The following is a 115,343-nucleotide window of genomic DNA, read 5'->3' as shown; positions in this document are numbered from 1 at the left end:
GGTGTAACCGCATTGGGCTTAAAATATGCGTTAAACGAAAAGTTTAATGATAACTTCAGAACGGCCACCAATAATAGCGCCGAGTCGGTTTTTGCTGTTCAGGCAGCCGCAAACAGCGATCCCAACGGGCCTTCAAACGCCAACGACGGCGATATGCTGAATTTTCCGTATGGTAACAGCAGTCCGTTTAGCTGCTGTGGTTTTTATCAGCCATCAATTGAGCTGGCCAACCATTTCCGTACCAACCCGGCTACCGGCTTGCCATACCTGGATGATTACAACAGCCACGCTTTGACAACCGACATGGGAGTAGCGGCAGGTGATGATTTTACACCCGATGGCGGTACCATAGATCCCCGTCTTGATTGGACTGTCGGCCGCAGAGGCATACCATATCTTGATTGGGGTATCCACCCGGGCACCGATTGGGTACGCGATCAGCAGTACGGGGGCCCTTACTCGCCCATAAAAAATGTATATGGACAGGCCGAGCAGAGTGAAAACGGGGATAATACTTCGTGGGCGCCGGGTTCGGGTATTAATGTAAACCTCATTCGCTATGCCGATGTGCTATTGATGGCTGCCGAGGCTGAAGCCCAGCTGGGTAATTTTGATAAGGCTGAAAGTTATGTAAACATGGTACGCAGCAGGGCTACCAACACATCTGGATGGGTACACAACTATAAAGACAATGATAACCCTACCGCTGGCTTCACCAACACACCAGCCGCTAATTATAAAGTTAGCGTTTACCCTGCCGGTGCTTTTACAGGTAAAGATTTTGCGCTGAAAGCCATTTATTTTGAACGTAAAATTGAACTGGCAATGGAAGGGCATCGCTTTTTTGATTTGGTTAGATGGGGTATTGCCGATACCGAGTTGAATGCCTATATAACCTATGAAAGCAAGTTTACCAACGATGTTAAGGGAGGTAAGTTTTTAAAAGGCAAAAGCGAATATTACCCTATTCCGCTTATTGAAATTGACCTGAGTGCCAAAGGCGGTTCGCCGGTGCTTAAACAAAACCCGGGTTACCATTAATAAATTATAATTATATCTGCCGGGGTTTTTATATTCCGGCAGATTTTCTCAAATTGCTGCGTATTACCTCCTGTAGTAAACCAGCCAACAACTATAAACCAAAATATGAACACATCATCGACACGATTTTTATCGCTGGATGTATTTAGAGGGATGACTTTATGTTTTATGATCATCGTGAATACACCAGGGAGCGGGGCTGACGCCTTTGCACCCCTACAGCATGCGGCCTGGCATGGGTTCACCCCAACCGACCTGGTATTTCCATCGTTTTTATTTGCGGTAGGCAACGCCATGAGTTTTTCGATGAAGCGCTATATCGAGATGGGCAACGCGGCCGTACTTACCAAAATATTTAAACGCACGCTATTGATATTTTTAATAGGGTACCTCATGTATTGGTTCCCGTTCTTCAATTTTGATAAAGGGCACTTTGAGTTTTCGCCGATAAGCCACACCCGTATTTTTGGGGTTTTGCAACGCATAGCGTTGTGTTACTGTTTTGCGTCGCTCATGATCCATTTTTTATCAAAGCGGTCGGTTATTATTTTATCCATCCTGTTCCTGGTAGGTTATTGGATTATCCTGCTTGTTTTTGGCGATCCGCTAAACCCATTAAGTATGACCGGAAACGCGGGCTATTACCTGGATAAGCTAGTACTTGGAGCCGATCATATGTACCATGGCGAAGGAAAAGCATTTGATCCCGAAGGTATCCTTAGCACCTTACCGGCTATTGTAAACGTGGTGGTTGGCTACTACGCCGGTAAATTTATTCAGCAAAGAGGCAAAGGGTACGATGTGATATCAAAAATGCTGCTCATGGGCTGCCTTTTCATCTTTATTGCTCTATGCTGGAATATGGTGTTCCCTATTAACAAAAAGCTATGGAGCAGCCCGTTTGTACTGATAACAACAGGCCTTGATCTGGTGATCCTGTCATTCCTGGTGTATGCCCTGGAGATTAACGATTGGAACAAAGGCAACTGGACAAGGTTTTTTACCATCTTGGGCAAAAATCCACTACCGCTTTATGTATTGTCAGAAACTTTGGTGATTTTCTTTTACATGTTTACTGTAAAGGGTAACAGTTTATACAATTGGATAAATACCAATATATACCAGGCTGTAATACCCGGTGCAATTGGCTCATTGCTGTTTGCCATAAGCTATATGCTTGTTTGCTGGTTTGTAGGTTACCTGCTTGATAAAAAGAAGATTTATATCCGCGTGTAAGCGTTAAACCTGCAAATAAACCGAAAGGCGCTGTCATGTGATGGCCGCGCCTTTCAGTTTTGAAAGAACTACAGATTAAAAAAGTTATATTCCAGTCTAACCAGGTACATGTTTTTGGAGTTACGCTCCATGGCATTGTACAGTGGTGTGCGGTATGAAAAATCCAGCCGGCACAAACTGTTAAAAATAAACTGCACGGCTGGTGCAACATCCAGGTAACTTTGTGCATGGCCCGGATTGGTTTTGCCTAACAGTTCTACATACAGGTTCATATTTGTTTGGCTATAGTCGCGGTAGTGCCGGGGTAATAGCAGGTAACCCGCCGATAGGGTATAGGCGGCGGCATTCCTGGCCTGCAATGCAGGTAGCGTATGTCCACCGGCATTATCAAACGCCCTGATATAGCTTGCCGAACCGGATATAGCCAGTTTATGTAGCAGTTGCGTAAATACAACGCCGCTTTGCAGGCCGCTGTTATCGCCCTCTAAAGTTATTTCCTGGTTGGGCGCCGGGTTATTGATGCTGGCCAGTTTAACAAAAGCGGCGCCCCTGAAATGCTGCTGAACGGTGTCAATCGAAAGGAATCGATATTTGGCGTATATGCTACCCCCATCAAAATGTTGATTGTTGCTGTAATAATCAGACATGTAAACAGATCCATGTACCATCAGGTGGCGGCTTACGCCATACATAGCCTCAATAGTGCTGCGGTTTTTGTAGGTAGGACTAAAAAAGCCCTGGTTTTCTATCCGGATACCTAATGAACTGGTGGCCATGTTACTGGCTGGTTCGGTATTTACATACAATTCCTGCGAAAAAACAGGACATGCCATAGCCGTTAGGCAAATAGCCAGAATTAAGATTCTCATAAAAAAGGATTAAATGAAAAACTATATGGCTAAATGATAAACACGGCCCGATGCGGGTGCTGTATCAGTTACCTGGCCCAGGTATTTTTTTGATACCGATTTTGGTGCAAATCCCTGGTCAACAACGGTAACATTAACTGTGCCGCTGGTTGGTTTATTGGCAGGATTAAGCAGCTTGTAAATATCGCCCCCGTAGCTGAAATTGTTATCGGCTACTTTGGTGTTATCAAAGTTGTAAGTGGCTTTCAAGCTGTTTACCGAAAATCCCGAGCCTTGTACTTTTTTGCTCATTAACTCAAAATTTACCGGCACATCGTTTTTAAAGGTAATGAGATAAGTATTACGGATCAGGTCTGTTTTAATGTCGCCTATAAAAGGCAGGGTGCGGAGTGCTTTTTCTGTTGATTTGGCGCAAAGGGCGCAGGTAAGCCCGCTAACCTGTAATTCAGCTTTGGTAAATTGAGCTTTTGCAACGGTAGCAGATAGAGAAAATATAATGATGAATATTTTAAGCGTTTTCATTTGAATCTTTTTAAATTAATATTGAATTAAACTGTGGTAAAATACCTGGTTATTAAGGGTTCAATTAATTTATCAGATCCGGAAAATACAATTTTTGATAAACGATGCTATACTTTGCACGGGCTCATCGGGAGGTGCACGGTCAAAATATTTTTCGAGCGATGGCTGCTGCGGAAAAAAGGAATAATTACCAAATGGAAGGTGAGGCAATTCAAAACCCAATATTTGGCTTAAAAAAGATGTTTCTTCGGCCTGGTGTACATCTTTAACCTTTACCTGCAACTGGCTGTCTTTGCAGCAATTCATTTTGCCCGCAACCTTATCCATGCCGCAGGCAACAGCAGGTGCGTTAATTTTAACAGATGAGATGTTGTTGCCGCAATAATGCAGGTTAAGCGCAAAGCCTAATACTGTAACAACGTACAGCATAGTCAATAATACCGCTCCTGGTTTTTTTAGCATATAGCAAAAATAGGTGATTAACTTGTTGATTACAAATTGTTTTTGGAGAAGAAAGTTGATGTAATGAATATTACTATACTTGTTGCCGTTTTTGTTGTGCCTAATAGTAATGTTGTAATTGGAAGGGGGCTTCCGTGCATTGCCAAATAAGCCACTTGTAACAACCGGGCAAAGATAGTTTCCGGGGCTAAAACAAGAAAACCCGGCCCTCGCGGCCAGGTTTTTCTAATTAACGTGATCTTAAAACTAATAAATTATATTATTGAGCCGACTGTTTAGCCTGGTCTTTCATGGTTGAGTTGGCAACAATTACAATTTCTACCCGGCGGTTTTTTGAACGGCCATCTACTGTTGTATTGTCGGCAATTGGTTCGGTTTCGCCCTTGCCCGAAGTTTGTAATCGTGATGCAGGAACATTTTGAGCTGCGATGTATGATTTTACAGATTGTGCCCTTTGTATTGATAAATCCATATTGTGCGCGTCACTTCCTGTATTATCGGTATGGCCAACAATTAAAATATTGGTTTCGGGGTTGTTTTGAAGCGATGCTGCAAGTTTTTGCAAATTGCTTTGTGCTTCTGCTTTTAAGGCAGATTTATCGGTATCAAACAAAATGCCCGAGTCGAATTTCACCAGGATACCTTCGCCCTCACGGGTTACAGTAGCGCCGGGTACGGTTTGCTTAATTTCGGCAGCTTGCCTATCCATATTCCGGCCAATAAATGCACCTGCTGTACCACCTACAGCACCACCAATAATAGCACCCAAAGCAGTGTTACCTGCAGCCTTGCCAATAAAAGCGCCTACAGTACCACCAGCACCTGCGCCAATAGCAGCTCCTTTTTGTGTTTTAGTTAATGAGTTACAGCCCGAGCCTAATATTCCAACGGTAGCCAATGCTAAACTTAAAGTTGCTACCTTGATTTTTAAAGATTTCATAATAGTATAATTGTATATATAGATTACCATTTGCAAAGCAGATGCCAAAAGCCCAATTGGGATAAACCAACCAGATTTGCCGATAAACCCACACTATCGCTATATTTTTTTAACAATTAAGAAACCAGGGATTTGAAAAGAGAATAACGTTTAGTCCTAATCAAAGAATTCGACTAGTTTTTAGTACATGAATGTAAAATTCCAGATACAAAAAGCAAGCTAAAGAAAGGTGCTTAGCTAACTATGATTAACGTAGCCGGGAAGATGAGTTTGAAGGTGCTGCCTACATTTTTTTCGGATACCACATCAATTTCGATATCATGAAATCCGGCTATTGATTTTACAATGGGCAAGCCAAGGCCAAAGCTGTCCTGTTGTAATGACTGGCGAAATTTTTTAAAGCGGTTAAATATAAGAGGAATGGCGTCGGTATCGATACCTATGCCGGTATCAGTTATACTGATTAAAAATTTATCGTGAACAGCCACCGCGGCAACCCGGATACTACCACCTTCGCGGTTATATTTTATGGCGTTGTTAATCAGGTTAAAAAACAAGTTAAATAATAGGAATTTGTTGATATTAACCATGTGCCAGTTATCCGGGACTGAAATTTCATAACTTATGTTTTTATCCTGCAGACGTATAGAAATTTCGTCATAAACATCTTGTAACAGCTCGGCAACTGAAACCCTGTCCTCTTTTAAAAACTGCTCATTTTCAATCTGCGATATCAGCAGCAGCGTTTTGGTGATACTTTTAAGCCGGTTAAGAATCTTCTGCATCTCCAGCAAACGCACCTTTAGCTCGTCATTGATATCCTCTTCCTCAAACATGTTTTCAATTTTTGATTGAAGGATAGATATAGGCGTCATCAACTCATGCGATGCATTGGAAATAAACTCACGTTCCCGGTGAAATTTATCGGCAATAGTCTCAATCATTTTATGGATGCTCAGATCAAGATGCTCAAAATCAGATGTGGTAGTGCGCACTTTGCGGTACGACTGGAAATTAGGGAACTTTTGACCTACCAGCTTGGTTTTTATAATGATGCGTAATGGCTTAAGCACATAATTGGAGTAAACCTGGTCGGCAAGTACAGTAAGTAATATCATACCTAACAATACCTCGAAGGCCAGGTTTTGCAACGGCACACTGGTTTCGTCAAGTGTATCCACGCTTTTGCCAATCTCCAGCAGGTAGTTTTTATTTTTAACTTTAAAGGTATGGCTCAAAATGCGGTATTCAAGGGTATCACCCTCGCTAAAAAGGCGTTTACCGCGTTGGATGGTATCTAAAAAATATTTAGAGTCAACTTCATCAAGGCTAATGTATTCGTCTTTAAGGGGCAGGTAGCTGCCGTATCCTTCGCCGTTTACAATATAAGTTTCAATGCCCTGGCTTTTTACAATTTGCAGCAGCTTGTTTTTTTGCTTTATCAGCTTGCTATCAACATAACTGCTACTTATGTTTTTTATCAATACGGGTACCAGCAATACAAACAGTATCACAATCACCAATTTTGATATGGCGTTAAAAAGCGTAAGTTTTGTCCTTAATTTCAAATATTCAGGCGTTTATCTTTACTTTATATCCCAGCCCGCGCACGGTCTCCAGCCAATCGGGTGATGCAAATGCATTTAATTTTTTCCGTATATTTTTGATGTGCGCGTCTATATAATTGGAGTCGTAATCATTATTAACTACACTACCCCAAATATGTTCGCTTAACTGCATCCTGGTAAGCGTACGGTTTTTATGCAGAATGAGGTAAGCAATCAGGTCAAATTCCTTTTTTGTAATGGTATTAACCATGCTGGTGCCATATGAAATGGTACGGTTGGTTAAATCAATCAGGAAGCCATCAAGATCAATAATGTTATTTTTTACCCCAAACTTGCGGCGGATGATGGCCTGCATCCTGCTTTGCAGTTCAAGCAGCGAAAAAGGTTTGGGCAGGTAATCATCGGCCCCTAAATCAAGCCCTTTAATACGGTCATTAATCTCGGTACGGGCGGTTAGTATAATACAAGCCGCATCTAAGCCCAGTTTTTTTACTTCTTTTAACAGGTCAAGGCCATCGTAATCAGGTAAGCCGAGGTCTATCAGGATAAAATCATATAAATTGACGGCAATTTTTTCTGATGCCGAAGCCCCGTCATAACAAACCTCGCAGATGTAATTATAATTGGTCAGGAATATTTCCAGCTCATGTGCAAGCGCTTTTTCGTCTTCGATGATCAAAATATTCATGCGCTGTTGCTAATAAAACAAGTAAAAAAATGTAAGGTTAAAAAACGATTCTTTGTGATTTTCAAGCACCCCCTCTACATTAACCGGGATTGAATAACGCCATGAGGCCTCGAGGGTATAATGAGGCCGGTTATAAGCAATAGGTACTTTAAAGCTGTAGTTAAGCATTTTAAACTTACGGTTATAACGCGCTGAGTTTGGATCATCGAACACATAAATATTGTCAATCTCCTGCTTAAAACGATGATCTACCGAGTAGCGCTGCACAAAATTTTGTGTACCTGTTATAAAGTTAAATGATGGATTAAATGAAAGGTAATCCTGGTCGTCAAAAATGCTCCAGCTGGTTTCAATGTATTTGGAGTTTGTAACGGTAACAAAAAAGTCGTTTGATTTGCCAAAAAGAAAGTCGGCTATAACGCTGGTTTTCAAAAACTTCCAGTCGTATGAGTTTTTCAGGTTGATATCATTTGACGAGGCCGACTTAATAACATTGGCCTGTTTATTAAATATAAACCGGGTATAGCTTACTGCTCCTGAAAACTGTTTGGAAAATTWATAAAAGTAGCCGCCGCCAACATCAACTTCGTCAACCGGCGCATACCCTAAAACCTTTAAAATGGAGCCGTAAGCAAAAAAACCCTGCTTAGTGTTATAAATAACATCGCCCGTAACAAAGGGATATTTAACCGGGCTGGTGCGCCCGAAAAAGAGCGCGTCGCTGCCATAGTTTACCCCTACCGAAACAGACTGTTTCCTGATGATTGTATCTGTATCGGCCACAATGTGGATGTTGCCACCGGTAAAAAGCGTATTGTTAATACCCGTAGCATATAAGGCATTACTGCCGGCAATAAAAAAAAGTAAGCAAAGGTACTTCATCAAAAATTGGTAAATTGTTTGTTAACCACCTGTTTAATCGCCATTTCGTCGAGGTATTTCCGGCGGACGCTCCAACCCTTCAGGGCGGCGCTGTCTTTTAGGCTTGGGTTTAGGCGGCACGGGCGGAGTGTTTTCATCTACCTTTGCCGGCTTGGCCTGCCGTTTTGCTTTAGCTACCTCTTTAATTTTATTTTTTTCTTCCTGCTCCTTTTTACTTTTTAACGTAGTATCGACCGGTAAATTATGATACTGCATCTTAATTGCACGATGGTATTCAACCGGATGTGATGGGCTGTTTGTAGTACCGGCAGCTGATAATCGTGGCGTAAATATCAATAACAGGACAATATACGCAAACCACTTTACCATTGAGAGGAAGAAAAACTTAAAATTATATTCAAATATCGGTCAATATAAACAGTAATACCCAAACCGGGGGTACTGTTGATAACAATTATCACCAGTTTATTTAAGCAGGGGGCAATGCTTGCATAAACAAGTGATTACACACTTGCCGGAATAATTATGATTGGTTTAAAATTAATGCAGTTAAAGCGGGTTATAGGCTAACGCCTTTTGAAGTGTAAACACGATTCTGGTCGTCAACAATAACACAAGCAATTTGGTTTAGCTGGTTTATTAAGTACATACCTGCGTTAATACCAATGCTTATCATAGGAGATGCCATGGCATCGGCCAGTTCGGCAGTGGGGCTAAGTATGCTTACACTTTTAATTTCGCTTACCGGGAAACCTTTACTGGTACTGGCAATACTTTGAAATTTTTTCTTGCTGATGCTGGCATATTTTTCGGCATTTACCGATGTAGCAAAAGCCATATTGCTGATGTTAAGATGGGCAAAAGGTTGTTTCCTTTGTTCAGGGTCGGCAGTGCCTACAGTCCACGGCTTGTTGTTGGGTTGTGTACCCCAGGTTAATAGGTCGCCGCCCGAATTGATAACGCCGCTGCTAACACCATTCATTTGTAAAACAAACTTTGCCCTATCGGCAGCATAGCCTTTACTATTGGCACCAAAGCCAATACGCATACCTTTTTCTTTTAAAAAGATAGTTTGCCTGGTGGTATCAAGTACAACATTTTGATAGTTGGTTTGCATTACCGAGTAAGGGGCCGTTTTAACAGTCACGTTTTCAACAGAAGTTGTATCGTTGCCGGTATTACCGGTAAAATAGGTGATATCAAAAGCGCCGTGTGTAAGTTCAGATATCTGTAAAGCACGGCTAATTAACCTGAAAATTTCGCCATTAGCCTTTACGGGCGCAACGCCGGCTTCGCGGTTAATTTGTTTAATATTGCTGTGATCGCCAAAAGCCGAAAGCAGTTTTTCAACACGGTTGATCTCGTCGATAGCAATTTCTATTTGTTCATTGGCCAATAATGGATCATTCCCAACCACACTAATCTCAAATTTATCACCCATAGCGTGTACATTACGTTTGTAGGTGGTTAAATTGTTACTTAAAGTTTTTACTGCCAGCATAAAATAAATTTTTTATCGTCAAAAAATCAAACTACTCTAATCCCGCTGTAGGATGATTTTGTTTATAACAAAAATGTTACCTCTCACCTCTACAACAACTAAAGTAGATTGCTTGTATGAAAATAAGATGAAAACAAGATTGCGAATAACGTAAATCGACGATTTAGCTGTAAATTGGAGCAAAGAGTAAGAAATAAAGACAAAAAATTGACAATTTTTTCAAATAGACCGGAGGGCAATTTATTTGCGCAAAGACGCAAATATGTTACGACGAAAAGTAACTTGTTTGTTTTTTTTGCTCGTTAGCGCCTTGGTGTGAAAAAAAACGGTGCTCAATCAATCAAAATATTCTCGCCAAATTTTTGCGATACGGTAGTGTTTTCTTTACCGTTGATGCTGATCACGAGGGAATTATCAAAAGGTATTTTTTCGATGAGCTGGATGCGGGTACCAATGCCAATATTGAGTTTGATGAGGTACTGCAGAAACGAATTACTGGTATCGCGCACGGCAGCCACGCGACATGCCCCACCGGGCTTAAGATCGGTTAACGTTACCGAAAATGATTTAGGCACCTTTCCGTTGGCTTTTGGAATGGGATCGCCATGAGGGTCGTATTCGGGAAAGCCCAGGAACTTGTCAAGCCTATCGGCCAGCGTTGCATCGCTGATGTGTTCCAGTTCCTCGGCAATATCGTGAATCTCGTCCCAATGATAGCCCAGTTTTTCTAACAGGAAAACTTCCCAAAGGCGGTGCCTGCGCACAATTAATACCGCATCTTTTAAGCCTTGTGGGGTAAGTTTTACGCCCACTTTTTTATCATAGGCTATCAACTCCTTTTCGGTAAGCTTCCTGATCATATCAACTACCGAGGCTGGGTTGTTACCCAGCGCTTCGGCTATAGCAGTTGGCGTTATTTTAACGTCCTTTTGCTGCGCGATACGGTAAATGGCCTTTAGATAATTTTCTTCTGATAATGTATACATCCGTTGTTGCACTGGAAACATACAAACATAAATAAAAACCAGCCGGTTTGTAATAGTTAGGGATGCCTAATTATTGCGAACCCGCTTTAAACAAAACAGGCCTCCGTGTTACCGGAAGCCTGTTTTGCTATTTTATTTGGTTATTAATGATGGCCATGACCACCGCCATGTTCGCCACCTCCACCGTGGTTACCACGACCGCCGCCGCCACCGCCATGGTTGCCATGATCGCCGCCACCACCGCCACGGTTACCACGATCGCCACCAAAATGACCGCCGCCGTTGCCATGAAATTGAGGCCCGCGGCCACCGTGGTTGCCATTATCAAAGTGGCCATTACCACGGGTGTATGCTACCCTGCGGTCGTGATTGCCTCTCCAGTAGTTGGCATACCTAACATCGCGGCTGTTGCGGATAACAACCTGGTCATGACGGCCTCTGTAACCGGCATACCTTGTTCTGTAAACATCGTTTCTTACCCATGGGTTGCGATCATTGATAACCACTTTATAGCTGTGGTATAAATCATAGTTGCGGTACCGTACCGGTAAGTAGGCGCGGTGCACCCACACATTGTTATCAAAATATACATACTGGTGTGTTGGAACATCATAGTAAGTATCAATATCGGGCATGTAATAATAGTTGGCATAATCGTATCCAACCGGGCCCCAGGCAGGTTGGCTGCCAATATTTACCCCAAAGCTTACGCTTACCTGGGCACTGGCTGTTTTAACAGCGAAGCAGCTTAATAATATTGCTGCCGACAGGATCATCTTTTTCATTTGTTTTCTGTTTAAGTAGTGCCCCTTTTTTTGGCGACCAATAGATTGCCAAACGGTAGCATTGTTTGGATGTATGACAATATTTAATCAAAAAAGTTTAAATATTAAAAGAAACACTTTCGCACGACCATCTGGCGCATAAAAAAACAGGCCCTGGTGTTACCCAAAACCTGTTTTGTATAAAAATTAACAATCAAAAATTAATCTTTGTGGCCATGGCCTTTATCTTGATGACGGTCATCGTGGCGATCATCATGACGGTCGTTGCGTACCTCTTTGTGTACAATTACCTTGCGGGAGTTACCGCGGCCATTGCCATTCCAGTGGTCTTTGTACTTAACCTCGCGGCTATCGCGAATGATGGTCTGGTTACGTTTGCCCTTGTAGTTTGCATATTTAGTGCGGTAAACGGTGTTATGTACCCATGGGGTACGCTCGTTAACAACTACTTTATAGCCATTGTAAACATCGTAGTTGCTATACCTTGCAGGTAACGCAGCTGAGTGGATCCATACGTTGTTGTTAAAGTATACATACTGGTGCGCGTTTACATCGTAGTATGAATCAATGTCGGGCATATAGTAATAGTCGGCACGGTCATAACCGGTTGGGCCCCATTCGGGCTGGCTGCCAATATTAATGCTTAAACTAATCTGGGCGCTTGCGGGTTTTATTGCTAAACAGCCTAAAAATATCGCGGCTGTTAAAATGATCTTTTTCATAGTGCTATTGTTTTGTTTGGATGTATGACAATAACCAGCAGAAAAAGTTTAGTTTAAAGCATAGGTGGCAGGGTAACTAATCAGTTACAATAATTACAATGGGGCTAAGCGTCAGTTAATGAGTTGTTTAGTTGTTGTCGTCGTCGGTATCTTTCTCGGCAGCAACCTTTTTGCCGGCCATGGCCAGCATCGGTTTGCCAATCACTTTGTAATTGCCTTCGCCTTTAAGAATGGAAGCCAGCTGGGTTTTATCCTGCATGGTTTTTACGGCCTGGGCCAGTTCCTTATCGTACTTAAAGTTTACTTCGTAACGGCCCTTTTCATAGTAATAGCGGGAGGCTATCTCGTTTTCAAGCACTTGTTTTATTTCGTCCTTATGTAGCTGCAGGTCGTTCTTTTTGGTAGTCATCAACTTGGCTTTCAACACATCGTATTCGGCCTGTATGTCGGTAAACTGTTTTTCTTTGGTGGCTTCGGTTTTCAAACTGTTCAGCACCTTTTCTGATGACGTGGTGTAGTTATAATTTTTATCGGCCAGGTATTTTACAAAATCATTGTAGTCGCCCTCAGATAAAACGAACGATTTAGTATCGGCTATTTTAGGGTGTTTATCACGATAAACAGTAGCATAATCAAATATCAGCAGCTTGCCTACCAGGGCCTGGGTTACGTTGGCAAATTTTTCCTGTTTAATAAAAATATCGGGGTAAATAGCGCTGCCATCGTAAACCGAGCGGCCATTTTTAGTTTTAAACTCGTGGATTAATGAATCGGCCACTTTAACTACGCTGCCATCATCCTTGCGGTGCGTATAATCCAGCTCCTGGATACAGCGACCCGACGGGATGTAGTATTTGGCAATGGTAATTTTAACCAGGCTGTTATAAGGCAGGTTAAAGGTTTGCTGTACCAGGCCTTTGCCATAACTGCGCTGGCCAATAATAATAGCACGGTCAAGATCCTGTAACGAGCCGGCAACGATTTCTGATGCAGATGCCGAGTGGCTGTTAACTAATACCACTAATGGCAGGCTTGGCTCAAGCGGCGTGCTTACGGTGCTATAAGTAAAATTCTTTTCTTTTATTTTTCCTTTTTGCGATACTACCTCCACATCTTTTTGAACAAAAAGATTTACGATTTTTACAGCCTCCTGCAAAATACCGCCGCCGTTTGAGCGCAGATCAAGGATGATGCCGTTAGGGTTATTCTTTTTTAGGGTTACCAGGGCGTTGGTTACCTCGGCGGCCGAGTTTTCTAAAAACTTATCCAGTTTAATATAACCCATGTTGCCCTGCACCATACCAGCGTATGATACGTTTGGTTGCTTAATTTCATCACGTACCAGGTTTTTTTCAAAGGGCTGGGCCACGTTATCGCGCTTAATGAATAGCTTAATGGCTGCACCTTTTGATCCTTTGAGTAATAGGCTTACCTGGTCGTTATTTTTTCCGTTAAGGTCAATGTCATTTATTTTAAGCACCTGGTCGCCGGGATGTACATCACCCTTTTGGGCCGGGAAGCCCTCAAATACATCAGATACGAATACTTTGCCGTTGCGGGTAAAAATGCTTGCGCCAATACCGCCGTACTGGGTACTTACATAGTGCAGCTTATAGTCTTCAATTTCCGATTCGGGTACAAATTCGGTATAGGGATCCAGGCCATCTAGCATAGCATCCACGCCGGTTTTTACCAGCTTGGCCGAGTTAACATTATCAACATAGTTAATGTTTACCTCTTTATAAACCGATGCAAAAACATCAAGGTTTTTTGATATCTGGAACAGGTCATCGTCAAAAGCGGCAACGCCAACGGCCAGCATTACAACGCCGGCACACAAACCTATCTTTCTGTATTTTTTTGAGATCACCATACCCGGTACAACTTTAAAGCATATAAAAATACGAAAAGCTATCGATTTTTTACAACTAAACGCTTATTTACAGCCTGTTATTGTCAATATTCACCAAAGCTTTTTTTAGGGTGAATACCACATATTCCCTGTTACGGTTTACAAGCTCCATAAGTTTGGTTATCAGTGCCTCTTCCTGTCCTTCGGTATATTTTAGCTGCTCATCGCTAAGGTTGTTATATTTACGTTGAACTTTAATTTTTACACGTTCCCAATCTTTATTGGAGATACTGATTTCGGCCATTGTTAAATTATTTTAAGCAAAAATATAAAAAATACACGTTGGCTGAATTAAAAATGAGGCTATACACCCTTTTTAGCACTAAATAGCAGCAAGATGAGGCGGCAATGGCAATCCCTGGCTCAGTTTATCGGGGATGGGCGCCAGTCGTTTGGTTTGCAGGGGGATAAGGCCCGACCATATAGGCAGTTCCAGGTCGTCGTCATCGTCAACCGGCATACCGGTGCGTAACTTGGACGATGCCTCGTCAATTTTAAACGCAAGCGCTGTGGTTTTAAGTACTTCCCTGTCGGTTATTGGGCGAAGGTAATCCCAGCTGCCGGGCACAATTTTTTCGGTAAGCCATTTAAAAGCTTCGGTTTTATCGTCCACACTTTCAATTTTTTCTGCCTGCGCAAATATCACTACCGACCGGTAATTTACCGAGTGATGAAATGCCGATTTGGCTACCACCAGTTCGTCCATCAGGGTAATGGTGATACAAACGGGGATGCCTTTTTCCAGTTCGCGCATCAAATGGCTACCTACCGAACCATGCACATAAATACGGTTACCATACCGCACAAACGCAGTAGGGATGGCGTATGGTTTGTTATCTGCCGAATAGCTGATGGTGCAATATAATGCCTCATCCAGGATACTGTTGATGGTTTCGGGCTCGTAATTTGCCCTTTTTGCTGCCCTGCTGGGGATAAGATGTGCCGGTGGATTTGCCATGATTTTGTTTTTTGGTAAAATTATGCGTTTATTGGATGGTGATAATGCTCCAGATAATACAAAATAGGTAGTCCAATTTTATGCAGGTATATTCATCAAGCTTAATAATTGATAAACAGGTGCAGCTGCCGGTTTATATTCAACTGGTCAATCAGCTTATGGCGATGGTAAAAGCGGGCACATTACAACCGGGCCACCGGCTGCCCAGCACCCGGCAGCTGGCCACCTTGTTAAACCTGCACCGTAAAACAGTGATAAGGGCCTATGACGAATTGCTGGCCCAGGGCTGGCTGCAAAGCCATACCGGCAGCGGAACTTTTGTGGCTGGCCATTTACCGGTAACAAAGCCCCGGCAGTTGTTAAATAATAGCGCCGACGTAGCTAAGATAGCAGGCTTTAGTATAAAGGAGGCGCCACACCTGCAACGCAGAATTGTTGATTTAAACATTGATCTGCATCTTGATGATGGTTTCCCAGACACCCGCATGGCACCCGTAACCGAACTTTCGAGGGCTTACCGCACACAGCTTTTAACAGGCAACCCCTATACCCGCTTGGGTTACGCCGACCCGAAAGGATCGGAGTGGTTGCGCACTGAGTTGGCGGCCTATTTAAATATCACCCGCGGCTTGCGGGTTACGCCGGCCAATATCCTGATAGTGCGGGGTACGGTTATGGGCCTTTATTTAACCTGTACCGGCTTGCTGCAACCCGGCGACACAGTAGTTACCGCCCAACCTGGCTGGGCGGGTGCCGAAGCCAATTTTTTACAGGCCGGGGCAAACCTGTTAAAAGTGCCGGTTGATGAATACGGATTGGATGTGGATAAGCTTGATGAACTTTGCAGCAGGCAAACCGTGCGCATGGTGTACGTGACTTCGCACCACCATTACCCCACAACAGTGGCACTGCGGCCTGATAGAAGAGTGCGCCTGCTTGAGCTGGCCCAAAAGCATGGTTTCATTATTTTTGAGGACGACTATGATTATGATTTCCATTACCAAAACAAACCGCTGATGCCATTGGCCAGCGCCGACGAGGCTGGAATGGTGTTGTATTGCGGCGCTTTTTCCAAAAGTATTTCGCCGGCCATAAGGGTGGGGTATCTGGTTGGCCCCGAAAACGTGATTGAACATTTGGCCCAATTACGGCGCACCATTGACCGCCAGGGCGATAGCATGTTGGAGAATGCCATGGCCGAGCTTTTACAAAACGGAGTGATACAACGCCACCTGCGCAAATCATTACGGGTATACCAGCAGCGGCGCGATTTTTTTTGTGGATTACTGAATGATAGCCTAAAAAATTACGTGCAATTTAAAATGCCGGAGGGTGGCATGGCTGTGTGGACTTATTTTGATTCGCGAATAGATTTGAACAGGCTTGCCCAAAATGCCTTAAAAAAAGGACTATATTTCCAGGGCGAGAATAGCCTGTTGGCGCCAAATTTTACCAGGCTGGGCTTTGCCTCCTCCACACCGGCCGAGCTGGAGCAATGTGTAGCTGTACTGGCTAAATTGCTTGAAAAATAACCGCAAATGTTAAGCTTTGTTAAATTATTTTAGTCGGATTATAAAAAACGGGGCAAAGCAACGTTTAAAACTTTGGCGCGTCAATTGACAGGCTGTAAAACAGGCTATCAATACAGCCGTATTGTAAACTAACTATGTAAACAAGGGGTTAAGCTATAATTTTTTGAATATTTATAGCTTCGCCCCGCTAAAAATTAAAATTTATGAAAAAGTATCTATTAAGTGCCGTATTGCTGATAGCAGTGAGTATCAGCGCGCAGGCACAGTTTTCTTTAGGTGTTAAAGGTGGTGTCAATTTTTCTAAGATTAATACTTCTGCCGTTGGCGAGTCTTCTGTAACCGGTTACCAGGCTGGTTTATTTGCCCGGATTGGTAGCGGTTTGTATTTACAGCCCGAACTTTATTTAGCCAGTAAAGGAGGGAAGTTTGATTTTCAGACAACTAACGGCACAACTGTAACCACAGAAGGTAAGGTTAGGTTTACCACATTAAATGTGCCGTTGCTTTTGGGTAAATCATTTGGCGCAAAGGATTTAAATTTTAGGATTATGGCTGGCCCGGTTTACAGCTACGCCCTTGATAAAAATCAAAACTTTAGCGATAACGTAAGCGGCGCCTACCAGGATTTTGGTAACTACAACAAAAGTACATTAGGTTTCCAGGCTGGTGCCGGTGTTGATATCGGTGCAATAACTGCCGATTTGCGCTACGAGGGTGGTTTATCCAAGGTAAACTCTAACTACGGCCAGCGCCAAAACCTTTGGGCTTTAAGCGTTGGATTTAAGATTTTTTAAGCCGCGTGCAGTAAAGTATCACGGCTATTAAAATAAAGCCCGATGTGTTGAATGGATCAACATATCGGGCTTTGTTGCGTTAACGTTGTTCCTTTTTTTCCGTAGAGACGCATAATTGCGTCTCCCGCATGCAAATCACCTCGCAAATCTGTCTGGCAAATCGCCCATGCAATTTCTGAATGTTCTGGGGGGAGACGCAATTATGCGTCTCTACAAAACATCGTCCTTTTTTACACCCCCATGCCCCAACATTTATTCCTTTATTTGCATTTGAGAAAAAACGGTATTGTTAAAAATATAAATGAACAATCTGAAAAAGGAATTATATGATTTGTGCATAGCCCACGTTCGCAGGAGCATGGATGCCGCCGAACTGGCTATCAGCGAAGCGCAAAAATCATCAAACGATGATACTAAAAGCAGTGCCGGTGATAAATACGAAACCGGCCGCGAAATGGCGCAACAGGAAACCAACCGCAACCTGGCCCAGCTTAACGAAGCCAATAAATTGCTGGTTGCGTTAAACCGCATAGGCACCAGCGGTACATCGGCCGTTGCCGAAGCTGGCAGCGTGATTATTACCAATAATGGCAATTTTTATATGGCTATAAGCGCCGGGGCATTATCGCTTCATGGCAAAAGCTATTTCGCCATATCGCCGGGTTCGCCGGTGGGTATGAAACTGAGCGGGGCAAAAGCGGGCGACAGCTTTACGCTGAACGGGAAAACGTATGTAATTGAATCGGTAAGTTAGTGCAATAGTGGTTATTTGATGCTGCTTGCACCTGTGTTTTAATTGCTAAACATCTGCCTTTAACAGGTATACAATGAATTCGGTGCCTTTGCCAACTTCGCTTTTAATTTCAATGCGGCCTTTATTTACATCAACAAACTGTTTAACAAGGGCCAGGCCTATACCGGCGCCGGTTTCTTTATTGGTGCCATAGCCCGAAATTTCTTTACCGACCACCTTAAAAAGCTTGTCTATTTTTGTTTCACTAATGCCCATGCCCGAATCTTTTACGTGGATGGCTCGGTGGTTATCGTCGCAGGTATAATGGATAACAATAATGCCACCTTGGGGCGTAAATTTAATAGCATTGCCAACCAGGTTCTGGATAATTATTTTTACGTGATTAGGGTCGGCGCTCACCATTTGGTCGCCATTGTGTATGTGTTCTATGTTAATCTCCTTGTTTTTGGCCAGGAAAGCCGATACCGAAAGAATTTCATCAACTACGCCTGTGAGGTTTATGCTTGCTTTTTCAACGTTAACGCCTTTTTGCTGGCTACCAGCCCAAACCAGCATATTGTTTACCATATTATTTACAATGGTTACGTGCTGATAAAAATCCTCAATTAGCAACTTTTGTTCCGCCTCATCAATATCGCCCGAGCGTACAAGATCGATAGTTTGCATAATGGAGGCGAATGGGCTGCGCAGGTCATGGCTTATTACCGAAAACAGCATATCCTTGGTATGGTTTAAATCGTCAAGGGCTTCTTTTTGCCGCGAAATTTCCTGGCTTTGCTGCTTTAAGGCTTTGTTTAAAGCCGTTTTGTGCATGTTGCTTCGGCTAATGATTAATAGTATAATAATAACAAAAACGGCTGCCAGGCTTATTATAATAATTATTAACCGGGTGGAGTTGAGCTTTTGTTTGTTTAGTTCGTTCTCTTTTTCTAACCGGATGTTATCAACCTGTTGCTGTTTTAAATGCAGGTAATTAATCTCTTTTTCCTTGGTATCATTCAATAAGCTATCGTTATTAATTTTATAAAGCGCTTCGTTGCGGTAAGCGTTACCATAATCTTCCAGCGCGGCATAACTTTCAGACAGGATTTTCAGGGCTCTCACAATATCATAACGGCTGTTAGTTTCGCTTGCCAGGCTTAGCCCTTTATTAGCATTGGTAATGGCTAATTGATATTGGTCCATGCCATAATAAGTTTGGGCGAGGCCCGAAAACGCAAAATCCCGCTCCCAGTTATCCTGGTAATGGGCATTCAATACTTTTTGATAGTACACTATAGCCTGCGGGTAATTTTTTAAATGAAAAAAAGTTTCGCCCATGCGGTTATAGGTCATGGATATAATGTGCTCATCCTTAATCAGCTTGCCGGTATTTAATGCCTTATCAAGATAGGTAAAAGCTTTTTTAGATAGCCCCAGTTCGTCATAACACAGGCCAATATCAAAATACATGCGGCTTATTTTGGCCTGGTCATTAACCTTTTTAAAACCGTCCAGCGCTTTTACAAACTGGTTAATGGCATCCTCAAACTTGTTTTGCCCTAAAAAAATCAGCCCCATTACCTGGTAGGCATTGGCTACCCCCGGCTGGTAATCAATGGCATTGCTAAGCTGCATTAACTTAGATGCCGCATCTAACGATTGAAAATATTCGCCAAGCACATAATAAGCCATGCCAATATTATTTAGGGAAGTAATCTCACCGGGCTGGTTTTTTTGTAATTGGGCAAGCTGTAGCGCCTGTTTGGCAAAATACAACGAACTATCGGCCTGGTTATACCTGTACCCGAGCGATAAACTATTAAGCAAATTAACGCTGGCGGTGTCTGCTTTATAGCCAGGCTGGTGTACCGCCTTTTGCCACTGGGCCAATAACGGCGCCTGGGTTTGCGCAAAACCCGTAACTCCCTCAAATAGAAGGGTACACACAGCAATTAAAAGGCGGAAAATCTGGATAGGTGAAATTTTCAAGCTATTGACAAGGTATTTAAAGTGAATTTATAAAATTTTACTGGTGCGGGCATTTTTTTATAATAAACGATATTGCTTTTATAATTTATGCGCTATAAATAAGGCTGTGTTTATTCACCAGCCGCATTAAATTATATTTTAATAGTTAAAAACGGGTGTTTTTAACCCAAAATCAATAAAAATTAACTTTTTTTAAAAATAAAACCATTCATTCATAAAATCATGCAGTAATCATCAAATATCTATTACTATATTTGATGTTAACAAAACTGGGCAAACAAACAACCTTGCCTTTTATAAATTAAAGATTGATGAACATATTTGTAGGAAGCCTTCCTTTTCAATTAGAGGAAGCCGATTTAAAAGAGCTTTTTGAAGCGTACGGTGAAGTAAGCACTGTAAAAATTATTATTGACCGTGAATCTGGCAGAAGCAAGGGTTTCGGATTTGTTGAAATGCCAGATGATGAAGCTGCACAATTAGCTATCACGGGTTTAAACGGATCAGATGTTAGAGGCAGATCAATTGCTGTTAGCCAGGCTGAAGACAAAAAACCACGCGACAATCGTGGCGGCGGTGGTTATGGTGGCAACCGTGGCGGCGGTGGCGGCTATGGCGGCGGCGGTAACCGTGGCGGTGGCGGCGGTGGTTATTCAAAAGATAGCCGTGGCGGCGGCGGTGGCGGCAGCCGTTGGTAAATTATAAATAAACAAAGTGCCGGGTATTGGTACCCGGCACTTTGCTGTTAATAATACATCTACTTACTGTACTTTGTGGGATTGGTTTAGCAGGTTTTTTTACCTGCTGTGATAGTACTATATCAAAAAACCATGCTTATGTTATTTTTCCGGCGATGTTGCCTGCGGTAGCTTTACCTCAAATGTGGCACCCTGTCCCGGAATCGAAAATATATTAAACGTTCCCTTAAGGCTTTCAACCAGGTGCTTTACAAGCGCCAGGCCAAACCCATACCCATTTTCGCCACCGGTACCATTTGTTGATATAGCATTCCCCTGCAATATGGTGGCTATGCCGCCTGCATCCAGCCCAACGCCCGAGTCGGTTACTTTTACCTGCAATACATTTTCGTTTTTATCTTCAATCAAATCCAGGTCGACAGTAACAAAGCCATTATTCGGGGTGAATTTGATGGCGTTAGATATCAGGTTGCCCGTTATCTGCAGTAATTTATTTTTTGAAAAAGGAATGGTTTCTGATGCCGATGACGTATTTACTGTAAACGTAATATGCTTGTTCATGGCCTGCGGCACATAAAGCTTTTGCAGCTTATCTTTAAATACCACCTGGTTAAATTCGCCTCCCTTCAATTCGGGCACTTTCTTATCTTTTTTATCAGTGCTCAAAATCTCGTCGGCAAGTTCCAGTATCGACCGGCCACTTTTGTGTATCAGGTTCATAAACTCCAGTATCTCGTCCATCTGGTTTTCATCGCCTTGTTCACGAATGAGTTGTGCAAGCCCTATAATACCGCTTAAAGGTCCGCGAATATCGTGCGCTACTTTCTTCTGGGTTTGCTTAGCTTCAGATAAATTGCTCCGCAGATCCTCAATTACTTTGATGTATTTGAGCCTATTCACAATTTCGCCGGCAATGATCTTTAACAGCTCTACCTTTTCGGGGTTAAGGTTTTTTGACGAATGCGCGTCAACCACGCATAAAGCGCCTATGTTGTGGTTATCTACATTTAGTGGGATACCATAATAATAGCGCAGATGCGGCCCGCCGGTAACATAGGGCCGGTCTTTAAACCGCTCGTCGGCACTCAAGTCGGCAACTTCCATATTGTCATCACTCATTAACAAGTACTGACATACAGATTCCTCGCGCGGCATTTGCTCCAGGTCCAGGTTGTGGGTGGATATGGTCCATTGGGTATAGGAGTCAATGAGGTTAACCAACGACATTTCAGTGCCGGCAACTTTGGCGGCAAGTTTAGTAAGATCTTTAAAACTATCGGCATGCGCGCCATAGTCCAAATCAAATTCCGACAGGGTCATTACCCTGTCCATTTCATTTTCGGGGATTGGGGGAGTAAACATACAATCAATTAGTTACGCCCTTGTACGGGAGTTTACCGCCAATTGTTTTAACACAATGTCAATAACTGCTAACATGAAAGATGCCTGGGTTGTAAAACATTAATTGCAGTTGCTGCATTTTATTAAAAAAGCGTAATTTAACACTCCTAAAAGCCGATTATTTATGGAAAGCAAAAAACCTTGTTCGGGGCCTGATGAAGGCCTGGATGTGAAGGATAGTTCGCGCAGGAATTTCCTGAAACAATCAACCCTGCTAACCGCCGTAGCCCTTACACCGGGCACCGCCATTAAAGCTGCTGCCAGCCATGTAGATGAGCAGATTGCCGCCGTTTTTGAAAAAATGCCTTTAAAAATGCAGGTAAACGGCAGGCAGCAAAACCTATCGGTTGAGCCACGATCAACCCTGTTGGATATTTTACGGGAGCAACTGGACTTAACCGGCACTAAAAAGGGTTGCGACCACGGCCAGTGCGGCGCATGTACCGTTCATGTTGACGGGCACCGTATAAATTCATGCCTTACATTGGGCATTATGATGAATGGTAAACAAATTACCACCATTGAGGGCCTTGCCAATGGCGATAAGCTGCACCCTATGCAGGAGGCTTTTATAAAGCACGATGGTTTCCAGTGCGGGTATTGCACACCGGGGCAAATCATGTCGGCGGTGGCCTGCATCCGCGAGGGGCATGCCAACTCCGAACACGAGATTCGCGAATATATGAGTGGTAATATTTGCCGCTGCGGCGCTTATCCTAATATAGTTAATGCCATACAGGAAGTAAAAGATGGAGGGATGGCCGTATGAAACAGTTTCAATACGTAAAGCCAACTACATTACAGGCAACATTGGATGTAATTGGCAAACCCGGCTCAAAAATTATTGCGGGGGGCACCAACCTGATTGATTTGATGAAGCGAGGCGTTACTGCGCCCGATAAGCTGGTTGATATAAATCACCTGGAGATAGTTAATCATGTATCATTAAAGGCCATAACCGCAACCAAATCAGGCCTGTCTATAGGTACACTGGCGCTCAACAGCGTGGTATCAGAAAACGATATGGTAGTACAGCGGCAACCGCTTTTGGCGATGGCCCTTAAAGCGGGGGCGTCGCCGCAATTGCGCAATATGGCAACCGTTGGTGGTAACATGATGCAGCGCACCCGTTGCGGGTATTTTTACGATACCACGATGCCTTGCAATAAGCGGGTGCCGGGCACAGGCTGTGGGGCCATGGAAGGCGTTAACCGTATGCATGCTATTTTTGGCGCAAGCCCACAATGTATTGCCGTGCACCCCAGCGACATGTGCGTTGCCCTTGCTGCGTTGGATGCTACTGTGATCATAGCAGGCAAAAAAGGTGAGCGACACATTCCTTTTACAGCATTTCATCGCCTGCCGGGAGAACATCCCGAGCTGGATAACACCCTGGCCAAAGATGAGTTGATTCTTGGTATCGAGATTCCGGATAATAACTTCGCCAAAAACAGCTACTATTTAAAAATCCGCGACAGGCAATCATATGCTTTCGCGCTGGTTTCTGTAGCGGCGGCGCTTGAAATAGATAACGGGCTGATAAAAAATGCCCGGCTGGCCATGGGCGGTGTTGCCCATAAACCCTGGCGACTTTTTGACGCCGAAAAATCACTTGTTGGCAAACCTGCAACCGAAGAAAGTTTTGCCCACGCGGCACAGCTGGCTATGCAGGGGGCAAAAGGCTATGGCAATAATTCATTCAAATTAAAACTGGCACCGGCCACCATTACCGAGGCTTTAAAACATGCAGCAGGCTTAGTTTAACATCACCATGAAAACAGCGATAGACAAAACGATGCCCTCATCGGCAGAAGGCATGGGCCGGGTAGACGGAAGGTTAAAAGTAACCGGGGCAGCAAAATACTCGGCCGAATATACGCCGGCCGGTTTAACCTATGGGGTACTGGTAGGCAGTACCATTACCAAAGGCAGCATTACTGCCATTGATACCAAGGCCGCTTTAAAAGCGCCAGGAGTATTGGCTATAATTACCCATTTAAATGCCCCAAAAGTGCCCGGCGACCAGCCCGAAAAGGACAAGAAAGCGGGCGACAAGGGCGCTTTAAAGGTTTTTTATGATGATAAAATATATTACAACGGCCAGCCTGTTGCCATTGTAATAGCCGATACTTTTGAGCGTGCGCAGTTTGCAGCATCATTGGTAAAAGCGCAGTATAGGGCCGAAAAGCATACAACCAGCCTGCCCGATAACCAGGATAAAGGCTTTGCACCACGCGGCGAAGGCGGCTACAAGCGGGGGACCGAAGATGCCTGGAAAACTGCCCCGTTTAAACTGGAGCAGGAATATATTGTGCCTACGGTAACCCATAACCCTATGGAGCTTCATGCCATTATTGCCCGTTGGGATGCCGAGGATAAATTAAGCGTTTGGGATAAAACTCAGGGCGTTAAGGACACCCAGCAGGATTTGGCGCGCTTGTTTAAACTGCCTGTACAAAACGTGCAGGTGCACTCGCAATTTGTAGGCGGCGCATTTGGCAGCGCTTTGCGCACCTGGCCGCATGAAGTGGCCGCCATACTTGGTGCTAAGGTGGCGAAAAGGCCTGTGAAGGTAGTTTTAAGCCGCGCCGATATGTTTACATCGGTTGGGTACCGCCCTTTTACCTGGCAAAAAATTGGCATAGGCGCTACTGCCGATGGGAAGCTTACCGGTATTACCCATGAGGCGGCCGGCCAAACATCAACCTACGAAGATTTTACCGAAGGGCCTACCGGCGTAAGCCAGAATTTATACGCCTGCCCCAATGTAAATACCAAATACAACATTGTTCCGCTTGATATTGCGACACCTACCTGGATGCGCGGCCCAGGCGAAGCTACCGGCTCTTTCGCGCTGGAATCGGCACTGGACGAGCTATCTTACCAGCTCAAGATAGATCCCGTTGAATTGCGGATCCGTAATTACGCCGAAAAAGACCCGGATAGCGGAAAACCGTTTTCGAGCAAGTTTTTGAAAGAAGCGTACGCGTTAGGCGCAGATCATATAGGCTGGAAAAACCGGAAGGCAGAGCCCGGCTCGGTAAAAGAAAATGGCTGGTATGTTGGCTACGGAATGGGCGGTGGCATGTTTGGCGCCTACCGCGACAAGGCAACCATCAAAGCCGTGATGAAAGCCGATGGTACGCTGTTGCTACAAAGCGCGGTGAGCGATATTGGCCCCGGTACGGGCACAGCTATGGTATTAATAGCCGCCGAACAAATGAACATCCCTGCCGAAAAGATAGAATTTGAGCTGGGCGATTCGTCATTACCCAACGCGCCCACGCAGGGAGGCTCGGCAACTACAGCTAGTGTTGGCTCGGCAGTATATAAAGCCTGTGCCGATTTAAAAGAGAAATTTCAAAAGCTGGTTGGCAATGGTGGCACCGACAACCCTGATTATGCGAAAATATTAAAGGACCACAACCTGGCATCGCTGGATGTAACTACCGAAACTGATGGAGGTAACGGGATGCAAACCTATGCCATGAACTCCTGGTCGGTGCATTTTGTAAAGGTTTTGGTAAATGCCGCAACCGGTGTTGTTAAAATTGACAAGGTTGCCTGCGTAGCAGATTGCGGCCGAATTATCAGCCCTAAAACAGCACGCAGCCAGGTTATAGGCGGCGCGATAGGAGGGCTTGGCATGGCTTTGATGGAGGAGTCGGTGATTGATCACCGGTATGGCCGTTACATCAACAATAATTTTGCCGACTACCACGTGCCGGTAAATGCCGATATCCCGCAAATAGATGCCCTGTTTGTAAACAAACCCGACCCCATCATCAATCCGATGGGTGCTAAAGGCATGGCCGAGATAGCCCTGATAGGCATGGCCGCCGCTGTAGCCAATGCAGTATACAACGCCAGCGGAAAGCGGGTACGGGAGTTGCCCATAACGCCGGATAAGGTGATGGGATAGGGAGGAGGAAATGCATTGCAAAGCGCCCGGAAAATTGAGAATTTACTTTCAAAATACTTCTTTTTGCCGACAACGCCAATCATTTCATCTACGTTATTGTTATAATCGCAATAAAAAAAGCCGACATGAAAAAACTGATCATACTTACGCTGCTAATCGCTTTTAGCTCATTTACCTTTGCTCAAAACAAAAAGGTGGTTTGCTGCGCCAATCCATCATCAACCCAGCGTTTTGCCATGCTGGCATCCAACCCTGAGTTCCGGATGGCGCATTTAAAGCCCTTGCCAATCCATTTTCAGAGCAGTATAGGCGCAAATATTACCTACCAAACACCCGACGGAAAAACATCTACAGCCTATTTGCTGAAAGCAAAAAAGCCTACCAATAACTATATCCTGGTGATCCACGAATGGTGGGGCCTGAACGATTATGTTAAACGGGAATCGGAAAAAATTTACAATGATTTGGGCAATGTAAATATCATTGACCTTGACCTTTACGATGGCAAAATAGCTACCGACCCTAAAGATGCCGGAAAATTAATGCAGGCAGTTGTTGAAGACAGGGCCAAAGCCATCATCAATGGCGCTATTACTTATGCAGGAGCCGGGGCGCATATTGCTACCATTGGCTGGTGCTTTGGTGGCGGCTGGAGTTTACAAACCGGCCTGCTTGCCGGCAAAAAACTGGCAGGCACCGTAATGTATTACGGCATGCCCGAACAGGATGTGGCCAAATTAAAAACGCTGAACGCCGATGTGCTGGCCAATTTTGCCAATAAAGACCAATGGATAAACCCTAAAGTAGTGGGTAAGTTTAATGATGATATGAAAGCTGCCGGCAAAAAACTATACCTGCACCAATACGATGCCGACCATGGTTTTGCCAATCCCAGCAGCCCGGCCTATAACAGCGACGCCACCAAAGATGCTTATGCCAATACCATAGCGTTTTTTAAAGCAAGGTTAAAATAAACAAAAATGCTAAAGTTGCGTTATTGGGAAGCAAGTTAATCCTTGCTCCATTTTTCGTAACATTGTATAAACTTTTAGCTTCTTGACCACTTCTACTAAAAAAACAATTTCTTATCTACTCAAAGCCAGTATAGTAATAGTAGCCGGATTGTTTATTTACAGGCAATTTTCAAAAAAAAGCACCGAGCTACAGGAGTTTGAACTATTAGCATCCAATTTAAGTGTTTCAAGAGTGGTTTTTACACTTGGCATTGTGGTGTTACTTATGTTCTTAAACTGGTTTTTGGAGGCGCTCAAATGGCGTTACGTTACCAAAGCCCTGATAGCTATATCTTTATGGGAGGCTGTAGAAGCTGTTTTTTGCGGCCTTACCTGGGCTGTAACCACTCCTAACCGGATTGGTGAATATGGTGGCCGTGTTATGTTTTTACCAAACCGAAAAAGGATTCCTGGTGTTTTTGCTATGGGAGTAGGGGCATTTAGCCAGGCTTTAATCACCAATATACTGGGTATCATTTCGTCAGTTTGGTTTGTGCTAAGTTTTATTAATGATAAAAAATGGGCGTATATAACTGTTGTTGCCATTTTGGGCGTATTGGTTTTACTGCAGCTTATCGTTTATTTCCATATTAAATGGATGGTGTATTTATTTGATAAGATTGCCTTTATCCGTAAATATCATCGGTTTTTTGATGTGTTGAGCAGGTATAAAACCAATGAACTTCTTAAAACCATGGCCTTTAGCCTGGCAAGGTACGCCACTTTTACATTTCAATATTACCTGGTATTCCAGTTGCTGGTGCCACAAGTCTCCATTATTCCTATGCTGCTGGTACTTATGGTGTTTTTCTTTGTCACGTCAACATTGCCCTCGCTCGATTTATTTGATATCGGGGTGCGCGGTTTTACAGCGGCACACCTGTTTATATACGTTACAGATCAAAAATTGGCCGTTATATCCTGTGTTTCGCTCATATGGCTAATAAATTTGTTTATTCCTGCTATTTTAGGTTCTTTATTTGTTTTTAAACTCAAATTCTTTGATCGCAACGCTTAGTATCATTTCGTTACTGCTTACCTTCCTGTACGTGGCGTTAATCCTGTATCTGGTAAAAGGATGGTTTAACGTTAAAACCACGCAACTTTCGCCTACAAGCTTTAATACCAGGGTTACCGTACTTATTGCCGCCCGTAACGAGGCCCAAAGTATCCATTTAACTATCGGCGACATCCTGGCACAGGATTACCCCAAACACCTGCTGGAAGTTATCATTGTAGATGATCATTCGACAGATAATACCGCTGAAATTATAGCAAGCTTTGGCCGCCAGGGTATTACGTTACTTAAGCTTAACGAAAACCAACCTTTAAACTCCTATAAAAAGAAGGCTATTGCCGAAGCGATAAAGCTGTCATCGGGCGAGTTAATGGTAGCTACCGATGCCGACTGCCGCATGGGCAGCCAGTGGCTATCAACCATTGTTGGGCATTACGAAGCTTTTAACCCGGTAATGATATCATCGCCTGTTACATTTTTTGAAGAAAAATCGCTTTTTGAATTGTTGCAAACCCTGGAGTTTGCTTATTTAATAGGGATAGGCGCGGCATTTATAGGTAATGGCCGGGCATCAAACTGCAATGGGGCCAACCTGGCCTACCGCAAGGATGTATTTAATGAAGTTGGCGGCTTTGCAGGTATTGACGAACTGGCATCGGGCGATGATGAGTTGCTGCTGCAAAAAATTGCTGAACATTTTCCCGGCAAAATAGCTTTTCTCAAGCAGTCCGAAGCGGTGGTTTATACCCACGCCAAGCCCAATTTTAAAGAGTTTATGCAGCAAAGGCGGCGCTGGGCATCCAAGTCAACAAAATATAAGAATAAAAAGGTAGTGGCATTGGGTTTCGCCTTTTGGGGGTTCAATGTGTTATTGTTGCTCAACTTATTGCTTGGGTTATTCGACGTATATTTTTTTAAGCTTTTTTTAGCGCAGATACTCTTAAAAATTTTTGTCGAGCTTTTTTATATCATCCCCATTACTTCGTTTTTTAAGCGGAGCTACCTGGTTAGTTTAATTTTATTATTAACACCATTGCATATTGTTTATATTGCCGTAATAGGCGTAATAGGCGGTAATAAACAATACCAGTGGAAAGGCCGCATGGTAAAATAGCCCTGTTTTTAATATCAATGTAATTTGTAGCAACGCAATTGCTTATTGTGCCTATTTAAGCGATATTTAGCCAAACGGAACTATTAACTATTGGCCCAGCTTACCCCCTCAAAACGCACCTGGAACGCATTTAAGCGTAATAAAATTGCCATGGCCGGCCTCGTTTTCATTGCGATAACCTTATTGGTGGCTATTTTGGGGTATTTGATAATGCCCGACAACACCCCGCAAGCCAATAACATGACAATACAGCTAAGTATTAAAAAGCCCGGCACAAAATTCATGATGTTGCTTATACGCAAAGGCGAGCAGGTGGACACTGTGGGTTTTTTTAGGCGGATGTTTTTTGGACAGCCCTCATTTTACAGGGAACTACCTATTACAGGGTATTATTTTAAACAGGATTCTATCCACGTAAACGAATATATTGGCAATGAAGATAAACCCGACCCCAAGGCCTATAATATTTTTGAAGTGGTAACCGGGATTAAACCGCGCTACCATTTTAACAAAGTATTGTTAAGCCCAACCTTCTCCTGCGAAAAAACCGCGGAGATATATAAAAATTTCAGTGATAAAATTAAAGGCGAGCAAATAACCACCAAAACTTTTTGGCTGGGTACCGATGTTTACGGGCGCGATTTGCTGAGCCGCCTGTTGCTGGGTACGCGTATTTCATTGGCAGTTGGGCTGATGTCGGTAATAATCAGCATGTTTTTAGGGGTAACCATTGGTTCCATAGCCGGGTATTTTGGCGGGTGGATTGATGGGGCTTTAAGCTGGGTGATGAATATATTATGGTCGTTACCGGCGTTGTTGCTGGTTATTGCTATATCATTTGCTTTAGGGAAGGGGCTTTGGCAAATATTTATTGCAGTAGGCTTATCCATGTGGGTTGAGGTAGCCCGCCTGGTACGCGGCCAGGTAATGAGCCTGAAACAGGTAGAATATGTAGAAGCCGCCCGCGCCCTCGGTTTCAATAACAGGCGTATCATTACCAGGCACATTTTGCCAAATATAACCGGCCCGATTCTGGTGCTGGCATCCTCAAATTTCGCATCGGCAATTTTGCTCGAGGCCGGGCTTAGTTTCCTGGGTTTTGGTGCACAGCCACCAATGCCAACATGGGGTGGTATGATTAAAGAGCATTACGGGTACATCGTAATGGATTCGGCTTTCCTGGCCATTATTCCTGGCCTTGCCATTATGCTGCTGGTGTACGCGTTTAACCTGGTTACAGTTGGTTTGCGCGATGCTTTCGATATAAAATCACAAAGTACACGCATTTGAAAATATTTTTTTTACTTTAGTCATGCGACTAAAAACAAATGCAATACAAAGACGATAGTTCTGGCGAAGACGAATTAATAAGGCTGTTGCTGAAACGGCAATCCGAGTTGAATTCCTTATTGGAGATCACCAGGGCCATTAATAAGAATACTTCTACCCCAATACTTATACAAATGCTTGAGGTTATCCTGCAAAACTATCTGCAGGTTGGCAAGCTCCGTTTCCTGATAGAAAAGGAAAATAAGTTTGTATGTATCTCTAAATACGGCGGCGAAACAGAGTCGGCGATGGCATTGAGCAGGGCGTGTGATAAATTAAAGAAGGTTAAGTCGCCTGTGGCGATAGCCGACCACCAGGATATTACCCTGCGTAAATACAATTATTTTATTCCGATATACCACAAAAGTAAGGCCCTGGCTTACGCGCTTATCGGCGATTTTGACACATCGGGCGAGATGTTAAGCAACGATCTTAACTTCATCCAAACCCTGATGAATGTGATCATCGTGGCGCTGGAGAATAAAAAATTATTTAAAGAGCGCTTACAATCAGAACGTTTTCAGCGCGAAATGGAGCTTGCCGTTGAGGTGCAGAATATGCTGATACCGCTGAGGATTCATAAAGATGATGCAGTAGAAGTTGGCGCTAAGTATCTGCCCCATCAAAATATAGGAGGAGATTATTTTGATTTTATCCGCCTTAATGAAAACGAATTTTTATGGTGTATTGCCGACGTATCGGGTAAAGGAATATCGGCAGCGCTGCTGATGGCAAATTTTCAGGCCAGCCTGCACGCCTGGGCCGCGGTGGAAGACGACCTGACCAATATTATTGATCGCCTTAATAAAATAGTGCTTAACAATACCAAGGGCGAACGGTTTATTACTTTGTTCCTGGCCCGGTATAACCAAAAGAAACGCAAACTAAATTATATTAACGCCGGCCATAACCCAACCATTCTTTTTGCTGATGGTGAGGCCATTCCGCTAAAACTGGGTACCACAATGATTGGTGTTTTTGAAGAACTACCTTTTTTAAACGAAGGAGAAGTGGATGTTGAACCCGGCAGCCTTATTGTAAATTATACCGATGGTTTGATGGATTTTGAATCAACCAGTAACAAGGTTTGGAACGAAGATAAACTACTTGCTTTTGTAAAAACACACGGACACTTGTCGCCCGATAATTTTAACGACCTGCTTTTAGATCACCTGAGCCTTGGGCATAAAAGCAAGCCAATAGACGATATTACCCTGCTTACACTGAAGATATTTTAATACACGCCAATTTCACGAATTGAAGCGAATTTAATACACACGAATAGGCGTGAATTGGAGCGAATTTCATCAATGCCGGTCTAAAATTATATTGCTGAACTATTCTTCGGTCCTGATACTTGATACTTACTACTTGATACCTCTATCTTTGTAACATGTTAGCAGCAAGGTACCAATTTGAATTGATTGAAGCGGGATGTGATGAGGCTGGTCGCGGCTGCCTTGCAGGGCCGGTGTTTGCTGCGGCTGTTATCCTCCCTCATGATTTTGATCACAATTTACTGAACGACTCCAAGCAGGTATCGGAAGAGATACGTTATCAGCTACGTACAGTAATTGAAGAACGGGCCATTGCTTATGCTGTTGCATCGGTTGATAATTTTGAGATAGACGAAATCAACATTCTTAATGCCTCTTTCCTGGCTATGCATCGCGCTATAGAAAAACTGCACATTGCGCCGCAGTTTTTAATTATCGACGGCAACCGGTTTAAAAAATACCCAAACGTTCCGCACGAATGCATTATTAAGGGCGATGGTAAATATTTCAGTATTGCAGCGGCATCCATATTAGCCAAAACTTACCGGGACGACTATATGTTAAAAATTGCTGCCGAACACCCGGAATATGATTGGCATACAAACAAAGGCTATCCAACTATAAAACACCGCGAAACGGTTATGAAAATTGGTTTTACGCCATATCATCGTAAAACTTTCAGGGTGAGCGACCCGCAGCTGAGTATTTTTTAAAGATACTTTGGGTATATGTTTTGATAACCACTTTCTGGTTGGTATTTTTGTGACAAACCCATCAATCATTTGAAGATCCTTATTTTAACACATCGTGTCCCATTTCCGCAAAATGGCGGATATGCCATAGTGGTGTGCAATACCATAAAAGGATTAATTGCCCTTGGGCATGAAGTGTCGCTGGTGGCGTTAAATGCGCAAAAGTATAGCAGCAGCTATTATGAAAAAGATGAGCTGGAAGATAAAATAAACTATAGCTCGTTTAAAATCAACATCAACGTATCTATGTTTGATGCTGCCGTGAACCTGTTTCGCAAAAAATCAAACAACGTAGATAGGTATTACGATGCCGAGTTTGAGAAATTGCTTATCAGGGAGTTAAAGCAAACCGCTTATGACATTATTCAGTTTGAGGGTTTGTTTGTAACACCTTACCTGGCATCTATTCGCAAAGTATCAAAAGCCAAGCTTATTTACCGGTCACATAACATCGAACACCAGGTTTATGAGCGGCTTGCGCATCAAAAAACCGACCTGCTTAAAAGGTGGTACCTGCGCATGGTTGCCCGCCGTATAAAAGATTATGAATTGCAACAGCTTAATAAGTTTGACGCAATTGCGGTATTTACAGCCGAAGATCAAAAAACGGTGCTTTCATACGGCGCCACCATTCCGGTCGAGATTTTTCCTGTTGGGATAGATCTTACCAGGTACCGCCCCGATTTTAAGAAAACAGAATTCCCCAGCTTGTTTTTCCTTGGTTCGCTGGATTGGCTGCCCAACCGTGAGGGGATAGAATGGTTTATTGATAATTTCTATAAAGACCTGACAGAAGGCGATTTGCGGGTTAAATTTTACGTGGCAGGCCATAACATTCCCGAGCGTTTTGACGACTATGAGGTAATGGGTAAAATATTTATCCAGGGCGAAGTTGACGATGCTTTTGATTTTGTAAATAGCAAAGCCATTATGATTGTTCCGCTTTTATCAAGCGGAGGTATGCGGGTGAAAATTGTAGAGGGAATGGCCATGCAAAAATGTATTATATCCACCGCCTTAGGAGCCGAAGGTATAAACTTTACCAACGGCACCAATATCATGATAGCCAATGATCGCGCCGAGTTTTACCATGCCATAGAACGGTGCATATCCGATGAAGAATTTTGCAAAAGCGTTGGCCTCAATGCGCGCAAATTGGTTGAGCAGCAGCATGATGTAAACAAGGTTGCAAAGGATTTGGTTAAGTTTTATGAGGAGCTAAGTAAAACGGATAGCTGAGTCAACTATCAGCTATAAAACCACTTTCTTAATTTGCAACCCGGCTTAATTTTCCTCACCAAAATAATTACCTTTGCGGCTGATTGAACTGACCGCATGAAGAATACTGCTTTAACCGATGTACATATAAAAGCCGGTGCCAAAATGGTGCCTTTTGCCGGCTACAACATGCCCGTGCAATACGTGGGTATTAACGCCGAACACGAAACCGTACGCAAGGCGGTAGGGGTGTTTGATGTAAGCCACATGGGCGAGTTTATTTTGAAAGGCGATAACGCGCTTGACCTTATCCAACGGGTTACAAGTAACGATGCCGCTAAATTATACGATGGCAAAGTGCAATACTCCTGCCTGCCAAACGAAGACGGTGGCATTGTAGATGATTTGCTGGTTTACCGTATTGACGAAAAGACGTACATGCTGGTAGTTAATGCATCAAATATTGATAAAGACTGGGACTGGGTATCCAAATACAATACTAAGAGTGTTGATATGAAAAACATATCTGACCGTACATCATTGCTGGCCATCCAGGGTCCCAAAGCTGCCGAAGCACTACAAAGCCTTACAGATGTTGACCTGGTATCCATGGAATACTATACTTTTAAAAAGGGAAGGTTTGCCGGTGTTGATAATGTGGTAATATCGGCTACAGGTTACACCGGTGCAGGCGGGTTCGAAATTTATTTTGACAACCAATACGCAGAACAGATTTGGGCTGCAATTTTTAAAGCCGGTGAACCATTCGGCATAAAACCAATTGGTTTAGGCGCCCGTGATACCTTGCGTTTAGAAATGGGCTTTTGCCTTTACGGTAATGATATTGACGATACCACATCGCCATTAGAGGCCGGCCTTGGCTGGGTAACCAAATTCAACAAGGAGTTTACCAATGCTGAAGCTTTGCAGCAACAAAAACAAGCAGGCGTAAGCAAAAAACTGGTTGGTTTTGAAATGATAGACCGCGGTATTCCACGTCACGATTACCCCATTGTTGATGCCGATGGCAATACCATTGGTAAGGTAACATCGGGCACGCAATCGCCGTCGCTACAAAAAGCAATTGGCATGGGTTATGTTGATAATGCCTTCGCTAAAGAAGGTACAGAAATTTTCATCAGCATCCGCGATAATAAAATAAAGGCTAAAATTGTAAAGCCGCCTTTTTACAAATAGGCCCACCCCTAACCCCCTGAAGGGGGAACAAGAGTCTGCACTCTAATTTATTGTTTAAACAAATGTCTGAAAGTATCGATAACCAAACTCCTCCTTCAGGGGGCCGGGGGGCACACGTTTGCCTTACCCCTGCATTGCTGCCACTTTTTAATGTGGAGGAATACATTGTAGTGGTTATTGATATTTTCAGGGCAACATCATCTATATGTTATGGTATTGAAAACGGTGCTGAGGCTATTATCCCGGTATCACAGGTTGAGGAGTGTTCCGCGTATAGAGAGAAAGGGCTGGATTACCTTTTGGCAGCAGAACGCGACGGAAAAGTAGTTGACGGCTTTGATTTTGGTAATTCGCCATTTTCATACACTATCGAAAAAGTTGCCGGTAAAACAGTGGTGCTTACCACCACAAACGGTACCCACGCACTGCATTTATCCCGCACAGCTAAAAAGATTGTGATAGGATCGTTCCTGAACCTTACTGCATTAAGCGACTGGCTCAAAACGCAGAACGATAACGTATTGCTGGTTTGTGCGGGCTGGAAAAATAATTTCAACCTCGAGGATACGCTGTTTGCCGGTGCCGTAATCGATCAATTAAAAACTGACGGTTATATTTTGGATGATGCCGCGCTGGCCGCCAATGATTTGTACCAATTGGGTAAGCATGATATTAACGATTACCTCAAAAAGACATCCCACGGCGAGCGGCTTAAAAAATTAGGTATCCAAAAGGATATCGATTTTTGTTTGCAGGTAGATATCGCAACGGCTATCCCGGTGTTGGATGGGGAGCGATTGGTGAAATTACAGCAATAAAATTAGCAGGGTATTAGCGTCTTTTTATTCGGCATCCTTTTGCAGTTTTCTTTTTCTTGCCCATCTTCTGAACCACAAAAAAACTATAAGTGCTATAACTAAAACCGGCCAAAGTGTGATGATTGTAAAAAACAAGCCTTGTACAATATCCCAGCTTTGGGTTATTGCCTGTTTAAACCGGTAGCTAAAGCCATTTTCGTTAGTTGTTCGTTCACCTTGTTTATTGTAAAAAGTGATATCAAGCGAGCTGAAAGCAACCTGGCGAGTCATATAATTTAGCTGCCCCTGGGTTGACTCGATATCCGTGCGGATATCGGCTATCTTGTCCTCTATCTCCAATAAGTCGCTTGTTTTTGTGGCTCTTCTTAACAAGTCCAGGTATCGGCTTTCCAGTAACTGTTTGTTTTTTAACCGGGTTGCTATGTCGATAAAATCTGAGGTAACATCTTTCCTGCGGATGTTTTTAGTGTCGATACTATCGCCGCTGGCTTGCAGCGCATCCAGGAACCTGTCGAAATTTTTTGAGGGTACGCGGACCTTTAAATCAAATTCTTTTTGACTGTTATCGCTGCCATTGGTTTCTGTTTCTTCGGCTACATAACCTCCAAGGCTTTGTAATGAATTTACTATTTTTTGTTTTGCAGCGTTGAGGTTGCCGGTATGGAAACGGATTTCGCCTTCCTTAATGATCTTTTTTGAAGTATCAATCGTCTCTTTTTGGAGTGATATGCTTTTATCTGCAGCTGATTTAGCTAAAGAATTTGCGTTGCCTATACTTTTTTCTTCTGCCACCGGTGGCGGTGCCAGCATGATATCCGCAGCATTCATTTTTGATGGCTCACTTTTCTTTTCGCATGAACAGAGCGCAATCAACAAGGTAAATGAGATAATATAATTTTTCATAATAAGGAAGTCTAGTTTTGAGTTTTAACGGCACTTTCCTTATTAAAGTATCTAAAATGCGATTTTTAACAAATTTAATTTTGTTAAATAATAAAAATAAATATATAATTTTGACTTGCGCTATTTCAGCTTCTCGTTATTCTTATGCCGGTCGGCGTCACGGATGCTTTTCTTTTCCATATTCTTTTCCAGTGCATCCGTGAGGTCGATACCGGTTTGGTTAGCCAGGCATATCAGCACAAAAAGCACATCCGCCATTTCATCTGCCAGGTTTACCTCTGTATCCGATTTTTTGAATGATTGTTCGCCATACTGCCTCGCCATAATGCGGGCTACTTCGCCCACCTCCTCCATCAAAATGGCAGTATTGGTTAACTCATTAAAATACCGGATGCCCGTGGTATTTATCCACTTATCTACCAGATGCTGTGCTTCTTTAATTTCCATAAAAGTTGTTAAAATATTTTCAATGATTGTCTCTGTCCCTGGTATCCATCACAATGGTTACAGGGCCATCATTCAATAAACTAATCTTCATATCGGCTCCAAAAATGCCGGCAGCTATTTTTTTACCGATGATGTTTTCAAGCGTTTTTATCATTTGCTCATACATCGGAATCGCTTTATCGGGTTTTGCCGCCCGGATAAATGATGGCCGGTTTCCTTTCTTTGTTTGGGCAAATAAGGTGAATTGCGATATCAGCAATATGTCGCCATTGATATCGGCAAGGGCTTTGTTCATCAGGCCGTTCTCATCGCCAAAAACACGCATGCCTGCAATTTTATTGGCCAGCCAGTTTAGATCCTCGTCAGTATCGGCATCCTCGATACCCAGCAATACCAGGAAGCCGGCGCCAATTTGCCCGGTTATTTCACCATCAACTTTGCAACTTGCTTCGGTAACCCGTTGTAATACTGCCCTCATTATTCTGATTGTTTGGAAGTAGAAAGATAGTGCAAAAAAGGTTCATGATACAATAAGCGTTGTTTTCTTTCTTGTCTGTCTATTCTCATATCTTGTTACTTACTCATAGTATATTAAAAAAGTCGTCATTTTTTGCTCAAAAACCGCTAAGTTCGCAACCGCTATTATTTTTTTACTGATAGGTTCACAATGACTACTAAAAGAGGCTTTACAACTACCCTATTACATGCCGACCGCCTGGGCAAGCCAGAGCATGGATCTTTACATAAACCAATCCACACTTCGGTTACTTACGGGCACGAGGATGTGCAGGATTTGGTTGATATTTTTCAGAACAAAAAGAAAGGTTACGCATACTCGCGCCAGGGAAATCCTACGGTTACCGCATTGGAGTATAAAGTAACCCAAATGGAAAAGGGCTTGTCTTCTATCGCTTTCTCTACCGGTATGGCGGCTATTTCGGCCACCATTATGGCATTAATAAAGCATACAGATCATATTGTAGCCAGTTCGTTTTTATTTGGCAACAGCCGCAGCATTTTTCAAACGTATATTGATTTAGGTTTGGATATTACCTTTGTTGATGCTACAGATGTTGAAAACGTTCGCGCCGAAATAAAAGAAAATACCAAACTTATTTTTGTTGAAACCATTGCCAACCCTGCCACGCAAATTGCAGATTTGGAGGGTATTGGCACACTTTGCAGCGAAAAAGGAATTTTATACGTGGTAGATAACACCATGACGTCGCCTTACCTGTTTAACCCGGTTGATGTACAGGCAGGCCTGGTAATCAACTCGTTAACTAAATACATTGGCGGTCACGGCAATGCATTAGGCGGCAGTGTTACCGATACCGGCTTGTTTGATTGGAGCGTATACCCCAATATTTTCCCGAGCTTTAAAACCCAGGTAAAACCCGAAGCTTTGGGTATGACGCAGATTCGTAAAAAAGGACTTCGCGATGCAGGCGGCACTTTATCGCCCGAGGCTGCACACTCTTTGTCTGTAGGGTCAGAAACGCTGGCTTTGCGTTTGGAGCGGGCCTGTAATAACGCGCTGGCGTTGGCTACATATTTTGAAAGCCATCCAAAAATTAAAAAGGTATTTTATCCGGGCCTGGAAAGCCACCCACAACATGAGCGTGCCGGTAAGTTATTTGCCAAATTTGGCGGGCTGATGAGCATCGAACTGGACGACAGTATTGATTGCCTTGCATTTTTAAACAAACTACAGCTGGTAGTAAAATCGAGCAACCTGGGCGATACCCGTACCCTGGCTATCCCCGTAGCCCAAACCATATTTTTTGAGCTTGGTGCCGAGCGCCGCGCCGAAATGGGTATTCCCGAAAGCATGATCCGCCTATCAGTAGGTATCGAAGATTTGGATGATTTAGTGGAAGATTTTAAGACAGCTTTGGAATAGAATCGAGAGGTTAGAGTCAGGAATTAAGACGATATTTTTAGAGGACAAAGAATGAAAACATGCAATAAAAGTTCATTCCTTGTCCTTTTTATCTTTGCGCTTTGTTCTGCATCGTGTAAGCACGATCGCGTGGTTAATACTTCCTTTTATTACTGGAAAACCGTTTATAAGGCCAATCCTACCGAGCAGGCTTATCTACGGCATTTTCACGCCAGTAAATTGTACGTGCGGATAATGGATGTTGATATGGACGAAACGGGCACCTCGCCTGTTCCGATATCGCCCATTACCTTTAATGCTCAACTGCCGGATACTGTTGCTGTTGTTCCTGTTGTATTTATTGTTAATAACATTCTCAAAAACATCACCCATCCTCAGCTAGATGACCTGGCCGGTAAAATCAGCAATTTTGTTGATGGCAAAATACACCAGGCCGGCAAGTATACGTTTGATGAATTTCAGGTGGATTGTGACTGGACGGCAAGTACCCGCGAGAATTTCTTTTATCTGCTGAAAAAGCTGCAACAGGTACCTTACTTAAAAAGCAGGTGTTTTTCGGTCACGCTAAGGCTTCATCAAATAAAAAATCAAAAAAGCAGCGGCATCCCACCGGTTAGCCGGGTAATGTTAATGTGTTATAATATGGGTAACCTGCGCAAGTATGGGCAGCAAAACTCTATCCTGGAAATTGCCGAACTGAAGAAATATATCGGCGATAACATGAGCAATTATCCCCTGCCTGTTGATGTGGGTTTGCCGCTATTTAGCTGGGCGGTGGCCTTTCGTGATCATGAGTACATTGGTATTGCAAAAAGAATTTCGATTGATGATTTGCATAACAAAAATCAGTTTATATTTATAGGGAATAATATTTACCGTGCTAAAACAGACCTGCCCGATGATGGCTTAAAAGCCAATGACGAAGTAAGATGGGAGGCAGTTTCGGCCGGTGATTTGCAAGCCACAGCCGCTTACTTATCGCCGCTGATAAAAGCAGATACACTAAATGTCATTTATTTTCACCTTGACGAGCCAGTAATAAAAACCTATACCTATGCCGACCTTGAAAAAACTGATCATATTTTCCGTTAGCGTTATTGCATGCTTTTTTATAGGGGTTGCTATTGACCTGGCTTGTGGCCCGGAAGCAGATCCGTATGATTATTATGCTTCTTTTTTTCATAACACGATACAGGAGAATGATAATTATAAATCATTTTATTTTAACGGGATGTCGTTTTTAAATGAGGACCATGACCCGCTTGACGAGGCAAATGTTAATAGCGCCGAATGGGCTGCGCATTTAGGTAAAGGCGTATTAGAAGGCGACGTGAGCAAAGCGATGTATGAATTTAACAGGCCTGTTGATTCGTTATTGCTTTTAAATTATTTAAAGCCGAACGGTAGGCTACCTGATAGTCTGAAAAAAAATACGTTCTTAAGAGTGCTCGTTTCAGGAAGTAATAATGAAGCGTTGCAATATTATCGTTTTGCGAAAACATTGGAGCCGTTAACCGTCTCATCTGTTGATATTAGATGGAGTACAACGTTGCCAGATAAAAAGTTGATGCATGCTAAAGCACGCGAGGCGGTAAAATATGCCAAAACTACTGCTGGTAGTTTTATAAAGCTGCGCTATTATTACCAGGCACAGCGCTTGATGTATTATGCCGGCGAAGAACTTGGTGCAACTAAATTATATGCCAAACATATAGCAGGTTCTAAGTCAAAAAGTCACGTTAAAGGTTGGGCACTTTCATTAAGAGCAGGAAGCGAATGGAGAACAGGCGATCCGGCAAAGGCAGCTTACTTGTTCTCGGTAGTGTTTGCCCGTTATCCCGAGCGACGGATACAGGCTTTTTACGAGTTTAATGGTATTGACATTCCGATTGCAAGTATTACGAAATTTGCCAAAACCCCCAACCAAAAAGCTTACGTGTACGCGATCAAGGGGTTTCGCAACCCCAAGGTGAGTCTTTCAGCACTTGCCTCGGTTTATCAGTGTGCACCAAAATCAGAATTGATAAAAATGTTGTTGGTGCGCGAAATCAATAAAATAGAAGAGGGGTACCTTTGGTCAAAAATTAATAAAAAAATACTTTCTAATCCTTACGATTACTATCATTTTGTTTTTACGCCTAAAGCCAATTCCGTAAAAAAACAAGAAACATATTTACCCCGCCTTAAGGCGTTTTGTAACCGCCTGGCAAATGAAGGAAAATATAGGCAGCCAGCATTAGCCAAACTTGCGGTAGCCTATCTTTCCTGGATGCAGCATAACAATGCCGACGGTTTTAAAGCTTTAGCTTCAATAAAAGGTGTACTAACTCCTGCGCTTGAGGATCAGAGACAAATGATAAGGCTTTTACTATTAGCCCAAAAGATAAATAAGCTCAATCGTATAAACGAAGCAGAATTGGCAACATCTTTATCATGGTTAGATAAAAAGGTAAAGTGGGAGGCCGCTTATACTAAATACCAATTGGGAACTAATTATGGAAACGATAGCTATTATCTTAAAAGCTATTCAACATCAGCACGTGACTTTTATAAACTGGTATTGTCGCCAATTTATCTAAAACAAAAAGATACCGCGATGGCCGCCCTCGCAATACTCAGAGGGGATCAAACAATACCCATTTATAGAGTGGCTCCTGGCTTTAATATGCCGGATTTTTTACAACGCAAAGTACGTTCGCACAATCTTGAAAAAATGATATCATTGATTAAAGACCGTAACAAAACACCGTACCTTAAGGTGCTCACTTCGGAGATAAACCAAAAGCTAAGCTACGATATATATGACCTTTTGGGCACAGCTTATTTGCGAGAGCACAAGTATGTAAATGCATTTGGGGCCTTTAAAAATATCCCGAAAGAGCTGGCGAAACATACACCATATACCGATTGGGCGGGAAAAGAATATAGTGCAGACCCTTTTTTCGAGAACGAGCGCATGGGTAAACCTACATATAAAAAAACGGCTTACACAAAATCAAGCTTTGCGCTGCGTATGGCTAAATTAGAAAATCTTGTAAAAACCGATCCCCGGAATGCAGCACAATATTATTACCAAATAGCAACAGGCATGTATAACACATCGTATTACGGTAATGCATGGTACTTGATTGCTTATACCTGGGCCGAGTATGATTTTGACCGTAAACGCGATGAGTATTACGACACCGATTTTTTAAGAGCCTCTAATGCAAAGAAATATTACCTTAAAGCCCGGGCTTTAAGTAAAAACAAGGATTTTGAGGCCCGCTGTACCTTTATGGCAGCCAAATGTTGTCAAAACCAGGTTAGGTACCCGCAACATTATTACCTTACCGATAAGGAATACCAAATAGCAATTAATAAATACAACGTTATGATGGAGCATAATCCCTATTTTGTTGAATTGCATCAAAACTACTCAAAAACTGCTTTTTATAAACTTGCCATAAATGAATGCAGTGATTTCAGAGATTTTATAGCGGGGAGGAAAAAGTAGGGGTTTATTATCGAACGATGGGCCAGCACATGAAGCTGTCTTAACTCTTGATTCTAATCTCTTAACTCTTTTCCCTAAGCCCTGGTATCATTCCCATGATAAATGCTCAAATAGCTTTCATAACGTGATAGTTCAATATCACCCTCTTCCAAAGCTTCCAGCACAGCACAGCCTGGCTCGTTAATGTGGCGGCAGTTGTTAAAACGGCACTGGTTCATGCGCGAGCGCATTTCAGGAAAAAAGTGGCTTAATTCGTTTTTTTCTATGTCGATAACACCCAATTCGCGGATGCCGGGGGTGTCGATAATAAAGCCGCCCTGGGGTAGTTCAAACATTTCGGCAAAGGTGGTGGTATGCATGCCTTTGTCGCTCCACTCAGATACCATGTGGGTACGCAGGTCAAGGTTGGGCAACAAGGCGTTAATAAGGCTTGATTTGCCTACGCCGGAGTGGCCCGAAAACAGCGTTACCTTATCTTTTAAAAGTTTCTGTACTTTATCAATGTTGGTGCCCTCCAATGCTGATACTTCAAAGCAGGGGTATCCAATTTTTTCGTAAACGGCTTTCAGGTCGGCCAATATTTCCAGGCCTTCGTCGCTAAACAAATCTACTTTGTTAAATATCAATCGGGCAGGTATATCATAAGCCTCGGCGGTAACCAAAAATCGGTCGATAAACCCTAATGAGGTGCGTGGCGAAGCTAAAGTTACTACCAACAGCGCCTGGTCAAGGTTGGCAGCTATAATCTGGGCCTGCTTGCTCAGGTTAATAGCCTTGCGGATTATATAGTTTTTACGCTGGTGCAGTTTGGTAATTACCCCGCTTTCCTGCTCGGGTTCCATTTCAAATTCCACCACATCGCCCACGGCCACGGGGTTGGTGGTGGTGATGCCTTGCATCCTGAATTTGCCTTTTATCCGGCAATCAATCCGTTGGCCATCGGGTGTTTGCACCTGGTACCAGCTTCCGGTTGATTTGATGAGTAATCCCTGCATAATAATAAAGGCTCAAAAGTAACAAATACTATGCAGACCATTGTTAAAACAGGGAAATAGCTATAGCCAGGGGTAAATAGTTAACGGCGAAAAGTTGTTATTTAAAAATAGCTAACGGAATAAGCTTATGGCTTGGGGAGATATGAGCATTAAGCGAAACCTTGTTTTTATTGCATGATGCTGGTTAAATGATGGAGCTGCCCAAGCGACTTGTATGGGCCAACACCAGGCACAAATATTTGGATGCGCCTAAATTGCGCAATCAGTTTAGTGTTAACCATGATAAAATATAAAATATTGATTATTAAATACTTATGAGTGTTTTATCTGAAATGTGTTAAGTTATGTTAACCCAATTAGATGCGTTTGCCTTGCACAATGCTGTTAATGAGGCCTCCGTTTTTAAAAAAGTAAAATAAAGCTTGCTTATTATAAAAATATCTATTTACTTTGTCGACATTATAAGTATGACAGCTAACAACACCATTATTACAACAATTATTACCACCGGCATAAAACTCGGAGGAAGATAATCGTATGGTGTAAAACATAAACAAAAGAAACCAAATGAAGCCTTCCTCCAAAAACGAGGAAGGCTTTTTTATTATTTATATTGCTAAAACCACACAATGAAAGTTTTAAAATTCGGCGGCACATCCGTAGGTTCCGCCGCAAGTATCCAAACGCTTTTAAACATATTAAAAGGCGAAGTAAAAAATGAAGTTAAGCCGGTTGTTGTATTATCGGCGATGGGCGGGGTAACCAACCTATTGGCCTCAATGGCCGAAGATGCCGCCAATGGTAAAGAGTTTACCGCTCAACTGGCCGAACTGGAACGCCGTCATTTTGAAGTAGTAAAAACACTGCTCGACGTGCAAAACCAAAACCCGGCCTTCACCCGTTTAAAAATTCACTTTAACCAGTTAGAGGAATTACTGCAGGGCGTATTAACGCTACGCGAGCTTACCCCCAAAACCCGCGACCAGGTACTTAGCTTCGGCGAACGCTGCTCGACCATTATGGTGAGCAAAATTGCCGCCCAGCATTTTAAAGACGTATTATATGTTGATGCTGCCGATGTAATTAAAACAGACAGCGCCTTTGGTAATGCCAAGGTAAACACCGACCTGACCGAACTGCTGATAAAGACTTTACACCAGGAAAATAAAGATAAAATATTGTTTGTTACCGGTTTTATTGCGGGTAACGATGCCGGCCAAACCACAACATTAGGCCGCGGCGGCTCAGATTATACCGCTGCTATCTTCGGCGCGGCGCTTAATGCCAATGAAATTCAGATATGGACTGATGTAAACGGTATGATGACCGCCGACCCACGCATGGTTAAAAAAGCATTCTCATTAACCGAGCTTACTTATACCGAAGCCATGGAACTTTCCTACTTCGGTGCCAAAGTGATCTATCCGCCAACCATGATCCCGGCTTTCCTAAAAAAGATACCTATTGTTATCAAAAATACTTTCGAACCGGAATTTGAAGGTACTGTGATCCGTCATGATTGCAAGGCGTCAAGCCTGCCTATCAAGGGCATTTCGTCTATCAACAATATCAGCATCCTTAATTTAGAGGGCAGCGGCATGGTAGGTAAATCGGGTTTTAGCGGCCGTTTATTCTCGCTGTTAGCCCGCGAGCAAATCAATATCATCTTAATCACCCAATCATCATCAGAGCACAGCATCACCTTTGCGGTACAGCCACAGGATACCGAAAAGGCCAAACAGCTGATAGAACAGGAATTTGAACTGGAGTTGTTAGCTAAAAAGCTGGAGCACCTGGTTATCGAAAAAAACCTGGCCATATTGGCCGTGGTTGGCGAAAACATGAAGCAAACGCCGGGCATGTCGGGTAAGTTGTTTCATGCACTGGGGCGTAACGGGGTTAACGTGAGGGCTATAGCCCAGGGTTCGTCGGAGTATAATATCTCGGTTATCATTTCGGCTCAGGATCTTTCAAAGGCCCTCAATGCAGTACATGATGCTTTCTTTGTACAGCTAACTAAAACACTTCACGCTTTCTGTTTAGGTACCGGCAACATTGGTAAAACGTTGTTTGCCCAGCTAAATGCCCATACCGATTACCTGAAAGATAATAACGGCATCCAGGTAAAAGTTGCCGGCATCAGCAATACGCGTAAAATGACTTTTAACAGTGATGGTATTTCTTTAGATACCTGGCAAAATGATATAGAAGCATCACCATATAGCGCCGATTTGAAAGAGTTTATTGCCAGGATGAAGGCCATGAACCTGCCCAACTGTGTGTTTATTGATAATACCGCCAGCCCTAAGCCAATTGAGTTTTATGAGGATGTGTTTAAAGCTAATATATCGGTAATCACCTGCAATAAAATTGGCAACTCGGGCAGTTATGCGCAATACCGCACTTTTAAAGATACCGCGCGCCGCCATGGAGTCGATTTCTTTTACGAAACCAACGTTGGTGCCGGCCTGCCTATCATCAACACCCTAAAAAACCTGATGAATAGCGGCGATAGGGTGCAACGCATTGAAGCTATTTTATCAGGAACCATATCGTTCATCTTTAATAACTTTAAGGGCGATGCCAACTTTCACGATGTGGTGAAAGAGGCACAGGAAAAAGGATATACCGAACCCGACCCACGCGACGATTTGAGCGGTAAGGATTTTATGCGCAAAATGCTCATCCTGGCCCGTGATGCAGGCTACCCGATGGAAGAAACCGACGTTGATATTGAAAGCGTATTGCCAAAAGCCAGCCTTGAAGCAAAATCGGTAGATGATTTTTACGCTACGCTTAAAGCAGAAGACGCCCACTTTGCAAAGCTAAAAGATCAGGCCGAAAAAGACGGCAAGGTGTTACGCTACATAGGTAAGCTGGAAAATGGTAAAGTAACGATCACCCTGCAAATGGTTGATGAAAATCACCCGTTTTACATGCTATCGGGCAGCGATAACATTATATCGTTTACTACCGATAGGTACAAGGAACGCCCGCTGGTAGTAAAAGGCCCGGGCGCCGGCGCAGAAGTAACGGCTGCAGGTGTATTTGCTGATTTGATAAACTTGGGCGCGAATTAGAAGTCCCCTAACCCCCTGAAGGGGGAACTATAGTTTGATAAATTTATATGGAAGATAATAAGACATTCGAAACAACTAAACCCTCTTTGGCACCCCCTTCAGGGGGCGGAGGGGGCGTACACGTTTTTGCCCCGGCCACCGTTGCCAACGTAGTTTGCGGCTTTGATGTGCTGGGCTTTGCCGTTAACGAGCCGGGCGACGAGGTGATTATGCGGATGACCAATAAACCAGGCATCACTATAAGCAAAATTACAGGCGATGACGGGCGTTTGCCAATGGATCCTGCTAAAAATACGGTGAGTGTGAGCGTTCAGCATTACTTACAAAGTGTTGGCCGTACCGATGTTGGATTGGATATCGAGCTGCATAAAAAAATGCCGATAGGTAGCGGGCTGGGTTCAAGCTCGGCCAGTACGGTGGCCGGTTTGTTTGCTATTAAAACCTTGCTAGGCGATGATAACGATCCTGCAAAATTGCTGCCGTTTGCGATGAAGGGCGAAGAAATGGCTTGCGGTCATGGCCATGCAGATAATGTAGCCCCGGCATTGTTGGGCGGTTTTGTACTCATCCGCAGTTACGAACCTTTGGATGTGGTGCGTTTGCCGCATCCGGCAGGCTTGTGGTGCGCCATCGTATTCCCTGATGTGGATGTACCAACAAGGGAAGCGCGTCAAATCATCCGCAAGAACATCCAGATGAAAGATGCGGTAACCCAATGGGGCAATATTGCAGGACTGGTAAGCGGTTTGTTTATGAATGATATTGACCTGATTGGCCGCAGCATGAAGGATGTATTGGTTGAACCGGTACGTTCCATGCTGATACCTGATTTTTACAAAATGCGCGAAATGGCGATGGAATTAGGCGCGGTAAGCTTTGGTATCTCCGGCTCTGGTCCTTCTGTTTTTGCCTTCACAAAAGACGAGGATACAGCGCACCGCATAACCCAAAAACTACAAAAACATTTGACCGGTTTAAAAATAGGCTCTAATGGCTACGTATCAACGATAAATGATGCCGGGCCGAAGGTGCTGGGATAAGTCAAAAGTAAAATTCCAACAACGAATCTAAAACCACGTCATTGCGAGGCACGAAGCAATCCCCGATATGCGGGGGAAATAAGCTTGGTGTGCAGCCAGTCCTAAAGAGATTGCTTCGTGCCTCGCAATGACGGGAGCAAAAAACAAATCCGAAATCGAACATCCGAATTCCAAAATTAAAATGAAACTCTACAGTACCAATAACATCCAATCAGAAGTATCTTTTAAAGACGCGGTTTTTAACAGTATGCCGCAGGATAAAGGTTTATACATGCCTATCAGCATCCCGCGTTTGAGGGATGATTTTATAAATAACCTGGACAAGTATACCCTGCCCGAAATTGCTTTTGAAGTTGCTAAAAATCTTTTAGGCGATGCGATGCCGGCTGATGATTTGAAAGCTTTGATAGATGACGCCATTAACTTTGACGCGCCGGTTGTAAAGCTGGATGATCATGTGCATGTGCTGGAACTTTTCCACGGCCCATCTTTGGCGTTTAAAGATTTTGGCGCCCGGTTCATGAGCCGTGTGATGAGCTACTTTTTAGAAGAAGGCGAAAAACAACTGGATGTATTAGTCGCTACCAGCGGCGATACCGGCGGTGCCGTTGCCCTGGGCTTTTTAGGCGTTCCAAATACAAGGGTTACTATCCTTTATCCCAAGGGCAAAGTAAGCGGTGTGCAGGAACAACAATTAACCACAAACGGACAAAATATTCGCGCCCTTGAAGTTGATGGTACGTTTGATGATTGCCAGGCTTTGGTTAAACAAGCGTTTACTGATGCCGAACTGAACGAAAAATTCCGCCTGACATCGGCCAACTCTATTAACATCGCGCGTTTGGTGCCGCAAACCTTTTACTACTTTAACGCCTACGCACAGTTGTTAAGGCAGGGTGTTAAAAAGGTAATCTTCTCGGTACCAAGCGGAAACTTTGGTAATATAGGCGCTGGTTTATTGGCCTGGAAAATGGGTTTGCCTGTCGAAAAGTTTATTGCAGCTACAAATGCTAATGATACTGTTCCCGAATTTTTAAAAACAGGCATTTATCAGCCTAAACCATCTGTGGCAACCTTGTCAAACGCCATGGATGTGGGTAACCCAAGCAATTGGGTACGCATTGCCGATCTGTTTAAAACAGATATGGATGAGCTGAAGAAATTGGTGATTGGCTTCACTTACAACGATGATGAAACCGTAAAAGCCATCAATTGGGTATTTGATACCCATAATTATGTGGTTTGCCCGCATACGGCTATTGCCTGGCAGGCCTTAACTGATTTTCAGCACGATAATGCCAGTGCAGATACCGCAGGCGTATTTTTATCAACCGCTCATCCGTGTAAATTCCCCGATGTGTTTAGCGCCGAAATAACCGCTAAAATTGATGTGCCCGCGCAGGTAAAAGAACTGGAATCAAAAACCAAACTGGCCATCGCGATAAGTAAAGACTTCGGAGATTTTAAAGGCTATCTGCTGAACGCTAAATAATAAGCGCTTAGACTTCCGAAGTTTTAAAACGGCGAAGCCCTCAACGGGGCCAAACCAATATTATCGAGTTAAACTTCGGAAGTCTGGTTATTCATTCGTCAATTTTGCTATTCGTAGTTATATTTGATCTGTGAAAATTACTTCAATGCGCAACAAAAAAAACATCATTCTTTTTTGTTTAATTACGCTGTCGTTTGCGGCCTGTAAAAGCCATTCTAAATTTAACCCGGACGACTGGAACGAGGGCGACGGCCTTACATTTAGCTATCGCGATGGCATGGTTGACGATTTACTGCAAACCCAAAAACTCAAAGGGCTAAAATATCAACAGGTAATTCACCTGCTACACCGCCCACAGCAAAGCAGCAAGACTGAGATGCTTTACGAAATTTTGGAGATAAGAAAGCCTGGAAAACCATTATACGTTAAACAACTTATCCTATCCCTTAAAGATTCTGTGGTAACTGACGCAAAAATTTACGAGCATACTAATAAGAAATGATCAATACCATCATATTCGACCTTGGCGCAGTTTTGATAGACTGGAACCCGCATTACGTTTACAAAACAATATTTGACGACAAGCAGGAAATGCACAATTTCCTCGCCAATGTTTGCACTTCCGACTGGAACGAAGAACAAGATGCCGGTAGGTCGTTACAAGAGGGTACCGATTTGCTGGTAGCCCGGTTTCCGGAGCACGAGGCCAATATCAGGGCGTTTTATGGCCGGTGGATAGAAATGCTGGGCGAGCCTTTTCATGGCACCGTCGAGATTTTTAAACAGTTAAAGGAGCGTAATAAATATAAGATCTATGCGCTCACCAATTGGTCGGCAGAGACATTTCCTTTTGCACAGGCACGTTTTGATTTTTTAAACTGGTTTGATGGCGTAGTAGTATCTGGTACCGAAAAAATGCGTAAGCCGGCGCCAGAGTTTTTCCAGATCCTGCTCGACAGATATAACGTTAACCCTGCCGAAGCCTTGTTTATTGACGACAATTACCGCAATGTTTTGGCATCAGAAAAGATGGGTATCAAAACCATTCATTTTAAATCGGCCGACGAATTAGCGGAAGAACTGAAGGCGTTGGGTGTTTTGTAAGCGATTTTAAAAATCAATCATATCCATATCAAATTGCGGCTTAAAAGTATAGCGCAACTGCACCAGGCCGCTCGAAAAGGTTTCGGAACCCAGGAACATCAGATCGGTACGACCTTTAACATCAAACAGTTGCTTGCCAGCGCCCAGTATCACCGGGTGTACAGATAGTAAAAACTCGTTAATTTGCTTTTTGGCCACAAATGCGGCCACCAGCTCGGCGCCGCCAAACAGCCAGATGTTTCCTCCTGGCTGATGCCTTATCTCATCAACACGACGGTCAAAATCTGCCGACTGAATGATTTCTGCATTGCCTGTTACCGAGGTTAGCGTATCGGTAAACACGTATATTTTAAGCGCCGCAAACAGCCCCGGATCAGTATCAATAAACATTTCATAACTTTTGCGGCCCAGGAATATGGCGTCGGCTTGGTTCAAAAATTCCGTCATTCCGTAATCCTGATCGGCAAAACACCAGTCGTACTCGCCGTTTGGGCCCTCAATGTAGCCATCAAGGCTCATGGCCAGGTTTAAAATTACTTTTCGCATGGTAGATGGATTTATGATTATTCTTCGCCCTGGTGTTTTTCCTGCCATTGCCTGGTGAACGATTTTTCGGCAATTTCGGGCATTTCTCTTAAATGCCCCCAGGTGTTTTTAAAGAAAAAACGAAGGAAGAAGTTTTTCATTTTGCCGCCAAAAAAATCTGTAAGACTGCGTTTCAGCATTCCTTTTTTCCAGATGGCCCAGCCCCAGCGCTCTTTGGTGGTTATCAGGCCCTCGTTAACCGCGTCGCGGCGGTTAAGTAACAGCATTTTGTGAATGTCTATCTTAACCGGGCAAACCTCGGTGCAACGGCCGCAGAGGCTTGATGCGTAGCTTAGGTGTTTAAATTCCTCCATGCCATCGGTATGCGGCGTTATAATAGCGCCAATAGGGCCGCTGTAAGTAGTATTGTAAGTGTGGCCACCAACATTCTGGTAAACCGGGCATACATTAAGGCAGGCCCCGCACCGGATGCAATACAAGCCCTGGCGTTGCTCTTTTTGAGCCAGCAGGTTGGTGCGGCCGTTATCAAGCAGTACCACATACATTTCTTCGGGCCCATCAGTTTCATTAGCCTGGCGCGGGCCGTTTAATATGGTATTGTAAACAGTAAGGTTTTGTCCGGTGCCGTGCGTTGAGAGCATTGGCCAAAATAGGTCAAGATCGGTTATGGAGGGGATAACTTTTTCTATACCCACCACCGCGATGTGAATCTTGGGGAAGGTGGTGCACAAGCGGGCATTTCCCTCATTTTCGCTGATGGCTACACTGCCCGTATCGGCCAGCAGGAAGTTGGCGCCGGTTATGCCAACATCGGCCTGCAGGTATTTGTCCCGTAATAATTCCCGTGCTTTTAGGGTTAGCTCCTCGGCTGTGGCATCTAAAGGAGTGCCGAAATGCTGATTGAATAGTTTGGCAATATCCTCCTTGCTCAGGTGCATTGCCGGGGTAACAATATGGTAAGGTGCTTGCCCTAATAGCTGCACAATGTATTCGCCAAGGTCGGTTTCTAATGACTCGATATGGTTATCTTTCAAAAATTCATTCAGATGAATTTCTTCAGTTACCATCGATTTGGATTTTACAACCGTTTTGGCTTTCGCTTTTTGAATGATGTTCAGGATTTCGCGGTTGGCTTCTTCGGCATCATTGGCCCAGATAACTTTGCCGCCCCTGCGCTGGAAATTGGCTTCAAACTCGGGCAAAAACTTGTCCAGGTTTTCCATCACCTTCCACTTGATCACATGGCCTTTTTTCTTGGCATTATCCAGATTTGCTATGCGCGATATGCCGCTTGCTGCAGCCGCGTTGTACTTATCAATACTGTTATTGATAATACGGCGGTGGTCCGCATCAAATACCTTCTCCTCTGATGCAACCAAAAATTCCTCGGCAGTGCTTCCCATATATGCGAATTTAGGGATTTTAGTGGGAAGTTGATTAGGTTAGTGGTTGATTAGGTGGGTGGTTGATTGGATTAATTTAGAAATAGTCAGTTTATAAACAAAACGAGGCGTAATTTGCGCCTCGTTTTGTTCCGGATATTGGTTTTCAACCTAATCAACAACTCACCTAATCAACCATTTCCCCAATACCAACTATTTCGCTCCATCAACCACCGGTTTTTTATCACGATTGGCTAACTCCCAACCTGTGTAAAATACCAATTGCGCGCGTTTTGCCAGTAACGGGAAGTTGATTTTGCTTACTTCATCGCCTGGCTGATGATAATCGGCATGTACGCCGTTGAAGTAGAAAATAATGGGCACGCCATGTTTTGCAAAGTTGTAATGATCGCTGCGGTAGTAAAAACGGTTAGGATCATTAGGATCATCATATTTATAGTCCAGCTTCAAATGGGTATAAGTATTGTTTGCGTTTTCGCCAATATCATGCAAGTCCTTGCTTAGCATAGCCGAGCCGATAGGGTATACATAGTTGGCAGAATCTGGTTTGCCAATGTACTCTTCTCCTACGCGGCCAATCATGTCAATATTTAAATCGGTAATGGTATTAGCCAACGGATAAATAGGATGGTCGGTATAGTATTCAGAGCCCAAAAGACCTTTTTCTTCGCCTACGTTACCTAAAAACAAAATGCTGCGGCGCGGGCCGTGACCTTGCTTTTTTGCTTTAGAAAATGCCCTGGCAATTTCAAGGATACCTGTAGTGCCCGATCCGTCATCATCGGCACCGTTATTTACTTTGTCTTTAGCTTTAGGGTCAGCCTCTAACCCGATATGGTCATAGTGGGCCGAAAACACCAACACTTCGTCTTTTAAATCGGTACCTGGCATAAAGCCAACAACATCAACAGCTTTAACATCAGTACGGTCATTTGAAAAATTGGCTGTAAAATCGGCTTTTGCCGTTACAACAGGTGTAGTAGTGGCGGCGGCTTTTAAATCGCTGTAGGTTTTACCGGTTGATTTTACCAGCTCATCAGCAATTGCTGTAGTTACATGAAAAACAGGTACACCGGTATTGGCTTTGGCAGCATCTTCTTTAATAGTTAAACGCGGGCTTGCAATACTTCTGCCGAAACGTTTAAGTAAAGCAGTTAAATCGCCGTTGGCGGCCAAAATAATTGCAGGTTTTTTGCTTTGCAGGTTGGCAAATACTTTTAAACGCGCGGTGGTCATGCGAACGGCCACATTTGGTGTTTTACCTTCTTCGGGTTTGTCCTCGTTTATCCACAATACAACCTTGCCCGCAATATCAGTTGATCCTATTTCGCTTTCGGTGCCGAAGCCTACAAATACAACTTCGCTGCCGCTTACATTTTTATCGGGCACTGTGCCGTTAGGTATAAAATCCTGCCCTAAAACAAATGGTTTTCCATTAACAGTAAAGGCCGATACTTTTAACGCGCTTTGTACAAGTGGTACGTTAAAGAAGTACGATCCGTTTACCGGGGCCTGCAGCCCTAATTTTTTAAATTCGCCGGCTATGTAGTTTGCGGCCTTTTCAGCTCCGGGCTTACCGGTTTCCCGGCCCTCAAATTCGTCAGACGCCAGGATGCTTAAGTGTTTTTTGGCATCCTTGGCCGTAATCAGCTTCCCGTACTTCATGGCAGTAGGGTTTTGCTGCGCACAGGCATTAACCGCTATTGCAGCAGAAAATGCCAGTAATGTTACTTTTTTCATGTATGGTAATTAATTAAGTCAGTTTTTTTTTAGTATCAAGTATCAAGACCGCTGCAAGTGATTTATCCATCAGCGTAAGAAATTTTCTACCTTTCGCCTTTTACCTTTACCCTTTCGCCTGATTTACCCATTCACCTAAAATCAGCAGGAAATTTTACCTGTCCTGGTGGCGTGGCGGCCGCCTTCAAATTCGGTGGCAAAAAAGGCCTGCACTATTTTTTTAGCTTCGTCGATGCTGATGAATCGTGCCGGGATACATACAATATTGGCGTTGTTATGGCTGCGGGCCAATACGGCCAGCTCTTCGTTCCAGCAAATGGCAGCGCGGATGCCCTGGTGTTTATTGGCGGTAATGGCTACGCCGTTGGCGCTGCCGCAAACCAGGATGCCCAAATCGCACTCACCACTTTCAACTGCTGATGCTACAGGGTGTGCAAAATCGGGGTAGTCAACGGAGGTATTGGAATAGGTACCGAAATCTTTTAACTGGTAGGCCGGGATATCGGCCGATAATGCTTGTTTATAATCAAAGCCGGCATGATCGGCGCCAATGGCAATTTTAAGCCCTTCTTTCATTGATATTGAATAATTAGTAGTTTTTGCAAAGGTGCAATAAATGTGCAAATTTCAAATATGCCGATGTGCAGATTATTTGAGGGATGTGAGATTGTTACAAAGCTGCGGCAAATGTGCAGATATGCAGATTTAAGGTGTGCAGATTAACTTTATTGGGGCTGAGCCGTTTTGGATGTAGACCGGTATACCCAGGTGCTATAATTGCGCAATAGCGGTGCAGTTTTAAAGCCCTCTCCTTTGGAGAGGGTTGGGTGAGGCTCTTTACACCACCTTATCTTTGCAGCGTTCTACCACTTCTATGTAGTAGTTTTCATAAAGCGGGAGTATGGTGGCCAGGTCGAATTGTTTGGCACGGGCAAGGGCGTTGTTTTTAAAGGTTTCCAGGCGGGCTTCATCTTCCAGGATGTATATCGCTCTTTCGGCCATGCCATCCACGTCACCTACATTGTTCAGGTAGCCGGTTTCGCCGTCAACATTCAGCTCCGGTAAACCGCCGGCGTTACTGCTGATAACCGGCACCTTGCATGCCATGGCCTCCAGCGCTGCCAAACCAAAACTCTCAGATTGTGATGGCATCAGGAATAAATCTGCTACCGACAGGATCTCCTCGATGGCATCCTGTTTGCCCAAAAAGCGCACATTATCGGTAACGCCAAGATCGCGGCATAACTGCTCGCAGCCCGAGCGCTCGGGGCCATCGCCTACCATCAATAATTTTGAAGGGATGGATTTAATCACCTGGGCAAATATCTTCACCACATCTTCGGTACGTTTTACCTTGCGGAAGTTGGAGGTATGCACCAACACCTTTTCGCCAAATGGAGCTATCGCTTTTTTGAAGTGGTCCTTTGCTTTTAGGCTGAAACGGGTAAGGTCAATAAAGTTGGGGATTACCTTAATATCGTTTTCGATATCGAAAAATTTATAAGTGTCTGATCGCAGATTTTCGGATACCGCGGTTACGCCATCTGATTTATTGATAGAGAAGGTAACTACCGGTTTAAATGTGCGGTCTTTACCAACCAACGTGATATCGGTACCATGCAGGGTGGTAACTACGGGGATATAGATGCCATAAGTGGCCAGTATTTGTTTGGCCATAAACGCTGCCGAAGCATGTGGTATAGCGTAATGCACATGCAATACATCTAATTGCTCGTGGCGTACCACATCAACCAAACGGCTGGCCAGGGCCAGTTCATAAGGCGGGAAATCAAACAGCGGGTAATTGCTTACCGATACCTCGTGGTAAAAAAGGTTTTCAGAAAAAAGGTCTAACCGTGCAGGCTGGTTATAAGTAACAAAATGTACCTGGTGACCGCGGTTTGCAAGGGCTTTACCAAGTTCGGTAGCAACAACCCCGCTTCCGCCAAAGGTTGGGTAACATACGATTCCAATTTTCATCTATGATTGATTTCGATGCAAGTTTAACAGCAATTTATGGCAAATGTGTTAACACTGTGTAAAATGATTTAACTTCGTTAAGTAACTTTTACTATTATAAAACATAAAACAGCTACCTGTTATGAGCAATGCTATTAATTTAAAAATCAACGCCATACAGCACATTGGCGTGCCAGTAACCAACCTGGAGGCGTCGCAGTTTTTTTACAGCCGGCTTGGCTTTGGCAATGTAATGGAAGCGCCGTTTACCGATAACGACGGCACAGGCACCTGTGTGATGATGCAAAGCGGTAATATCATCATGGAGCTATACCAGCTACCCGATGCGGGCCTGCCGGAAATCCGGTCAAGAAACAACGGACACATAGATCACGTAGCGTTTGATGTAAGCGATATCGACGAAGCCTTTAGGGAGATAACCGAAGCCGGTTTTAACGTAATTGAGCCCGAACCGGTGTTCCTACAGTTCTGGGAAAAGGGCTGTAAATATTTTAACATCACCGGACCCGATGGGGAAAGGCTGGAGTTTAACCAGGTGCTGTAAGATTTGATGGGGAGAAGCGTGAGAGCGAAGACTCACCCGGGCATTGCTTCGCTCGCCATTCCTCTCTTCTGCTGCGCAGGAAAGAGGGGCTTGAATGTGGGTTAGTTGTATAGTAATGCCCAAAGCAGCACCTGGTTTTCAAAGCCCAGTTCCAACGAAGCTGAAGAGCGGGTAAGTCATAGCCTGTGTTTAAATTCAGTCCATATATTTTTCAAATACATTTTCGCCTTTATGGTATACGTTATAATGGCTTTTATCATCAAGGATAGAAATTCCTACTGCTCCATTAAGTTCCCAGACATTTAAAACTATGCTTTCAGCGCAGGCGTTGGTTTCAATAGTGATATTTTCATTTACCGGAAGCTGAAATTCGAAGCATTCAGGCTCATGAACTATGGTTATTTCGGATGATGTATTATTTGATAGCTCAAATGTTGTTGTCATTGCGATATTGTTTTTACTAATATAACAACAATCCCTCACCTGATATAAATCTCGCCCGGTTTACCTGGATTGCTGTGGGGCGCTTCGCCTTTTCGGGAACCGGGCGGTATGGTCCAAACGTTAATAACGTTATTGAGCAGCTTATTTTGCTGGTCCTTTTTTATCACGTTAATCTCGTTGATATCTGCAGTAGCTACCCGTAAGTTTTTATTATCGACAAAAAAACCATCGACCGCAAAATCAACCTCGCCCTTCATATTTAGCCAAAGTTTAATGTCGTTTAACGACTTAGCTTCTACCTTCACACTATCATTAAGTACAAATATAATAACCCCATATTTATCCAGGTTTTTATATTGGGCCAAATCGGGCACATTGCCTTTTAAAACGTTTATCGCTTTAATGTCGCTAACATTAATGGAACTGCCGCCACCAATAATATCCGAGTTGATGATGTACAACGGCACTTTTTGCCGCGCATCTGGCAACTACTTGTATGCGCTATCGGATTGCGCCATAGCAACGCAAGTAATTGAGCATAGCAATATAGCTGCAATTGCTTTTTTAAAACGGAAATGAAGAAACGGGATCATGATATAAATTTAAATTTAATAAATGATGGTATAGCTTATTACTTTCCATAAATAATACTTACCTTTTAGGTTAAATAGGCTTATCGCTCCCTGCATCCGACCGGTAAGGCTTATTTGTTATACCAAAACCCCAAACACAATGATGAAAAAAGTATCTGGATGCTTTTTATTGCTCATATTTTGCTGCTCGGTAGCGCTGGCACAGGTAGTTACGTTAAATGGTAAGGTTGCCGATGCCAAAACCGGGCGGGGCATACCAGGGGCTACCATTAAAATGGGCAATTATGGCACATCTACCAATGCCGATGGCGAGTTTGTGCTGGTTGTAAAAAAAGAGGTAGCCGTGCAGTTTGGTATTAATGTTACCTGCATTGGTTACCAGCAACAGCAGCGGCCCTTTAAGCCGGATGCCCCCTATAACATTCAACTAATACCTGCTACCCGCCAGATGACCGAGGTGGTAATTGCAAATAGCGAAAGCATTGTACACCGGGCTATCCGCAAAATTTCGCAAAACTACCCGGATAAAAGTATCATTATCAACAGCGATATACAGATGATACACGAAGCCCGCGACAGTGTAGCCTACCAGTACTTTTACCATAATAATGCCCAGGTTAAAATGTACTATCCGCCTTATACCGATAACAGCCGCCCCAATGTAATGCTGGTGCACAAGAAAGATACATTAGCAGCAAATCCAAACTCTGACCTGAATGTGCATTGGCTGGCCGGCTATACCGATGCCGTAACCCGCGATTATGTACACAGCCGTATGGATGTACTCGATATCAAATCCAAAGATTATCAATACACCCTGAATGGTAAAGATTGGATAAATGGCCACCGCGTGTTTGTGGTTAATTTTTATGGCACCAAAAATAAGGGTAATGGTGGTACTTTATACATTGATACCGCTACCTATGCCTTTGTGCGTATAGCCGTTACCAAATACCACGTTACCCACACTATATTTATCCCTATTGATAAAAATACCGGAATCACCGATTACCGGCAGCTGGGTCATAAATGGTATCTTGATGGGGTAAAGGAAATCAGTATTACCCGTCACGGCAAGTTCGACCTGAATACGGTGATCGACTACCAGTCAACAAGTATCGATACCGGCGGGGTAAAGCGCCTGCCTTACCCCAGCATCATCCCCGAATTTTCGGAAGATATAAAAGTGAGCAATCCTGCAAAGCCGTCGGCTGATGGTCCCGGGCAAATGATTATTACCAAAGCAGATACGGGTTTTACCAGTATAGCCACGCCACTGGTTGATACCACAGGTACAAAACAAAAGCGTAAAAATGTACTGACGGTAATTGTTAACTATATGATTGATGATAACGTCCGTTATATCCTCGGCATCAACAAGCTGCCGCTTAGCCTGTCGGGTTATCAGCCGGTATTATCAAAAAGTGTTAGCGGCATCAGCGTTTATGGGTTTAACATTAATACACAGTTCCGGCTATGCCATGAGTTGTTTTTCTTGTTCGACGGGCAGTTTAATTCCGGTATCGGCGGCATAAAAAACTACGAGTCGGACTATGATCTCACCTACAACTTTATTCTCAATAAGGCTGGCCATCCCATCATGTTATCACCCATGTTCGGCTTTTCAAAAATCAAACTCAGCAGCCACAAAACCGACTACTATACCCAGCAAAGCTGGCTGTACGGTCTTAACCTCACTTTTGAACTAAGCCCCCGCATAGGTTATTTTATCAATGCCAAACACTACGATGCGTTTTACACGCACAACACGGGCCTGCTGCTAAACAACCAACAGTTGGGTTTAGCAACAGGATTTATATTTAAGCTGAAGTTGTAAGGACACTTATCTGTATCACATTAACTCTGTAGCCTATATCACACTATTCACCCACCAGGTATTCCCAAACGGATCTTTAACCCCTGCGCTGCGCCCGTAAGGCTGGTTGGCCGGTGGTATAATGTTTTCGGCTCCGTTATCAAGGGCTTTATGGTAGGTTTCGTCGCAGTTATCTACATAAATGAACATGCCGGCATTTTGTTGGGTATAGGTATCGGTGCAGCCGGCAAACATGATGGTGCTACCTTTAATGTTAAGCTCGGCATGCATTATTGTGTTTTCATCGCGCATAGCTTTGTATTGTTCGGTAGCGCCAAATACGTTTTTCATAAACTCAATAAATTTATCGCCATTGGGTATTACCAGGTAAGGCATAATGCGCTGGTAGTTTTCGGGGATGTTTTTTTCAGGTTCCATTTTGATTTGTTTTTAAACAAAAGTAAAATGTGGCAAGCAATCAAAATTGTAAAAACCAGACATTATTCCATTTGGGAACGATAATGTTTTATGATTTCAACCAATGCTGATAAAACCCTCGGCCTTACCAGAAAAGTAAAAGCCGGGATGGTAGCCGGTAAACGCTTTTACATCATGTATAAAATGCGATTGGTCGTAATAGCCGCAATCCATCGCAATTTGTGTAAGGGTTTTGCTGCTGTCATATTGTTGAATGGCATTATGCAGGCGCACCACGCGCAGGTAGGTTTTGGGACTAAAGCCCGCGTATTCTTTAAACCGCCTGTCAAATTGCCTTACCGATAGGTTATAAGTATCGGCCAGTTGGGCAACCGTTTGGTTTTGATTGGCATGGATAACCTGCCTTATGGAAGTGATAACCCTATCGTCCCGGCTCGCACTGCCCCGGAGCAGCTTTATTAAATAGGCTGATAAGATATTGGCCCGTTGCTGGTTATTTGGGGCAAGCATGATCTGCTCTTCCAGCAACCGGCCTGAATTTCCTAAAAAGGTATCATAATCTAAAGCCAGGTTACTGGTTTGGCTGCTTGGAATATTAAATAACAAGGGCACCGCGAAAGGATAAAGATACGCGCCAAAAATGCCAAAGCTTTGTGTGGTTATAAACCGCCGGTACCTGGTACTTTGAAACTGAATGCCCGACGGCCCGCCGTTTTCGATCCCTTTATTGGTTAATTCATCAAATGTTGACCGGTAATGAAAAACCATTTCGGTGCAACTGTCCGCAATAGAACGGTAAACATACTCCGGTTCGCCCACTGTTAGCTCATGCTCCAGCACCCAGTAAAACCTCACGTAAGGTTTCAATATTTCGGGTGGAGCAATGGTGTAATACTTCATTTGAGAACCGGCTATTTGGAATGGTGGTTTATTAACTTAAAATTAGGGTTTATTTTTGAATTTGCAGCGCTTAACATTAAGGGGTTCAACCGGGGCAAACGCATATAAACATGGTTAACATAACTTAACACATTTCAAGAATTTAATTTGTAAATAGCTGATAAACAATAAGTTGATTTTTTTCATGGTTAACACTAAAATTGAGGTTTTGCACAATTTAAGCGCATCGAATGTTTTGCTTATAGCCAAAACAGGTGCTGAACAATATGCCTAAACGCGCATTAACAGTAAGGGGCCCGTGTGCTCGCAGGCCTCTGGAAAAGAAATGTCATTTGCAAACATTTGAAGGCTATAACCCGCTCATCAATAGTCCGGCTCAATGACTAATATGCAGCCCGTTATAAGTATGCACTCCCGATTGATTGCCGTAGCTAAAGTTGCTTACAGTAAATCGTTTGTATTTTTCTTTGTACTTATTAAAAATCGCTTCGGGTTGTTTTTTGCCGTTAACCGTCATCTCATCGGCGTTCAGCGTTAAATCATGAACGCTATTTTCGTTAGCCACAATATTATCGCTCACCAAATTGGCTATTAATTGCTTCACCAGTTGCTGGTCTGCTTTGGCCTGTGCCTGGTCTTTTTTAGCCTGTATCTGGTCAAGCCGGGCTTGTTGCTGGTCTTTCATGGCCTGCTCCTGATCTTTTTTTGCCTGCTCCTGGTCGCGGGCGGCGTTTTCCTGGTCGTGCCGGGCCTGCACTTGCTCATTTGCGGCATTTTCCTGGTCGCGCTTAGCTTGCTCCTGATCACGTTTAGCCTGTTCCTGGTCACGCGCGGCCTGCTGTTGGTCGCGTTTGGCTTGCTCCTGGTCTTTCAGGGCTTGTTGCTGGTCTTTTTTAGCCTGCACCTGGTCGCGGGCGGCCTGTGCCTGATCCTTTTTGGCCTGAATTTTATCCAGCCTGATCTGCTCCCTTATTTTGCTGATTATTGTGCTGTATTCGCCCCATTTGGCGGCAGGTATTTTTTCGCCATCTACATAAAGTTCTGTCAGTTTCCCGGCTATCAGTTCTGCCTTATAAACGGTGCCATTCCAGTTGGTTTTAAATTCTTCTACCTGTTTGCCGTTGCGGTTTACTACCTGGTCGTAATTACTGTATTTGTAATCTTCGTCGCTTAGCTTTTCTTTTTTTTGTGCGTAAGCTGCAGTTGTAAAGGCAATGGCGGCTATAAGCATGCCATGTTTTAAATAGTTTGTTTTCATTTTGTTTTTGACGATTTGTGGGTTAAAAAAAGGCAATACAATTCCGGCCCGCCTTGCGGCGCGTTTTAAAAAATGCATAACCTGTTGGGTTTTAAAAATGCTAAGCCTGCAGCAAGGGGCGCGCTTTCCCTTTGCTAACTGCCATTAGCGGGTATATTTATAACTGTACACTTACATTTGGTTTCTTTACGGCTTGTTGGTCTTTAAACGCTTGCTCCTGGTCTTTACGGGCCTGCTCCTGGTCTCTTTGGGCTTGTTGCTGATCTATCAAAGCCTGCTGCTGATCGCGTTTGGCCTGCTCCTGGTCGCGTGCGGCCTGTTGCTGGTCTTTGCGGGCCTGTTCCTGATCGCGTTTTGCCTGTTCAGTCGTTTCTGCTTGCCGCGGTTTAAGCGGGGTATCATGGCTGTTTAGTAATTCGCGGTCGGCAATCACTTTTTCTGCATCAGCAGCCATCCGTGCAGCATCTTTTTTTAATTTTTCCTGCATTTCTGCGGCCGGTGGAGGTTGCGGCCGGTCAACCGGTTTCATTTCGGCAGGTGCTTTTGGCATAGGCAAACTTGGCGGTTGGGCAAAAGACTGCTGATGTTTTGGCCGCGTGGCAGCTGTTTTTGTTTGATGGCTTAGCGCTGTGCCATCGTTTAACTTAACAGACGCTGTAACTTTATGACTAAACGAATTGCGGTGTACAACATCCGTTTTGGCCATGTGCCGGGTTATTTCCCTTACCTGGCTAATAGCAGCCGTTGCCACCATTGACGATAATATGATAATACCAGCCAGGAAGAAAATTTTTTCGGATGTGCCGATACCCTTATTTTGATTTTGAAGTATCCGGCTGATGCGTTGCAGCAATTGATTTTTTTTGCCGGGGAAGGCCACCTGGTATGCCGTGCCATACAAAGAATACTCTTTAAAGCTGATGAGCGCCTGCACAAACTCGCGTTTGTTTTGTGTTTGAGCCAGGGCTATATCATCGCAGCAATTTTCGCGCTCGTCGCGCAGCAGCGAAGAAATCCACAGGAGGCCGGGATTGAAAAAGAAAACGGTTTCTACCAGCACCTGTATAAAATTAACAACGTAGTCATTACGCCTGATGTGGGCCAGTTCATGCAGCAGCACAGCTTCAACCTGGCCGGCTGGTAAACCGGCAAGCAAACCTACAGGTATTAATATGATGGGTTTTAAATGCCCTACTACCAAAGGCACTTTTACATAGCCCGACTCAAAAAGCTGTACAGCTTTTGTTAATTGCAACTTTTGGCAAAGCGCAGTTACCTTTTGTTGCCAGTATTGGGCAGGCGCCGATATATACCTGCGCCTGGCCTGGTGGATGTAAAGTACCGACCGCATCATTTTTATAGCCCTAAACACAAACAAAGTAAACCACAGCAATACCACCACCGGGGCATTGGCCGTAAAGTAGTTGGCACAGGTTTGTGTAAATGCTTTTATACCTGCGGCATTTAAATTAAAAAATTGTGCGGCATTATAGCCTACAGCGCCTGCAAGCGGCTTTGCAGCGGGTTGCAACGCATTGCTGTTCCATATCCATATAAACGTAAGCGTGCATGAACCGGCAAACAATAAAAACTGTAAAAACACCAGGTTATACCTTACCGCCGCGCTTGCTTTGCGGGCCAGCATTAAGCTTATAACGGCCAGCACAGCAATTAACAAGCCCTGCCATAATGAGTGGATAAGCATCCAGCTAAAGGCCTGTATCAGGCGGCCGACAGTATCGGTGGTTGTGGTAAGCAGCGGCATAATTTGGGTAATTAATTATTTAGCTTTATCAAAATTGTTCAGTAGCTCCTTTATTTTTTGCAATTCTTTATCAGATGTTTTATCGCTGCCCAATAAAGCAACCATCAGGTTACTTGCCGATCCATCGTACATCGAATCAACAAAGCGGCCCAGCATGTTTACCTTAACTTTGCCTTCTTCAAGCGTGGCGCGGTATATATGCTTCATATTGGTTTCGTCGCGGTCAAGCATGCCTTTTTCTTTCATTACCTGCATCAGCTTCAGGGTTGAGGTATAAATTACAGCGTCTTTTTGCTCGTTAAGCTTATCATGCACAAAACGCACGGTTGATGGTCCGTGGTTCCAAAGTACCTGTAGTACATCCATTTCGGTTTTGGTGGGTATCGTTTGGTTGGTTGTATCTTTCATGTTAAATCAAAGGTATGTATTTAAAACGTACGTTGCAATGATTAGGATGGATTTATTTTTTTTCTTAAATTGGGTTTTTAAAGGCACCTACAAACCAATGATTTAAACAAACAAAGCGCCGGTTTTGAATGTTTAAATCATCAATCACTTACATCTATGAAAAAATTCGACATAAAATATGCCGTAAAAGGCAAGCAGTTTGATCTGAATATCCGCGCCAAATCCGACTCGGTGATCAAAGGGGTTTATTATTCGCTTTATATGCATGGGGTTTGGATAGCCAATATTTATAAAACAGGTATGGAGCAATACAAAGCACTGTCATATACCAGTGCCTTTCATCAGCATGAACTGGAAGCGATAGGGCAGCAGATTGACCTGGTTAATTAAAGCAGGAGCGTAGTTTAAATCCTATAAAAAACAAAAGCGGGTAATGCATAAACACTACCCGCCCTCATTGTAATATTACACTTTATTATTATTCAATAACGCTTACTTTAAGCATATTGGTTTTGCCTTGTTTAATAATTGGCACGGCTGCTGTGTTAATAACTACATCGCCGGCTTTAATAAGCTCTGCACTTTTAAGTATGTTGTTTACATCGCTGATGGTATCATCTGTACTTTCCAGTTTATCGTAATAAAAAGAACGTACACCCCAAACCAGGCTAAGCGCGTTAAGCAATTGCTTGTTTGATGTAAATATGTAGGTACTTGCCTTAGGCCTGTGGCTTGATATTTCAAAAGCGGTATAGCCAGAAGTAGTCATAGATACTATGCCTACCGCATCGGTACGTTGTGCCAGGTGCACTGCCGACTCGCAAAGGGCGTTGCTCAGGTAATTTACAGCAGAGGCGTCAACTTTTTCTTGTTTTGATGAATTAAAGGGATAGCCCAGTTCTTCTACATTGCGTACAATTTTGGCCATGGTTTCAATAACAATAACCGGGAACTCGCCAACAGATGTTTCGCCGCTTAGCATAACTGCATCGGCGCCATCCAATACGGAGTTGGCCACGTCATTAACTTCGGCGCGGGTTGGGCGCGGGGTGGTTATCATTGATTCCAGCATCTGGGTAGCAACAATTACCGGTTTTGAAGCCGCGCGACATTTGCGGGCAATCATTTTTTGCAGCAATGGTACTTCTTCCAAAGGCATTTCAACACCCAAATCGCCACGGGCAACCATTACGCCATCAGTAGCTGCAATAATTTCGTCTATATTATCAATAGCTTCAGGTTTTTCTACTTTAGCAATAACCTTGGCAGCCTTACCGCTTTTGGCAATAATTTCTTTAAGTTCGATGATGTCCTGGCCGGTACGTACAAATGATAAACCAATCCACTCTACATCATATTTTAATGCAAATTGCAGGTTAATCAAATCCTCTTCGGTTAAGCTGGGGATAGATACTTTGGTGTTTGGCAGGTTAACACCTTTACGCGATGTTAATATACCACCGTGTACAACCTCGCACATTACTGTATCAACCCTGTTTGTTTCAATTACCCTTAACTGTAGTTTACCATCGTCCAATAAAATAATTTCATCGGCCTGTACATCTTGTGGGAAGGTATCGTAAGTGATATAAATCTGCTCGTCGTTACCAATACATTCCTGGGTAGTAATTTTTATTTGGGTACCGTTTACTAAGTGGATACCGCCATCTTTTACTAAACCAATACGAATTTTAGGGCCTTGCAAATCGGCAAGGATGCCAACATTGGTTTTGTATTCTGCATTAATTTCCCTGATAGTATCAATAACTCCTTTATGATCTTCGGGGCGTCCATGCGAAAAGTTAAGGCGGCAAACGTTTACACCAGCCTTTATCATCGCTAATAAAACTTCTTTTTTAGCTGATGCCGGGCCCATGGTGGCAACAATCTTAGTACGGTTATAGTATAATTTCATATTAATCGGGTTAAACTGGCTTTGTATTCACATTAGGTGTGATACCAACACTTTTAAAATTTTGCGCTAAAATAACAGATTTTCCCGTGATTTTATTTTTTTCGGATCAATCTTTACTGCGGCAACAATTTCGGGTATTTTATTTAGGGTCGATATCAGGTTATCAAGGTCGGTATCATCAATATAATTACGCACCATTAAAAAATAATCGGCGCTCTTCATTTCGGGCACTAAATAGCCCTCAGAGCCTTTATTGCCTATAAAATAAAAATCAGTTTCGGTGGTTTCCCAGTTATAATGGTATTTTGAGAACAAAACGGGTTCGCTTCCGGGGTGAATATCAACAGACAGATCTTCAGTTTTAATAAAATTAAAATTTAAAAATTTGTTGATAAGATAACATACACGGTAATCTTTTAACGAAGAAGTTACCGCAATAAGCACAAAATCAAAATCGATCTCAAACTTTAAAAATTTCCTGTTCAAAATCATTACTTTTACCGCATCAAAAATACAAATCCAAACCGCTTCAATAAAATTTTGTTATCGAATTATATTGTAAAAGTTTTAGATTTGATTATTGACAGAATTTATTTTTCTTTGCACTGAATTTTTATTAATCATTAAACTATAAAGACTATGTCTGATATCGCTTCAAGAGTAAAAGCTATTATCGTAGAAAAACTGGGTGTTGACGAAAGTGAAGTTACACCAGAAGCGAGTTTCACCAACGACCTTGGTGCCGACTCGTTAGACACCGTGGAATTAATCATGGAGTTTGAAAAAGAATTTAACGTGGCTATTCCTGACGATCAGGCTGAAACTATCGGTACTGTAGGTCAGGCTGTTGCTTACCTTGAAAAAAACGTTAAATAAGACTCCCTAACTGGATTAAATGGAGTTCAAAAGAGTTGTAGTAACCGGGCTTGGAGCACTTACTCCAATTGGTAATACCGTTTCTGAATATTGGAACGGCTTAATCAATGGGGTAAGTGGCGCTGCCTTTATTAAAAGTTTTGATACCACACATTTCAAAACTAAGTTCGCATGTGAAGTAAAGGGCTTTGATGCGGATGGTTTTTTGGGTCGTAAAGATGCCCGTAAATTAGATCCGTTTGTTCAATACGCACTTTTCTCCACAGAAGAGGCAGTGAAAGACGCGGGTTTAGATTTCTCGAAACTGGATACCAGCCGCATAGGTGTTATCTGGGGATCGGGCATTGGCGGTTTAAAAACGTTTTTGGATGAAGTTGTAAACTTTGCCAAAGGCGATGGCACCCCACGTTTTAACCCATTTTTTATTCCTAAAATGATAGCGGATATAGCCCCTGGCCATATCTCGATCAAATATGGTTTGCGCGGTCCAAACTTTTCAACAGTTTCTGCCTGTGCTTCATCAAACAATTCGCTTATTGATTCTTTTAACTATATCCGTTTGGGTAAAGCTAATATGTTCATCAGCGGCGGTTCTGAAGCAATCATTAACGAAGCTGGTATCGGTGGTTTTAACGCCATGCATGCATTATCAACCCGTAACGATGATCCGTCAACGGCGTCGCGTCCGTTTGATTTGGACAGGGATGGTTTTGTTGCCGGCGAAGGCGCGGGTACCATAATTTTAGAAGAGCTGGAGCATGCAAAGGCCCGTGGCGCTAAAATTTATGCCGAAATGATGGGTGGCGGAATGAGCGCTGATGCTTATCACATGACAGCACCACACCCGGATGGGCTTGGCGCGGCACTGGTAATGCGGTCGGCACTGGAAGACGCAAACTTAACCCCCGCAGATATCGACTATGTGAATGTTCACGGAACATCCACCCCAATAGGCGATCCGCAGGAAATTAAAGCGATACAGGATGTTTTTGGCGATGATATTTACCGTATAAATATCAGCTCAACCAAATCAATGACTGGCCACCTTTTGGGTGCTGCCGGCGCGGTTGAAGCTATTGCCTCTATATTGGCTTTACAGAATGGTATAATACCCCCTACTATTAACCATTTTACCGATGATCCATCGTTTGATCCTAAAATTAATTTCACCTTTAATACTGCTCAAAAAAGGGATATTAATATAGTACAAAGCAATGGATTTGGTTTCGGCGGCCATAATGCTTCTGTGATATTCAAGAAATACGTAGATTAATTGTGGTTTAATGCCTATCAGCCGGTTATACAAGCTTTATATATCGCCCAATAGAAAATACGTTAAGGTTTTAAATAATTTGCTCGGTTTCGTGCCGGGCAATTTGTCTTTATACCGTTTGGCATTCAGGCATAAGTCTGTTGCCCAAAACGTAAAAAAAGGGGTAAAAAACAGTAACGAGCGATTGGAGTTCCTGGGCGATGCCGTTTTAGGCAGCGTAGTGGCCGAAGTGCTTTTTAAACTGTACCCTTATGAGGATGAAGGGTTTTTAACCGAGCTGCGATCAAAAATTGTGAGCCGCAACAACCTGAATGCCCTTGGCCGCAAGCTTGGCTTTGATAAATTAATTGAGTACGATAGCCGCATGCTAAACTCCAGCAGGCAGGGCTCATTACTTGGCGATGCTTTTGAAGCACTCATTGGTGCCGTTTATTTGGATAAGGGATATGATTTTACCAAAAGCTTTTTGATAAACCACATCATCAAATCGCATATAGATATTCATAAACTGGAGCAAACCGAAACCAACTTTAAGAGTAAATTAATTGAGTGGTGCCAGCGCCATGGCCGCGATATTACTTTTGAGCTGGTAACCAACCAGGAAGGCGAAAATACCAAGCTATTTACTGTACAGGCCCTGGTTGATGGCGAAATAACAGGCTCGGGCAAAGAATTCAGTAAAAAGAATGCCGAGAAGCTTGCCGCCGAAAAAGCCTGCGAAACGTTAGGCATTTAACAATACTGTCGTGTCAACGATAAATTGACGGATTGTCTTTAGCCCAAAGTCTTAAGTTCTAAGTCGAAAAAGAAAAAATTCAACTTTAGACTTACGACTTATACTGGCGACTTAACACTACATCTTCTTAGTGTTGCCCCGGCTTTGATAGCTTGGTTGAATCTGATTTAATGAACGTTGGAGAATTCAACAGTTCCAGCTTCTCTTTTTCCCCGCTGTTTTTATAATAATCGTATGATTTTTGAATATGGCTTATCAGGTCGTAATCATTCCAGCCTTTCAATTCGTCGAAGGTTGGCGTATAATAATTCATGAAACGTTGCGCTTCGGTATCTGATTGCACCTTGGTAACCTGTTTTACAAAATTGATATTATACCGCCGGTTTACTTCGGCCTGCTCAATCTCGCCTTTTGAGAATTGTGCAAAGCGTTTGGCCCTGTTTGGCGTTTGGCCAAAAAGCTCATAAATTCCTGTTAGCGGGTTGGTTATAAATGATGTTACAGGTGGCTTGCCAGCGTAAAAAGTGCCCTGTTTGCGGTAATCGCCCATAATTTCATTAACCTCCTGGCGCTTGGTTTGACCCGTGATTTTTACTTCGGCCAATACAATCTGGGGCTGCAGGTAAACAGGCATATCGCTGTTATTCAGTACCTCTATCTTTTGCGGTGTAAATTTTTCTTTCGAAAACAGCAATGTGTCGCCAACCGAAACTTTCACTGTAAACCAACCAAGGTCATCGCTCATGAGCGTGACATTGGTTTTTAAGTTTTTGATCATTACCTGACCAACACGTTCGGGCGTGCTTTTTTTTGATATCACCCCTTTTAGGGTAAATTCCTGTGCTGATGCATTTAAAACAAAGCAAAAGCAAACGAGTAACTGCAGGGTAAAACGAATGCGCATTAGTACAAATAAGAACGTAAATATATACAGAGTATTTTACACCAAGTGTGAAAAAGTGTTAAAGGAGGAAGTTGGGAAGTCCGAAAGTCGGGAAGTAAAAGAGTCTGATGGTCAATCAAACAATTCCTTAGCATCAGATTTCCCACTCCTCATCTCAACTTTTCTATCTTTCGGACTTCCCGACTTTCGGACTTCCTGACTTTCCCGACTTTCGGACTTTGACAACAAAACCCTATCTTTGCACATGATAAAATCCATGACAGGGTATGGAATTGCCAGTTTTGATTCGGGTAATACTAAATACACCGTTGAAATTAAATCCCTGAACAGTAAATTTCTTGAACTTTCGCTTCGTTTGCCTAAAATTTTCTCTGAAAAGGAATTTCAGCTGCGTAACGATTGCAGTAAACTGATTGAGCGTGGTAAGGTAAACTTATCTATCAATGTAGAGCAGGTTAACGCCTCTGTAAGAGCGGCCGGTATTGATAAAGTGTTGCTTAAGCACTATTATCAGCAACTTAAGGATGTTAGCGCTGAGCTTAACGAGCCCGCCGCCAACCTGATGCAACTTGCCTTAGGCTTGCCCGAAGTTGTTAAATACGATGAGGAGACGGTATCTGAAGATGAGTGGAAACAGGTTGAAAAAACCTTTCAGCAGGCCATGGCCGCTTTTCAGCAATTCAGGGCCGATGAAGGCAATGTGTTGGAGAATGATGTAAAGTATCGTATTGGTATCATCCTTAAAAACCTGGAATTGGTTGAACTGGAAGACCCTAAACGAGTGCCGCTGATTCGCGAAAGGCTGAATACTTTCCTGGCCGAGGTTGCCAATCGTGAAGCCATCGACCAAAACCGTTTTGAGCAGGAGCTTATTTATTACATAGATAAGCTGGATATAACCGAAGAAAAGATTCGCCTTAAAACCCACTGCGAGTATTTTATTGAAACCCTTAAAAATGCTGATGCCAATGGCAAAAAGCTGGGCTTTATTTCGCAGGAGATAGGCAGGGAAATAAATACCCTTGGCTCAAAAGCCAACGATGCCAATATTCAGAAACTTGTGGTAGGCATGAAGGAAGAATTGGAAAAAATTAAAGAACAACTGTTAAACGTATTATAGTTCATTGGTTCACTGGTTCATTAGTTCATTGGTAGCAAGCTGGTGACTATGCGCCACCAACCACTAATGAACTAATGAACTAATGAACCAATGAGCCAAAACGGTAAACTCATCATATTTTCGGCACCATCGGGTGCTGGTAAAACTACAATAGTACACCACCTGTTGAGTATAATACCCGAGCTGGAGTTTTCCATTTCGGCAACTACCCGCCAGGCCCGCGGCGATGAGGAAGATGGCAAAGATTATTACTTTATTAGCCTGGCCGAGTTTACACACCGTATTGCCAAAAAGCAATTTGTTGAATTTGAAGAAGTTTACACCGGGACATTTTACGGCACCTTGCGCGCCGAAATTGAGCGCATCTGGGCAAAAGGCAAAACAGTAATTTTTGATATCGACGTGGAAGGCGGCCTTCACCTGAAACGTAAATACGATGGGCAGGCATTGGCTATCTTCGTTCAGCCCCCTTCGTTGGAGGTTTTAATAGAACGTTTAACCGGCCGGGGTACAGATAGCGAAGAAAAATTGAAAGAACGCTTTGCCAAAGCCGAAAAAGAGCTAAAATACGCGCCCCAGTTTGATATTATCCTCAAAAATTACGATCTTGAAACGGCTTGCAAAGAAGCGCAGGAACTGGTGAGGAACTTTATTAGCCCCCCGGCCCCCTAAAGGGGGAGTGCTAAATTCAATTTGGCCAGGGCTTACAGATTAATAACAAAACTTTAATTTATTCCCCCTTTAGGGGGTTAGGGGGCACCACTGAAATGAAAATAGGCTTACTGTTTGGTTCATTTAATCCAATACATATAGGGCACCTTATTATTGCCAACTACATGGCCAACCATACCACATTGGATAAGGTTTGGCTGGTGGTATCGCCCCAAAATCCGCTCAAAAAATATGGCGACCTGATTAATACCTACGACAGGCTGGAAATGGCCCGCCTGGCTACTGATAATGCCACCAACATTGCTGTAAGCGATGTGGAGTTGAGGCTGCCACAACCATCTTATACGATAGATACGCTAGCCCACCTTAAAGAAAAATACCCCGACCATGAATTTGCCCTTATCATGGGCTCAGATAACCTGGGAACCCTGCATAAGTGGAAAAACTATAAACTCATCCTGCGCGATTACCGCATTTACGTGTACCCCCGCCCCGGCTACGAAAACGCCGAACTGGCCGACCATCCTTCCGTAACCATTACCATGACACCACAGATGGAGTTATCGGCAACCTTCATCCGCAAATCCATCGCCGAAAAAAAGAACGTACAATATTTTGTACCTGATCCTGTTTTGAAATTTATTGAGAGCAAGAGTTTGTATAAATAAAAGTGAGCGAGAAAATCATGAAGTTAACAAAACAATGGGCGTACGATATTTTACAAACTATGCCGGAAACATTTTCGGCAAATGAGTTTATCGACAAAATCGCCATCAGCTATAAAATTGCAATGGCCCGGGAAGAAGTTAGAAATGGCGATTTTTTAACTGAAGAAGAAATGGACGCAACGATACAAAAGTGGTTATTGGATAATTAAATTCATATTAATTTGCTCTCGATTCTTGATGCTAATTTCTTGACTCTATCTTCCTATATTTGTCCTCGTGAGCGAGAAAACTATACTTAAATTACAGTTACCAACTGATCCGCTTTGGGTTAAAAATGTGGTGGAAAGCAATATTGAAGAACTATTAACCGATCATGCTTATTGCGAGCAGAAGGCAGCTACTAACGGTATCACGCTTATTGTTCAAAACCCCAACCTATCCGACCTGGTGCAGGAGATGATTGCCCTTGTACAGGAAGAAATGGACCACTTTAAACGCGTGCATGAAATTATTGTAGCGCGCGGTTTTGTTTTAGGCAAAGAGCGCAAGGATAATTATGTAAATGAGCTGCGCAAGTTTATTATCATAGGCGGCGGCCGCGAGGCGCAGCTGATAGACAGGTTATTGTTTTCGGCGATGATAGAGGCACGCAGCTGCGAGCGCTTTAAGGTGCTATCTGAAAACATTAACGACACCGAACTATCCGGATTTTACCATGAACTGATGATAAGCGAGGCTACACATTATTCGATGTTTATACGGCTGGCCAAAAAATATGCTGTGGAGATAGATGTGGAACAGCGCTGGAAAGAGTTTTTGGCTTACGAAGCTAAAGTGATCCAGAACTACGGAAAAAGCGAGACAATACACGGTTAATCCATTTTTATAAATTAAAACTATGCTGCTTAAATGTATCGCAATTGACGACGAGCCCCTGGCATTAAAACTCATTGCCGGTTATGTTGCACGTTTCCCGTTTTTGCAGTTGCTGAATACTTTTGAGGATGCGATTTCGGGCGCCGAATTTTTGAAAAATACGCCAATTGACCTGCTTTTTATCGACATCAATATGCCAGATATTACGGGGATTGACCTGGTGCGCGCCCTAAAAGTTAAGCCCATGGTGATATTTACCACCGCCTATAAAAACTTTGCGTTTGAGGGTTTCGAACTGGAGGCTATTGATTATATCCTGAAACCTATCGATTTTAAACGTTTTGAAAAGGCCGTTGAAAAAGCGGTTGATTATCACCAATACAAAACCAGGCCCGCCACCGAACAGGCCGACGAAAGCCTTTATGTATACTCGGAATACCGGATGGTAAAGGTTGATTTAAACACCATTGAGTATATTGAAAGCATGGAAGATTATATAAAAATTCATGTTACCAATGCCAAAACGGTGCTTACGCTGATGCCATTAAAAAAAGTACTGGAAAAGCTGCCTTCAGATAAATTTCAGCGCATCCACCGGAGTTATATTGTACCGGTTAATAAGATCCGGTCTATCCAGAACCGTAAGGTTAAACTATCCGACATTGAACTACCCGTGAGCGAGAGTTATCTCGATTTTGTCAGAAACTGGATGAAATCGCGTTAATAACCCGGTTTTTATTTATTCATCTATACAAAATGCCTGTTCGCCGATACACGGTTGGTTAATGACGCATTCCACCGCATCTTTACATCGTTATCCCAACGGCGTTGCAGGGCAAAGTTGGGGTTAACATACCCTTTTTTCATAATAGTTTCGATAAGGCGTCTGTGTTTAGGATACACAGGCGCTTTCTTTTTCATAGGTTTTGCGACTGGTTTGATTTATAGGATTTTACAAATGCACGACTTGGCAGATTGCATTACCAGCTTTACCACATTGCTGCCCTAAAATGTCCCGAAAATCAATTGCCTCAATATGACCAGCATACCTGCCTGCTAAATTCAAAACATTTTTGCTATAATTGTTTAACCTAAAGTTGAAATGATTAGGTATAAGCCAATTATAGCCCTGTTGCTATTCTTTTTATTATACACCAACAAGCCAGTGTTTGCGCAGCAAGCCCCAATCATTACGCCCAAGCCACCGGTTATATTACTTCAGCTTGATGCAACTGGCTATTATAAAAATAAAATTGAAGACCTTGCTTTAATCAACAAGAGCACAAATGACTCAGCAAACAGGGCCCTGTTACAGCCCGTCAGTTTCAATTGCAGCGATATCGGCAATCAGGACATTAAAGTTAAGGCTGTTAATAATGGTTTTATAAGAAGCTTAAAACCCAATGCCGTACAATTGCAATATCCAAATGGAGTAGCTTTTGATAGGGCCGGCAACTTGTTCATTTCCCAAAATAGCGGTTTTACTATTCAAAAAATAACGCCTCAAGGCGATGTATCTGCTTTTGCAGGTACTGGGGTACAAGGGTATGCTAATGGGCCCAAAACAACTGCAATGTTTGATGCTATGCAGGATATTGTTATTGATTCGGCCGATAATATTTATGTGAGCGATAGTCATAACCGGATCAGGAAAGTTACTCCCGGCGGCATGGTTTCGACATTTGCAGGCAAGGGAATACCCGGCGACGCCGATGACCAGGGCGAAAAGGCAATATTTAGAGATCCAGGTAAAATGGCTATGGACAAGGATCAGAATATTTATGTTGCCGATAGAGGTAATTTTAAAGTTCGCAAAATAAATCCGGGAGGCGTTGTAAGCACGCTTGCGGGCGACGGCAAGCAAGGCAATATTAACGGTAATGGTAAAATTGCGCGGTTTGGAGCAATCTGGGGATTAGCAGTTGATGCCGCCAATAATGTTTATGTTGCTGATAATACTTATTTTCAAATTAAAAAAATAACCCCCGACGGCACAGTTTCTGTGTATGCGGGGAGGGGTATACAGGGAAACGATGATGGCGATAGATTAAGGGCATCGTTTGCAGCGCCTTTTGCAATAGTATTTGATGCTGATAGCAACCTGTGTGTGGGAGATTTATTTAGCATCAGAAAAATAACACCGGATGGTAAAGTAGTAACTATTGCAGGCGATAACGGCAACTCGAATCCTGTAGACGGTAAGGGTACCGACGCCCGGTTTTCGATTTGTGAAGGCATGGCAATTGATCCCTGCGGAAATATTTATATTGCTGATTATGATAATCAGCTTATCAGAAAAATGACGCACGATAACATCGTATCCACAATAGCGGGCAACGGACCGTATTTTGTTTATACCGGTAATGTTGGCCCAAGTACTTGTACCTTTTCTACAGCCAATGTGCCGGTTTTTGTACAAAGCCGGCCAACCATCACCTCGGCCTTTGGCGATATAGATGTTACCGACTGTTCAAACCTGGCCAATTATACAATTAGGGCTACCGCTACTGATAACTGCCCTGGCAGTACTATAAGGTTCACGCAATCGCCCGATGCAAATACCGTACTGCAAAACGGGGTGCCCGTTAAGGTTACGCTTACAGCTATTGATAACTCTGGGGGCAGTAGCAGCATTATTTTTAACGTTACAGCCAAAAATGATATAGAGCCCCCTGGTCGTTCAGTATCTATAAGCCCCGCCCCGGCACTGGGCTGCCAGGGCGATCTTATTACTTTTACGGCAACAGTAAAAAACCCCGATGCAGGCACCCGTTACCAATGGCTGGTAAACGGGATAAACGCGGGAATAAACACACCGCAATTTGTAGCTGATAATTTAAAAACCGGCGATCTTGTCAATTGCGCGGTAACCACTGGTGGTGGCTGCGGAATTCCAAATCTGGGGTTTGATGCCGCTGTTACTATTAACCCGTATCCAACAATCATTCTTAATCCGGCCGAGCAAATCATAGCAGGTAAAAATATTACGTTTAAGCCTGTTGTTTCTGGCAATATTGCCGCTTACAACTGGACACCCGCATATGGTTTGAGCAATCCAAATTCCCAATATGCGGTTGCAAGCCCGCAAAAAACCACAACCTATAAACTAAAAGTTACCTCAACAGATGGGTGCGTTGCCTCCAGCCTTGTCACCGTGACTGTTATCAATACTATTATACCTCCAAATACTTTTAGCCCTAATGGTGATGGGCAAAATGATACATGGAATATTAAAGGATTAGATAGTTACCCAAAGTCAGTTACGCAGGTTTTTAACCGCTACGGTAGTATAGTATATAAAAGCACTGGTTATCCCAATCCCTGGGATGGGCATTTTAATGGGAAGCCAATGCCCGCAGGTACCTATTATTACACCATCGATCTTAAAAACGGAACGATATTAACAGGATGGGTAATGGTGGTAAGGTAAGTATTAAGGTACTAATCCCCAGGGGATGGATTGTTGGCGGATTTGCGTGAAGATTATTATTACGTGCCTTTAGTTTTGTTTATATCAGCACTATGTGTTAGTTGCTACAAACTACCTACTGCCCACTGAAAAACCCCACCACATTCTGCAAATAATTATCCATCATATCTATATCCACCACATCATTTAAAAAGCCAATGTGCATATCCGGGCGCACAATTATGGCTTTTTTTTGATTGCCTTTAATCTCGAATGCATCAAATACGGGCTGGTTTTTGGCTGATGGGGGCAGGTAAAAAAAGTTGAGGTTGGCCGGGTATTTCTGGGTTATCCATTTGGCAAGGGTAAACAGGTCAATTTCCTGAAGCTTGCCAAGCGCTATGATGGTAAAGCCGGGTTTGCTGCACCATTCGTGCAGGTCGGTTTCCTGTTGTTTCTTCTCGTCGAAAACTTTGAGGTAGGGCAATCTGTCGCCTGCTTTAATGCGGGTAGCATGGCTCAGGTTCAGGCTAATCTGGCTATTGCGATAGCTGATACCGGTTTGCGATATTCGTTTAAAAAACGCCTGCTTTGACGCGGGCTTGCTCCATGTTTTTTTTAGCAATACCGGCAGCAGCCACTTTTTAAATAGCCCAACAAACCAATTGCGCGAGAGGATCATTTTAAAAATACGGTCGGTAGTGTTTAGTAGTTCACGCGCCACGGGCATGCGCTCGGCTGCATAACTATCTAAAATAGATTCTTTTAACTGGTTATTAACAACCCCTGCTAATTTCCAGGCCAGGTTGTAGGCATCCTGTAGGCCTGTATTCATACCCTGCCCGCCAACTGGCGAGTGGATGTGCGCGGCATCGCCTATTAAAAAACAACGCTGCTCCCTGAATTTACCCGCCATGCGGTGATGCAGTTTATAAGTAGCAAACCAGTTGGTATGCGCTATTTTAATGCCCGCCCCGGTTATGGTATCCAGGTAAGGTAATACATCGTCCATTTGCAGCCCTTTGCGGTTATCAAACTCATTGGGCAGGTTACCCACAATGCGGCAGTAATGCTCCTCGGGCATCAGGAAAAAAGCTGCGAACCCCTTTTTTGATAAATAGAGGCTCACTTTATCGCCCAAAACATCCTCTATTTTAACATCGGCTACATAAAACTGGTGTTGGTAAGTGTCGCCGTTAAAAGTTAGCTGTAACTGTTTGCGAATGGGGCTGCGTGCGCCATCAGCGGCTATCAACCAATCGCAGGTAAGCGTTTGCGTATCCGTGCCGGTTTGTAGTATCACAGTCGCCTTTGAGGCATCCTGCTTCGCACTTAGTAACGTAGTATTCCAGTAAACCGGGCAGCAGTTAAGTGTTAAATAATCAAGCAGCAGGCGCTCGGTTTTGCTTTGCTGATACATATAAATGTAGGGGAAGGCAGTTTGCCCATCGCCAATGCCTTCAAGGGCTAACGATGCTATTTCAAGGCCTTCCTGGCTAATAACTGCCCCGGCAACTGCTTTGCTGCCGGCTATCACCCGGTCAATAACGCCCATCTGCCTGAAAATCTCCATCGAACGGGCCTGTACCGCCAGCGCCTTCGACTTATCGGTAGGCCCTTGCTTACTATCAATAATTACGGGCTGCACACCATAGCGCAATAGCTGGGCGGCCATCATTAATCCCGATGGACCGGCGCCTACTATCAACACCTGGGTATGTTGCTGCGTAATCTGCATGCTTTATCCGTGGAAGAGTAAAAATATGGTGGGGCGTTTATGCAGCTCGGGCACTTTCTTTTGCCAATCCATTATAGTTTTGGTTTGCACAAATTCGGTAGCTGCGGTAAGATCTGTAGCTATGCAAAGCTTTGTTTTGGGCGATGCTGTTTTTAACACCTCTTCCAATAAAGAGTTGTTGCGGAAAGGCGTTTCAATAAAAATCTGTGTTTGGTCAAGCCGGGTTGCCAGGCCTTCCAGCTCTTTTATTTTTTTACTGCGCAGTAGTTTATCAATAGGCAGGTAGCCATTAAAGGTAAAGCTTTGGCCGTTGAAGCCAGATGCCATCAGCGCTAATAAAATAGAGCTTGGGCCAACCAGCGGCACCACTTTAATACCCATGCGGTGGGCTTTATCTACAATTTCGGCACCTGGGTCGGCTATGCCGGGGCAACCGGCTTCGCTCATCAGGCCAACATCGTTACCGGCTTGTAAGCCTTTAAAAAAGTCGGCAGTGCCGGTTTCGCGGTTGTATTTACCATAATCATGAATGGTGAGCTCGCTTTGCGGCGTTTTTAGGCCTGCTTCTTTTAAAAACTTGCGGGCAGTTTTTTCATTCTCAACAATATATTCCTTAATACTGTTAATAGTATCAACCAGGTAGGGGGTAAATGATTTTGCGGCCGCTTCTTCGGCAAGGGGCACGGGGATTAAATAAAGGGTTCCATAGGGCATATTGCAAAGTTGGTGTTTTTTGTTTAATTTAAGCTATTGAAAGGAGCCTGAAAAATATGAAACCACTGGGCGTTAACTGGTTTATTGAGGGATACATTGATTTTGAACATAAAAAGTATGTACTGCTAAATTATCTGCAGGAGATTAACCGCCATTTTGATAAAAGCAGGCTATATCCCAACCTTGCCGATTTGATTTTCCATTATAACAACCTGGTAGATTTTAAGAAAAATAAATCGCTCATGCAGCAGGCCTTTCCGCAACGCCTTACCCAGGCTGATATTGATGCCGTTAAGCTCACCTACCAAAAAATTATACAGGACGATCAAGGTATGCAGGAGATAGAGCAGATCATTGCCTATGCCATGGCCCAGATGAACCCCGCCATACAAATAGGTAAAGAAATTTATGACTTTGTAGAGAGCCGGTTGAATATAAACCCGATAGGCATTATGCCGCTGATGCCCTATCATGGCTATTTCTCGTTACGTAACGGCAAAGAACGTATCGGTTTCATTTACGAATACCAGATTACCATTTTTGAAGGCAAGGACGATAAATACCGTGGCATTAACATTAATTTTCTTGAAAATTATGAATACAGCATCGCGAACACTCCCGAGGCGATGAAGCTAAAACTCATCAACCGCAATAAATTTATGCCCAATCCGGCGGTTTATTATGTGCACAGCGATATTACGTTTCCGTTGGAGCAAACGCTTTTGCCAGTTGCAAAAAGGAGTTTGGTGAAGTATATATCGAACGCGGCGTAATCTGAACCGTAATTCAACGAATTTTTTGAATTAACAGAATTTCCGAAGTATGGCTTGTAATTAAATTCTGTTAATCCTTTAATTCGAGAAATTCCGGTCCTGACAATTAATTCCACAAAAAAGACCGTTATCCCGGGTATAAACCCAGATAACAGCCTCTTTTAAAAAATCGCGAATCGTTTGGTAATGGTTATTCTAAGGTAATCTGCCTCCTTATGCTTTCTTCAAGCGAAATGAAGGTTTCGGTACGTTGAATGCCTTTTACACCCTGTATCTGCTCGTTTAAAACCTCGCGCAGGTGAGTGGTATCGTGGCATACAATTTTGGCAAAAATACTCCACTCGCCGGTAGTATAATGCAGCTCAACTATCTCTTTTATAGTTTTTAACTGTTTTACAGCCTCGTTATATTGCGATCCCTTTTCCAGGTAAATACCCAAAAAAGCGGTAATATCATACCCTAACTTTTGCGGATCTACCTCCAGACTGGCACCCTTAATTACACCCATCTCCTCCAACTTTTTCATCCGCACGTGTATGGTTCCGCCAGAAACTATTAACTCTTTAGCTATCTCGGTGTACGGCGTGGTAGCATTTTTCATTAATATTGATAAAATCTGGATATCGAGATTATCAATTTCTAAATTTTGAGCTTTTCTGTGGGACATAAATTTGAATATCTATATTGAAATACAAGTTTAATTAAAATTTGAATAAAAATAAAATATTTTTGTTGAAATATTTGCAAGGAATTGATAGGTCTCTTAAATTTGTATCAAGCAAGTGACAAATGCTGAGCGTTCTTTTAAAGAAAAACAATGTTGGGTGGTGAAATTTTTGGCAGACACACCTCCTTGTCCCGGTGGCGGAGATCATAGAAAACCCGAAGCGGGCTAACTACTCTGTGGAGGTTCGAATCCTTCCCCAACAGCAAATCCATGAAAGACGGGATTTATATCATGTAGGATGGTGAAATTTTTGGCAGACACACCTCCTTGTCGCGGTGGCGGAGAAATTGGGAAACTTTTAGCAATAAAAATAACCACTCCGTGGAGGTTCGACCCCTTCTCCTACAGCTCTTCTCATAATTTAGGTTTATAATTGGTTAGTAAAGGCCCCTGCCCATCAGGGGCTTTGCTGTTTCTAAAGGTTTTTTCTTCGGGTGTCCATACAATTTTGTACAAAGGACATTTCGATAAAGGACTACGCACCATGACAATAAAAAAATCTATAAATAAGTTTTTAACCCCATAAACCACCCTAAATAGCCTTAATAATTATCATCATCCATTCATTATCTTGATTCTTGACTCTAATTTCCTGATTCTTTCTGGCGTTACCTGCGGTCCGGGCTTTACGCTCATACTACACAGGCCTTAGCCACATTGGCCGGTATACGCTGCAATCCCTAACGCTTAATCGTCGGAAATCAGAATTTACAGAATTTTAAAATATCCAGAATTTTAGATCCTGTAAATTCGAGAATTCTGTAAATTCTGATTCTGACAAATATTGTGTCATTGTTACACAATAGGTATTGACACTTCGATATTTAATTATAAATTTGATAAGTGCCAATAGATTGTATCATTTTGTCACAATAGCTCCTAAAAACCAAGTTCTAAACACCAGTTTAACACAAAATTCATAATAGTCGATATGAAAAAAATCGCCCTGTTGGTTCTTGTAGCCCTTAGCTGCACTTACTTGTCATGTAACAAAGCCAGGCCGGGTAAACCGCGCGTGCTTATATTTTCAAAAACCATGGGCTTTCACCATGCATCCATAGATGCAGGGATAGCCGCAATTCAAAAACTGGGGGAGCAAAATGGGTTTGATGTAGATACCACCAAAAGCTCCGCTATGTTTAATGATACAACTCTAGCAAAATACGCAACGGTTATATTTTTAAGCACTACAGGTGATGTGCTCGATTATCGGCAGGAAGCGGCTTTTGAACGCTATATACAGGCCGGCGGGGGCTACGTAGGCATCCATGCCGCGGCCGATACCGAGTATGATTGGGGATGGTATGGCCGCCTCATGGGCGATTGGTTTTACGACCACCCCGGCATTCACGATAAAAACCCTAACGTACAACCAGGCACCTACAATGTGGTTGATGCCGATAACGACGCCACCAGGCACCTGCCCAAAGTATGGAAACGTACCGATGAGTTTTACAGCTTTAAAAAGGCTTTGGCAGCCGATGTGCATGTTTTAATTACCCTTGACGAAAGCACATACAAAGGTGGTAAACGTATGGGGCTGCACCCAGCCACCTGGTATCATGATTTTGACGGAGGCCGCGCCTTTTATACTGCCATGGGCCATACCGACGAGACTTATAAGGACGATAATTACCTTAAAATGCTGACAGCCGGTATTAAATATTCTATTGGCGGAAATAAAGAACTGGACTACTCCAAAGCTAAAACCCAAACGCCGCCCGAAGAGGACAGGTTTGTTAAAACCCAGCTTTCGACCGGTGAGTTTTTTGAGCCAACCGAAATGACCGTACTGCCCAATCTTGACATACTTGTTATACAACGCCGGGGCGAGATTATGCGCTATGACCATGCTACCCAAAAAGTAAAACAAGTAGGCTTTTTTGATGTATACTGGAAAACACTGCACACCCCGGGCACAAATGCCGAAGAAGGTATGCTGGGCCTTGCTAAAGATCCCGATTTTGCTAACAACAATTGGGTGTACATTTATTACAGCCCGGCCGATAGTTCGGTTAACCGACTGTCGCGCTTTACGTTTAAGAATGATACGCTGGATAAAAAAACAGAGAAAGTGATACTGGAAGTTAAAGCCCAGCGCGAAATTTGCTGCCATACCGGTGGTTCAATAGCCTTTGGACCGGGGCCTGATAAGATCCTGTTTTTCTCGGCTGGTGATAACTCAACCCCGTTTGATGAAAAAGGACAAAAATATGTAACCAGCGGCTATGCGCCTTTAGACGACAGGCCTGGTCACTTACAATTTGATGCCCGCCGGTCGGCAGGGAATACCAACGATTTACGCGGTAAAATTATGCGTATCAAAATTAAGGACGATGGTACTTACGATATCCCCGAAGGCAACCTTTTTCCTAAAGGCACACCAAAAACCCGCCCCGAAATTTATGTGATGGGCGACAGGAACCCTTACCGCATCTCTGTAGATCAAAAAAATAGCAATTTATACTGGGGCGAAGTTGGCCCGGATGCACATAACGATAGCCTGGACACCCGCGGGCCGATGGGGTACGATGAAGTGAACCAGGCACGCCATGCAGGTAACTACGGTTGGCCGTATTTTGTGGGTGATAATAAACCTTACCACATTTATGATTATGCCACAGGTAAATCGGGCCCTGCATTTGATCCTAAGCACCCGGTAAATAACTCGCGCAATAATACAGGGTTAACAGATTTACCTCCTGCGCAACCGGCATTTATCTGGTATCCTTACGGCCCCTCGGCCGATTTTCCGCAGGTTGGTGCCGGTGGCCGTAACGCCATGGCAGGCCCGGTTTATTATACCGATATGTACCCGGCCGAGACCCGTTTGCCCGATTATTATAATGGCAAGTTTTTGGCTTATGAATGGATGCGCGGCTGGATAAAAGCCGTAAGCCTTACTCCCGAAGGTGATTTTGATAAAATGGAGCCATTTTTTCCTGGTCTTAAATCAAATTCGATGATTGATATGGAGGTTGGACCCGATGGCAGGCTTTACGGCCTGGAATATGGCAGCGGCTGGTTTACGCACAATCCCGATGCGGGCTTATTCCGGATAGATTATATTAAAGGGAACAGGCCGCCGGTAATAAGCAGCGTAAAGGTTGATAAAACAACAGGTTTGTTGCCTTTCACCGTAAAATTATCTGCCCAGGCCAAAGACCCCGAAGGAGATAAAATAACCTATAGCTGGAAAATGGGCGACGGTACCACCAAAGAAACCGATGCCCCGGAACTTAGCTATACTTACACCAAGGCAGGCGATTATAAAATAAGTGTTGAAGCCAAAGATGCAGAAGGCGCTGCAAGCAAGGGCAGCCCGGTTAACGTTTATGCAGGTAATGAGCAGCCCGTTGTTTCGGTGAAATTAACTGGTGGCAATAAATCATTCTACCTGCCGGGTGTTCCGCTTAGCTATGCAGTTACCGTTACCGATGGCACGGCAACCGGTAAGGTTGATGCAAAACGTATTATAGTTAACGTTGATTATATTGATGGCTATAAAAAGCCTGTTGAAGCATCACAACTGGAGCAAACAGCCCCCGAGAATATAGGTAAAACGCTTATGCTGAGCATGGATTGTAAAAGCTGTCATAAAGAGGTTGGCAAATCAATAGGCCCTGCGTTTATTGATGTAAGCAACAAGTACCAGAAAGACCCTGATGCCATGAATAAGCTAAGCCAGAAGGTTATCAAAGGTGGCGCTGGCGTTTGGGGCGAAACCGCCATGTCGGCCCACCCAAGTATCAAAAAGGGCGATCTGGAACAGATTATTGGTTGGGTAATGTCGTTAGGAAAGGACAGCCAGAAAAAATCCCTGCCGCCAACAGGCACTATCATGCCTGATCCTGGCAAAACACCATCGGCTACTTTGGTATTAACTGCTAAGTATACTGATGATGGCACCGATGCGATTAAAGCTTTAACCGGAACCGGTGTAGCTACACTAAACAGCAGCAACTACCTGTTCACCGGCGCCGAAAAAACAAACGGCTTTACCGGGTTTAAGTACAATGGTATTAACCTGATGATCATTCCGCCGGGTGAAGGTTGGTTTGAGGTTGACTATATAGACCTTACCGGTGTAAAATCAGTAAACCTGACTACCTTCTGGCAGGCAGCACCAACGTATGGTTTCAATTTTGAACTTCATGCTGATGCGCCCGACGGGAAGCTGATTGGCAAAGGCGGCATGCCAACGCCTGCAAAAGACCAAAAAGGAGGCATGGCGCATGTAGCAGTTACCCCGGTAACTGATGGGAAAATGCACAAGCTGTTCTTTATTTATAAACCGGTAAAACCGGGTGCCCTGACGGCCGGTGTTACGGGCTTGATATTTAGCGCGAAATAAAAACTTCGCCACAACTTTTGAGAAGGCGACTTTAAACAAGAAATCCCGGTAGTTAAACTTGCCGGGATTTCTTGTTTAATTTATAACTATGCATTTTAGCGATCAGGAAATTATCAATGGATCTTGCCTGTTGTCCCAAAAACAAATTACCACAATTGTGGGATCATATATTTTATATAGCATTGAGCAATTTTTATGAAGCACACACCTCCTCAGCTGTGTATGTTCTTCGGCAACCGGATACAAGTAAGATGTGGAAGATATTGTTTTTAAAGTAGAGGCGACTTTGTTTTTAAATTTCTTTACAAATCCGTTACCCCATCTTGTACGAAGTTGTCCAACAATATTTTGAAATGTTTCTTCGGCTTCAGGAGTAAACCTGATATCAAAGTTCATTATTCCGATAAGTGTTTTTGAGTAAATTCTTCCAGCGTGATACTTTTTCCGGCTTCGTATTGTTGCATTCCGCGGCTGATACTTTCTGAAACATGGGGAGGGAATGTAACAGTGCTTGATTCAAACTGTACCTTCAATGCTTTCAATACAGCTTTAACTGTTTTCAGTTGCTCTGCACTTTCAGGATGTATAAGAATGCTTTCCATATAAACAAATATACAAAATCAGTACCTAAAATAATAGTAATCCAGAATTCAATGATTATTTTATAAAACGGGTTGGCTATTAAAATTTGAATTTCATAGCCTCAAAATGCTGCAAGGTATTCCCGCTCGGAATTGTAAGCCAATATTGTCAGGTTACGGAGTTGTGAATATTATTTTGCCTTCGGCCGCCCACAAAAGGTTAAGCAGATAACAGTGTTTTTGGCTGAACCCATATTCCCAAATTCATTTTCAACTCACAAAGTCTGCTTCCGCTTAAACTCGCTTGGGGTACAATTATATTGCGCTTTAAACACCGTTGAAAAATAATTGGGGCTTGCAAAGCCTACCATGTAAGTAATCTCTGAGATGGAATAGCCTTCGTGGGTGAGCAGGTACCTGGCTTTTTTTAACCTCCGGGTTAAAATATAGTCGGTAATGCTGCAGCCTAACAGCGCTTTTACTTTACGGTATAGCTGCACCCGCGATATGCCGATGGTTTTGCAAATGTCATCTACATTAAAGTTTTCATTGGCCAGGTTTTGCTCAACTATACCTGCAAAATCGTTAAGGAATTTTTTATCAAGCGATTTTGATGCAGGTATTTTGCCGTGGCTTACGTCGCTTGTAAAATGTTCTTTAAGTATCACCCTGTTTTTGATCAGGTTTTTTACTGTTGCCAATAGCTGATCGTAATTAAAAGGTTTTACCATGTATACATCGGCCATGCTGCCAATACCATCAATTTGCTGCTCAACGCTGGCTTGCGCAGTAAGCAAAATAACAGGGATGTGCGATGTGCGGATATCTGTTTTAAGATTTTCGGTAATTACCTTGCCCGACATCCCTGGCAGTACAACATCTGATATAATAAGGTCGGGCACTTTTTCAAATGCTTCTGTCAAACCCTGCAATCCATTATCTGCCGTGAACACTTCGTAATCGGCACCCAGTTTATCGGCAAGGTAGCCCAGCAAATCGGCATTATCTTCAATGATCAGGATGGATTGCTCTTTAGGGCTGCCAAGGCCGGTCGTATCGGTTTTTATTTCGTCTTGTTCAAGGTCGGTAGTATAAATGCGCGAACGCTCGTCAATAGCAGCGGTGCTTACCGGCTTGCCATGCTGTCCGGTGCTATAATTGTAAGGGTTGCCCAGTGGCAGTGTAATGGTAAAAATTGTTCCATGCCATTTTTTACTGCTTACATTAATGCTACCATGATGCAACAAAACAATCTCTTTGGATAAGGAAAGCCCCAGGCCCGAGCCCTTCGCGTTGCCATTATCGGCCTGGTAAAACTGGTCGAAAATGTGTTCGGCTTCTTCCTGCTCCATGCCTATACCGTTGTCCTGCACGGCTATTTCAACATGGTCGGTGTTTAGGGTAAAGGTTATCTGGATGCGGCCGTTATCTTTAATAAACTTCAGTGAGTTTGATAGCAGGTTAAAGAAAACCTTATCCAGCATATTGGCATCAAACCAAACATTTATGTTTTTCTCTGCCGATGTTAAGCTCAGGCTAATGTTCCGCTTGCGGGCATTGTGCTGAAAGCTATCCATGATATCGGTAACAAAAGCTACCAGGTTGTTTGGCGCGGCGTTAATTTGCTGTTTATCGTATTCAATTTTGCGGTAGTCTATCAGCTGGTTAACCAGCCTTAACAGCCTGAACGTATTTTTATGGATTAGCTTTAAATTTTTGCCGCCTATAATATTCAGCTTCTCGTTTTTCATCATATCCTCAACCGGCGATAGGATGAGCGTTAATGGTGTACGGAACTCGTGCGAGATATTGGTGAAAAAGTTCAGCTTGGCTTCGGTGGCAACCTCGGCCCGGGCCGACATTTCCATCAGTTGGTTGCGCTGCAGCAAAATTTCGTTGTTCTTTACTTCCAGGCTTTTGTTAATCTTTCGGTTCTCCATCAGCCAGTAAAAGGCAAGCCCTCCAAAAACAATGGCCAACACCAGGGTTATTACAATAATATTTAAAACTAACTGCTGGCTGTTGTAAACCTGCCGCTGCTCTTCCAGTAACGATTGCTGCCTTTCAATATCCTTTTGTTGGTTGTTGATCTTGTTCCACTGCATTTTCATGAGCTGCACATTGGTTGAATCGATAACCAGCGATTGCAAGATGTTTTCTTTGGCAAAAGCTTCTTTATTCAGAATTCTGAACGCGGTGGTGATGGCTTCTTTGCCGCCGGTGGGGTATACCAAACTGGCATCAATAGTTTTTGATGCCACCATTTGCAGGCCTCCGCCGGCCCCGGGCATAGCGTCGACCCCTAATACTTTAACGTGGTGGTTTAAATGCAGGTTGTTTAGCACCTCCCTTGATGCGCCTGCCATTACATCGTTATGGGCAAACAGGGCATCGGCTGTTTTTAAATCGGGCTGTACCTGGTAAAGTTGTTTTTGGGCATGGTCTTTCAGCCAATCGCCATATACCTGTGCTTTAATATGTATATTATTGAATTTAGCCAGGGCATCGCTAAAGCCCCTGTGCCGTTCAATTGCTGGCGAAGAACCGGGTAGGCCCATCACCTCTACAATATTGCCCGTGCCTTTTAAATTACTGCCAATGTATTCGCCGGCCATTTTACCAATCTGGTAATTATCGGCGCCAACATAGGCTGTGTAAAGGTCAGATGATGTTTTACGGTCAATTACAATTACCGGGATGCCTTTATTATACGTTTGCTCAACTATACCGGTTAAAGGTTGTGCTTCGTTTGGCGATATAATGAGCAAATCGATGCCTTCATTCAGCATTTGTTTCACCTGTTCAATTTGTTTTTTGCTGCTGTTATCGGCATCAGCATAAATGAAACGGGCATCGGGATGTAACGAAAGCTCCATTTTCATTTCGTCCAGCATATTACGCCGCCACAAGTCGGAGCCTACACATTGCGAAAAGCCTATTGTATACTGTGATGTTTTGTCGGCTTTTTTACAGCCGGTAAACACCATGAGTATGCATATGGTTGGCAATAACAGGTTGCGCAATTGATGAAGCAAAGCCATTAAAAAATATTAAGTAAACGTTTAAGCACGGTTTTATTGGTTAATACAATTCTTTTTGGGGAGGATGTATACAAAAGTATCGATAAATGTTTTTACAATACAAATAACAACCCCCGGCCGCAGGCTATCCCTTGTATCATAATGTATCAAAACTGAAAATACCGTGTATCAAAATCAAACATCCGGGAGGTACAGGATTGAAAATAAATTTTATTGTACTGAAAATCAAGAAATTAACAAGATTTTAATTTTTGTACTGTTTTGGAATAAAATCGATAACTGCCGCTTTGCATATCGCCCTACTTTGCAACCGTAAATCCAATTAACACCTTTTATAATTATTATGAGAAAACATTCCGTCCTGGCCTGGTCCATGGTCGTGGCCCTTGGTGGCTTCCTTTTCGGGTTTGATACCGCTGTGATATCGGGCGCCGAAAAATCTATCCAGCAATTCTGGCACTTGTCCGTAATGGAGCATGGGCTTACTATATCTATCGCACTTATTGGTACTGTAATTGGTTCATTGTTCGGTGCAAGGCCATCAGATATCTTCGGAAGAAAAAATACATTATACTTTGTAGCGGCAGCCTACCTGCTATCATCAATAGGTACCGCGATGGCTGATAACTGGTACCTGTTTTTGGTGTTCAGGTTATTGGGCGGCCTGGGTGTAGGCATATCATCGGTAACAGCCCCTATTTATATTTCAGAAGTTTCGCCTGCAGATAGGCGGGGGCGTTTGGTTGGCTTGTTTCAGTTCAATGTAGTACTGGGCATCCTCATCTCGTACTTATCCAATTACCTCATTAGCCAGGGCGGCGAGGCTTCATGGCGATGGATGTTGGGCGTGCAGGCGTTCCCTTCGGCTTTGTTTTTAGCGCTCATTTATTTTATACCCGAAAGCCCCCGCTGGCTCATCCTCAAAAAAGGCGAAACAGGCAGGGCATTGGAAATATTGCGTGTAATCAATCCGCTCAATTGCGAGCAGGAACTGGCCGCTATCAAAAATTCTACCCTTTATGACACCGCTTCAAGCGGCAATCTTTTCTCGGGCCAATATAAAACACCGGTCATATTAGCTGTGCTCTTCGCCTTTTTTAACCAGGTATCGGGCATCAACGCTATTATATACTATGCGCCCCGCATATTTGAAATGGCCGGGCTTGGTGCCCATTCTTCGCTCCTATCCACAGTTGGTATAGGGTTAATCAATTTCATATTCACCCTGCTGGGTATCAATATTATTGATAAGGTGGGGCGCCGTACATTAATGCTGGTTGGCTCATTCGGGTTAATAGCATCGCTATTCATGGTGGCGTTCACTTTTTACTCGGGGCACATGAGCGGGTTTGCAATCCCGGTTTATATGATGATGTTCATCGCCTTTTTTGCCTTTTCGCAGGGGGCGGTTATCTGGGTTTTTATATCCGAAATATTTCCCAACCAAGTACGTGCCAAAGGACAAACACTGGGCAGCTCGACTCACTGGGTAATGGCCGCGATAATAGCTTTTTGTTTCCCCTACCTGGCCGAGTCGTTAGGTGGCGCGGTTACCTTTTCCTTTTTCTGTGTGATGATGGTATGCCAGCTCATTTTCGTCTGGAAGTTTATGCCCGAAACCAAAGGCCGTTCATTGGAGCAGATTGAAACTAACATGGTAATGCATTAATAATTGAAATGACGATGACCCCGCAAACAAACATAACAACCCCGGCCATTTGCTACGGCGAAATTCTTTGGGATGTATTGCCCGATGGCCCGCAGCCCGGCGGCGCATTGCTTAATGTGGCGTATCACCTGAATAAACTGGGCATGCCCACCAGCCTGGTAAGCAAAATAGGCAACGATGCAAACGGCCACAAACTGGAAAATTTGATGGATGGCTGGGGCATACCCAAACATTTACTGCAAACTGATACAGAGCACCCAACCAGCCAGGTAATTGCCAAAATGAACAATGGCAACGAGGTTTCGTACGAGATTGTTTTCCCGGTGGCCTGGGATTTTATAAGCGATAGCGAGCATATCATCAGCCAGTTGCAGCCATCAACCTACCTGGTGTACGGCAGCCTGGCATCACGTAACAGCGTATCGCGTAATACCCTGTTTGAATTGTTGGCCAGCGATGGTATTAAAGTATTTGACATTAACCTGCGCCCACCCTTCATCAGCCGCGATTTGCTGGATGAACTATTGCGCAAGGCCGATATTGTAAAATTTAACCAGGCCGAACTGGAAATGGTGCAGGGTCTTTTCAGGGGGTCATTCGGGAAGGAATCGGAACAGATCAGGTTTATACAAGACCACTTTAACATTCCCGAGATAGTTGTTACCAAGGGCGAGTTTGGGGCATCGTACTACAAGCAGGATAAGGTATATCATGTTGCCGGCCGCGAGGTAAAAGTTACAGACACCATTGGCAGCGGCGATTCATTTTTGGCCGCGTTTATTGCCAACCATTATAACGGCGTACCGCCGGAAACCTTGTTAAAAAACGCAATAGCGATGGGTGGCTTTATTGCAACAAAGAAAGGAGGTTGCCCCGATTACAAAATCGCAGAATATCAAGACTTTAAAAACCAAGTATTTTAAATAAACCATACCTAATAAACTTAATTAAAAACCAATGAGAAAATTATTACTTATTTGTTCCCTGCTTATACTGCTCATAAGTAAGGGGTACGCGCAATCCCGCGTTATTACCGGGACTGTGCTGGATAACGCATCAAAACCAATGGATGGCGTTACCATTGTGGTTGTTGAAACCCAAAAATCAACATTGTCAGATGCCAGCGGAAAGTTCAGCATCACGGCAACAACCGGGCAATCCATAAGGTTTTCATATGTGGGCACCAAGCCGATATTAATAACTGTTGCCGCCGATACCAAAGTGCTTGATGTGGTATTTAAAGATGCTGCCACCACCTTAAATGAAGTAGTAGTAACCGGTTACACATCCGAAAGGAAGAAAGACCTTACAGGCGCTGTGGCGGTTGTTGATTTGACGCCGGTAAAAAATAACAGCTCGGGTAATACCATGCAGGCTTTACAGGGGAGAGTTGCCGGTTTGTACATCGAGAAAGATGGATCGGCAAACGGTTCAACCAGCAGGATCCTGATCAGGGGTGCAAATACATTGGGCAATAACAACCCTTTATATGTTATTGATGGTATACCCACCACCAGGCCCGAAGTGTTTCAAAACTTATCACCCTCAAATATTGCATCGGTACAGGTGCTAAAAGATGCGTCGGCCGAATCAATTTACGGATCACGCGCATCCAATGGTGTTATCATTGTAACCACAAAAAACGGGGGCAATACGCAGGGCAAAGTACAGTTCCAGTTTAATAACAGTACATCTGTTCAGTCCGAAAAATCATTGCGTTTTAAAATGCTAAATTCGACTGACAGAGGTAAGGCGCTATGGCAGGCTTCTGTAAACGATGGCCAGGATCCAGTTGCCGGTTATGGCGACATATATACCTTTAACTGGAATGGTGATTATAGCAACCCGGTTTTAAATAGTGTTACCCCCAAACAATTTGTAGGAGGTGACCCTAATACCCCGGCCGGCAATACCGACTGGCAAAGTGTGCTGTATAAAACAGCCATGGTTTATAATAATGATTTCACAGCGTCGGTTGGTAACAAAAATGCATCGCTTGAAATTAACTTTGGCAACATCAAAAACACCGGCCTTGTACGGTTTACCAAATACAACCGCACTACTGGTAGTATTAACGGTGTGGTACGTGCCTTTGATAACAAAGCTTCCTTTGGTGTAAACTTAAAAATAACCAACTCCAATGAAACGCTTACCACCTCAGATTTGGGTGGAGCGGCAACCACGTTTTTGGCGGTAACGCTGGCACCTACTATCCCGGTATACCAAAAAGATGGTGTTACTTACGCTGGCGAATCTGGCGCGGGATACTCCGACAGGAATAACCCGCTGCATATGCAGGACCTGGCCAAGTGGAACAACGCTAACCGGGTAAATACCTTTGGTAACGTTTTCTTAGAGATACAGCCCATTAAAAACCTGTATTTCAAATCGAACTTTGGTGCCGATAATTCAAATTACCTAAGTAAGGTAATAACACCAACTTTCCAGGAAGGTGCCCTGGCCCGTACAACCAACAGCTTGTATTTTGACCAGAACCATTTCCTGAGCACTACTTTCTCAAACACCTTAAGGTATAACTACGATTTGACAACTAACAACCACTTTAAATTATTGGTTGGTACCGAGTATATTAAATCCTTCATCGATTTTCAAACTACCCTTAAACAAGGATACGCTATACAAACAGAAGACTATTTTACCTTAAATGCCGGTACAGGTAATACCAATGTAAACGGTGGGTCAAACGGATACAGCTTGTTTTCGCAGTTTGCACGGATAGATTATAACTATGCCGGCAAATACTTAGCATCGGTAACTATGCGTCGTGACGGCTCTTCAAGGTTTGGTTTAAATAACCAATATGGTATTTTCCCGGCAGCTTCTTTTGGTTGGAAAATTGACCAGGAAGGCTTCATGAAAAACAACACCATTTTTTCTGAATTAAAACTAAGGGTAGGTGTGGGCCGGGTGGGTAACCAGGAAATTGGCGAATCGCGTTTTGCCCTTTACGATACCAGGTATGGTAAAACTCAAAATGATATAACACCAGGTTTTTGGGAACAATACATGAATATTGGAACCGCATATTCACTCTCTGGCGCCAATACTGGTTCATTACCTTCGGGCTTTGTACAAACCCAGGCTGCAAATGCCAACCTTAAATGGGAAACTACCGACGAGATAAATGCAGGCCTCGACTTTGCCATCCTGAACGACAAGATCTCGGGATCATTTGACTATTTTACCCGCCGTACCACCGGCATCCTGATTACGCCGCCAGTTGCAGGGGCCTTGGGCGAAGGGCAATCTAAAACAATTAATGGTGCTTCAAAATCTAACAGGGGCTGGGAGTTTTTAGTAACTTATCACGGCCAGCAATCCGGCGATTTTAACTACAACGTAACGTTAAATTTTTCGCATTTCAGGGATAAGATTACCAATTTACCAGAAAACGTAAGGCCGGCTTATGCAGGGAACTTACAAAATACCATATTGGGTCATTCTCAGTTTGATATTTTTGGCTACAAAACCAATGGCCTTTTCCAATCTCAGGCAGAAGTAGATGCCGCACCAACGCAAATCGGCGCAGGTCCGGGCCGGATCCGTTATGTCGATACCAATAATGATGGAAAAATTGATGCCAATGATCAAACCTGGATAGGTACTACATTGCCGGCTTTAGAGTACGGTGCAAGAATTGACCTGACCTATAAAAAATTCGACCTGTCTATATTTGGTTCGGGCGTTGCTGGTCGTAAAGGGTTTGATGTATATACCTTGTACAATAACCTGATGCATAGCCGGGAAAATGTTGGTCCCGGCGTATTTGGCGGGTGGACACCGCAGCATACTAATACAAGCGTACCGGCATTAACATTAAAAGACAACAACAATGAAGGCCGCACTTCTGATTACTTTATTGTAAACACATCTTACTTCAAACTCCGCAACATTCAAATTGGATACACTATTGTGCCTAAAGCTGTATTTACCAGGCTAAGGGTGTTTGCTATGGCCGAAAACGTATTTACGTTGAAAAGCAAAAGCTATTTAAGCCCCGATCCGGAAAGGATTGACCTGGGCCCGGTTCCAATTCCTAAAGTTTTCAGTTTTGGTATCAACGCATCATTTTAACGATAAAAACTATTCAGTATGAAAGCAAAAATATTATTTACAGCTGTTTTATCCGGACTGATCATCTTCAGCTCCTGTAAAAAAGCGTTAGATTATTCACCAAAAGGTGTATTGTCTGCATCAGATTTAAAAACGCCAACCGCTATTGAAGGTTTGGTAACCGCGGCTTATGCCGCTATTGGTAATGGCGATATGATAGGCCCCATATACAGCGATTGGGCTTACGGCAGCGTTCGTTCAGATGATGCCTACAAWGGTGGCGGCGGTACCGGCGATGTTGGCGAGGTTGATGCCTTGGAGCATTACAACCTGGTAACCCCATCAATGGATTCGTTTGTTTCACGTACCTGGAAAAATCTGTTCAAATCTATATCAAGGGCAAATGTTGCGCTAAGGGCAGTTAATTCACTCTCCGAGGCCGATTACCCTAACAAGAAAACACGATTAGCTGAGTTAAAATTTTTACGTGCCCATAGCTATTTCACAATGAAACTGCTCTATAAAAACATCCCCATTTTTGACGAAAATGCTACTTCGGACGATATCCTGAAAGTTTCAAACACGTTATCAAATGAGGATGCATGGAATAAAATTGCAGCCGATTTTCAATATGCTGTTGATAATTTGCCAACAACCCAGCCCGAGCTGGCAAGGGCCAACAAGTTAAACGCCCAGGCTTATTTAGCAAAGCTGAGGTTATACCAGGCTTATGAGCAGGATGATAAGCATCATGTAACCAATATCAATAAAACAAGGTTACAGCAGGTGGTTGATCTTACACAGGCTGTTATCGCATCGGGTAAATATTCATTAAGCAGCGATATTGCTGATAATTTTTTACCGGAAACTGAAAACGGCCCCGAGTCGGTATTCGCAATACAATTTACCATTAATGATGGCACTACTGCCGGCCGTATGAATTTTGAGGATGGTTTAAATTATCCACATGGCGCACCACAATATGGTTGCTGCGGCTTTCATGCTGCAAGTCAGAACCTGGTGAACGCGCATACTACAGATGTTAATGGTTTGCCTAACTTTGATACATTTAACACCACTATAGCCGATTTGACAAAAGTGACCGTGGACCCAAGATTAGACCATACCGTTGGTATTGACGGCCATCCGTATAAGTACGACAACACAAAGCCATTCAGCAACAGTTGGGTGCGTGACCCTGGTGTTTACGGAAATTTTCACACCATGCGTAACCAGCAGTTGGCTACAAGCTCATCATACTTTAAGCTCGGTCCGTTCATGGGGTCGGCAAAAAATTATGATATCATCAGGTACGATGATGTATTGCTCATGCAAGCCGAAGCCTATATTGAGCTGGGGCAGCAGGCAAGTGCATTACCACTCATTAATCAAATAAGAAACCGCGCAGCGACAAGCACCGGGCGGCTTAAAAAAATAGATGGTACCTTTCCATCCAACTATAACGTTAAACCTTACAGCATTGCTAATTGGACACAGGATTATGCCCGCAAAGCGCTGCAGTGGGAAAGGCGACTGGAGTTTGCCACAGAAGGAGCCCGTTTTTTTGATTTAGTTAGATGGGGTATTGCCGAGAAAACTTTAAACGACTATATCAATATTGAAAAAGGTAGAAGAACCTTCCTGGCTACCGCTAAATTTACGGCAGGCCGGGACGAATACCTGCCTATACCACAATCAGAAATTACATTTACCAACGGTTTATACAAACAAAACCCGGGGTATTAAATTTGTTAAAATATATCGGGGCCCCGGTTTTATAATTATGCCGGAGCTCCTTTAATACACGCTTAAGTTCATCTGCCTAAATTAAAAGAACTTCAATTATGAAAACAAAAAACGGCATCACGTTACTGATGGCCTTTATGATGATTACCATGGTTAGTAAAGCGCAGGATAAATCAGGAGTAAGCTACCAGGAACCGCACCGCCCGCAGGTGCATTTTTCGCCGGAGCAGCATTGGGTAAACGACCCCAATGGGATGGTTTATTTTAACCACACCTACCATTTGTTTTTCCAATATTATCCAAAGGATATTATTTGGGGACCAATGCATTGGGGGCACGCGGTAAGTAAGGACCTGGTTCATTGGAAACAATTGCCCGTTGCTTTATACCCGGATAGCCTGGGGTATATTTTCTCGGGCAGCGCCGTAGTTGACTCTAATAATACATCGGGTTTTGGCAAAAACGGGAAAATTCCGTTGGTTGCCATATTTACGCACCATGATCCAAAGGGAGAAAAAGCAGGAACGGAAGTTTTTCAGAACCAAAGTATTGCATACAGCCTGGATGAAGGAAGTACCTGGACAAAATATGCCGGCAACCCCGTGCTTAAAAATCCGGGGATTAAAGATTTCAGAGATCCTAAAGTGATGTGGTACGCCAAACAAAAAAAATGGGTAATGACCCTGGCCACCAAAGATCATATTACCTTTTACTCGGCGCCTGATTTAAAAACCTGGAAAAAGGAGAGTGAGTTTGGTTTAAGAGAGGGAGCGCATGGCGGGGTATGGGAGTGCCCCGACCTGTTCCCTTTAAAGCTGAACGGCAAAACATACTGGATACTGGTGGTAAACCTTAACCCCGGAGGCCCTAACGGAGGCTCGGCAACCCAATATTTTGTGGGGGGCTTTGATGGGCACCAGTTTACGCCGATGGATAGCCAAACCAGTTGGCTGGATTATGGCCCCGATGAGTATGCAGGCATTACCTGGAGCAATACCGGCAGCCGCAAAATTTTCCTGGGCTGGATGAGCAACTGGGAATACGCCAACCAGGTACCTACACAAAAATGGCGCAACGCCATGACCATTTCCCGCGATTTGCGTTTAAAGCAAAGTAAACAAGGTATCGTCATTGCATCTGCCCCGGTTCCTGAGTTAGTTAATATCAGTGCCAATACATCTGTATCAAAAAACGTTGCTTTTAATAAAACCCTTGAGCTCACTGATAAAGTGAGTAAACTAAAAAGCCAATACGTTTTAAAGCTAACCCTTGCTCAGTTAAAGGGCTACACCATTAAATTATCAAACAAAAAAGGGGAGGAAGTATTAGTTGGCTACGATGATGTTAAGGATCAGTATTTTATCGACAGGACAAAATCAGGCAAAATAGATTTTCAAAAAGATTTTTCGGGCCGGTTTACTGCCCCAAGATTGAGTACATCAAAAAGCTCCGACCTGACTATTGTAGTTGATAAAGCATCCGTTGAGCTTTTTGCCGATGGAGGCTTAACCACCATGACTGCTGTTTATTTCCCAAATGAGGATTTCACAGGCCTGACTATAAATGCAGATGGAAAGCTGAAATTAAACACCCTTGCCATTACCGGGTTAAAATCTATCTGGAAATAGCACATTCAGCTATCTGTTGTCATTGGAAAAGTAAAAGAGGCTGCCCTAACAGGTTAGCCTCTTTTGCTTTTGGCAGATATTTTCAATTACGGGTGATTTTTGATAACTGTAAATTCAAACCCTATCTTTACTTTAAAAACACCGTATGTTCGACCTTATAATGGCAAACTTTGCCATGCACGTTTCATTAACTCCTGCAGAGGCGGCTTATGTTCAATCGGTATTGCAGCACAAGGTTGTAAAAAAGAATACAGTGCTGCTGAGCGCCGGCGACATTTGCCGGGCAATATATTTTGTGAACAAAGGCTGCCTGCGAATTTTTAATATAGACCGCGAGGGCGACCAGCACAACATATCATTTTGTCCGGAAAACTGGTGGTCGGTAGATATTGCCAGCTTTTTTGGACAAAGCCCCGCATTCTATTCGATAAGCGCGTTGGAAGATACCGAGGTGTTTTACCTGGGCCATGCAGCTATTGAAAAATTATTTACCGAGGTGCCTAAGTTCGAGCGTTTTTTTCGCATACTTACCCAAAACGGGTTCAATTTATACCAACGCCGCATTACCTCAAACCTTTCTAAAACCGCCGAAGAGCGCTACCTGCAGTTTCAAAAGCAATACCCCAAGTTGGAACAGCGGATAGCGCAAAAGCAAATTGCATCGTACCTGGGTATTACCCCCGTTTTTTTGAGTATGCTGCGTCGCAATAAACAAACCACAAACAAGTAATCTCTCCCGCAGCCACGGCAGCAGGGATTTTAACAGTCATAGTAAAAAGAAAAGACCGCCACTTTTGATGACGGTCTTTTTCTGTTTTATAGTATCCTCCGGTTTTTAATTCCGGTCTCAGGTTCCGTATTCGGGAGTGGTTACTTCGCTTTCTTCAAACTCGTAATCTGTTAACGGCGGGCACGAGCAAATGAGCGTTCTATCACCATAAGTATCATTAACCCGGCCTACTGATGGCCAGAATTTAAAGGCCGCAACATAAGGCAGCGGGAATGCCGCTTTTTGGCGGGTATATGGATGCTCCCATTCGTTGCCTGTAATTACGGCTACGGTGTGCGGGGCATTTTTTAATGGGTTATCAGTTTTATCTAACACGCCACTGGCAACATCGGCAATTTCATGACGGATAGCTATCATGGCATCACAGAAACGGTCAAGCTCGTGCTTAGGCTCCGATTCGGTTGGCTCAACCATTACCGTGCCCGCAACCGGGAACGATACAGTTGGCGCGTGGAAACCATAGTCCATTAAACGTTTGGCAATATCTGTAACCTCGATACCGAACGGTTTAAACGAGCGGCAATCCAATATCATTTCGTGTGCGCAACGGCCATTGGCACCTGTGTATAATACGGGGAAATGACTTTCTAAACGGGTTTTTATGTAGTTAGCATTCAGGATAGCGTAGCGGGTTGCGTTAGTTAATCCTTCACCGCCCATCATGGCTATGTAAGCATGTGAGATGATCAGGATAGATGCCGAACCCCATGGCGCTGCAGATACCGCATGGATAGATTTACCCCTGTCGATATCAACCACAGCGTGACCTGGTAAATAAGGCACCAGGTGTTTAGCTACACCGATAGGGCCCATACCGGGGCCACCGCCACCGTGAGGGATACAGAAGGTTTTATGTAAGTTTAAATGGCAAACATCGGCACCAATATTGGCCGGGCTGGTTAAGCCTACCTGTGCGTTCATGTTGGCGCCATCCATATAAACCTGGCCACCATTTTCATGGATGATCTGGCAAATCTCGATGATCGATTCCTCAAACACTCCGTGTGTAGATGGATAGGTAACCATTAAGCACGATAGCTCGTTTTTATATTGCTCGGCTTTGGCACGCATATCGGCCACGTCGATGTTTCCATTATCGTCGCATTTAACCACCACTATCTTCATGCCAGCCATAGCTGCGGATGCAGGGTTGGTACCGTGTGCCGACGATGGAATTAATGCGATGTTACGGTGCGTATCGCCCCTGTCATGATGGTAAGCGCGGATAACCATCAGGCCGGCGTATTCGCCTTGTGCGCCCGCGTTTGGCTGTAAACTCATGGCTGCAAAGCCGGTGATCTCGCTTAGCCAGTTGTTAATTTCGTCAAACAACTGCATGTAGCCGCCAACCTGGTCGGTTGGTGCAAAGGGGTGAATCTTGCTAAAATGGTTCCAGGTAACCGGGATCATTTCGGTGGTGGCGTTCAGCTTCATGGTGCATGAACCCAATGCGATCATGGAATGGCAAAGCGAAAGGTCTTTAGCCTCTAATGATTTAATGTAGCGCAGCATTTCATGTTCTGAATGGTGCGAGTTAAACAACGCGTGGGTTAAGTAAGCCGATGTACGCTGTAATTCGGTTGGGATCACAGTTTCCAAGCCGGCTTTCAATCCGTCAAAATCAACGTCGTTAATGGTTTTACCCAATACTTTGGCAAAGAACCTTACAATGGTTTTGATATCCTCGGGCGATGTGGTTTCATCAACAGAAATGGTAACAACCGAACCTTCGTAGTTCAGGTTCATTTCGTTGTTCAACGCTTCAGAGTGAATAGGGCCTGCTAAATGGGCAACATCAAATTTCAGGGTATCAAAATAACTTTCGTTTAATTGTTTGTAGCCTAATTCGCCAAGGGCTTTGGCTAACAATATGGTTAAGCCATGAATTCTTTCGGCAATTAATTTAACACCCTTAGGGCCATGATATACAGCATACATACCGGCCATAATAGCCAATAATGCCTGCGCGGTACAAATATTTGAAGTGGCTTTATCCCGGCGGATATGCTGCTCGCGGGTTTGCAAAGCCATACGTAAGGCATAGTTGCCTGCGCTATCAATAGTTACACCAATGATGCGGCCGGGGATAGAACGTTTATACTCTTCTTTAGTAGCAAAAAATGCCGCATGCGGGCCGCCAAAGCCCATTGGTACACCAAAGCGTTGGGTGCAGCCAACAACAATATCGGCACCCCACTCACCCGGAGGGGTTAACAACACCAGGCTCATAATATCGGCAACAACGGTTAGTTTAATGCCTTTTTCGTGGCCGGCGACAGCAAAATCCTTGTAGTTGTACACCGCGCCTTTACCGGCAGGATATTGTACAATGGCGCCAAACATATTGTCGGTTAATTCAACCGTACGGTGGTCGCCTATTTGCAGTTCGATGCCGTAAGGCTCCGAGCGGGTTTTTAAAATATCAATGGTTTGCGGGAACAGTTCTTCAGATACAAAGAACACGTTGGCAGCGTTGTTTTTACGCGTGCTGTATTGCATAAACATAGCCTCGGCAGCGGCAGTACCTTCATCTAATAACGATGCGTTGGCAATTTCCATACCGGTAAGGTCGATAACCATGGTTTGGAAATTTAACAAAGCCTGTAGGCGGCCCTGCGCAATTTCGGCCTGGTATGGCGTGTATTGGGTATACCATCCGGGATTTTCGAGAATGTTACGCTGAATAACACCAGGCACAATTACATCATAATATCCCTTGCCGATGAACGACTTAAATACCTTGTTTTTTAATGATGTTTGCTTAAGCGTGGTAAGGTAATCAAACTCACTTTTGGCAGGCGGTAAATCGAGTGGTTTTTTAAGCCTTATCCTGTCAGGAATGGTTTGCGCAATCAATTCATCAAGTGAGCTAACACCGATGATTTTTAACATTTTTGCCGTGTCGGCCTCATTAGGAGCAATATGCCTTGACTGGAATTGTTCCTGGTAATCTGCGTTTAGCTTCATGAAGTAGTCGTCCCCTTAAATTTACCGCAAAGGTACGCTTTTACAATATGAGTAACAATTGCGTAATATGATATTGACAAAGCATTTACAGAGATATTTTATATCTTTAACAGACTTATACTTATCATGTTTGCTAAGAAATTTTTACTATTAGTAGTTATTGTGTTTTTGTTAAGCAATTTCTGTTTTGCTGCCACCATTGTAGTAACCAGTAATGCCGATACAGGCCCCGGTACGCTTCGCGAGGCACTCGCTATAGCAGCCGGCAATGGAACAACTGCTCCCGATATCATCCAGTTTAATTTACCCGGCAGTTTGGTATCTGATCGTACTATCAGGTTAAAAAGCCAGTTGCCGTTTATTACCTCTAACATAACTATTGACGGTACTACCCAACCGGGTATTGCATTCGGGGTGTCAAACGCAAAGGTGATTATTGAGCCCGAAACCTCTCCGGTTTATTTTAATGCTTTAAATATTAATGGTGAGGTAAATGCAGGCGGCGCACCGGCCACAAAAATAGCCATCTATGGGTTGTACATTCGCAACTTTGCCAAAATTAACAGCTTGGCCACTGCCGACCTTAATCAGGGCTCGGGCCTAATGATGCAGGGAGATGTAAGCGGGGTTATTATAGGAGCGCCCGGTAAAGGGAACGTTTTTTGCGGTAATATTAACGGAATTTATAACACTTCCTATTACTATGCAGCAGGCGCTTCAGATATCCAGATTCAAAGTAATATTATAGGTTTGCTTGATGATGGCTTTACCGCTGCCAGTAACTACACCGGCATTAACCTTACTTTAGATAAAGATGGTTTGATAGGTGGTACAGATGCCGGCATGGGTAATGTGATAGCGGCTAATGTTACCGGTATTAATATAGCGCGGGCTTATTATTACGGGGTAGCCAACACCATAACCATGCAAAACAACAAAATAGGCACCGATTATACCGGCAAGGTTGATTTTAAAAATATCCCGCTTTTGCAGCAAAGCGCTTTCATTAAAGCCTATGGTGTTAATGTTAATTCATCCAATACAACGGTAAATATTACTTCCAATTTAATATCGGGCCAGCGTTATTGCGGTGTTTATATCGAGAACGCCACGTTTAAAATAACAGCAAATAAAATAGGAACAGATATTACGGGAACAAAAGACCTCGGAAATGGCGAGGGTATTCACGCCGGTACAAGTTCGTCTGGTACCATCGGTGGCAGTGCCGTCGCCGATATTAATTATATAGGCTATAACTTTTACGGTATTGAAGCTTTAAACAGCACACATACGCTAATTACGCACAACAGCATTTTTTGCAACAGTGATTATGGTATAAGCGTGGTAAGTAACAATTACCAGGTGCCATTTGTGCAGGTACTTAATTTTAGCGGCACAGCTGTATCGGGCACTGCAACACCAAATTGCAAGATTGAATTGTTTTTGTCAGACGATTGCGGCAATATATGCCAGGGTAAAACTTACATAGCTACAGTAACATCAAACGCAAGCGGGGCATGGAGTTATTCGGGTACTTTTAGCAAGGCTGTTATTGCCACAGCTACAGATGCCAATAATAATACTTCGCCCTTTTCGTCATTGGTGATACAGGATAACGATGTGGTTGTAAAAAACTATACCTGTGCTTACCAGGGGAGTGTAACCATACAGCAACCCCGTACCGGGCTATTATTTCACTGGGATAAAAAAGAAACCAATGGCTCATTAACGCCAATAGGAGATACACAGAATATCAAAAACCTGTTGCCCGGCACTTACCAGCTAACTATTCAATACCCGGGTGGCTGTCAAAAAATAACCCAGCTGTTTGAGATAAAAGACCTACGGATAAAAATACAGAATATAATTGTACCCACGCCACAGTGCCGCCAAAAATCGTTCCCGTTTGATGTGAATTTTACGGGTGGTACAGGTAACGTAACCTTTGCCTGGAAAGATAAGGCGGGCCTGGTAAAATCGACAGATAAGGCCGCCAATTTACCCGAGGGCACTTATACAGTTACTATTTATGACGAGGCTGGTTGCGCAGTTACTTCATCGCCGGCGGTTACTATTAAAGCCAAGCCCGGTCCCGATTATGATCTTTCGACCATGCAGGTTGCCCCCGCGCGTTGTGGTATTGCCGATGGCGGTATCAGCAATATAACAACAACAGTAGGCATTGGCACATTAACCTATAAATGGACAAATGATGCCGGGGTAGTGGTGGCTACTACCAAAAACCTGGCAAAAGTTAAAGGAGGGTACTACACCCTAACGTTATATGATCAAAGCGAATGCAGCCCATATTCAACGCCTTCTATTTTTATCCAGGAAACAAACTCTGTAAATATTAGCGGAGGTGCTATTACTCCCGCCAAATGCGGTGCCAATAATGGTGCAATAACTGGCGTATATGTTCAAAATGCCGACCTGTATCAATGGTACGATCCGCAGGGAAATGCAATGGCTACCAATCAAAACAATTTAGATATTTTTAACCTGGCCGACGGCACTTATCGCCTCAACGCGGTTAATACGGTAACCAAATGCAGTAACGATGGATATTTTACTGTTAACAGGCTAACGCCCGAAGTATTTACCATTAAGAGCCTTACGAGCGTTGCTACCACCTGCGGGTTAAATAACGGGGCTATTAACCTGGAGATTGAAGGAAAAATAATCCCGGTATCGTACCAGTGGTTAAAACAGGATGGTACTTTTATTGGTAGTTCGCCCAGTATAAGCGGTTTAACCGCCGGCTTTTACACGCTTAATGTAACCGATAAATACGGTTGCCCAAGCGTGCTGGTAAACAATTTAGAAGTAAAAGTAACGCCGCTTTTACAGTTTTCGTCGCTAAATAATCCCGTTTCCAATCCCGATCAGTGCGACCAGTTATTTGGAAGCATTACCGGTGTGGATGTAACCGGCGGCGTGCCTCCTTATAAATATACCTGGACTAATATGGATAACAATATTGTCGCCGGTACAGATAAAGAGCTGAAAAATGTAGGCAAGGGCAACTACTCGCTGGTGGTTACCGATAATACCGCATGCGCCATCCCGCTTACAGTTGGGCGCGCAGTTGATAACAATGAGTTTGTGCCCGATCAGCCGGTTGTTAATAATCAACGAATTTGCGATCCGGAAACGGTTACCATCAGTGTACAAAACCCGGTTGCCGGCACCTATAAATTGTATGCAGATGCCACAGCTATGCTGCCGCTTTTAACCAATACAACGGGCAGATTCAGTTTAGCGGTTACTGAAACCAGCGATTTTTACATCAGCTATAGTATTGGTACCTGTGAAAGTAACCGTATCCAAACACATATCGAGATTGTACACGTAGATGTTAAGAAGCCAAACTCATTTACGCCCAATGGTGATGGCGTAAACGACTATTGGAAAATTGAAGGGCTTGAAAAATTTCCAGGCTCAATGGTACAGGTATTTAACCGTTATGGTCAAAAAGTATTCGAATCCAAAGAGTATGTAACCGTATTTGCCGGGAAGTTCAATGATCAGCTGCTGCCGCCGGGCGTATATTATTATATTATCAATTTAAATACCCCCTGCAGTCTGCTATCGGGCAGTTTAACCATTATCAGGTAGGATAACTGTTAGATGTGTGTGGGTAGGGGAAAGTCCTAAAGTTTAATAGCAAATGCGTTACAAATACCTGTTTATTGTATTGCTTATATTGTTTTGCCGGCCGGCAACGGCAGCGGTATTTATAGTTACCAGCAATGCCGATAGCGGACCGGGCACTCTGCGCGAGGCCTTAACCTTGGCGGCGGCTAATGACAGTGCGGAAAAGGATTTTATCAATTTTAATTTACCGGATTTGAGCGAGGCGGGCAGGACTATCATGATTTTTAGCTCATTACCTAATATTCCGTCTGATTTAATAATAGACGGCACAACGCAGCCCGGGAATAAATTTGGAGTTAGCGATGCCAAAATTATAATCGAATCGGGAGGAACAGAAAACTTTTCATGTCTTGTGATTAACAATGAAACGTTCGGTAGCTATATTTCAAATATCGAGATATATGGATTGTATATCCGTAATTTTAAGAAGAAACCACTTTTAAGCTCTGTTGATTATGGCGCAGTTGGCATCCGGGTATTAAGGCAATGCAAAAATCTGGTTATAGGAGCGTTAGGAAAAGGAAATGTGATATGCGGAACTCATATTGCAATAGGTTCCACCCCCGACTCTTATGATGGCATCTTTGAGGGGTCGATAACAGGCGTATCTGTTCAATGTAACATTATAGGTGTCGCCGAAGACGGAAAAACAGCCAATTCAAACTTTACGGGAATTTCGCTTATAATAGAAGGAGGCCAGGCGCTTATTGGCGGTTCACTACCGTCATTGGGGAATATTGTTGCCGCAAATGGCACCGAAATCTTTGCCGGTCAATATCCGGACCCGAGCCGGCCATTTACAACAGGCAACACGGCCATAATTGAAAATAACAGGATAGGGACTGGGGTGGGCGGAACAGAAAGTTACATAACCCATTTTGTTGGCGAAAGCCCCTTGTTCGACCTTAATTACCCCTTTCTTGGCATACAAACTGATCTTAGGGAATGTTTTGTAAGCCTGAAGAATAACATAATATCCGGCCATACCAATAATAATGTTATTATCCGGGCATCCAGATATGAAATCAAGGGGAATAAAATAGGAACAGATATAACCACCACGCTGGATTTGGGTAATGGACGAAATGTATCATTAGAGGAAAATGCTACAGGCATTGTTGGAGGGGATGACGAAGCGGATAAAAACGTTATAGCATTTGGCAAGCAAGGCGCTATTTATGGACAGAGCATGGTTATTAATAAAAACAGCTTTTACTGTAATCAGGATTTTAGTATTAATCAAAATGATAAAACATTTGCCCCGGCTCCTGTAATTAAAAGCGTTACTAATTTGGCTGTTGCCGGCACAGCTAAGCCGGGGGCGTTAATTCAACTGTATTATACGGCGGATTGCACACTGTGCGAAGGTAAAAACTTTATAGCCAAAGTAAATGCCAATACCGATGGAAGCTGGGTATATCATGGAAGTATAACAAGAAGCATAATAGCTACCGCTACTATTGATAATAGCGCAACCTCGGAGTTTTCGGTTCCTTACCTGAATGTTGCCATTAACGAAAGCCAGCAGGAAACAAAAGCAGCCACATGTACCAATGCCGCTGATGGTTATATAAAAAACATCATTATCGAAAATATAGGATCAAATGGCGGTCCCTATACCTATACATGGAGAAATGAAAATGGCGAAACAGTAGGCAACGCGCTGAACCTTGTAAATGTGCCTAAAGGTTTATATACTTTAGAGATTAAAGGAGCATCATGCGGATCGGCATTCACAAATCCAATACCAGTTGGCTCAAAGGAAATTGTTATTGATCTAACCTCCGTTCAAAAATCAAACGCTGGATGCAATAAGGCCAATGGCTCAATTATAGGAATAACAGCGCCACAAGCAACAAAGTTTGAGTGGCGGAATGCCGGCAATAATCTGGTTGGAACAAAGGCCGCTCTGGACGGCGTGCCGGCCGGTACCTATTTCCTTACGGCATCAAATGAATCTGGCTGCAGCAAGACTACCGGCCCCTATGAAATTTTAGAAATTCCCGGTACCGTATTCCCCTCAACCTATACCGTTAATCATATTGACGCCTGTTTCGGCAAAGCAAACGGCGCATTACAAGTAAACCAGGATATCCTGATAAAGGCTGTTAGGTGGGTTAACGCCGCCGGGGTTAACGTTGCCCTGCACCACGGCGCAACAGACTTGCCCGCCGGTGGCTACAAGCTTTATTTAACCGACCAAAATGGTTGCGAAAGTTATTATAACACCTACCGGGTAGATCAGCTGCCCGAATTAAAAGTTACGGATAACGGGCAAACAGGCAACGAACAATGCGGATTGAAAAGCGGTTACGTAAGTAACGTAACGGTTGCCGGGGGATTACCGCCTTATACCTACACCTGGCTTAACGCCAATGGAACATCGATAGGCGCCGCAAACAGCATCTCAAACCTTTCGGCAGGTACCTATACATTAAACATTGCGGATAGTAGATGCGGGAGCATAAATGTTAACTACCAAATTCAAAACATTCCGCAGAATTTGGCAGCGCCATCGGTAAGTGACATCCAGATTTGCAGTCCGGGGGATGCCATTCTTTTGGTAAACGACGCCGGGGCCGATGTCGTTTACCGTTTATACGACCAGGCTGATAGTGCCTCACCGTTAACTGAACAAAAAGGCGGGAGGTTTAAAATAGCTGCAACCACTAACCGCAGTTTTTTCGTGAGCCAGGTAAATGGCACCTGCGAAAGCCCAAAAACAGAAGTAAAAGTATCGGTAGGCTTATCTCCGCTCAGCATCGCCAATTCTTTTACCCCCAATGGTGATGGCAGCAACGATTACTGGAAAATCAGCAACATCGAAAGCTATCCTGCCGCCGTGGTACAGGTATTTAACCGCAACGGCCAAAAGCTGTTTGAATCAAAAGGATACACAACACCGTTTAACGGCACCTATAATGGCAAAGCGTTGCCCGTGGGCACCTACTACTATATCATCAACCTGAATAAAAACTGTAACCTGTTGTCGGGCAGCTTAACTATTTTGAGATAATACGGAGGTCAGGAGGCTGAGGCGGGAGGTGTGAAGGGGAAATCCGGTGCCCATTTCAATTCTCAGACCACAGATCACACACCACAGATCTCAGACCAATTGCCTTAAATACATCTGGATGGTATTTTCCAATCCATAATATAATGCATCGCAAATAAGGGCGTGGCCTATGCTTACTTCATCCAAAGCAGGTATGTTTTCGGCAAAGTATTTCAGGTTGTGCAGGTCAAGATCATGCCCGGCGTTAATGCCCAGGCCAGCCTCGTGTGCTACCTTCGCGGCTTCAATATATGGCGCTATGGCCAGTTCTTTCCCCTGGTGATAATGGGTGGCATACCCTTCCGTATAAAGCTCAATACGGTCGGTGCCGGTTTTGGCGGCTCCTTCAACCATTTTGGCAACCGGGTCAACAAAAATAGATACACGGATGCCGGCTTCTTTAAAGACGGCTATCATATCGGTTAAGTAATGGTAGTTGGTAATGGTGTCCCAGCCATGGTTAGATGTTATTTGTCCTAATACATCAGGTACCAGGGTTACCTGCTCTGGTTTGTTGGCCAGTACCAGGTCAATAAACTTTTGTTCCTGGCAGTTACCTTCAATATTAAACTCGGTGGTAACTATTCCTTTCAGATCAAAAACGTCCTGGTAGCGGATGTGCCTTTCATCGGGACGAGGATGCACGGTGATTCCCTGTGCCCCAAAACGTTCGCAATCTTTGGCAACCTGTACCAAATTGGGGTTGTTGCCACCGCGCGAATTACGCAGGGTGGCTATTTTATTGATATTGACAGATAAACGGGTCATAGGGCAAAGTTAATACATCATTTATATATAAATAAACCTATTATTAAGGGATAAGTTTATATTTAAATTATGAAATGGAAACCTGCAATTGCCGAGCTGGCCATACTGTTAGGCATATTCATGCTCGCTACAGCATTTTCATTGTTGTTTACCAGCGCGCTGTTTGGCAATGCAGCCCTTGATATCAACCTGCATGACACCTACTTTGTAGGTGAGTTTTCCTGGTGGATAATTACACTCCCGCCGTTTTTTGTGTTAGTGGTATTGGTTTATTTGACACGGGCTATAGCCGGTCGTTTTACTAACAGGATGGTGAACGTGGTACTCACGGCCGGGCTTTTTTTTAATGTTTTGCTGTTATTAAGGGTTTATAAAAGTTTATTAGCGATTGAAAATATGATAATGTCGTCCGCTTCAGGTAGCGTCACCCTGTACCCTCCATTATCAGCGTTAAAAGATGTTCAAAAGCCGGTAAAGCACATTCAGGAATCCGCACCTTTCAGCCACGTTATATTTATTATTTTAATCGTTGTTTTAGTTTTACTGGTTACATGTTCTGTATTGACTGGCAAAAACTGGAATGTTAATAAACATGAATTACAAAAGTTTTAGATCGATCGCCCTCGCTTTTTTATTTTTTATATGCCTATGCAAAAAGGCCAATGCCCAGGCTATCTATCGTAAAATAGAAAACTATAAAGCTTTTTACGGTTGGGCGCACCATTATCCGCAGGATTGGATGATTATCCGGTCATTTGAAAACGAGGGTAAAAGCTATTACCTGTTGGTAAACCCGCAAACGCTGGAAACAAAAATTGAAGAGCCCAATTTTTACCTGGTAAAGCCAATGAACCTAACCGATGCCCGTACTTTTTTTAAAAATACACCTTACCAAAAGGCGCTGCGCAAAGCCGAAAAACAATCAGTAACCATACAGGATGCGGGCATTGAAAGCGGAGTCCCCAAAGAAACAGGCATCAGCCTTACAGCTGACCTTTGCCCATCGCACCGGGCATTAGATAAGCGCATTTTTACAGATATTTTCAACGAGTTTAAAAAAGTGGAACGGCCTGTGCCCGTGGCTTTATCAATAACCGGCATCTGGATGCGCCAGCACCCGCAGGATCTGGAATGGCTTAAGCAAATGCAGGCTAAACACGAAATTTACATCACCTGGATAAATCATTCCTTTAACCATCGCGTAAGCCTGAAAGCACCGCTTAAGGAAAACTTTTTGCTGGAACCGGGTACCGATATCAGCTATGAAGTGTTGGAAACAGAAAAGGCCATGCTCAAAAACGGACTTTTGCCGTCGGTGTTTTTCAGGTTCCCCGGTTTGGTGTCTGATCAGCAATTGGTTTACAAGATAACCGATTTTGGGTTGATTCCGGTTGGAACGGATGCCTGGCTGGCCAAAGGTCAGCAACCCCAGGCTGGCAGTATTGTGCTGATACATGGCAACGGAAACGAACCTACCGGCGTTAACGATTTTATTAAGCTGCTGCAATCAAAAACCCAGGCCATAGCCAACAAGCAATGGCTGCTATATGACCTGCGCGAGAGTGTAGACGAGGAGTTTGAAGGGCAATAGGCTTCGCTAAGCAATAAAAGTATGGTGGTTTTGTTGCTATTTGTTATTTATAAAGAGACTCGATTTTTGCTATTCACTTGTAGCAACACTACAAAAAAGTCTTAATTCTTGATTCTAATCTCTTGACTCTTTTCCCCAGCTAATTCAGTCTCCTCACCATTTGCTCCTCAACCTTTTTAAACACCTGTATAGGTTTAAGACTGCGCCAGCCCAGATCATCTAACTGGCCGCCAAAGTTGATGTAGTAATCAATGTTATTGCGTTTAAATTCGTCAATCACATGCTCGCGGAAGTTGATGCCTGCTATCCAGCCATCTTCAACATCCTGAAACCACTCTTCGTAATAGCAATCATCTGATGAGTGAAAGTTGAGGATGTTTTCGCCTATCAGTATAAAATGGTTAATGCCGTTATCAATCATCAACTCCAGTATCTCGCGTTTCAGCATCATGATGTCATTATTAATGGCATCATTCCACTCGCCTATAAACTCAATAATGGTATAGCCTTTTTCATAATCGGCATACAGTACTTTCATGTACAGCGTATTGGAGCCAAACGAATCCCATTGCGGATGCAACAAGTAGTTGTACACCTGCTTATCAAACTCAAACTCACTATACTCCGTAGCATAAAAAGGCGAATATTCGTCTTCGGCTGCTATGTAATCATCCCTCCAGCGGTAATATGGTTCTATCTCGTGCATTGTTCAGATGTGCAAATTTCAGATGTGCAAATGTGCAGATTATGGGAAAATGCAAATTCATCATTTGCACATCTGAAATCTGCATATCTGCACATCAATTTTTATAATTATCAACGGCAGCTCTTACGCTGCCATATTTTTTTAGCAGGGTGGCGGCTTCGGCTTCGGCAAGGCCGGTTTCGTCCATTACCATGTGGGTGCCGCGGTCAATCAGTTTATCATTACTTAACTGCATATCAACCATTTTATTCCCTTTTACCTTTCCCAGCTGAATCATTACACTGGTGCTCAGCATATTTAAAACCAATTTTTGGGCAGTGCCGGCCTTCATCCGGGTCGATCCGGTTAAAAACTCGGGCCCGGTAACTACTTCAACCGGGTATTGGGCAACGGCCGCAACCGGGCTTCCGCTATTACAAACTATACAGCCGGTAACCATATTATGGCTGTTGGCCGCTTTAAGGCCGCCAATTACATAGGGTGTAGTGCCCGATGCGGCTATACCCACCACTACGTCTTTTTCGGTTATGTTATACTCCAACAGGTTGTGCCAGGCAAGTTCGGTATTGTCTTCGGCAAATTCAACCGCTTTTCTAATTGCGCCGTCGCCACCGGCTATCAGCCCAACTACCATATCAAACGGAACACCAAATGTTGGCGGGCACTCTGATGCATCAACTACGCCAAGGCGGCCACTGGTACCGGCGCCAATGTAAAAAAGGCGGCCGCCTTGCTTCATCCTTTCGGCAGTTATAGTGGCAAGTGCCTCAATCTGGGGCAATGCTTTGGCAACAGCCAACGGTACCGTTTGGTCTTCCCGGTTTATGTTTTCCAGGATTTCTTTTACCGATTGCAGCTCCAGGTTTTTATAATGCGATTCCCTTTCGGTGGTACGTTCCATTAATTTTTAATAATTTATAACAAAATTCGTTAAAAAACATCAAATGCAAGGCTGCCGATAAAAATTATTGGCAACGCATTGATTAACTTTGTTTGCTGAATATGAAAAAGACTGCGGGTGTAATTTTCAGGACGTTGATCCTGTTGCTGGTGGGGATTACTATTGGATTGTACATTAGTAGGAACAATGGCGACCGTAACCTTGGCTTTTCATTTTCTGGCGACGATAAACTATCTAAAGTGCTAACCCTGGTTGGCGAAAGTTATGTGGATAGTGTAAATGTTGACAGTATTGAAGGCGCATCCATCAACGAGCTGCTGCAAAATCTCGATCCGCATTCGCTTTACCTGCCACCGCAGCAGGCACAAAACATCAACGAACGTTTAGAAGGCGGTTTTAACGGCATCGGTATTGAATACCAGTTGCTGCGCGATACGCTGATAATTACCCAGGTATACGCCGGAGGGCCAGCAGCCAAAGCGGGCTTGCCCGTGGGGAGCAAGGTTGTTAATGTTGATCATAAAAAATTTTCGGGCACCAAACTAACGGCCGATAAGGTTAATAATATTTTCAGAGGCGAAAAAGATGCCACCATTGTAATGGATGTGGCAAACGCCGATGGCAAAGGCACCAGGGCATTTGCCATGAAACGTGGCCGGGTTGATATAAGCAGTGTAAACGCGGCGTATATGGCCAATACCAATACCGGCTATATTAAAATAAGCAAATTTGCCGCTACTACAGATGTTGATTTCCGCACGGCGCTTAAAAAACTTAAGGTTGATGGCATGAATAAGCTGGTGCTTGATTTGCGGGGCAATGGTGGCGGTTACCTAAGCGCGGCAACATCAATGGCCGACGAGTTTTTGGGTAAAGGCAAGCTGATTGTATACACCCAGGGCGTTCACGAGCCCCGCACCGATTATTTTGCTACAGATTCGGGCGCATTTCAGCAAGGAAAGATTACTGTGCTGATAGATGAATATTCGGCATCGGCAAGCGAGATACTGGCCGGGGCCTTGCAAGATTTGGATAGGGCCACCATTGTTGGCCGCCGCTCGTTTGGTAAAGGACTGGTACAGCAACAATTTCCGTTTGGCGATGGCTCGGCCATTAACTTAACCGTGGCAAGGTACTATACACCATCGGGCAGGTCGATACAAAAATCCTACAAAGAGGGCGTAAGCAGCTACCGGAATGAGCTGGCCCAGCGCATGCAAAAAGGCGAACTGTTTTCTGAACAGAGTAACCGGAACGACACGGTTTTCAAAGGATCGTCATACCATACCTCAGGTGGGCGCAAAGTTTACAGTGGCGGCGGCATTATGCCCGATGTTTTTGTGCCTGCTGATACATCACAAAACACCCAGGTTGTGCAAAACCTTGGCGAACTGCAACTGTTTTCGGCCTATGTGATTGATAAAATGCAAGCCTTACTTGGCAACTACAACACCGGCGAAGATTTTATGAAACATTACATCGTTAGCGATGATGATTACCGCAATTTTATACTATACTCATCACATACCTTAAAAGAGATGGATTCGCGCGAGTTGTTGCAATCAAGAGATTACATCAAAAGCATCCTGAAAGCCAGCGCAGCCCGGTTTAAATGGGGCGATAACGCCTTCCAGGAAGTGATGAACACCAATGATGTGGCTTATAAAAAAGCATTGGAACAGTAGGGGTGGAGGTGCAGATTTCAGATTTCAAATGTGCAGATGGAAAAAAGAAAGAGGATAATGATTTGATTGGCAAATCGTTATCCCCTTTTTATTATGGTTTCCCATGTTTTATAAACCAATCATCTCCACATTTGAAATCTGCACATCTGATACCAGCTTTTCAATTCCGGCTTTTGTTTAAAGTAAGTATGCCGTTATTGTAAAATAATAGTTTGGCGTTATCATCCTGTACAATGGCAAAAGGATAGTCGTGGTTTGCGGGGGTAACCCGCCATGCTTTTATCAGCTGGCCGTGCGAATCGGGACTGATATCATAATAGCCAAATTCGGCAGCCAGGCATGAGTCGGCTATTTTTTGGTTAACCGAATAAGAATCTTTCAAAGCAGCCTGTACAAACAAATAACGTAGTTGGGGCAATGTTGTGCGTGGCGTTGTGCCCAATGTTACATTGCCATATATGTACCCGCTGGTAGTATAATAAATGCCGTTGTTAAAATGATAACCTACCTGGGCAAATAGTATAGGCAAATCATTGCGGTATTGCTGCGCAATTACGTGCTGAAGCACGTGCATGGGCCCATTGGTGGTAATGGTATCGTTTAAAATTGCCCTTGTTACAACAAGGTTATTGGTAGCAATATGGTTATCCGTTAACAACTTTAACGAGGCCGTCAGTTCGGGTTTATTCGTATCAGCATAATCGCGCTGGACACGACTGATGCAGCCGTTATCATTTTGCACCCCGGTCAGGGTCGATTTTTTACAGGATGAGCCAAGGGCCAATGCCACCAAAGCAACGCAGGATATTTTTTTAGCAAACATAACAGCTTAAGGTTTAGCTATATTACGCGTGCAAGACCTTAAACGATACAAAATTTTAGATTTTTGTGTGCCGAAAAGAAAATGTGCAGATGTGCAAATTTCAGATGTGCAGATGTTTTTGTTTAGATAGCTGACCGAGTAACATTGCTATTGCTCATCCGCACATCTTGAATCTGAAATCTGCACATCTGCAAGGTTTTATTTCTGCCTAAACCATACTTGAATCGGCGCTCCGCTGAACTCAAAATTTTCCCTTAGCTTGTTTTCAATAAAGCGATAGTAAGGCTCTTTAACATACTGCGGCAAATTACAGAAGAAAGCGAACATGGGCGATGAGCCTGCAATTTGGGTAATGTATTTAATTTTTACGTATTTGCCTTTGATGGATGGCGGCGGATAGTTTTCGATGATAGGCAGCATTACCTCATTCAGTTTGGAGGTAGCTATTTTACGGGCGCGGTTTTGGTAAACCTGGTTGGCCACGTCAATTACCTTTAACACACGTTGCTTTTCGGTAACAGATGTAAATACGATGGGTACATCCGTAAATGGTGCAATCTTCTCGCGGATCATCTCTTCAAAAACCTTAACGGTTTTGTTATTTTTCTCAATTAAATCCCACTTATTAACCACAACCATGATGCCTTTTTTATTTTTTTCGGCCAGGTGGAAGATATTGATATCCTGCGATTCGATACCTTCAACAGCATCAATCATTAAAATAATTACGT

100 protein-coding genes and 1 tRNA gene (2 of these 101 cut by a window edge) are annotated in these 115,343 nt (G+C 43.5%); 53 read left to right on the top strand and 48 right to left on the bottom strand.

What is annotated here, in order from left to right:
* Positions 1 to 1,041 carry the 3' portion of a RagB/SusD family nutrient uptake outer membrane protein gene (locus AC1DU2_RS14970; protein WP_477385136.1) on the top strand. The gene continues 741 nt to the left of window position 1, outside the view, so only the last 1,041 of its 1,782 coding nucleotides appear in the window; its start codon lies beyond the left edge, outside the window; its stop codon occupies positions 1,039 to 1,041.
* A gap of 105 nt (positions 1,042 to 1,146) precedes the next feature.
* The gene (locus AC1DU2_RS14965) at positions 1,147 to 2,277 is read left to right on the top strand and encodes an acyltransferase family protein (protein ID WP_477385135.1); all 1,131 of its coding nucleotides are present in this window, start codon (positions 1,147 to 1,149) and stop codon (positions 2,275 to 2,277) included.
* Positions 2,278 to 2,345: 68 nt separating this feature from the next.
* Here the strand turns inward: AC1DU2_RS14965 and AC1DU2_RS14960 are convergent, their stop codons facing one another.
* The 15 genes from AC1DU2_RS14960 to AC1DU2_RS14890 form a co-directional block, all read right to left on the bottom strand.
* A complete protein-coding gene (locus tag AC1DU2_RS14960) occupies positions 2,346 to 3,146 on the bottom strand; it encodes a hypothetical protein (RefSeq protein WP_477354968.1) in 801 nt (266 codons plus the stop codon).
* Positions 3,147 to 3,167: 21 nt separating this feature from the next.
* Positions 3,168 to 3,668, bottom strand: a complete 501-nt coding sequence (locus AC1DU2_RS14955) for a heavy-metal-associated domain-containing protein (RefSeq protein ID WP_477354965.1) — start codon at positions 3,666 to 3,668, stop codon at positions 3,168 to 3,170.
* A gap of 72 nt (positions 3,669 to 3,740) precedes the next feature.
* Positions 3,741 to 4,130 (bottom strand): HYC_CC_PP family protein, encoded by a 390-nt coding sequence (locus AC1DU2_RS14950; RefSeq protein ID WP_477354962.1) that lies wholly within the window; start codon positions 4,128 to 4,130, stop codon positions 3,741 to 3,743.
* Between the two features lie 259 nt (positions 4,131 to 4,389).
* A complete protein-coding gene (locus AC1DU2_RS14945; protein WP_477354959.1) occupies positions 4,390 to 5,070 on the bottom strand; it encodes a YiaD family glycine zipper/OmpA-like lipoprotein in 681 nt (226 codons plus the stop codon).
* A gap of 233 nt (positions 5,071 to 5,303) precedes the next feature.
* Positions 5,304 to 6,638 (bottom strand): sensor histidine kinase, encoded by a 1,335-nt coding sequence (locus AC1DU2_RS14940; protein WP_477385134.1) that lies wholly within the window; start codon positions 6,636 to 6,638, stop codon positions 5,304 to 5,306.
* Between the two features lie 4 nt (positions 6,639 to 6,642).
* Positions 6,643 to 7,326, bottom strand: a complete 684-nt coding sequence (locus tag AC1DU2_RS14935; RefSeq protein ID WP_477385133.1) for a response regulator transcription factor — start codon at positions 7,324 to 7,326, stop codon at positions 6,643 to 6,645.
* Positions 7,327 to 7,335: 9 nt separating this feature from the next.
* The gene (locus AC1DU2_RS14930) at positions 7,336 to 8,208 is read right to left on the bottom strand and encodes a hypothetical protein (protein WP_477385132.1); all 873 of its coding nucleotides are present in this window, start codon (positions 8,206 to 8,208) and stop codon (positions 7,336 to 7,338) included.
* Positions 8,209 to 8,241: 33 nt separating this feature from the next.
* A complete protein-coding gene (locus tag AC1DU2_RS14925; RefSeq protein ID WP_477385131.1) occupies positions 8,242 to 8,577 on the bottom strand; it encodes a hypothetical protein in 336 nt (111 codons plus the stop codon).
* Between the two features lie 190 nt (positions 8,578 to 8,767).
* A complete protein-coding gene (locus AC1DU2_RS14920) occupies positions 8,768 to 9,709 on the bottom strand; it encodes an FAD:protein FMN transferase (RefSeq protein ID WP_477385130.1) in 942 nt (313 codons plus the stop codon).
* 332 nt (positions 9,710 to 10,041) lie between these two features.
* The gene (locus AC1DU2_RS14915; RefSeq protein ID WP_477385129.1) at positions 10,042 to 10,716 is read right to left on the bottom strand and encodes a metal-dependent transcriptional regulator; all 675 of its coding nucleotides are present in this window, start codon (positions 10,714 to 10,716) and stop codon (positions 10,042 to 10,044) included.
* A gap of 122 nt (positions 10,717 to 10,838) precedes the next feature.
* Positions 10,839 to 11,480: a hypothetical protein gene (locus AC1DU2_RS14910; protein ID WP_477385128.1), complete on the bottom strand. Its 642-nt coding sequence runs from the start codon at positions 11,478 to 11,480 to the stop codon at positions 10,839 to 10,841.
* 200 nt (positions 11,481 to 11,680) lie between these two features.
* Positions 11,681 to 12,202 (bottom strand): hypothetical protein, encoded by a 522-nt coding sequence (locus AC1DU2_RS14905; protein ID WP_477354934.1) that lies wholly within the window; start codon positions 12,200 to 12,202, stop codon positions 11,681 to 11,683.
* A 127-nt stretch (positions 12,203 to 12,329) separates the two neighbouring features.
* On the bottom strand, positions 12,330 to 14,075 hold the full coding sequence (locus tag AC1DU2_RS14900) for a S41 family peptidase (protein WP_477385127.1): 1,746 nt from the start codon (positions 14,073 to 14,075) through the stop codon (positions 12,330 to 12,332).
* Between the two features lie 67 nt (positions 14,076 to 14,142).
* Entirely contained in the window at positions 14,143 to 14,358 is a 216-nt protein-coding gene (locus AC1DU2_RS14895) for a hypothetical protein (RefSeq protein ID WP_090638442.1), read from the bottom strand.
* A 78-nt stretch (positions 14,359 to 14,436) separates the two neighbouring features.
* Positions 14,437 to 15,072, bottom strand: a complete 636-nt coding sequence (locus tag AC1DU2_RS14890) for a pyridoxamine 5'-phosphate oxidase family protein (protein WP_477385126.1) — start codon at positions 15,070 to 15,072, stop codon at positions 14,437 to 14,439.
* A gap of 80 nt (positions 15,073 to 15,152) precedes the next feature.
* Here AC1DU2_RS14890 and pdxR point away from each other — a divergent pair, with 80 nt between their 5' ends.
* The 3 genes from pdxR to AC1DU2_RS14875 all read left to right on the top strand — a co-directional run bounded on the left by pdxR (position 15,153) and on the right by AC1DU2_RS14875 (position 18,152).
* Entirely contained in the window at positions 15,153 to 16,604 is a 1,452-nt protein-coding gene (pdxR, locus tag AC1DU2_RS14885) for a MocR-like pyridoxine biosynthesis transcription factor PdxR (protein ID WP_477385125.1), read from the top strand.
* A 203-nt stretch (positions 16,605 to 16,807) separates the two neighbouring features.
* Positions 16,808 to 17,398 carry a porin family protein gene (locus tag AC1DU2_RS14880; RefSeq protein WP_477385124.1) on the top strand — a complete coding sequence of 197 codons (591 nt, stop codon included), beginning with the start codon at positions 16,808 to 16,810 and terminating at the stop codon, positions 17,396 to 17,398.
* A gap of 301 nt (positions 17,399 to 17,699) precedes the next feature.
* Positions 17,700 to 18,152 (top strand): 3-oxoacyl-ACP synthase, encoded by a 453-nt coding sequence (locus AC1DU2_RS14875; RefSeq protein ID WP_477385123.1) that lies wholly within the window; start codon positions 17,700 to 17,702, stop codon positions 18,150 to 18,152.
* A 45-nt stretch (positions 18,153 to 18,197) separates the two neighbouring features.
* On the opposite strand, the gene AC1DU2_RS14870 is transcribed toward AC1DU2_RS14875, so the two are convergent.
* Positions 18,198 to 20,123 carry a tetratricopeptide repeat-containing sensor histidine kinase gene (locus tag AC1DU2_RS14870; RefSeq protein ID WP_477385122.1) on the bottom strand — a complete coding sequence of 642 codons (1,926 nt, stop codon included), beginning with the start codon at positions 20,121 to 20,123 and terminating at the stop codon, positions 18,198 to 18,200.
* Positions 20,124 to 20,434: 311 nt separating this feature from the next.
* Between AC1DU2_RS14870 and AC1DU2_RS14865 the strand changes: the two genes are divergently transcribed.
* Positions 20,435 to 20,821 carry an RNA recognition motif domain-containing protein gene (locus tag AC1DU2_RS14865; protein WP_477385121.1) on the top strand — a complete coding sequence of 129 codons (387 nt, stop codon included), beginning with the start codon at positions 20,435 to 20,437 and terminating at the stop codon, positions 20,819 to 20,821.
* 141 nt (positions 20,822 to 20,962) lie between these two features.
* Here AC1DU2_RS14865 and AC1DU2_RS14860 read toward each other — a convergent pair whose 3' ends face one another.
* Complete coding sequence (locus AC1DU2_RS14860) at positions 20,963 to 22,183, bottom strand: GAF domain-containing sensor histidine kinase (RefSeq protein WP_477385120.1); 1,221 nt, start codon at positions 22,181 to 22,183, stop codon at positions 20,963 to 20,965.
* A gap of 163 nt (positions 22,184 to 22,346) precedes the next feature.
* On the opposite strand from AC1DU2_RS14860, the gene AC1DU2_RS14855 reads away from it, so the two are divergent.
* The 12 genes from AC1DU2_RS14855 to AC1DU2_RS14800 all read left to right on the top strand — a co-directional run bounded on the left by AC1DU2_RS14855 (position 22,347) and on the right by AC1DU2_RS14800 (position 35,880).
* Positions 22,347 to 22,991 carry a (2Fe-2S)-binding protein gene (locus tag AC1DU2_RS14855; protein WP_477385119.1) on the top strand — a complete coding sequence of 215 codons (645 nt, stop codon included), beginning with the start codon at positions 22,347 to 22,349 and terminating at the stop codon, positions 22,989 to 22,991.
* Positions 22,988 to 23,986 (top strand): FAD binding domain-containing protein, encoded by a 999-nt coding sequence (locus AC1DU2_RS14850; protein ID WP_477385118.1) that lies wholly within the window; start codon positions 22,988 to 22,990, stop codon positions 23,984 to 23,986. The genes AC1DU2_RS14855 and AC1DU2_RS14850 overlap by 4 nt, the downstream gene beginning before the upstream one ends.
* Positions 23,987 to 23,993: 7 nt before the next feature.
* The gene (locus AC1DU2_RS14845) at positions 23,994 to 26,144 is read left to right on the top strand and encodes a xanthine dehydrogenase family protein molybdopterin-binding subunit (protein ID WP_477385117.1); all 2,151 of its coding nucleotides are present in this window, start codon (positions 23,994 to 23,996) and stop codon (positions 26,142 to 26,144) included.
* 125 nt (positions 26,145 to 26,269) lie between these two features.
* Positions 26,270 to 27,118 (top strand): dienelactone hydrolase family protein, encoded by an 849-nt coding sequence (locus tag AC1DU2_RS14840; RefSeq protein WP_477385116.1) that lies wholly within the window; start codon positions 26,270 to 26,272, stop codon positions 27,116 to 27,118.
* 82 nt (positions 27,119 to 27,200) lie between these two features.
* On the top strand, positions 27,201 to 28,175 hold the full coding sequence (locus tag AC1DU2_RS14835) for a hypothetical protein (protein ID WP_477354897.1): 975 nt from the start codon (positions 27,201 to 27,203) through the stop codon (positions 28,173 to 28,175).
* Entirely contained in the window at positions 28,159 to 29,289 is a 1,131-nt protein-coding gene (locus tag AC1DU2_RS14830) for a glycosyltransferase family 2 protein (RefSeq protein WP_477385115.1), read from the top strand. Before AC1DU2_RS14835 ends, AC1DU2_RS14830 begins: the two co-directional genes overlap by 17 nt.
* Positions 29,290 to 29,379: 90 nt before the next feature.
* Positions 29,380 to 30,579, top strand: a complete 1,200-nt coding sequence (locus tag AC1DU2_RS14825; RefSeq protein WP_477385114.1) for an ABC transporter permease — start codon at positions 29,380 to 29,382, stop codon at positions 30,577 to 30,579.
* Positions 30,580 to 30,617: 38 nt separating this feature from the next.
* On the top strand, positions 30,618 to 31,856 hold the full coding sequence (locus AC1DU2_RS14820) for a PP2C family protein-serine/threonine phosphatase (RefSeq protein WP_477354888.1): 1,239 nt from the start codon (positions 30,618 to 30,620) through the stop codon (positions 31,854 to 31,856).
* 155 nt (positions 31,857 to 32,011) lie between these two features.
* Complete coding sequence (locus tag AC1DU2_RS14815; RefSeq protein WP_477385113.1) at positions 32,012 to 32,608, top strand: ribonuclease HII; 597 nt, start codon at positions 32,012 to 32,014, stop codon at positions 32,606 to 32,608.
* Positions 32,609 to 32,677: 69 nt separating this feature from the next.
* Positions 32,678 to 33,886 (top strand): glycosyltransferase family 4 protein, encoded by a 1,209-nt coding sequence (locus tag AC1DU2_RS14810; RefSeq protein ID WP_477354882.1) that lies wholly within the window; start codon positions 32,678 to 32,680, stop codon positions 33,884 to 33,886.
* A 96-nt stretch (positions 33,887 to 33,982) separates the two neighbouring features.
* Complete coding sequence (gene gcvT, locus AC1DU2_RS14805) at positions 33,983 to 35,062, top strand: glycine cleavage system aminomethyltransferase GcvT (RefSeq protein WP_477385112.1); 1,080 nt, start codon at positions 33,983 to 33,985, stop codon at positions 35,060 to 35,062.
* 62 nt (positions 35,063 to 35,124) lie between these two features.
* Positions 35,125 to 35,880 carry a 2-phosphosulfolactate phosphatase gene (locus AC1DU2_RS14800; protein ID WP_477385111.1) on the top strand — a complete coding sequence of 252 codons (756 nt, stop codon included), beginning with the start codon at positions 35,125 to 35,127 and terminating at the stop codon, positions 35,878 to 35,880.
* Between the two features lie 24 nt (positions 35,881 to 35,904).
* Here AC1DU2_RS14800 and AC1DU2_RS14795 read toward each other — a convergent pair whose 3' ends face one another.
* From AC1DU2_RS14795 to dtd, 3 genes are all read right to left on the bottom strand, one after another.
* Positions 35,905 to 36,783 carry a DUF4349 domain-containing protein gene (locus AC1DU2_RS14795; RefSeq protein ID WP_477385110.1) on the bottom strand — a complete coding sequence of 293 codons (879 nt, stop codon included), beginning with the start codon at positions 36,781 to 36,783 and terminating at the stop codon, positions 35,905 to 35,907.
* 120 nt (positions 36,784 to 36,903) lie between these two features.
* Positions 36,904 to 37,230 (bottom strand): nucleotide pyrophosphohydrolase, encoded by a 327-nt coding sequence (locus AC1DU2_RS14790; protein WP_090638190.1) that lies wholly within the window; start codon positions 37,228 to 37,230, stop codon positions 36,904 to 36,906.
* A 19-nt stretch (positions 37,231 to 37,249) separates the two neighbouring features.
* A complete protein-coding gene (gene dtd / locus AC1DU2_RS14785) occupies positions 37,250 to 37,708 on the bottom strand; it encodes a D-aminoacyl-tRNA deacylase (RefSeq protein ID WP_477385109.1) in 459 nt (152 codons plus the stop codon).
* A gap of 189 nt (positions 37,709 to 37,897) precedes the next feature.
* On the opposite strand from dtd, the gene AC1DU2_RS14780 reads away from it, so the two are divergent.
* From AC1DU2_RS14780 to AC1DU2_RS14770, 3 genes are read left to right on the top strand one after another with little or no spacing between them, the layout of a single operon-like run.
* Positions 37,898 to 39,133: a cystathionine gamma-synthase family protein gene (locus AC1DU2_RS14780; protein WP_477385108.1), complete on the top strand. Its 1,236-nt coding sequence runs from the start codon at positions 37,898 to 37,900 to the stop codon at positions 39,131 to 39,133.
* A 51-nt stretch (positions 39,134 to 39,184) separates the two neighbouring features.
* Positions 39,185 to 40,225 (top strand): hypothetical protein, encoded by a 1,041-nt coding sequence (locus AC1DU2_RS14775; protein ID WP_477385107.1) that lies wholly within the window; start codon positions 39,185 to 39,187, stop codon positions 40,223 to 40,225.
* Positions 40,188 to 42,629: a hypothetical protein gene (locus AC1DU2_RS14770; RefSeq protein ID WP_477385106.1), complete on the top strand. Its 2,442-nt coding sequence runs from the start codon at positions 40,188 to 40,190 to the stop codon at positions 42,627 to 42,629. Before AC1DU2_RS14775 ends, AC1DU2_RS14770 begins: the two co-directional genes overlap by 38 nt.
* A 74-nt stretch (positions 42,630 to 42,703) precedes the next feature.
* On the opposite strand, the gene rsgA is transcribed toward AC1DU2_RS14770, so the two are convergent.
* On the bottom strand, positions 42,704 to 43,624 hold the full coding sequence (gene rsgA / locus AC1DU2_RS14765; protein WP_477385105.1) for a ribosome small subunit-dependent GTPase A: 921 nt from the start codon (positions 43,622 to 43,624) through the stop codon (positions 42,704 to 42,706).
* Between the two features lie 629 nt (positions 43,625 to 44,253).
* Between rsgA and thrA the strand changes: the two genes are divergently transcribed.
* The 5 genes from thrA (at position 44,254) to AC1DU2_RS14740 (ending at position 50,340) form a co-directional block, all read left to right on the top strand.
* On the top strand, positions 44,254 to 46,704 hold the full coding sequence (gene thrA, locus AC1DU2_RS14760) for a bifunctional aspartate kinase/homoserine dehydrogenase I (RefSeq protein ID WP_477354856.1): 2,451 nt from the start codon (positions 44,254 to 44,256) through the stop codon (positions 46,702 to 46,704).
* 47 nt (positions 46,705 to 46,751) lie between these two features.
* Positions 46,752 to 47,744 (top strand): homoserine kinase, encoded by a 993-nt coding sequence (locus tag AC1DU2_RS14755; RefSeq protein ID WP_477385104.1) that lies wholly within the window; start codon positions 46,752 to 46,754, stop codon positions 47,742 to 47,744.
* Positions 47,745 to 47,925: 181 nt separating this feature from the next.
* Positions 47,926 to 49,236: a threonine synthase gene (thrC, locus tag AC1DU2_RS14750; RefSeq protein ID WP_477385103.1), complete on the top strand. Its 1,311-nt coding sequence runs from the start codon at positions 47,926 to 47,928 to the stop codon at positions 49,234 to 49,236.
* A gap of 145 nt (positions 49,237 to 49,381) precedes the next feature.
* On the top strand, positions 49,382 to 49,738 hold the full coding sequence (locus tag AC1DU2_RS14745) for a hypothetical protein (protein ID WP_477385102.1): 357 nt from the start codon (positions 49,382 to 49,384) through the stop codon (positions 49,736 to 49,738).
* A complete protein-coding gene (locus AC1DU2_RS14740) occupies positions 49,735 to 50,340 on the top strand; it encodes an HAD family hydrolase (RefSeq protein WP_477385101.1) in 606 nt (201 codons plus the stop codon). The genes AC1DU2_RS14745 and AC1DU2_RS14740 overlap by 4 nt, the downstream gene beginning before the upstream one ends.
* A 6-nt stretch (positions 50,341 to 50,346) precedes the next feature.
* Here the strand turns inward: AC1DU2_RS14740 and AC1DU2_RS14735 are convergent, their stop codons facing one another.
* The 5 genes from AC1DU2_RS14735 to bshA all read right to left on the bottom strand — a co-directional run bounded on the left by AC1DU2_RS14735 (position 50,347) and on the right by bshA (position 56,009).
* On the bottom strand, positions 50,347 to 50,886 hold the full coding sequence (locus AC1DU2_RS14735) for a dihydrofolate reductase family protein (protein WP_477385100.1): 540 nt from the start codon (positions 50,884 to 50,886) through the stop codon (positions 50,347 to 50,349).
* A gap of 17 nt (positions 50,887 to 50,903) precedes the next feature.
* Positions 50,904 to 52,289: a LutB/LldF family L-lactate oxidation iron-sulfur protein gene (locus tag AC1DU2_RS14730; RefSeq protein ID WP_477385099.1), complete on the bottom strand. Its 1,386-nt coding sequence runs from the start codon at positions 52,287 to 52,289 to the stop codon at positions 50,904 to 50,906.
* A gap of 192 nt (positions 52,290 to 52,481) precedes the next feature.
* Complete coding sequence (locus tag AC1DU2_RS14725) at positions 52,482 to 54,029, bottom strand: M28 family peptidase (protein WP_477385098.1); 1,548 nt, start codon at positions 54,027 to 54,029, stop codon at positions 52,482 to 52,484.
* A gap of 141 nt (positions 54,030 to 54,170) precedes the next feature.
* Positions 54,171 to 54,605: a ribose 5-phosphate isomerase B gene (rpiB, locus tag AC1DU2_RS14720; RefSeq protein WP_477354832.1), complete on the bottom strand. Its 435-nt coding sequence runs from the start codon at positions 54,603 to 54,605 to the stop codon at positions 54,171 to 54,173.
* Positions 54,606 to 54,866: 261 nt separating this feature from the next.
* Complete coding sequence (bshA, locus tag AC1DU2_RS14715) at positions 54,867 to 56,009, bottom strand: N-acetyl-alpha-D-glucosaminyl L-malate synthase BshA (RefSeq protein ID WP_477385097.1); 1,143 nt, start codon at positions 56,007 to 56,009, stop codon at positions 54,867 to 54,869.
* A 121-nt stretch (positions 56,010 to 56,130) separates the two neighbouring features.
* Between bshA and AC1DU2_RS14710 the strand changes: the two genes are divergently transcribed.
* Positions 56,131 to 56,553 carry a VOC family protein gene (locus AC1DU2_RS14710; protein ID WP_477385096.1) on the top strand — a complete coding sequence of 141 codons (423 nt, stop codon included), beginning with the start codon at positions 56,131 to 56,133 and terminating at the stop codon, positions 56,551 to 56,553.
* A 195-nt stretch (positions 56,554 to 56,748) separates the two neighbouring features.
* On the opposite strand, the gene AC1DU2_RS14705 is transcribed toward AC1DU2_RS14710, so the two are convergent.
* Both AC1DU2_RS14705 and AC1DU2_RS14700 read right to left on the bottom strand, forming a co-directional pair.
* Positions 56,749 to 56,997 carry a hypothetical protein gene (locus AC1DU2_RS14705; protein WP_477354823.1) on the bottom strand — a complete coding sequence of 83 codons (249 nt, stop codon included), beginning with the start codon at positions 56,995 to 56,997 and terminating at the stop codon, positions 56,749 to 56,751.
* Positions 56,998 to 57,032: 35 nt separating this feature from the next.
* Positions 57,033 to 57,485 carry a hypothetical protein gene (locus tag AC1DU2_RS14700; protein ID WP_477385095.1) on the bottom strand — a complete coding sequence of 151 codons (453 nt, stop codon included), beginning with the start codon at positions 57,483 to 57,485 and terminating at the stop codon, positions 57,033 to 57,035.
* 244 nt (positions 57,486 to 57,729) lie between these two features.
* Between AC1DU2_RS14700 and AC1DU2_RS14695 the strand changes: the two genes are divergently transcribed.
* Positions 57,730 to 59,427, top strand: a complete 1,698-nt coding sequence (locus AC1DU2_RS14695; protein ID WP_477385094.1) for a carboxypeptidase-like regulatory domain-containing protein — start codon at positions 57,730 to 57,732, stop codon at positions 59,425 to 59,427.
* A gap of 33 nt (positions 59,428 to 59,460) precedes the next feature.
* On the opposite strand, the gene AC1DU2_RS14690 is transcribed toward AC1DU2_RS14695, so the two are convergent.
* The 5 genes from AC1DU2_RS14690 to AC1DU2_RS14670 form a co-directional block, all read right to left on the bottom strand.
* Entirely contained in the window at positions 59,461 to 59,844 is a 384-nt protein-coding gene (locus AC1DU2_RS14690) for a VOC family protein (RefSeq protein WP_477385093.1), read from the bottom strand.
* Positions 59,845 to 59,940: 96 nt separating this feature from the next.
* Positions 59,941 to 60,744 (bottom strand): helix-turn-helix domain-containing protein, encoded by an 804-nt coding sequence (locus AC1DU2_RS14685; protein WP_477385092.1) that lies wholly within the window; start codon positions 60,742 to 60,744, stop codon positions 59,941 to 59,943.
* A gap of 376 nt (positions 60,745 to 61,120) precedes the next feature.
* Positions 61,121 to 62,002 (bottom strand): hypothetical protein, encoded by an 882-nt coding sequence (locus AC1DU2_RS14680; protein WP_477385091.1) that lies wholly within the window; start codon positions 62,000 to 62,002, stop codon positions 61,121 to 61,123.
* A gap of 157 nt (positions 62,003 to 62,159) precedes the next feature.
* Entirely contained in the window at positions 62,160 to 63,767 is a 1,608-nt protein-coding gene (locus tag AC1DU2_RS14675) for a M56 family metallopeptidase (RefSeq protein ID WP_477385090.1), read from the bottom strand.
* A gap of 15 nt (positions 63,768 to 63,782) precedes the next feature.
* Positions 63,783 to 64,175: a BlaI/MecI/CopY family transcriptional regulator gene (locus tag AC1DU2_RS14670; protein ID WP_477354802.1), complete on the bottom strand. Its 393-nt coding sequence runs from the start codon at positions 64,173 to 64,175 to the stop codon at positions 63,783 to 63,785.
* A 156-nt stretch (positions 64,176 to 64,331) separates the two neighbouring features.
* Between AC1DU2_RS14670 and AC1DU2_RS14665 the strand changes: the two genes are divergently transcribed.
* Complete coding sequence (locus tag AC1DU2_RS14665) at positions 64,332 to 64,565, top strand: hypothetical protein (RefSeq protein WP_477354799.1); 234 nt, start codon at positions 64,332 to 64,334, stop codon at positions 64,563 to 64,565.
* 88 nt (positions 64,566 to 64,653) lie between these two features.
* Here AC1DU2_RS14665 and pyk read toward each other — a convergent pair whose 3' ends face one another.
* Complete coding sequence (pyk, locus tag AC1DU2_RS14660) at positions 64,654 to 66,090, bottom strand: pyruvate kinase (RefSeq protein ID WP_477354796.1); 1,437 nt, start codon at positions 66,088 to 66,090, stop codon at positions 64,654 to 64,656.
* A 66-nt stretch (positions 66,091 to 66,156) separates the two neighbouring features.
* Positions 66,157 to 66,582: an IPExxxVDY family protein gene (locus tag AC1DU2_RS14655; protein WP_477354793.1), complete on the bottom strand. Its 426-nt coding sequence runs from the start codon at positions 66,580 to 66,582 to the stop codon at positions 66,157 to 66,159.
* 147 nt (positions 66,583 to 66,729) lie between these two features.
* On the opposite strand from AC1DU2_RS14655, the gene AC1DU2_RS14650 reads away from it, so the two are divergent.
* Genes AC1DU2_RS14650 through rnc form a run of 3 tightly spaced genes read left to right on the top strand, consistent with a single transcriptional unit; the run spans position 66,730 to position 68,975 of the window.
* On the top strand, positions 66,730 to 66,966 hold the full coding sequence (locus AC1DU2_RS14650; protein ID WP_031266521.1) for an acyl carrier protein: 237 nt from the start codon (positions 66,730 to 66,732) through the stop codon (positions 66,964 to 66,966).
* Positions 66,967 to 66,985: 19 nt separating this feature from the next.
* A complete protein-coding gene (fabF, locus tag AC1DU2_RS14645) occupies positions 66,986 to 68,239 on the top strand; it encodes a beta-ketoacyl-ACP synthase II (protein ID WP_477354790.1) in 1,254 nt (417 codons plus the stop codon).
* A 10-nt stretch (positions 68,240 to 68,249) separates the two neighbouring features.
* A complete protein-coding gene (gene rnc, locus AC1DU2_RS14640; protein WP_147054753.1) occupies positions 68,250 to 68,975 on the top strand; it encodes a ribonuclease III in 726 nt (241 codons plus the stop codon).
* Positions 68,976 to 69,102: 127 nt separating this feature from the next.
* On the opposite strand, the gene AC1DU2_RS14635 is transcribed toward rnc, so the two are convergent.
* Entirely contained in the window at positions 69,103 to 69,879 is a 777-nt protein-coding gene (locus AC1DU2_RS14635) for a hypothetical protein (RefSeq protein WP_477354787.1), read from the bottom strand.
* A gap of 244 nt (positions 69,880 to 70,123) precedes the next feature.
* On the opposite strand from AC1DU2_RS14635, the gene AC1DU2_RS14630 reads away from it, so the two are divergent.
* From AC1DU2_RS14630 to AC1DU2_RS14605, 6 genes are all read left to right on the top strand, one after another.
* Positions 70,124 to 70,999 carry a YicC/YloC family endoribonuclease gene (locus tag AC1DU2_RS14630; protein WP_477385089.1) on the top strand — a complete coding sequence of 292 codons (876 nt, stop codon included), beginning with the start codon at positions 70,124 to 70,126 and terminating at the stop codon, positions 70,997 to 70,999.
* Between the two features lie 90 nt (positions 71,000 to 71,089).
* Positions 71,090 to 71,671, top strand: a complete 582-nt coding sequence (gene gmk / locus AC1DU2_RS14625) for a guanylate kinase (RefSeq protein WP_477385088.1) — start codon at positions 71,090 to 71,092, stop codon at positions 71,669 to 71,671.
* Between the two features lie 95 nt (positions 71,672 to 71,766).
* Complete coding sequence (nadD, locus tag AC1DU2_RS14620; protein ID WP_477354778.1) at positions 71,767 to 72,339, top strand: nicotinate (nicotinamide) nucleotide adenylyltransferase; 573 nt, start codon at positions 71,767 to 71,769, stop codon at positions 72,337 to 72,339.
* Between the two features lie 17 nt (positions 72,340 to 72,356).
* A complete protein-coding gene (locus AC1DU2_RS14615; RefSeq protein ID WP_477354776.1) occupies positions 72,357 to 72,548 on the top strand; it encodes a hypothetical protein in 192 nt (63 codons plus the stop codon).
* Between the two features lie 67 nt (positions 72,549 to 72,615).
* Positions 72,616 to 73,215 carry a MiaE family protein gene (locus tag AC1DU2_RS14610; protein WP_477354773.1) on the top strand — a complete coding sequence of 200 codons (600 nt, stop codon included), beginning with the start codon at positions 72,616 to 72,618 and terminating at the stop codon, positions 73,213 to 73,215.
* Between the two features lie 22 nt (positions 73,216 to 73,237).
* Positions 73,238 to 73,939, top strand: a complete 702-nt coding sequence (locus AC1DU2_RS14605) for a LytR/AlgR family response regulator transcription factor (protein ID WP_477385087.1) — start codon at positions 73,238 to 73,240, stop codon at positions 73,937 to 73,939.
* Positions 73,940 to 73,962: 23 nt separating this feature from the next.
* Here AC1DU2_RS14605 and AC1DU2_RS14600 read toward each other — a convergent pair whose 3' ends face one another.
* Entirely contained in the window at positions 73,963 to 74,136 is a 174-nt protein-coding gene (locus AC1DU2_RS14600) for a hypothetical protein (protein ID WP_477354766.1), read from the bottom strand.
* Between the two features lie 181 nt (positions 74,137 to 74,317).
* Between AC1DU2_RS14600 and AC1DU2_RS14595 the strand changes: the two genes are divergently transcribed.
* Complete coding sequence (locus AC1DU2_RS14595) at positions 74,318 to 76,645, top strand: T9SS type B sorting domain-containing protein (protein WP_477385086.1); 2,328 nt, start codon at positions 74,318 to 74,320, stop codon at positions 76,643 to 76,645.
* A 115-nt stretch (positions 76,646 to 76,760) separates the two neighbouring features.
* On the opposite strand, the gene AC1DU2_RS14590 is transcribed toward AC1DU2_RS14595, so the two are convergent.
* Together AC1DU2_RS14590 and AC1DU2_RS14585 are read right to left on the bottom strand one after the other, a co-directional pair.
* Positions 76,761 to 78,362, bottom strand: coding sequence for an FAD-dependent oxidoreductase (locus AC1DU2_RS14590; protein WP_477385085.1), 1,602 nt, complete (start codon positions 78,360 to 78,362; stop codon positions 76,761 to 76,763).
* Between the two features lie 3 nt (positions 78,363 to 78,365).
* Complete coding sequence (locus AC1DU2_RS14585) at positions 78,366 to 79,076, bottom strand: SAM-dependent methyltransferase (protein WP_477385084.1); 711 nt, start codon at positions 79,074 to 79,076, stop codon at positions 78,366 to 78,368.
* Positions 79,077 to 79,132: 56 nt separating this feature from the next.
* Between AC1DU2_RS14585 and AC1DU2_RS14580 the strand changes: the two genes are divergently transcribed.
* Complete coding sequence (locus tag AC1DU2_RS14580) at positions 79,133 to 79,849, top strand: hypothetical protein (RefSeq protein WP_477385083.1); 717 nt, start codon at positions 79,133 to 79,135, stop codon at positions 79,847 to 79,849.
* Positions 79,850 to 80,039: 190 nt separating this feature from the next.
* Here AC1DU2_RS14580 and AC1DU2_RS14575 read toward each other — a convergent pair whose 3' ends face one another.
* Positions 80,040 to 80,516 carry an Lrp/AsnC ligand binding domain-containing protein gene (locus tag AC1DU2_RS14575; RefSeq protein ID WP_076373882.1) on the bottom strand — a complete coding sequence of 159 codons (477 nt, stop codon included), beginning with the start codon at positions 80,514 to 80,516 and terminating at the stop codon, positions 80,040 to 80,042.
* A gap of 151 nt (positions 80,517 to 80,667) precedes the next feature.
* Between AC1DU2_RS14575 and AC1DU2_RS14570 the strand changes: the two genes are divergently transcribed.
* Both AC1DU2_RS14570 and AC1DU2_RS14565 read left to right on the top strand, forming a co-directional pair.
* Positions 80,668 to 80,779: transfer RNA gene (locus AC1DU2_RS14570), tRNA-Asp, on the top strand.
* A 728-nt stretch (positions 80,780 to 81,507) separates the two neighbouring features.
* The gene (locus AC1DU2_RS14565) at positions 81,508 to 84,930 is read left to right on the top strand and encodes a ThuA domain-containing protein (RefSeq protein WP_477385082.1); all 3,423 of its coding nucleotides are present in this window, start codon (positions 81,508 to 81,510) and stop codon (positions 84,928 to 84,930) included.
* Positions 84,931 to 85,325: 395 nt separating this feature from the next.
* Here AC1DU2_RS14565 and AC1DU2_RS14560 read toward each other — a convergent pair whose 3' ends face one another.
* Entirely contained in the window at positions 85,326 to 85,532 is a 207-nt protein-coding gene (locus tag AC1DU2_RS14560) for a DUF2683 family protein (RefSeq protein ID WP_477354749.1), read from the bottom strand.
* A gap of 254 nt (positions 85,533 to 85,786) precedes the next feature.
* The gene (locus AC1DU2_RS14555) at positions 85,787 to 88,552 is read right to left on the bottom strand and encodes a substrate-binding domain-containing protein (protein ID WP_477385081.1); all 2,766 of its coding nucleotides are present in this window, start codon (positions 88,550 to 88,552) and stop codon (positions 85,787 to 85,789) included.
* 343 nt (positions 88,553 to 88,895) lie between these two features.
* Between AC1DU2_RS14555 and AC1DU2_RS14550 the strand changes: the two genes are divergently transcribed.
* From AC1DU2_RS14550 to AC1DU2_RS14525, 6 genes are all read left to right on the top strand, one after another.
* Positions 88,896 to 90,221: a sugar porter family MFS transporter gene (locus AC1DU2_RS14550; RefSeq protein ID WP_477354743.1), complete on the top strand. Its 1,326-nt coding sequence runs from the start codon at positions 88,896 to 88,898 to the stop codon at positions 90,219 to 90,221.
* A gap of 14 nt (positions 90,222 to 90,235) precedes the next feature.
* Complete coding sequence (locus tag AC1DU2_RS14545) at positions 90,236 to 91,144, top strand: carbohydrate kinase family protein (RefSeq protein ID WP_477385080.1); 909 nt, start codon at positions 90,236 to 90,238, stop codon at positions 91,142 to 91,144.
* A gap of 34 nt (positions 91,145 to 91,178) precedes the next feature.
* Entirely contained in the window at positions 91,179 to 94,316 is a 3,138-nt protein-coding gene (locus tag AC1DU2_RS14540) for a SusC/RagA family TonB-linked outer membrane protein (protein ID WP_477385079.1), read from the top strand.
* A gap of 18 nt (positions 94,317 to 94,334) precedes the next feature.
* The gene (locus AC1DU2_RS14535; protein WP_477385078.1) at positions 94,335 to 96,041 is read left to right on the top strand and encodes a RagB/SusD family nutrient uptake outer membrane protein; all 1,707 of its coding nucleotides are present in this window, start codon (positions 94,335 to 94,337) and stop codon (positions 96,039 to 96,041) included.
* A 98-nt stretch (positions 96,042 to 96,139) separates the two neighbouring features.
* On the top strand, positions 96,140 to 97,669 hold the full coding sequence (locus tag AC1DU2_RS14530) for a glycoside hydrolase family 32 protein (protein WP_477385077.1): 1,530 nt from the start codon (positions 96,140 to 96,142) through the stop codon (positions 97,667 to 97,669).
* Positions 97,670 to 97,814: 145 nt separating this feature from the next.
* Positions 97,815 to 98,399: a Crp/Fnr family transcriptional regulator gene (locus tag AC1DU2_RS14525; RefSeq protein WP_477385076.1), complete on the top strand. Its 585-nt coding sequence runs from the start codon at positions 97,815 to 97,817 to the stop codon at positions 98,397 to 98,399.
* A 117-nt stretch (positions 98,400 to 98,516) separates the two neighbouring features.
* Here AC1DU2_RS14525 and gcvP read toward each other — a convergent pair whose 3' ends face one another.
* Positions 98,517 to 101,426, bottom strand: coding sequence for an aminomethyl-transferring glycine dehydrogenase (gene gcvP / locus AC1DU2_RS14520; protein WP_477385075.1), 2,910 nt, complete (start codon positions 101,424 to 101,426; stop codon positions 98,517 to 98,519).
* 126 nt (positions 101,427 to 101,552) lie between these two features.
* Here gcvP and AC1DU2_RS14515 point away from each other — a divergent pair, with 126 nt between their 5' ends.
* Positions 101,553 to 105,044 carry a T9SS type B sorting domain-containing protein gene (locus AC1DU2_RS14515; RefSeq protein ID WP_477385074.1) on the top strand — a complete coding sequence of 1,164 codons (3,492 nt, stop codon included), beginning with the start codon at positions 101,553 to 101,555 and terminating at the stop codon, positions 105,042 to 105,044.
* Between the two features lie 52 nt (positions 105,045 to 105,096).
* Positions 105,097 to 108,099, top strand: coding sequence for a T9SS type B sorting domain-containing protein (locus AC1DU2_RS14510; RefSeq protein ID WP_477385073.1), 3,003 nt, complete (start codon positions 105,097 to 105,099; stop codon positions 108,097 to 108,099).
* Positions 108,100 to 108,189: 90 nt separating this feature from the next.
* Here AC1DU2_RS14510 and AC1DU2_RS14505 read toward each other — a convergent pair whose 3' ends face one another.
* Entirely contained in the window at positions 108,190 to 108,906 is a 717-nt protein-coding gene (locus tag AC1DU2_RS14505; RefSeq protein ID WP_477385072.1) for a pyridoxine 5'-phosphate synthase, read from the bottom strand.
* Positions 108,907 to 108,975: 69 nt separating this feature from the next.
* On the opposite strand from AC1DU2_RS14505, the gene AC1DU2_RS14500 reads away from it, so the two are divergent.
* On the top strand, positions 108,976 to 109,518 hold the full coding sequence (locus AC1DU2_RS14500; RefSeq protein WP_477385071.1) for a hypothetical protein: 543 nt from the start codon (positions 108,976 to 108,978) through the stop codon (positions 109,516 to 109,518).
* Positions 109,499 to 110,497, top strand: coding sequence for a polysaccharide deacetylase family protein (locus AC1DU2_RS14495; RefSeq protein ID WP_477385070.1), 999 nt, complete (start codon positions 109,499 to 109,501; stop codon positions 110,495 to 110,497). Before AC1DU2_RS14500 ends, AC1DU2_RS14495 begins: the two co-directional genes overlap by 20 nt.
* A 139-nt stretch (positions 110,498 to 110,636) precedes the next feature.
* On the opposite strand, the gene AC1DU2_RS14490 is transcribed toward AC1DU2_RS14495, so the two are convergent.
* Positions 110,637 to 111,203: a hypothetical protein gene (locus AC1DU2_RS14490; RefSeq protein ID WP_477354707.1), complete on the bottom strand. Its 567-nt coding sequence runs from the start codon at positions 111,201 to 111,203 to the stop codon at positions 110,637 to 110,639.
* Positions 111,204 to 111,297: 94 nt separating this feature from the next.
* On the bottom strand, positions 111,298 to 112,104 hold the full coding sequence (gene murQ, locus AC1DU2_RS14485; RefSeq protein WP_477385069.1) for an N-acetylmuramic acid 6-phosphate etherase: 807 nt from the start codon (positions 112,102 to 112,104) through the stop codon (positions 111,298 to 111,300).
* 101 nt (positions 112,105 to 112,205) lie between these two features.
* On the opposite strand from murQ, the gene AC1DU2_RS14480 reads away from it, so the two are divergent.
* The gene (locus tag AC1DU2_RS14480) at positions 112,206 to 113,789 is read left to right on the top strand and encodes a S41 family peptidase (protein ID WP_477385068.1); all 1,584 of its coding nucleotides are present in this window, start codon (positions 112,206 to 112,208) and stop codon (positions 113,787 to 113,789) included.
* 160 nt (positions 113,790 to 113,949) lie between these two features.
* Here the strand turns inward: AC1DU2_RS14480 and AC1DU2_RS14475 are convergent, their stop codons facing one another.
* Complete coding sequence (locus AC1DU2_RS14475; RefSeq protein ID WP_477385067.1) at positions 113,950 to 114,612, bottom strand: hypothetical protein; 663 nt, start codon at positions 114,610 to 114,612, stop codon at positions 113,950 to 113,952.
* Between the two features lie 198 nt (positions 114,613 to 114,810).
* Positions 114,811 to 115,343, bottom strand: the end of a protein-coding gene (gene der / locus AC1DU2_RS14470; RefSeq protein WP_477354696.1) for a ribosome biogenesis GTPase Der. Its footprint extends 769 nt past the window's final position; the window shows 533 of its 1,302 coding nt (coding positions 770–1,302); its start codon lies beyond the right edge, outside the window; the stop codon is at positions 114,811 to 114,813.

This window comes from Mucilaginibacter sp. P4_C11 (assembly GCF_056402115.1).
This window is presented reverse-complemented; position numbering and strand designations above follow the sequence as displayed.

What these genes read in the sequence shown, in the direction of transcription:
- AC1DU2_RS14965 (WP_477385135.1), top strand. Translation starts at nt 1,147, where the DNA reads ATGAACACATCATCGACACGATTTTTATCGCTGGATGTATTTAGAGGG.
- AC1DU2_RS14960 (WP_477354968.1), bottom strand. Translation starts at nt 3,146, where the DNA reads ATGAGAATCTTAATTCTGGCTATTTGCCTAACGGCTATGGCATGTCCT.
- AC1DU2_RS14955 (WP_477354965.1), bottom strand. Translation starts at nt 3,668, where the DNA reads ATGAAAACGCTTAAAATATTCATCATTATATTTTCTCTATCTGCTACC.
- AC1DU2_RS14950 (WP_477354962.1), bottom strand. Translation starts at nt 4,130, where the DNA reads ATGCTAAAAAAACCAGGAGCGGTATTATTGACTATGCTGTACGTTGTT.
- AC1DU2_RS14945 (WP_477354959.1), bottom strand. Translation starts at nt 5,070, where the DNA reads ATGAAATCTTTAAAAATCAAGGTAGCAACTTTAAGTTTAGCATTGGCT.
- AC1DU2_RS14935 (WP_477385133.1), bottom strand. Translation starts at nt 7,326, where the DNA reads ATGAATATTTTGATCATCGAAGACGAAAAAGCGCTTGCACATGAGCTG.
- AC1DU2_RS14925 (WP_477385131.1), bottom strand. Translation starts at nt 8,577, where the DNA reads ATGGTAAAGTGGTTTGCGTATATTGTCCTGTTATTGATATTTACGCCA.
- AC1DU2_RS14920 (WP_477385130.1), bottom strand. Translation starts at nt 9,709, where the DNA reads ATGCTGGCAGTAAAAACTTTAAGTAACAATTTAACCACCTACAAACGT.
- AC1DU2_RS14915 (WP_477385129.1), bottom strand. Translation starts at nt 10,716, where the DNA reads ATGTTTCCAGTGCAACAACGGATGTATACATTATCAGAAGAAAATTAT.
- AC1DU2_RS14910 (WP_477385128.1), bottom strand. Translation starts at nt 11,480, where the DNA reads ATGAAAAAGATGATCCTGTCGGCAGCAATATTATTAAGCTGCTTCGCT.
- AC1DU2_RS14905 (WP_477354934.1), bottom strand. Translation starts at nt 12,202, where the DNA reads ATGAAAAAGATCATTTTAACAGCCGCGATATTTTTAGGCTGTTTAGCA.
- AC1DU2_RS14900 (WP_477385127.1), bottom strand. Translation starts at nt 14,075, where the DNA reads ATGGTGATCTCAAAAAAATACAGAAAGATAGGTTTGTGTGCCGGCGTT.
- AC1DU2_RS14895 (WP_090638442.1), bottom strand. Translation starts at nt 14,358, where the DNA reads ATGGCCGAAATCAGTATCTCCAATAAAGATTGGGAACGTGTAAAAATT.
- AC1DU2_RS14890 (WP_477385126.1), bottom strand. Translation starts at nt 15,072, where the DNA reads ATGGCAAATCCACCGGCACATCTTATCCCCAGCAGGGCAGCAAAAAGG.
- pdxR (WP_477385125.1), top strand. Translation starts at nt 15,153, where the DNA reads ATGCAGGTATATTCATCAAGCTTAATAATTGATAAACAGGTGCAGCTG.
- AC1DU2_RS14880 (WP_477385124.1), top strand. Translation starts at nt 16,808, where the DNA reads ATGAAAAAGTATCTATTAAGTGCCGTATTGCTGATAGCAGTGAGTATC.
- AC1DU2_RS14875 (WP_477385123.1), top strand. Translation starts at nt 17,700, where the DNA reads ATGAACAATCTGAAAAAGGAATTATATGATTTGTGCATAGCCCACGTT.
- AC1DU2_RS14865 (WP_477385121.1), top strand. Translation starts at nt 20,435, where the DNA reads ATGAACATATTTGTAGGAAGCCTTCCTTTTCAATTAGAGGAAGCCGAT.
- AC1DU2_RS14860 (WP_477385120.1), bottom strand. Translation starts at nt 22,183, where the DNA reads ATGTTTACTCCCCCAATCCCCGAAAATGAAATGGACAGGGTAATGACC.
- AC1DU2_RS14855 (WP_477385119.1), top strand. Translation starts at nt 22,347, where the DNA reads ATGGAAAGCAAAAAACCTTGTTCGGGGCCTGATGAAGGCCTGGATGTG.
- AC1DU2_RS14850 (WP_477385118.1), top strand. Translation starts at nt 22,988, where the DNA reads ATGAAACAGTTTCAATACGTAAAGCCAACTACATTACAGGCAACATTG.
- AC1DU2_RS14845 (WP_477385117.1), top strand. Translation starts at nt 23,994, where the DNA reads ATGAAAACAGCGATAGACAAAACGATGCCCTCATCGGCAGAAGGCATG.
- AC1DU2_RS14840 (WP_477385116.1), top strand. Translation starts at nt 26,270, where the DNA reads ATGAAAAAACTGATCATACTTACGCTGCTAATCGCTTTTAGCTCATTT.
- AC1DU2_RS14820 (WP_477354888.1), top strand. Translation starts at nt 30,618, where the DNA reads ATGCAATACAAAGACGATAGTTCTGGCGAAGACGAATTAATAAGGCTG.
- AC1DU2_RS14815 (WP_477385113.1), top strand. Translation starts at nt 32,012, where the DNA reads ATGTTAGCAGCAAGGTACCAATTTGAATTGATTGAAGCGGGATGTGAT.
- gcvT (WP_477385112.1), top strand. Translation starts at nt 33,983, where the DNA reads ATGAAGAATACTGCTTTAACCGATGTACATATAAAAGCCGGTGCCAAA.
- AC1DU2_RS14800 (WP_477385111.1), top strand. Translation starts at nt 35,125, where the DNA reads ATGTCTGAAAGTATCGATAACCAAACTCCTCCTTCAGGGGGCCGGGGG.
- AC1DU2_RS14795 (WP_477385110.1), bottom strand. Translation starts at nt 36,783, where the DNA reads ATGAAAAATTATATTATCTCATTTACCTTGTTGATTGCGCTCTGTTCA.
- AC1DU2_RS14790 (WP_090638190.1), bottom strand. Translation starts at nt 37,230, where the DNA reads ATGGAAATTAAAGAAGCACAGCATCTGGTAGATAAGTGGATAAATACC.
- dtd (WP_477385109.1), bottom strand. Translation starts at nt 37,708, where the DNA reads ATGAGGGCAGTATTACAACGGGTTACCGAAGCAAGTTGCAAAGTTGAT.
- AC1DU2_RS14780 (WP_477385108.1), top strand. Translation starts at nt 37,898, where the DNA reads ATGACTACTAAAAGAGGCTTTACAACTACCCTATTACATGCCGACCGC.
- AC1DU2_RS14775 (WP_477385107.1), top strand. Translation starts at nt 39,185, where the DNA reads ATGAAAACATGCAATAAAAGTTCATTCCTTGTCCTTTTTATCTTTGCG.
- AC1DU2_RS14770 (WP_477385106.1), top strand. Translation starts at nt 40,188, where the DNA reads ATGCCGACCTTGAAAAAACTGATCATATTTTCCGTTAGCGTTATTGCA.
- rsgA (WP_477385105.1), bottom strand. Translation starts at nt 43,624, where the DNA reads ATGCAGGGATTACTCATCAAATCAACCGGAAGCTGGTACCAGGTGCAA.
- thrA (WP_477354856.1), top strand. Translation starts at nt 44,254, where the DNA reads ATGAAAGTTTTAAAATTCGGCGGCACATCCGTAGGTTCCGCCGCAAGT.
- AC1DU2_RS14755 (WP_477385104.1), top strand. Translation starts at nt 46,752, where the DNA reads ATGGAAGATAATAAGACATTCGAAACAACTAAACCCTCTTTGGCACCC.
- thrC (WP_477385103.1), top strand. Translation starts at nt 47,926, where the DNA reads ATGAAACTCTACAGTACCAATAACATCCAATCAGAAGTATCTTTTAAA.
- AC1DU2_RS14745 (WP_477385102.1), top strand. Translation starts at nt 49,382, where the DNA reads ATGCGCAACAAAAAAAACATCATTCTTTTTTGTTTAATTACGCTGTCG.
- AC1DU2_RS14740 (WP_477385101.1), top strand. Translation starts at nt 49,735, where the DNA reads ATGATCAATACCATCATATTCGACCTTGGCGCAGTTTTGATAGACTGG.
- AC1DU2_RS14735 (WP_477385100.1), bottom strand. Translation starts at nt 50,886, where the DNA reads ATGCGAAAAGTAATTTTAAACCTGGCCATGAGCCTTGATGGCTACATT.
- AC1DU2_RS14730 (WP_477385099.1), bottom strand. Translation starts at nt 52,289, where the DNA reads ATGGGAAGCACTGCCGAGGAATTTTTGGTTGCATCAGAGGAGAAGGTA.
- AC1DU2_RS14725 (WP_477385098.1), bottom strand. Translation starts at nt 54,029, where the DNA reads ATGAAAAAAGTAACATTACTGGCATTTTCTGCTGCAATAGCGGTTAAT.
- rpiB (WP_477354832.1), bottom strand. Translation starts at nt 54,605, where the DNA reads ATGAAAGAAGGGCTTAAAATTGCCATTGGCGCCGATCATGCCGGCTTT.
- bshA (WP_477385097.1), bottom strand. Translation starts at nt 56,009, where the DNA reads ATGAAAATTGGAATCGTATGTTACCCAACCTTTGGCGGAAGCGGGGTT.
- AC1DU2_RS14710 (WP_477385096.1), top strand. Translation starts at nt 56,131, where the DNA reads ATGAGCAATGCTATTAATTTAAAAATCAACGCCATACAGCACATTGGC.
- AC1DU2_RS14705 (WP_477354823.1), bottom strand. Translation starts at nt 56,997, where the DNA reads ATGACAACAACATTTGAGCTATCAAATAATACATCATCCGAAATAACC.
- AC1DU2_RS14695 (WP_477385094.1), top strand. Translation starts at nt 57,730, where the DNA reads ATGATGAAAAAAGTATCTGGATGCTTTTTATTGCTCATATTTTGCTGC.
- AC1DU2_RS14690 (WP_477385093.1), bottom strand. Translation starts at nt 59,844, where the DNA reads ATGGAACCTGAAAAAAACATCCCCGAAAACTACCAGCGCATTATGCCT.
- AC1DU2_RS14685 (WP_477385092.1), bottom strand. Translation starts at nt 60,744, where the DNA reads ATGAAGTATTACACCATTGCTCCACCCGAAATATTGAAACCTTACGTG.
- AC1DU2_RS14680 (WP_477385091.1), bottom strand. Translation starts at nt 62,002, where the DNA reads ATGAAAACAAACTATTTAAAACATGGCATGCTTATAGCCGCCATTGCC.
- AC1DU2_RS14675 (WP_477385090.1), bottom strand. Translation starts at nt 63,767, where the DNA reads ATGCCGCTGCTTACCACAACCACCGATACTGTCGGCCGCCTGATACAG.
- AC1DU2_RS14670 (WP_477354802.1), bottom strand. Translation starts at nt 64,175, where the DNA reads ATGAAAGATACAACCAACCAAACGATACCCACCAAAACCGAAATGGAT.
- AC1DU2_RS14665 (WP_477354799.1), top strand. Translation starts at nt 64,332, where the DNA reads ATGAAAAAATTCGACATAAAATATGCCGTAAAAGGCAAGCAGTTTGAT.
- pyk (WP_477354796.1), bottom strand. Translation starts at nt 66,090, where the DNA reads ATGAAATTATACTATAACCGTACTAAGATTGTTGCCACCATGGGCCCG.
- AC1DU2_RS14655 (WP_477354793.1), bottom strand. Translation starts at nt 66,582, where the DNA reads ATGATTTTGAACAGGAAATTTTTAAAGTTTGAGATCGATTTTGATTTT.
- AC1DU2_RS14650 (WP_031266521.1), top strand. Translation starts at nt 66,730, where the DNA reads ATGTCTGATATCGCTTCAAGAGTAAAAGCTATTATCGTAGAAAAACTG.
- fabF (WP_477354790.1), top strand. Translation starts at nt 66,986, where the DNA reads ATGGAGTTCAAAAGAGTTGTAGTAACCGGGCTTGGAGCACTTACTCCA.
- rnc (WP_147054753.1), top strand. Translation starts at nt 68,250, where the DNA reads ATGCCTATCAGCCGGTTATACAAGCTTTATATATCGCCCAATAGAAAA.
- AC1DU2_RS14635 (WP_477354787.1), bottom strand. Translation starts at nt 69,879, where the DNA reads ATGCGCATTCGTTTTACCCTGCAGTTACTCGTTTGCTTTTGCTTTGTT.
- AC1DU2_RS14630 (WP_477385089.1), top strand. Translation starts at nt 70,124, where the DNA reads ATGATAAAATCCATGACAGGGTATGGAATTGCCAGTTTTGATTCGGGT.
- gmk (WP_477385088.1), top strand. Translation starts at nt 71,090, where the DNA reads ATGAGCCAAAACGGTAAACTCATCATATTTTCGGCACCATCGGGTGCT.
- nadD (WP_477354778.1), top strand. Translation starts at nt 71,767, where the DNA reads ATGAAAATAGGCTTACTGTTTGGTTCATTTAATCCAATACATATAGGG.
- AC1DU2_RS14615 (WP_477354776.1), top strand. Translation starts at nt 72,357, where the DNA reads ATGAAGTTAACAAAACAATGGGCGTACGATATTTTACAAACTATGCCG.
- AC1DU2_RS14605 (WP_477385087.1), top strand. Translation starts at nt 73,238, where the DNA reads ATGCTGCTTAAATGTATCGCAATTGACGACGAGCCCCTGGCATTAAAA.
- AC1DU2_RS14600 (WP_477354766.1), bottom strand. Translation starts at nt 74,136, where the DNA reads ATGAAAAAGAAAGCGCCTGTGTATCCTAAACACAGACGCCTTATCGAA.
- AC1DU2_RS14595 (WP_477385086.1), top strand. Translation starts at nt 74,318, where the DNA reads ATGATTAGGTATAAGCCAATTATAGCCCTGTTGCTATTCTTTTTATTA.
- AC1DU2_RS14590 (WP_477385085.1), bottom strand. Translation starts at nt 78,362, where the DNA reads ATGCAGATTACGCAGCAACATACCCAGGTGTTGATAGTAGGCGCCGGT.
- AC1DU2_RS14585 (WP_477385084.1), bottom strand. Translation starts at nt 79,076, where the DNA reads ATGCCCTATGGAACCCTTTATTTAATCCCCGTGCCCCTTGCCGAAGAA.
- AC1DU2_RS14580 (WP_477385083.1), top strand. Translation starts at nt 79,133, where the DNA reads ATGAAACCACTGGGCGTTAACTGGTTTATTGAGGGATACATTGATTTT.
- AC1DU2_RS14575 (WP_076373882.1), bottom strand. Translation starts at nt 80,516, where the DNA reads ATGTCCCACAGAAAAGCTCAAAATTTAGAAATTGATAATCTCGATATC.
- AC1DU2_RS14565 (WP_477385082.1), top strand. Translation starts at nt 81,508, where the DNA reads ATGAAAAAAATCGCCCTGTTGGTTCTTGTAGCCCTTAGCTGCACTTAC.
- AC1DU2_RS14560 (WP_477354749.1), bottom strand. Translation starts at nt 85,532, where the DNA reads ATGGAAAGCATTCTTATACATCCTGAAAGTGCAGAGCAACTGAAAACA.
- AC1DU2_RS14555 (WP_477385081.1), bottom strand. Translation starts at nt 88,552, where the DNA reads ATGGCTTTGCTTCATCAATTGCGCAACCTGTTATTGCCAACCATATGC.
- AC1DU2_RS14550 (WP_477354743.1), top strand. Translation starts at nt 88,896, where the DNA reads ATGAGAAAACATTCCGTCCTGGCCTGGTCCATGGTCGTGGCCCTTGGT.
- AC1DU2_RS14545 (WP_477385080.1), top strand. Translation starts at nt 90,236, where the DNA reads ATGACCCCGCAAACAAACATAACAACCCCGGCCATTTGCTACGGCGAA.
- AC1DU2_RS14540 (WP_477385079.1), top strand. Translation starts at nt 91,179, where the DNA reads ATGAGAAAATTATTACTTATTTGTTCCCTGCTTATACTGCTCATAAGT.
- AC1DU2_RS14530 (WP_477385077.1), top strand. Translation starts at nt 96,140, where the DNA reads ATGAAAACAAAAAACGGCATCACGTTACTGATGGCCTTTATGATGATT.
- AC1DU2_RS14525 (WP_477385076.1), top strand. Translation starts at nt 97,815, where the DNA reads ATGTTCGACCTTATAATGGCAAACTTTGCCATGCACGTTTCATTAACT.
- gcvP (WP_477385075.1), bottom strand. Translation starts at nt 101,426, where the DNA reads ATGAAGCTAAACGCAGATTACCAGGAACAATTCCAGTCAAGGCATATT.
- AC1DU2_RS14515 (WP_477385074.1), top strand. Translation starts at nt 101,553, where the DNA reads ATGTTTGCTAAGAAATTTTTACTATTAGTAGTTATTGTGTTTTTGTTA.
- AC1DU2_RS14510 (WP_477385073.1), top strand. Translation starts at nt 105,097, where the DNA reads ATGCGTTACAAATACCTGTTTATTGTATTGCTTATATTGTTTTGCCGG.
- AC1DU2_RS14505 (WP_477385072.1), bottom strand. Translation starts at nt 108,906, where the DNA reads ATGACCCGTTTATCTGTCAATATCAATAAAATAGCCACCCTGCGTAAT.
- AC1DU2_RS14500 (WP_477385071.1), top strand. Translation starts at nt 108,976, where the DNA reads ATGAAATGGAAACCTGCAATTGCCGAGCTGGCCATACTGTTAGGCATA.
- AC1DU2_RS14495 (WP_477385070.1), top strand. Translation starts at nt 109,499, where the DNA reads ATGAATTACAAAAGTTTTAGATCGATCGCCCTCGCTTTTTTATTTTTT.
- AC1DU2_RS14490 (WP_477354707.1), bottom strand. Translation starts at nt 111,203, where the DNA reads ATGCACGAGATAGAACCATATTACCGCTGGAGGGATGATTACATAGCA.
- murQ (WP_477385069.1), bottom strand. Translation starts at nt 112,104, where the DNA reads ATGGAACGTACCACCGAAAGGGAATCGCATTATAAAAACCTGGAGCTG.
- AC1DU2_RS14480 (WP_477385068.1), top strand. Translation starts at nt 112,206, where the DNA reads ATGAAAAAGACTGCGGGTGTAATTTTCAGGACGTTGATCCTGTTGCTG.
- AC1DU2_RS14475 (WP_477385067.1), bottom strand. Translation starts at nt 114,612, where the DNA reads ATGTTTGCTAAAAAAATATCCTGCGTTGCTTTGGTGGCATTGGCCCTT.